Annotated in this window: 120 protein-coding genes and 1 pseudogene (1 of these 121 running past the window's edge); 34 read left to right on the plus strand and 87 right to left on the minus strand. The window is 44.9% G+C overall.

All coding sequences use genetic code 11. The annotated features are described in order from the left end of the window. Nucleotides 1-125, plus strand: a 125-nt coding sequence (locus Q7V21_RS05765; protein WP_228682929.1) for an IS3 family transposase, incomplete at its 5' end; no start/stop codon positions are given. Here the strand turns inward: Q7V21_RS05765 and Q7V21_RS05770 are convergent. From Q7V21_RS05770 to Q7V21_RS05880, 23 genes and pseudogenes are all read right to left on the minus strand, one after another. After that, a pseudogene (locus tag Q7V21_RS05770) lies at nucleotides 112-249 on the minus strand (protein NO VEIN domain-containing protein); the annotation flags it as partial. The gene Q7V21_RS05765 and the pseudogene Q7V21_RS05770 sit on opposite strands and share 14 nt — an antisense overlap. A gap of 81 nt (nucleotides 250-330) precedes the next feature. Further along, a complete protein-coding gene (locus Q7V21_RS05775) occupies nucleotides 331-1074 on the minus strand; it encodes a hypothetical protein (protein WP_304916361.1) in 744 nt (247 codons plus the stop codon). A gap of 93 nt (nucleotides 1075-1167) precedes the next feature. Beyond that, nucleotides 1168-1626 carry a hypothetical protein gene (locus Q7V21_RS05780; protein ID WP_304916362.1) on the minus strand — a complete coding sequence of 153 codons (459 nt, stop codon included), beginning with the start codon at nucleotides 1624-1626 and terminating at the stop codon, nucleotides 1168-1170. Between the two features lie 21 nt (nucleotides 1627-1647). Beyond that, complete coding sequence (locus Q7V21_RS05785) at nucleotides 1648-2193, minus strand: hypothetical protein (protein WP_304916363.1); 546 nt, start codon at nucleotides 2191-2193, stop codon at nucleotides 1648-1650. A gap of 85 nt (nucleotides 2194-2278) precedes the next feature. Then, the gene (locus Q7V21_RS05790) at nucleotides 2279-3019 is read right to left on the minus strand and encodes a hypothetical protein (protein ID WP_304916364.1); all 741 of its coding nucleotides are present in this window, start codon (nucleotides 3017-3019) and stop codon (nucleotides 2279-2281) included. A 58-nt stretch (nucleotides 3020-3077) separates the two neighbouring features. Further along, nucleotides 3078-3908 (minus strand): hypothetical protein, encoded by an 831-nt coding sequence (locus Q7V21_RS05795; protein ID WP_304916365.1) that lies wholly within the window; start codon nucleotides 3906-3908, stop codon nucleotides 3078-3080. Nucleotides 3909-3981: 73 nt separating this feature from the next. Beyond that, nucleotides 3982-4551, minus strand: a complete 570-nt coding sequence (locus Q7V21_RS05800) for a hypothetical protein (protein WP_304916366.1) — start codon at nucleotides 4549-4551, stop codon at nucleotides 3982-3984. An 89-nt stretch (nucleotides 4552-4640) separates the two neighbouring features. Continuing rightward, nucleotides 4641-5303, minus strand: coding sequence for a hypothetical protein (locus Q7V21_RS05805; RefSeq protein WP_304916367.1), 663 nt, complete (start codon nucleotides 5301-5303; stop codon nucleotides 4641-4643). A 537-nt stretch (nucleotides 5304-5840) separates the two neighbouring features. Further along, a complete protein-coding gene (gene aqpZ / locus Q7V21_RS05810) occupies nucleotides 5841-6530 on the minus strand; it encodes an aquaporin Z (protein WP_304916368.1) in 690 nt (229 codons plus the stop codon). 501 nt (nucleotides 6531-7031) lie between these two features. Next, complete coding sequence (locus Q7V21_RS05815; RefSeq protein ID WP_304916369.1) at nucleotides 7032-7886, minus strand: YcnI family protein; 855 nt, start codon at nucleotides 7884-7886, stop codon at nucleotides 7032-7034. A 58-nt stretch (nucleotides 7887-7944) separates the two neighbouring features. Further along, nucleotides 7945-9957: a DNA helicase Rep gene (rep, locus tag Q7V21_RS05820; RefSeq protein WP_304916370.1), complete on the minus strand. Its 2013-nt coding sequence runs from the start codon at nucleotides 9955-9957 to the stop codon at nucleotides 7945-7947. A gap of 6 nt (nucleotides 9958-9963) precedes the next feature. Continuing rightward, on the minus strand, nucleotides 9964-11466 hold the full coding sequence (locus tag Q7V21_RS05825; protein ID WP_304916371.1) for a YifB family Mg chelatase-like AAA ATPase: 1503 nt from the start codon (nucleotides 11464-11466) through the stop codon (nucleotides 9964-9966). Nucleotides 11467-11637: 171 nt separating this feature from the next. Then, nucleotides 11638-13161 (minus strand): retention module-containing protein, encoded by a 1524-nt coding sequence (locus tag Q7V21_RS05830; RefSeq protein WP_304916372.1) that lies wholly within the window; start codon nucleotides 13159-13161, stop codon nucleotides 11638-11640. Nucleotides 13162-13579: 418 nt separating this feature from the next. Further along, on the minus strand, nucleotides 13580-14098 hold the full coding sequence (locus Q7V21_RS05835; protein ID WP_304916373.1) for a PepSY domain-containing protein: 519 nt from the start codon (nucleotides 14096-14098) through the stop codon (nucleotides 13580-13582). 114 nt (nucleotides 14099-14212) lie between these two features. Beyond that, on the minus strand, nucleotides 14213-15088 hold the full coding sequence (locus Q7V21_RS05840; protein ID WP_304916374.1) for a LysR family transcriptional regulator: 876 nt from the start codon (nucleotides 15086-15088) through the stop codon (nucleotides 14213-14215). After that, the gene (locus Q7V21_RS05845; protein WP_304916375.1) at nucleotides 15076-16092 is read right to left on the minus strand and encodes a phosphonate dehydrogenase; all 1017 of its coding nucleotides are present in this window, start codon (nucleotides 16090-16092) and stop codon (nucleotides 15076-15078) included. Before Q7V21_RS05845 ends, Q7V21_RS05840 begins: the two co-directional genes overlap by 13 nt. A 9-nt stretch (nucleotides 16093-16101) precedes the next feature. Then, nucleotides 16102-16908, minus strand: coding sequence for a phosphonate ABC transporter, permease protein PhnE (gene phnE / locus Q7V21_RS05850; RefSeq protein WP_304916376.1), 807 nt, complete (start codon nucleotides 16906-16908; stop codon nucleotides 16102-16104). A gap of 9 nt (nucleotides 16909-16917) precedes the next feature. Further along, complete coding sequence (gene phnD, locus Q7V21_RS05855; RefSeq protein WP_304916377.1) at nucleotides 16918-17781, minus strand: phosphate/phosphite/phosphonate ABC transporter substrate-binding protein; 864 nt, start codon at nucleotides 17779-17781, stop codon at nucleotides 16918-16920. Beyond that, the gene (gene phnC / locus Q7V21_RS05860) at nucleotides 17781-18635 is read right to left on the minus strand and encodes a phosphonate ABC transporter ATP-binding protein (protein ID WP_304916378.1); all 855 of its coding nucleotides are present in this window, start codon (nucleotides 18633-18635) and stop codon (nucleotides 17781-17783) included. Before phnC ends, phnD begins: the two co-directional genes overlap by 1 nt. A gap of 184 nt (nucleotides 18636-18819) precedes the next feature. Then, a complete protein-coding gene (locus Q7V21_RS05865) occupies nucleotides 18820-19134 on the minus strand; it encodes a pyrimidine/purine nucleoside phosphorylase (protein ID WP_304916379.1) in 315 nt (104 codons plus the stop codon). Between the two features lie 42 nt (nucleotides 19135-19176). Then, complete coding sequence (locus tag Q7V21_RS05870) at nucleotides 19177-19932, minus strand: hypothetical protein (protein ID WP_304916380.1); 756 nt, start codon at nucleotides 19930-19932, stop codon at nucleotides 19177-19179. A 36-nt stretch (nucleotides 19933-19968) separates the two neighbouring features. Next, a complete protein-coding gene (locus tag Q7V21_RS05875) occupies nucleotides 19969-20217 on the minus strand; it encodes an accessory factor UbiK family protein (RefSeq protein WP_069296895.1) in 249 nt (82 codons plus the stop codon). A gap of 75 nt (nucleotides 20218-20292) precedes the next feature. After that, the gene (locus Q7V21_RS05880; RefSeq protein WP_304916381.1) at nucleotides 20293-21756 is read right to left on the minus strand and encodes a helicase HerA-like C-terminal domain-containing protein; all 1464 of its coding nucleotides are present in this window, start codon (nucleotides 21754-21756) and stop codon (nucleotides 20293-20295) included. Nucleotides 21757-21953: 197 nt separating this feature from the next. On the opposite strand from Q7V21_RS05880, the gene Q7V21_RS05885 reads away from it, so the two are divergent. Further along, complete coding sequence (locus tag Q7V21_RS05885) at nucleotides 21954-22385, plus strand: YhcB family protein (RefSeq protein ID WP_304916382.1); 432 nt, start codon at nucleotides 21954-21956, stop codon at nucleotides 22383-22385. Here Q7V21_RS05885 and recD read toward each other — a convergent pair. From recD to Q7V21_RS05915, 6 genes are all read right to left on the minus strand, one after another. Further along, nucleotides 22382-24124 carry an exodeoxyribonuclease V subunit alpha gene (recD, locus tag Q7V21_RS05890; protein WP_304916383.1) on the minus strand — a complete coding sequence of 581 codons (1743 nt, stop codon included), beginning with the start codon at nucleotides 24122-24124 and terminating at the stop codon, nucleotides 22382-22384. The genes Q7V21_RS05885 and recD overlap by 4 nt on opposite strands. After that, entirely contained in the window at nucleotides 24121-27597 is a 3477-nt protein-coding gene (gene recB / locus Q7V21_RS05895) for an exodeoxyribonuclease V subunit beta (protein ID WP_304916384.1), read from the minus strand. Before recB ends, recD begins: the two co-directional genes overlap by 4 nt. Next, complete coding sequence (recC, locus tag Q7V21_RS05900) at nucleotides 27594-30791, minus strand: exodeoxyribonuclease V subunit gamma (RefSeq protein WP_304916385.1); 3198 nt, start codon at nucleotides 30789-30791, stop codon at nucleotides 27594-27596. Before recC ends, recB begins: the two co-directional genes overlap by 4 nt. Nucleotides 30792-30889: 98 nt before the next feature. After that, on the minus strand, nucleotides 30890-31492 hold the full coding sequence (locus Q7V21_RS05905) for an HD family hydrolase (RefSeq protein WP_304916386.1): 603 nt from the start codon (nucleotides 31490-31492) through the stop codon (nucleotides 30890-30892). A gap of 11 nt (nucleotides 31493-31503) precedes the next feature. Then, nucleotides 31504-32304, minus strand: coding sequence for a class D beta-lactamase (gene blaOXA, locus Q7V21_RS05910; protein ID WP_304916387.1), 801 nt, complete (start codon nucleotides 32302-32304; stop codon nucleotides 31504-31506). A gap of 121 nt (nucleotides 32305-32425) precedes the next feature. Beyond that, complete coding sequence (locus tag Q7V21_RS05915; protein ID WP_304916388.1) at nucleotides 32426-33208, minus strand: hypothetical protein; 783 nt, start codon at nucleotides 33206-33208, stop codon at nucleotides 32426-32428. Between the two features lie 199 nt (nucleotides 33209-33407). Between Q7V21_RS05915 and Q7V21_RS05920 the strand changes: the two genes are divergently transcribed. From Q7V21_RS05920 to Q7V21_RS05955, 8 genes are all read left to right on the plus strand, one after another. Then, the gene (locus tag Q7V21_RS05920) at nucleotides 33408-34202 is read left to right on the plus strand and encodes a metallophosphoesterase (RefSeq protein ID WP_304916389.1); all 795 of its coding nucleotides are present in this window, start codon (nucleotides 33408-33410) and stop codon (nucleotides 34200-34202) included. Next, nucleotides 34192-35091, plus strand: a complete 900-nt coding sequence (locus Q7V21_RS05925) for a diacylglycerol kinase family protein (RefSeq protein ID WP_304916390.1) — start codon at nucleotides 34192-34194, stop codon at nucleotides 35089-35091. The genes Q7V21_RS05920 and Q7V21_RS05925 overlap by 11 nt, the downstream gene beginning before the upstream one ends. Further along, complete coding sequence (locus Q7V21_RS05930; protein WP_304916391.1) at nucleotides 35088-35543, plus strand: DUF4112 domain-containing protein; 456 nt, start codon at nucleotides 35088-35090, stop codon at nucleotides 35541-35543. The genes Q7V21_RS05925 and Q7V21_RS05930 overlap by 4 nt, the downstream gene beginning before the upstream one ends. A 104-nt stretch (nucleotides 35544-35647) precedes the next feature. Then, on the plus strand, nucleotides 35648-36421 hold the full coding sequence (locus tag Q7V21_RS05935) for a type 1 glutamine amidotransferase domain-containing protein (protein ID WP_304916392.1): 774 nt from the start codon (nucleotides 35648-35650) through the stop codon (nucleotides 36419-36421). A 113-nt stretch (nucleotides 36422-36534) separates the two neighbouring features. Next, nucleotides 36535-37527, plus strand: coding sequence for an alpha/beta fold hydrolase (locus tag Q7V21_RS05940; protein ID WP_304916393.1), 993 nt, complete (start codon nucleotides 36535-36537; stop codon nucleotides 37525-37527). 127 nt (nucleotides 37528-37654) lie between these two features. Beyond that, nucleotides 37655-38431 carry a 5-oxoprolinase subunit PxpA gene (locus tag Q7V21_RS05945; protein ID WP_304916394.1) on the plus strand — a complete coding sequence of 259 codons (777 nt, stop codon included), beginning with the start codon at nucleotides 37655-37657 and terminating at the stop codon, nucleotides 38429-38431. After that, a complete protein-coding gene (gene pxpB / locus Q7V21_RS05950) occupies nucleotides 38428-39120 on the plus strand; it encodes a 5-oxoprolinase subunit PxpB (protein WP_304916395.1) in 693 nt (230 codons plus the stop codon). The genes Q7V21_RS05945 and pxpB overlap by 4 nt, the downstream gene beginning before the upstream one ends. Then, nucleotides 39117-40046, plus strand: a complete 930-nt coding sequence (locus Q7V21_RS05955) for a biotin-dependent carboxyltransferase family protein (protein WP_304916396.1) — start codon at nucleotides 39117-39119, stop codon at nucleotides 40044-40046. Before pxpB ends, Q7V21_RS05955 begins: the two co-directional genes overlap by 4 nt. A gap of 90 nt (nucleotides 40047-40136) precedes the next feature. On the opposite strand, the gene Q7V21_RS05960 is transcribed toward Q7V21_RS05955, so the two are convergent. From Q7V21_RS05960 to Q7V21_RS05970, 3 genes are all read right to left on the minus strand, one after another. Next, nucleotides 40137-40595 carry a hypothetical protein gene (locus Q7V21_RS05960; RefSeq protein WP_304916397.1) on the minus strand — a complete coding sequence of 153 codons (459 nt, stop codon included), beginning with the start codon at nucleotides 40593-40595 and terminating at the stop codon, nucleotides 40137-40139. Next, nucleotides 40588-41085 carry a DUF4755 domain-containing protein gene (locus tag Q7V21_RS05965; protein ID WP_304916398.1) on the minus strand — a complete coding sequence of 166 codons (498 nt, stop codon included), beginning with the start codon at nucleotides 41083-41085 and terminating at the stop codon, nucleotides 40588-40590. Before Q7V21_RS05965 ends, Q7V21_RS05960 begins: the two co-directional genes overlap by 8 nt. Before the next feature lie 77 nt (nucleotides 41086-41162). Then, nucleotides 41163-41630: a hypothetical protein gene (locus Q7V21_RS05970; RefSeq protein WP_304916399.1), complete on the minus strand. Its 468-nt coding sequence runs from the start codon at nucleotides 41628-41630 to the stop codon at nucleotides 41163-41165. A 451-nt stretch (nucleotides 41631-42081) separates the two neighbouring features. Between Q7V21_RS05970 and Q7V21_RS05975 the strand changes: the two genes are divergently transcribed. Next, nucleotides 42082-42276 carry a type II toxin-antitoxin system VapB family antitoxin gene (locus Q7V21_RS05975; protein ID WP_304916400.1) on the plus strand — a complete coding sequence of 65 codons (195 nt, stop codon included), beginning with the start codon at nucleotides 42082-42084 and terminating at the stop codon, nucleotides 42274-42276. Continuing rightward, nucleotides 42273-42668, plus strand: a complete 396-nt coding sequence (locus Q7V21_RS05980; protein WP_304916401.1) for a PIN domain nuclease — start codon at nucleotides 42273-42275, stop codon at nucleotides 42666-42668. The genes Q7V21_RS05975 and Q7V21_RS05980 overlap by 4 nt, the downstream gene beginning before the upstream one ends. A gap of 27 nt (nucleotides 42669-42695) precedes the next feature. On the opposite strand, the gene Q7V21_RS05985 is transcribed toward Q7V21_RS05980, so the two are convergent. From Q7V21_RS05985 to soxR, 4 genes are all read right to left on the minus strand, one after another. Beyond that, entirely contained in the window at nucleotides 42696-43271 is a 576-nt protein-coding gene (locus Q7V21_RS05985) for an antibiotic biosynthesis monooxygenase (protein ID WP_304916402.1), read from the minus strand. Between the two features lie 367 nt (nucleotides 43272-43638). Beyond that, nucleotides 43639-45111: a hypothetical protein gene (locus Q7V21_RS05990; RefSeq protein WP_304916403.1), complete on the minus strand. Its 1473-nt coding sequence runs from the start codon at nucleotides 45109-45111 to the stop codon at nucleotides 43639-43641. Between the two features lie 153 nt (nucleotides 45112-45264). Continuing rightward, the gene (locus tag Q7V21_RS05995; protein ID WP_304916404.1) at nucleotides 45265-45969 is read right to left on the minus strand and encodes an NYN domain-containing protein; all 705 of its coding nucleotides are present in this window, start codon (nucleotides 45967-45969) and stop codon (nucleotides 45265-45267) included. Between the two features lie 100 nt (nucleotides 45970-46069). Beyond that, nucleotides 46070-46576: a redox-sensitive transcriptional activator SoxR gene (soxR, locus tag Q7V21_RS06000; RefSeq protein ID WP_304916405.1), complete on the minus strand. Its 507-nt coding sequence runs from the start codon at nucleotides 46574-46576 to the stop codon at nucleotides 46070-46072. Nucleotides 46577-46677: 101 nt separating this feature from the next. On the opposite strand from soxR, the gene Q7V21_RS06005 reads away from it, so the two are divergent. After that, on the plus strand, nucleotides 46678-47079 hold the full coding sequence (locus tag Q7V21_RS06005; RefSeq protein WP_304916406.1) for a VOC family protein: 402 nt from the start codon (nucleotides 46678-46680) through the stop codon (nucleotides 47077-47079). A 61-nt stretch (nucleotides 47080-47140) separates the two neighbouring features. Continuing rightward, a complete protein-coding gene (locus tag Q7V21_RS06010; RefSeq protein ID WP_304916407.1) occupies nucleotides 47141-47707 on the plus strand; it encodes a flavodoxin family protein in 567 nt (188 codons plus the stop codon). Here Q7V21_RS06010 and Q7V21_RS06015 read toward each other — a convergent pair. The 11 genes from Q7V21_RS06015 to Q7V21_RS06065 form a co-directional block, all read right to left on the minus strand. Next, entirely contained in the window at nucleotides 47691-47813 is a 123-nt protein-coding gene (locus Q7V21_RS06015) for a hypothetical protein (protein ID WP_304916408.1), read from the minus strand. The two genes, Q7V21_RS06010 and Q7V21_RS06015, sit on opposite strands and share 17 nt — an antisense overlap. Nucleotides 47814-47964: 151 nt before the next feature. Beyond that, a complete protein-coding gene (locus Q7V21_RS06020; protein ID WP_304916409.1) occupies nucleotides 47965-50700 on the minus strand; it encodes an SIR2 family protein in 2736 nt (911 codons plus the stop codon). 95 nt (nucleotides 50701-50795) lie between these two features. Next, on the minus strand, nucleotides 50796-51770 hold the full coding sequence (locus tag Q7V21_RS06025) for a hypothetical protein (RefSeq protein WP_304916410.1): 975 nt from the start codon (nucleotides 51768-51770) through the stop codon (nucleotides 50796-50798). Between the two features lie 280 nt (nucleotides 51771-52050). Then, nucleotides 52051-52896, minus strand: a complete 846-nt coding sequence (locus Q7V21_RS06030) for an alpha/beta hydrolase (protein WP_304916411.1) — start codon at nucleotides 52894-52896, stop codon at nucleotides 52051-52053. Between the two features lie 198 nt (nucleotides 52897-53094). Beyond that, nucleotides 53095-53673: a YdeI family protein gene (locus Q7V21_RS06035; protein WP_304916412.1), complete on the minus strand. Its 579-nt coding sequence runs from the start codon at nucleotides 53671-53673 to the stop codon at nucleotides 53095-53097. 213 nt (nucleotides 53674-53886) lie between these two features. After that, entirely contained in the window at nucleotides 53887-54975 is a 1089-nt protein-coding gene (locus Q7V21_RS06040; protein WP_304916413.1) for a M23 family metallopeptidase, read from the minus strand. Between the two features lie 197 nt (nucleotides 54976-55172). Then, on the minus strand, nucleotides 55173-55448 hold the full coding sequence (locus tag Q7V21_RS06045; protein WP_304916414.1) for a hypothetical protein: 276 nt from the start codon (nucleotides 55446-55448) through the stop codon (nucleotides 55173-55175). Nucleotides 55449-55523: 75 nt separating this feature from the next. Beyond that, a complete protein-coding gene (locus Q7V21_RS06050) occupies nucleotides 55524-55934 on the minus strand; it encodes a hypothetical protein (protein ID WP_304916415.1) in 411 nt (136 codons plus the stop codon). A gap of 60 nt (nucleotides 55935-55994) precedes the next feature. Next, nucleotides 55995-56198: a BrnA antitoxin family protein gene (locus tag Q7V21_RS06055; protein WP_304916416.1), complete on the minus strand. Its 204-nt coding sequence runs from the start codon at nucleotides 56196-56198 to the stop codon at nucleotides 55995-55997. Between the two features lie 94 nt (nucleotides 56199-56292). After that, a complete protein-coding gene (locus Q7V21_RS06060) occupies nucleotides 56293-56592 on the minus strand; it encodes a DNA-binding transcriptional regulator (RefSeq protein WP_304916417.1) in 300 nt (99 codons plus the stop codon). Next, on the minus strand, nucleotides 56585-56899 hold the full coding sequence (locus Q7V21_RS06065; protein ID WP_304916418.1) for a transcriptional regulator: 315 nt from the start codon (nucleotides 56897-56899) through the stop codon (nucleotides 56585-56587). The genes Q7V21_RS06060 and Q7V21_RS06065 overlap by 8 nt, the downstream gene beginning before the upstream one ends. A gap of 212 nt (nucleotides 56900-57111) precedes the next feature. Here Q7V21_RS06065 and Q7V21_RS06070 point away from each other — a divergent pair, with 212 nt between their 5' ends. The 4 genes from Q7V21_RS06070 to Q7V21_RS06085 all read left to right on the plus strand — a co-directional run bounded on the left by Q7V21_RS06070 (nucleotide 57112) and on the right by Q7V21_RS06085 (nucleotide 62323). After that, the gene (locus tag Q7V21_RS06070) at nucleotides 57112-57462 is read left to right on the plus strand and encodes a hypothetical protein (RefSeq protein WP_304916419.1); all 351 of its coding nucleotides are present in this window, start codon (nucleotides 57112-57114) and stop codon (nucleotides 57460-57462) included. 60 nt (nucleotides 57463-57522) lie between these two features. After that, nucleotides 57523-59199 (plus strand): copper resistance system multicopper oxidase, encoded by a 1677-nt coding sequence (locus Q7V21_RS06075; protein ID WP_304916420.1) that lies wholly within the window; start codon nucleotides 57523-57525, stop codon nucleotides 59197-59199. Further along, nucleotides 59186-59914, plus strand: coding sequence for a copper resistance protein B (locus Q7V21_RS06080; RefSeq protein ID WP_304916421.1), 729 nt, complete (start codon nucleotides 59186-59188; stop codon nucleotides 59912-59914). Before Q7V21_RS06075 ends, Q7V21_RS06080 begins: the two co-directional genes overlap by 14 nt. Before the next feature lie 183 nt (nucleotides 59915-60097). Beyond that, nucleotides 60098-62323 (plus strand): TonB-dependent siderophore receptor, encoded by a 2226-nt coding sequence (locus Q7V21_RS06085; protein WP_304916422.1) that lies wholly within the window; start codon nucleotides 60098-60100, stop codon nucleotides 62321-62323. Nucleotides 62324-62507: 184 nt separating this feature from the next. On the opposite strand, the gene Q7V21_RS06090 is transcribed toward Q7V21_RS06085, so the two are convergent. From Q7V21_RS06090 to Q7V21_RS06110, 5 genes are all read right to left on the minus strand, one after another. Beyond that, the gene (locus Q7V21_RS06090; protein WP_304916423.1) at nucleotides 62508-64973 is read right to left on the minus strand and encodes a TonB-dependent receptor; all 2466 of its coding nucleotides are present in this window, start codon (nucleotides 64971-64973) and stop codon (nucleotides 62508-62510) included. 201 nt (nucleotides 64974-65174) lie between these two features. Continuing rightward, nucleotides 65175-66179: a FecR domain-containing protein gene (locus tag Q7V21_RS06095; RefSeq protein ID WP_304916424.1), complete on the minus strand. Its 1005-nt coding sequence runs from the start codon at nucleotides 66177-66179 to the stop codon at nucleotides 65175-65177. Between the two features lie 5 nt (nucleotides 66180-66184). Continuing rightward, nucleotides 66185-66733 (minus strand): sigma-70 family RNA polymerase sigma factor, encoded by a 549-nt coding sequence (locus tag Q7V21_RS06100; RefSeq protein ID WP_304916425.1) that lies wholly within the window; start codon nucleotides 66731-66733, stop codon nucleotides 66185-66187. Between the two features lie 221 nt (nucleotides 66734-66954). Further along, nucleotides 66955-67215: a type II toxin-antitoxin system RelE/ParE family toxin gene (locus tag Q7V21_RS06105; protein WP_304916426.1), complete on the minus strand. Its 261-nt coding sequence runs from the start codon at nucleotides 67213-67215 to the stop codon at nucleotides 66955-66957. Next, nucleotides 67202-67435, minus strand: coding sequence for a CopG family transcriptional regulator (locus tag Q7V21_RS06110; RefSeq protein ID WP_304916427.1), 234 nt, complete (start codon nucleotides 67433-67435; stop codon nucleotides 67202-67204). The genes Q7V21_RS06105 and Q7V21_RS06110 overlap by 14 nt, the downstream gene beginning before the upstream one ends. Nucleotides 67436-67854: 419 nt before the next feature. On the opposite strand from Q7V21_RS06110, the gene Q7V21_RS06115 reads away from it, so the two are divergent. After that, nucleotides 67855-68811, plus strand: a complete 957-nt coding sequence (locus Q7V21_RS06115) for a helix-turn-helix domain-containing protein (RefSeq protein ID WP_304916428.1) — start codon at nucleotides 67855-67857, stop codon at nucleotides 68809-68811. Here the strand turns inward: Q7V21_RS06115 and Q7V21_RS06120 are convergent. The 3 genes from Q7V21_RS06120 to Q7V21_RS06130 all read right to left on the minus strand — a co-directional run bounded on the left by Q7V21_RS06120 (nucleotide 68767) and on the right by Q7V21_RS06130 (nucleotide 72036). After that, nucleotides 68767-69504, minus strand: coding sequence for a cytochrome c oxidase assembly protein (locus Q7V21_RS06120; RefSeq protein ID WP_304916429.1), 738 nt, complete (start codon nucleotides 69502-69504; stop codon nucleotides 68767-68769). The genes Q7V21_RS06115 and Q7V21_RS06120 overlap by 45 nt on opposite strands. A 9-nt stretch (nucleotides 69505-69513) precedes the next feature. Continuing rightward, a complete protein-coding gene (locus tag Q7V21_RS06125; RefSeq protein ID WP_304916430.1) occupies nucleotides 69514-71514 on the minus strand; it encodes a primary-amine oxidase in 2001 nt (666 codons plus the stop codon). 156 nt (nucleotides 71515-71670) lie between these two features. Further along, complete coding sequence (locus Q7V21_RS06130) at nucleotides 71671-72036, minus strand: helix-turn-helix domain-containing protein (protein WP_304916431.1); 366 nt, start codon at nucleotides 72034-72036, stop codon at nucleotides 71671-71673. A gap of 151 nt (nucleotides 72037-72187) precedes the next feature. Here Q7V21_RS06130 and Q7V21_RS06135 point away from each other — a divergent pair, with 151 nt between their 5' ends. From Q7V21_RS06135 to Q7V21_RS06145, 3 genes are all read left to right on the plus strand, one after another. Beyond that, nucleotides 72188-73030, plus strand: coding sequence for an SDR family oxidoreductase (locus Q7V21_RS06135; RefSeq protein WP_304916432.1), 843 nt, complete (start codon nucleotides 72188-72190; stop codon nucleotides 73028-73030). 228 nt (nucleotides 73031-73258) lie between these two features. Then, nucleotides 73259-73609, plus strand: a complete 351-nt coding sequence (locus Q7V21_RS06140) for a helix-turn-helix transcriptional regulator (protein WP_304916433.1) — start codon at nucleotides 73259-73261, stop codon at nucleotides 73607-73609. Nucleotide 73610: 1 nt separating this feature from the next. Beyond that, complete coding sequence (locus Q7V21_RS06145; protein ID WP_304916434.1) at nucleotides 73611-73958, plus strand: hypothetical protein; 348 nt, start codon at nucleotides 73611-73613, stop codon at nucleotides 73956-73958. Nucleotides 73959-74026: 68 nt separating this feature from the next. On the opposite strand, the gene Q7V21_RS06150 is transcribed toward Q7V21_RS06145, so the two are convergent. The 4 genes from Q7V21_RS06150 to Q7V21_RS06165 all read right to left on the minus strand — a co-directional run bounded on the left by Q7V21_RS06150 (nucleotide 74027) and on the right by Q7V21_RS06165 (nucleotide 76094). After that, nucleotides 74027-74377: a VOC family protein gene (locus Q7V21_RS06150; protein ID WP_304916435.1), complete on the minus strand. Its 351-nt coding sequence runs from the start codon at nucleotides 74375-74377 to the stop codon at nucleotides 74027-74029. Nucleotides 74378-74484: 107 nt separating this feature from the next. After that, complete coding sequence (locus Q7V21_RS06155; RefSeq protein WP_304916436.1) at nucleotides 74485-74889, minus strand: DUF1801 domain-containing protein; 405 nt, start codon at nucleotides 74887-74889, stop codon at nucleotides 74485-74487. Between the two features lie 88 nt (nucleotides 74890-74977). Continuing rightward, nucleotides 74978-75391, minus strand: a complete 414-nt coding sequence (locus Q7V21_RS06160; protein ID WP_304916437.1) for a cysteine peptidase family C39 domain-containing protein — start codon at nucleotides 75389-75391, stop codon at nucleotides 74978-74980. 67 nt (nucleotides 75392-75458) lie between these two features. Further along, nucleotides 75459-76094 carry a hypothetical protein gene (locus Q7V21_RS06165; protein ID WP_304916438.1) on the minus strand — a complete coding sequence of 212 codons (636 nt, stop codon included), beginning with the start codon at nucleotides 76092-76094 and terminating at the stop codon, nucleotides 75459-75461. A gap of 346 nt (nucleotides 76095-76440) precedes the next feature. Here Q7V21_RS06165 and Q7V21_RS06170 point away from each other — a divergent pair, with 346 nt between their 5' ends. Then, nucleotides 76441-77763 carry an MFS transporter gene (locus Q7V21_RS06170; RefSeq protein ID WP_304916439.1) on the plus strand — a complete coding sequence of 441 codons (1323 nt, stop codon included), beginning with the start codon at nucleotides 76441-76443 and terminating at the stop codon, nucleotides 77761-77763. An 11-nt stretch (nucleotides 77764-77774) separates the two neighbouring features. On the opposite strand, the gene Q7V21_RS06175 is transcribed toward Q7V21_RS06170, so the two are convergent. Further along, nucleotides 77775-78953: an MFS transporter gene (locus Q7V21_RS06175; protein WP_304916440.1), complete on the minus strand. Its 1179-nt coding sequence runs from the start codon at nucleotides 78951-78953 to the stop codon at nucleotides 77775-77777. A 98-nt stretch (nucleotides 78954-79051) separates the two neighbouring features. Between Q7V21_RS06175 and Q7V21_RS06180 the strand changes: the two genes are divergently transcribed. Further along, nucleotides 79052-79969, plus strand: a complete 918-nt coding sequence (locus Q7V21_RS06180) for a LysR family transcriptional regulator (RefSeq protein ID WP_304916441.1) — start codon at nucleotides 79052-79054, stop codon at nucleotides 79967-79969. A 74-nt stretch (nucleotides 79970-80043) separates the two neighbouring features. On the opposite strand, the gene Q7V21_RS06185 is transcribed toward Q7V21_RS06180, so the two are convergent. From Q7V21_RS06185 to Q7V21_RS06210, 6 genes are all read right to left on the minus strand, one after another. Continuing rightward, entirely contained in the window at nucleotides 80044-82083 is a 2040-nt protein-coding gene (locus Q7V21_RS06185) for a bifunctional 2',3'-cyclic-nucleotide 2'-phosphodiesterase/3'-nucleotidase (protein ID WP_304916442.1), read from the minus strand. 92 nt (nucleotides 82084-82175) lie between these two features. Then, the gene (locus Q7V21_RS06190; protein ID WP_304916443.1) at nucleotides 82176-82952 is read right to left on the minus strand and encodes a zinc-dependent peptidase; all 777 of its coding nucleotides are present in this window, start codon (nucleotides 82950-82952) and stop codon (nucleotides 82176-82178) included. Between the two features lie 103 nt (nucleotides 82953-83055). After that, nucleotides 83056-83415, minus strand: coding sequence for a DoxX family protein (locus Q7V21_RS06195; RefSeq protein ID WP_304916444.1), 360 nt, complete (start codon nucleotides 83413-83415; stop codon nucleotides 83056-83058). A 66-nt stretch (nucleotides 83416-83481) separates the two neighbouring features. After that, entirely contained in the window at nucleotides 83482-84138 is a 657-nt protein-coding gene (locus Q7V21_RS06200) for a hemolysin III family protein (protein ID WP_304916445.1), read from the minus strand. A gap of 177 nt (nucleotides 84139-84315) precedes the next feature. Beyond that, nucleotides 84316-86046: a DUF4153 domain-containing protein gene (locus Q7V21_RS06205; protein ID WP_304916446.1), complete on the minus strand. Its 1731-nt coding sequence runs from the start codon at nucleotides 86044-86046 to the stop codon at nucleotides 84316-84318. Nucleotides 86047-86192: 146 nt separating this feature from the next. After that, entirely contained in the window at nucleotides 86193-86816 is a 624-nt protein-coding gene (locus Q7V21_RS06210) for a class I SAM-dependent methyltransferase (protein ID WP_304916447.1), read from the minus strand. A gap of 317 nt (nucleotides 86817-87133) precedes the next feature. Here Q7V21_RS06210 and Q7V21_RS06215 point away from each other — a divergent pair, with 317 nt between their 5' ends. Further along, nucleotides 87134-87961, plus strand: a complete 828-nt coding sequence (locus tag Q7V21_RS06215; protein ID WP_304916448.1) for a PRC-barrel domain-containing protein — start codon at nucleotides 87134-87136, stop codon at nucleotides 87959-87961. Between the two features lie 172 nt (nucleotides 87962-88133). Here the strand turns inward: Q7V21_RS06215 and Q7V21_RS06220 are convergent, their stop codons facing one another. Together Q7V21_RS06220 and Q7V21_RS06225 are read right to left on the minus strand one after the other, a co-directional pair. Continuing rightward, a complete protein-coding gene (locus Q7V21_RS06220; RefSeq protein ID WP_304916449.1) occupies nucleotides 88134-88805 on the minus strand; it encodes a DUF6064 family protein in 672 nt (223 codons plus the stop codon). Beyond that, nucleotides 88802-89734 carry an aldo/keto reductase gene (locus Q7V21_RS06225; RefSeq protein ID WP_304916450.1) on the minus strand — a complete coding sequence of 311 codons (933 nt, stop codon included), beginning with the start codon at nucleotides 89732-89734 and terminating at the stop codon, nucleotides 88802-88804. The genes Q7V21_RS06220 and Q7V21_RS06225 overlap by 4 nt, the downstream gene beginning before the upstream one ends. A 449-nt stretch (nucleotides 89735-90183) precedes the next feature. On the opposite strand from Q7V21_RS06225, the gene Q7V21_RS06230 reads away from it, so the two are divergent. The 3 genes from Q7V21_RS06230 (at nucleotide 90184) to Q7V21_RS06240 (ending at nucleotide 93903) form a co-directional block, all read left to right on the plus strand. Then, nucleotides 90184-90768, plus strand: a complete 585-nt coding sequence (locus tag Q7V21_RS06230) for a type 1 glutamine amidotransferase domain-containing protein (RefSeq protein ID WP_304916451.1) — start codon at nucleotides 90184-90186, stop codon at nucleotides 90766-90768. Between the two features lie 412 nt (nucleotides 90769-91180). Beyond that, a complete protein-coding gene (locus Q7V21_RS06235; RefSeq protein WP_304916452.1) occupies nucleotides 91181-93289 on the plus strand; it encodes a methyl-accepting chemotaxis protein in 2109 nt (702 codons plus the stop codon). Between the two features lie 224 nt (nucleotides 93290-93513). After that, the gene (locus Q7V21_RS06240) at nucleotides 93514-93903 is read left to right on the plus strand and encodes a RidA family protein (RefSeq protein ID WP_304916453.1); all 390 of its coding nucleotides are present in this window, start codon (nucleotides 93514-93516) and stop codon (nucleotides 93901-93903) included. A gap of 117 nt (nucleotides 93904-94020) precedes the next feature. On the opposite strand, the gene Q7V21_RS06245 is transcribed toward Q7V21_RS06240, so the two are convergent. Continuing rightward, nucleotides 94021-95031 (minus strand): helix-turn-helix domain-containing protein, encoded by a 1011-nt coding sequence (locus tag Q7V21_RS06245; RefSeq protein ID WP_304916454.1) that lies wholly within the window; start codon nucleotides 95029-95031, stop codon nucleotides 94021-94023. Between the two features lie 131 nt (nucleotides 95032-95162). On the opposite strand from Q7V21_RS06245, the gene Q7V21_RS06250 reads away from it, so the two are divergent. Then, nucleotides 95163-95819: a pyridoxamine 5'-phosphate oxidase family protein gene (locus tag Q7V21_RS06250; protein ID WP_304916455.1), complete on the plus strand. Its 657-nt coding sequence runs from the start codon at nucleotides 95163-95165 to the stop codon at nucleotides 95817-95819. Nucleotides 95820-95898: 79 nt separating this feature from the next. Further along, nucleotides 95899-96462, plus strand: a complete 564-nt coding sequence (locus Q7V21_RS06255) for a DUF1097 domain-containing protein (protein WP_304916456.1) — start codon at nucleotides 95899-95901, stop codon at nucleotides 96460-96462. 241 nt (nucleotides 96463-96703) lie between these two features. Here the strand turns inward: Q7V21_RS06255 and Q7V21_RS06260 are convergent, their stop codons facing one another. The 11 genes from Q7V21_RS06260 to Q7V21_RS06310 all read right to left on the minus strand — a co-directional run bounded on the left by Q7V21_RS06260 (nucleotide 96704) and on the right by Q7V21_RS06310 (nucleotide 104537). Next, nucleotides 96704-97699: a hypothetical protein gene (locus Q7V21_RS06260; RefSeq protein WP_304916457.1), complete on the minus strand. Its 996-nt coding sequence runs from the start codon at nucleotides 97697-97699 to the stop codon at nucleotides 96704-96706. Nucleotides 97700-97793: 94 nt separating this feature from the next. Beyond that, on the minus strand, nucleotides 97794-98417 hold the full coding sequence (locus tag Q7V21_RS06265; RefSeq protein ID WP_304916458.1) for a suppressor of fused domain protein: 624 nt from the start codon (nucleotides 98415-98417) through the stop codon (nucleotides 97794-97796). Nucleotides 98418-98576: 159 nt separating this feature from the next. Then, nucleotides 98577-98987 carry a hypothetical protein gene (locus Q7V21_RS06270; RefSeq protein WP_304916459.1) on the minus strand — a complete coding sequence of 137 codons (411 nt, stop codon included), beginning with the start codon at nucleotides 98985-98987 and terminating at the stop codon, nucleotides 98577-98579. Between the two features lie 88 nt (nucleotides 98988-99075). Continuing rightward, nucleotides 99076-99633, minus strand: a complete 558-nt coding sequence (locus Q7V21_RS06275; RefSeq protein WP_304916460.1) for a hypothetical protein — start codon at nucleotides 99631-99633, stop codon at nucleotides 99076-99078. Between the two features lie 185 nt (nucleotides 99634-99818). Continuing rightward, the gene (locus Q7V21_RS06280; RefSeq protein ID WP_304916461.1) at nucleotides 99819-100274 is read right to left on the minus strand and encodes a hypothetical protein; all 456 of its coding nucleotides are present in this window, start codon (nucleotides 100272-100274) and stop codon (nucleotides 99819-99821) included. 110 nt (nucleotides 100275-100384) lie between these two features. Beyond that, complete coding sequence (locus Q7V21_RS06285) at nucleotides 100385-100606, minus strand: hypothetical protein (protein ID WP_304916462.1); 222 nt, start codon at nucleotides 100604-100606, stop codon at nucleotides 100385-100387. Between the two features lie 68 nt (nucleotides 100607-100674). Continuing rightward, a complete protein-coding gene (locus tag Q7V21_RS06290) occupies nucleotides 100675-100908 on the minus strand; it encodes a hypothetical protein (protein WP_304916463.1) in 234 nt (77 codons plus the stop codon). A 156-nt stretch (nucleotides 100909-101064) separates the two neighbouring features. Continuing rightward, nucleotides 101065-101529 carry a GNAT family N-acetyltransferase gene (locus Q7V21_RS06295; protein ID WP_304916464.1) on the minus strand — a complete coding sequence of 155 codons (465 nt, stop codon included), beginning with the start codon at nucleotides 101527-101529 and terminating at the stop codon, nucleotides 101065-101067. 119 nt (nucleotides 101530-101648) lie between these two features. Beyond that, a complete protein-coding gene (locus tag Q7V21_RS06300; protein ID WP_304916465.1) occupies nucleotides 101649-102080 on the minus strand; it encodes a hypothetical protein in 432 nt (143 codons plus the stop codon). Nucleotides 102081-102385: 305 nt separating this feature from the next. Then, nucleotides 102386-103285, minus strand: a complete 900-nt coding sequence (locus Q7V21_RS06305) for a hypothetical protein (RefSeq protein WP_304916466.1) — start codon at nucleotides 103283-103285, stop codon at nucleotides 102386-102388. A 196-nt stretch (nucleotides 103286-103481) separates the two neighbouring features. Then, a complete protein-coding gene (locus Q7V21_RS06310; protein WP_304916467.1) occupies nucleotides 103482-104537 on the minus strand; it encodes a succinylglutamate desuccinylase/aspartoacylase family protein in 1056 nt (351 codons plus the stop codon). Nucleotides 104538-104851: 314 nt separating this feature from the next. Here Q7V21_RS06310 and Q7V21_RS06315 point away from each other — a divergent pair, with 314 nt between their 5' ends. Genes Q7V21_RS06315 through Q7V21_RS06325 form a run of 3 tightly spaced genes read left to right on the plus strand, consistent with a single transcriptional unit; the run spans nucleotide 104852 to nucleotide 107198 of the window. Next, complete coding sequence (locus Q7V21_RS06315) at nucleotides 104852-105157, plus strand: iron uptake protein (RefSeq protein WP_304916468.1); 306 nt, start codon at nucleotides 104852-104854, stop codon at nucleotides 105155-105157. A 3-nt stretch (nucleotides 105158-105160) separates the two neighbouring features. After that, nucleotides 105161-106861 carry a PepSY domain-containing protein gene (locus Q7V21_RS06320; RefSeq protein WP_304916469.1) on the plus strand — a complete coding sequence of 567 codons (1701 nt, stop codon included), beginning with the start codon at nucleotides 105161-105163 and terminating at the stop codon, nucleotides 106859-106861. Further along, the gene (locus Q7V21_RS06325) at nucleotides 106854-107198 is read left to right on the plus strand and encodes a DUF3325 domain-containing protein (protein ID WP_304916470.1); all 345 of its coding nucleotides are present in this window, start codon (nucleotides 106854-106856) and stop codon (nucleotides 107196-107198) included. Before Q7V21_RS06320 ends, Q7V21_RS06325 begins: the two co-directional genes overlap by 8 nt. A gap of 5 nt (nucleotides 107199-107203) precedes the next feature. Here the strand turns inward: Q7V21_RS06325 and Q7V21_RS06330 are convergent, their stop codons facing one another. The 6 genes from Q7V21_RS06330 to Q7V21_RS06355 all read right to left on the minus strand — a co-directional run bounded on the left by Q7V21_RS06330 (nucleotide 107204) and on the right by Q7V21_RS06355 (nucleotide 113353). Further along, entirely contained in the window at nucleotides 107204-107608 is a 405-nt protein-coding gene (locus Q7V21_RS06330) for a phosphate-starvation-inducible PsiE family protein (protein WP_304916471.1), read from the minus strand. A 115-nt stretch (nucleotides 107609-107723) separates the two neighbouring features. Beyond that, nucleotides 107724-108317 (minus strand): hypothetical protein, encoded by a 594-nt coding sequence (locus tag Q7V21_RS06335; protein WP_304916472.1) that lies wholly within the window; start codon nucleotides 108315-108317, stop codon nucleotides 107724-107726. A 116-nt stretch (nucleotides 108318-108433) separates the two neighbouring features. After that, nucleotides 108434-109801 (minus strand): Fic family protein, encoded by a 1368-nt coding sequence (locus Q7V21_RS06340; protein WP_304916473.1) that lies wholly within the window; start codon nucleotides 109799-109801, stop codon nucleotides 108434-108436. 214 nt (nucleotides 109802-110015) lie between these two features. Next, entirely contained in the window at nucleotides 110016-111287 is a 1272-nt protein-coding gene (locus Q7V21_RS06345; protein ID WP_304916474.1) for an NAD(P)/FAD-dependent oxidoreductase, read from the minus strand. Between the two features lie 12 nt (nucleotides 111288-111299). Next, nucleotides 111300-112196, minus strand: a complete 897-nt coding sequence (hslO, locus tag Q7V21_RS06350; RefSeq protein ID WP_304916475.1) for an Hsp33 family molecular chaperone HslO — start codon at nucleotides 112194-112196, stop codon at nucleotides 111300-111302. A gap of 125 nt (nucleotides 112197-112321) precedes the next feature. Continuing rightward, nucleotides 112322-113353, minus strand: a complete 1032-nt coding sequence (locus Q7V21_RS06355) for a DUF2157 domain-containing protein (protein ID WP_304916476.1) — start codon at nucleotides 113351-113353, stop codon at nucleotides 112322-112324. A gap of 182 nt (nucleotides 113354-113535) precedes the next feature. Here Q7V21_RS06355 and Q7V21_RS06360 point away from each other — a divergent pair, with 182 nt between their 5' ends. Further along, on the plus strand, nucleotides 113536-114792 hold the full coding sequence (locus Q7V21_RS06360; RefSeq protein ID WP_304916477.1) for a Fic family protein: 1257 nt from the start codon (nucleotides 113536-113538) through the stop codon (nucleotides 114790-114792). 70 nt (nucleotides 114793-114862) lie between these two features. Here the strand turns inward: Q7V21_RS06360 and htpG are convergent. Continuing rightward, nucleotides 114863-115343 carry part of the coding region annotated (gene htpG / locus Q7V21_RS06365; RefSeq protein ID WP_304916478.1) for a molecular chaperone HtpG on the minus strand (this coding region is incomplete at its 5' end). 870 nt of the annotated region lie beyond the right edge of the window, so 481 of the 1351 annotated nt are shown.

Consider the following 115343-nt stretch of genomic DNA (forward strand, 5'->3'; position numbering starts at 1 on the left):
TTCGGGCGGATGTATTCGATTACATTGAACGTTTTTATAACCCGAAACGTCGTCATTCGACATTAGGCGGAATTAGTCCGGTAGAATTTGAAAAAGGCTATACGGGCTTAACTATGTGTCCGTGAATTTGTGGGAAACCCATGGAGTATCCCGAAAATTGAAGATTCGATAAAGAAAATATCGAGAGGAATTTTGCTGCAAAAACCGCAATTTGTTTGGGGTAACAAAGAACGGGGTGTTCTTACCGTATTTTGTTGTCTTTGCATTAGTTTAGGGCAGTGTAAAACCTCAATTTGCGTTAACGTTTACCACTGAGCCAGTGGTATCCAACTACTTTCGGAAACGCTTAAAAGAATTATCAAAACTAATCTTCTCGGAAGCGTCTAGGATTTCAGAAAGCCCGCTGATAGTGCGACTGCTTATTTTTTCAGTGCAATAGTACAGCTCTTTATTTTCGTCGTTCCTGAAAAGGTGAAAGTACTTTTTTAGCGAATCGTTTATCTCAAATTTTAGCCGTTCTACGGTGTGAGGCATGAATCTCTTATTTTCAAATCCAGTGACTTCGATCAAGATAGCTTTTCTATGAATAATATCTCCACGAAACTCATGTAATCTGTTGAACCACTCATGATGTTCTCTGGCTACAAGAGTTCCAAAGTCGTGCTCTGAATAAACCTCTTTAGTTTTTTTAACAAAGCCATTCCATTTCAAGGTCTGGCACTTAGGCCCGTACAAATATAAACCTAGGTAGTTTCCGAAGTAATCCGACAGTGATCCAAGATTGAACAAGATATTATCAAAACAATAGCTCAGCTGATTTATTGCATTGAAAGTGAGATCCAGTTGGTCACCAGTGTCTCCACTATTCACTTCGTATTTCTTTACATGCACATCGATAAATTGCTTAAGAATAGACATCTGCTGAAACGTGGCTCCCAGCCGATGCTTAACATAGTCTCGACGTGTAGTGCACTCTTTGGAGTGCGGAAACATTAAATTCTGCCCGTATTTATTCAGGGCAAGCTGAGAATTATTCTTTAGCAATTTTCTGTCAAATTCTCTGAATATTTGCACTAAACTTCCTAGAAGGGCTTATGGTTGCGCATAACCGCGCGCAAAAAAAGCAGAGCGAAGCGCCACTTTTTGAAATCCGATTTTATGCGATTGTTAGCCAATTTTAAGTTGCTTCACACCATTCCACAGCATGTTTTCAATAATCTCTTCAGAACGTGAAATGGTTTTCTCTTTTCTCTCACCATGTGAAATAGAACCTCGGCTTGTTGTTTTAAACTCGCTTAGAAATTCGAGATTGAAGCGCTTCGTGTACATCTTTGATTCTGCTGCATCTTCCTTTTCTTCGTCGCGCCATACAATAGTGATCCAAAATTCTAATTTGTCTTCCTGGCCTAGATTCAGTTCGCCGATCTTTTTATTAAACGATTGTTTTTTCTTATCTAGTGTCAGCGATATCGAAGGCCCAGCAGACGTGCCTAAATCTTGATAATTAGTCCATTCAAGTGAAACTCCAAGTAAATCTTTAACAACATCGACAAGGTGCTTAACCGTAAGATCTGGAGAAAAAGGTACTTCTAGTATCGCAGGTGTTCGATTATTAGAGATACGCATGATCAGACTAGAACACTTAACTTATGATGCATATTGCGAGACGTAATGGGGAAAGTAGCTTTGGTTTTCAAATGCTTGAATTACGCGTTCTTTCGCCACAGGCACTCTATAGTCAAAACGATCATAGATTAAATTTGCGTGGCGAATGCAAAGCTTATCCCAATACTCTGGACCTAAAAATTCTATTTGTTTTTCATTTAACCCTAGCTCTTTAGCAGTACCTATAATCGACGTGAATGCAGTGCCAGTGTAATTAGCGTTTGTGGCAAACGCAAAAGCTTCCCATGAGAGTTTTTCTTTCTCTGAAAAGGCGGAGTTTAGAGATTTTATACTTTCAGTTGAATTTAGAGACCCGAACGCGCCTTGTTCATTACTCTTACACTGAAATGCTCTTTGTGCATTTCTATGAAGTATGTCGACCCCTTTATCGGGTGGCCGAAGCCGAATCAAAGAAGAGTCGTTAAGTTCCGCATCCAACAAAGTAAAACAAAGTGATTCCCATGCATCACCGAAGCTTGTGTCTGGCGGATTAATACGAAGAAACTGAGCTGAAAAATCAAACTTCAAGATGCTTCCTTATTGTGTTGGCTAACGCCTGCATTTTCGGCTGGTTTGGAGCGCAGCGGAAACCCAGTCCGGCAACATGCGCTTGTTAGAAGATTTTTGCGTGATCACACTCTACTACTTCAAATTGCTTCCCTGATTCACGACCGTCAAAGTATGCTAATACTTTATTGCCGCCTAGAAAAATTACGGATTTTGATTCATTAGCCCATTCGTCTCCACAAAGATGGGAAGAATTAAAGTCTGTGTTGAGAGCAAATGTTCGAGTTATATCTTTTATGTGCATTGTAAAATTAAGCATTAATGTCACAAAGAAAGACATTAAGAAAGTTAGAGCAAAGATTCCTGCAATAATCTTCAGCGTTTTCTTAATTGAAAAACCTACTAAAAGTGCAATACCCAAAAAAGGTATTATAAACATTGAAATTACTATAGTTGCCGTATGAATACCGGCCAAATAGTCGGGATAGTAAAGAAGACTTACTGGAGCAACTAAGACAGTTAGAAACGCGCCTGTAATACCAAATTTAGAAGGATCTACCGGAAAGGTGGAATTTAACAATGCTGTAGCCCACGATTGAGCATATAGAGAGTAAACAAATACAATGTACGAAATAACAACAGTCCAATGCCAGAATTTTAAGTGCTCCCTTATCTGTTTTCCTGTATCAGATAAAGACAACCAGAATAATGCATTTATATGTGGTAGATAGCCTGTATATACCAAAAGAATCGTTAGAGTGTAAATATTCATTTTAATGAAAGCTATAGCAATCAAAGCCACCCACAAATAGAGAGTGTTTAAATGAATGTTATTGAATATTTTCAAGTCAGCTCCTTGAGCATGGGGAACTCATTCTTCTAACGTTTGCAGCAGGGGCGCGACGTCAGGAGCGTCCCTTGCCTGCATTTGTTAGTAAATTGTTTGCAGCTTCATAGTGCTCTTTCCGAGTAAGCTGCATGCCCTGAAGGTCAACGAAACTTCTACTAGTTTGCTTCAAGTTAATCGCCCACTTGGATGGATCAACAAGCTGCATCCCTTTGTTTTCTTTCAGCCAGCGTCTCAGTTGGGAACGCCTAAAGCCAGGCTTCACTTCACTGTTGAAAATAACTAAATGGAAAACCAATGCTCCAATGACTATGGATCTTACAATATGGCTACCTGAGATGCCCGGCACCCAAGATAACCTCACGAAAAATGGGTTTGAGTAGCCTTGGTCCGAAATTGGCAATTGGCTCGAAAATTTCACCGCCTCCTCATTAGAGAGCTTCTCCGGCTTAACTAAGCCAGCTAGCAGGAAAATATTTTTCGGGGCTCCCCGGTCGCCCTCACCACCCAATATAAACCCTCTGTAACATTCCAATATATGCGCTTGATTTTTTGCCGCCCTTGCAGAATTGAAAGAGAGCTTCATTAGCCACCGCAAAAGCAAGCAATGATCATACTGGACAACTTTATTTTTCAGAAGAAAATTATCGACAAAGACTCCAGCATCAGTAAGAAAATTCTTTCCGTAGCCATCAAGCTCGCTCAAAATCCCATTGTTGCATTGCCTACAAACATCTCTTATTTTAGCCTCACCACCTACTATTTTTTTGGCGCTTTCATTCCACCCGATGTTACCACCACTAGTCCTTTGGTAGCTGTATAAGAAACTAGGAATAATATGCTCACGCGAAGGCGAACATTCATTATCACAGTAGGCACAAATTGACATGCTGCTTCCCTAGTAACGCCTGTAACACTTGTCCGAAAAAGCGTAGATTTTTTGGGTCAAGTGCTTTTTTTTGTTAACCAAGATTTTCACAATATACGATTCCATCGCCGTCCATGTAACCAAAAGTATGCGGATGAAATAACTTTGGTCCTGGATAAAATGAATTCTCTTTCGGCCCATGATATAGAAGTATAAGTATGAGCAATGCAGCACTAGAGTTTAAAGCATTCTTTAATGTCGCCCGATTAAAATGGGTAGTTCGATGGTGCTTTACCTTATTATTGCTCTGCCACCATAATGGTGGATTATTTTCTTCTTCCCAGTTACTCCAAGGCCTAAGCTCTATACCAAACCTTGGAATCGTTAATCTTGCATTAACTATGCGAGGATATCTTGGCACAATTATGCTTCGATACGCATTAATGCCGCTTGCAGCTGCGGAAGGAGCTATCTCTTCACAGATATGTCTAGCCAGTACATCAACCTCTGCTGAAGCAGCCATCAAAATCCTAGCCAACTCTATGGAATAACACTCGTAGTTAGCTTCCGTAATTTCAATCCACCTGGACAGCCGCGAGATATCTTCTTCTATGCAGAGAAAATAGTTCAGATGATCAGGTAGTTTGTAATGTTCTATTCCCATTCGGTTTCATCCATAGGGCTAACGCCTTGCTCACTGGAAAATTTCGAGCGCAGCGAGTAATTTTTCCGCGTGCAGCAAATTGTTATGCCTTAGCGCTCCAAATGATTGAGAATCAATTCCTCAGTAAACACGATCGTCGTATCGACATCACCCAACTCGAACTCGCCCCATTGTGCATGTGTTGCCTTCGTGCGTACGTGTGCTGCAACCTTAGCGCGTTTTGCCTTCACTTGGGTTAGAGTTCCGGACTTAACAAGATCGTCGATTAACGTATCTAATTTCTTGCCTTTCTCAGTAACACCCGCGTTTCGACAAATGCTCCGCAATGAGTCCTCAAAAACAACACCGGCAATTACACCAGCCTCATTCTTACGCTTCTCTCTTGCATATTCCTTTGCGTGGTCCAAGAAGTCGTCAAAAACAGCCGCTCTAGTTTGATTTTCTATAGAGGCTAACAAGCCCAAATCAATGTCTTCCAATAGCGCCTTAAGAATTACTGTAACTTCACCTACCGACTCTTGTGTACAGTATCCGCGATCTAAACCACATATTTTATCCACGGACATCCTATATGGATTGCTGGGGTTGTTTACAACCAAATGTACGATATTGTGAGTTGAAGCTAGCCACGCAACACAATCTTGCAGATGCGCCTTATTACGCACTTGGCCGTGCTCGTTTCCATGTTTTAGCTGATCACCTGACCGTATTAGGACACCGAACTTGCTTCTCACTCTTTCGTCAATTTCCATCGGCAGCTTCCATTTTATAAGGCATAACAGTCTGTTAATGAGGTCTGCGACCTCATAATAATTATTAACGTGAATGGATCATAAATGTAGTGCACTAAATTCGCGCCAAATAACACATTGAAATATTTGATTTTTTTCAGGTAGGATTTTGCTGTATGAATTAATCGTGAATGATTAATTATTAGTTTTCTGCCCGAACAGGCTTGGAATTGAGTTGATGCGAGCTGAATATCCATACCGGCCTCAAAATGAGAGATGGCTCACAATTTATACGGTTTTAGAAATTAAAACAAACCTTTGATTTATTTGAAATATTAATGGTTAGCCGGAGATATAAATTTACTGCAGATGATTTCATTGGCTGAGGTTAAATCTGTAATGACAATCCAAAGATTTTCTCTGTGATCTCTGTGCCTCTGTGGTTAATTTTTAAAAACCGATCAGCTCTCAAATCCCAGACAAAAAAATGGCCCAGTTTTAGTTCAAAACTGAGCCATTTTTAGTTAGCTGAATAATTAAGGGACTAACATTTACAACTCAGTCTTCAGACTTTCCAATGAAGCGGTAAATGACCGCGCCCAGAAGACCGCCGATAAGGGGTGCAACCCAGAAAAGCCAGAGCTGAGCAGTCGCCCAATCACCGACGAAGACTGCCACACCTGTGCTTCGAGCTGGATTGACCGAAGTGTTCGTCACCGGAATACTAATTAGATGGATCAACGTTAGACCCAAGCCAATAGCAATGGGAGCAAAGCCAGCAGGTGCTCGCTTATCTGTCGCTCCCAGTATGATGACAACGAACATCATGGTCATAACAACTTCGGTAATTAAAGCTGCTTGCAATGTGTAGCCGCCAGGCGAGTGCTCACCGTAACCATTCGAAGCAAAGCCGCTTGCCACATCAAAACCCGCTTGGCCCGTGGCAATAAGATAAAGTACGCCGCCCGCCAAAATGGCACCAAAGACCTGCGCGGCGATATAAGGTGGTAGTTCCTTTGCCGGAAACCTCCCACCGGCCCAAAGCCCGACGGAAACTGCAGGATTCAAATGACAACCTGAAATGTGTCCGATCGCGTAGGCCATTGTCAGTACCGTTAAACCAAAGGCAAGCGACACACCCACTAAACCTATACCGACTTCCGGAAAGGCCGCCGCTAGCACTGCACTACCGCAACCTCCCAGAACCAGCCAAAATGTACCAATCAACTCTGCTGCATACTTTTTCATGTTTCTTTCCTTTTATTAATAAAGTGCTTCCTAACAGGCAGTTAATGAGGTCTTTAACCTCAGAATAATCATTCACGTGACTGGCTCATAAGCAGATCTGTTCTGCATGGGCAGCTTTAAGTGACTGAAATTTAATATGTTCTTCAGGGGATTTTGGACGAGATTCATTAATCGTGAATGATTGACGATTAATTTTCTGTATGAACAAAATTGGAATATGGGTGTGGGGGTAAGCTGAATATCCATATCGGCCATCAAAAATGTGAAAGACAAAATTCTAATACTATTCAGGAATGTCAGAAAACCTTTTTTGAATGCCCCGGGTTTGCCTGAGATGCTAGCGATGATGGTTTCACTTGATGCCAGAAAGGCACAATCCTCGACAATTGTTTTCTCGGTGCCCTATGGTTAATTTTTAAAAACAGATTAATTCACAAATCATGGACTAAAAAATGGCCCAGTTTTACAAAAACTGAGCCATGTTTATTTAACTAAATAGTTTTAATGGTGATGATGATCACCAGTGCCATCCACCACGCTCACAAACGGTGCTGGATATTGCAGGGTAGATTGTCCATGTCCGCCGTGACCAGCGTGGGCTGAATGATCCATTTCATCATCTTCCTTGGTCATATCCATCTGGTGATCATGATGATGTTGATGCGCTGAATGATCCGTTTCCGCTTTAGCCTGAGCATGTTGGTGCTGATGGTTTTTGTGTTGGCTATGATCGCCTGAATGTTCGCTTTCTTGCTTGGCTTTGCCATGCTGGTGTTGATGCTGGCTGTGATCATCTGAAGGTTCAGTTGCCTGATTCACGCTCTGCTCGGGTTCTTGGCGAAATTCCTCTTCATCTTCTTCAAAATCCATTTGACGATATTGGCCTTGCACTTGTCCTCGGGTTTCAACTGCTATTTCGGCAATCTGATCCCAGTGCAATTCGCCTGATTCGCATTTCTGCGTGACCGGGAAATACAGCACGCTGGTTGCACCGACGCCAATCCGACCACGGAAGATAAATTCATCAAAATGAATATCACTTAACGAACTACCCGACCAGGTAATTTGCCGCACTGCTTCGGTTATCTCTACACCATCCTTAAAAAAGGGACGTTCAACCTGTCTTTTGACAACTTCCAGCTGCCAGCCAGCTTTGGGCATGGGCTGTACGAATTGCAGACCTTCGGGGATATCAACCGTTATACGGGTGGTCGCCGAACCATCGCAACCGGCGATAACCGTCAATACGCCTTTGTAATAACTGCCACTTTCCGCCTGCGTTTGTTCGAGAAATACTTGAGCATTTGCCAAACCGGGAATCAACATCGCCAAGCACAAAAGTTTATTTTTCATCATTTTTTCCAACCTGATTTCTATTAAGGGTAAACACCCGTTTCGTTTTATTCGAGTGATATTACTTAAGCATATCCCGAATATTGGATAAATGCGCTTTGCCACGCTCTTTTCGTTCTTCTGGATCGACCTGGGTTTTTTCGGTCATCCAGATCAAATCTTCTGGTGGTAACTCTCGGAGGAAACGGCTTTCTTCGCATTCCACTTTTTCACCGTAACGTTTACGGGTGTTGGCCAGAGTCATTACCAAGCTACGTTGTGCCCGGGTGATACCGACATACGCCAGCCGCCGCTCTTCTTCGATGGAGTCTTCTTCAATACTGGTCCGATGCGGCAGAATTTCTTCTTCCATTCCGACAATGAAGACATGCGGGAATTCCAGCCCTTTAGCGGCATGTAATGTCATCAAATGCACCGCATCAGCCTGATTTTCATCGGCTTGACGATCCATGATATCCATCAAAGTTAAACGGGCAGCAATATCACCTATCGATTTTTCTTCGGTGTCCTGATCAATCATTCGCTCGATCCAGCCAACCAATTCATCAACGTTTTCCATACGGCGATTGGCTTTATTGGGATCGCCACTGACTTCTTCCAGCCAACCGCGATAATTGATTTCTTCGATCATATCCTTGATGGCATCAAGCAGATTGCCACGGGCAGCACGATCGGCAATATCAATCAGCCAACGGGTAAAGATTTCCAGATTTTGTACGGATTTAGGTGGCAGACTTTCGGCCAGTCCCATTTCAAAACAGGCACCAAACATGCTGGTGTTGCGTTTGGCAGCGTATTCACCGAGCGCCTGTAACGTGGATGAACCTATGCCTCGACGTGGCGTATTGATAACTCGTAAAAAGGCATTGTCGTCATCCTGATTGGCCAGCAGACGCAGATAGGCCATGATGTCTTTGACTTCAACACGCGAGAAAAACGAGGTACCGCCAGTGAGGAAATACGGCACATTATGTTCGCGTAATACTTTTTCCAGCGAGCGGGACTGATGATTGCTGCGATACAAAATCGCATAGTCCTTGAAACTCGCCTGGTGTTTGAGCTTGTGATACAGCAGTTCGGAAATAACCTTTTCCGATTCATGTTCATCATCACGGCAACCGATCACCCGAATCGCATCACCCTCACCCATCGCACTCCAAAGTTTCTTTTCAAACACATGCGGGTTATGGCTGATTAGTTTGTTGGCAACACGCAGAATACGGCCCATCGAACGGTAGTTCTGTTCGAGTTTAATCAGATTTAATCTTGGGAAGTCGGTTTGCAGTTGCACCAGGTTTTCGGGTCGGGCACCACGCCATGAATAGACTGATTGATCATCGTCTCCCACCACGGTGAGTTTTTCACGGATACCAACCAGCTGCTTGACCAGTTCATACTGGCAGCCGTTGGTATCCTGATATTCATCCACCAGCAGATAGTGGATTTTTGCTTGCCACTTCTGCAACACATCACGATGTTCACGAAACAGAATTACCGGCTTTAAAATCAGATCATCAAAATCTACGGCGTTGTATGCCTGCAAAGCTTGCACATAACGTGGATAGACTTTGGCCGCAAATTCCTCCTGAGCACCATCGGCGATCTGGGCGGCCTGTTCTGGCAGGATCAGCTGGTTTTTCCAGTTTGAAATCAGATTTTGCACTTCCTGAGCATGATCGTTGTCAGCAGCAAAATCGCGTCCCATTAAGTCACGAAATACAGCCAAAGAATCCTGTGCATCAAAAATAGAAAAGCCGGGCCGATAGCCCAGTGATTTGCCATCACGACGCAGGATATTCAGCCCAAGTGTGTGGAATGTGGAAACCATCAAACCACGTGCCGAGGCTTGTCGGGTAGACATTAAATCAGCAACACGCTCCTTCATCTCACGAGCGGCTTTGTTGGTAAAAGTCACAGCGGCAATATTGCTGGCTTTGATGCCGCATTGCTCGATCAGATAGGCAATCTTACGGGTAATAACCCGCGTTTTGCCACTGCCGGCACCGGCTAACACTAACAACGGTCCATCGATGTAACGCACAGCTTCCCGCTGTTGCGGATTGAGATCTTTCACTAAATATTAATTCGCTGTGTCGAGGCGTCGATAGCCGATGGCTTCTGTTAAATGAACCGTCTGAATGTTGGGTGAACCGGCCAAATCAGCAATGGTTCGGGCTACTTTAAGAATCCGATGATAAGCACGCGCCGATAAGCCAAAACGGCTGATGGCTTTTTCTACTAATTGAAAATCCTGATCTGACAAGGCGCAAAAAACCTCTAATTCTTTATGTTGCAGTGCGGCGTTGGCTTTATTGGCACGAGCCAGCTGAATCTGCCGTGCCTGAATTACCCGCTGACGAACCACTTCACTGGACTCCGGCGGAATGTCATTTGGTTGTGGCCGCAACAGTTTTTTATCCACTGCCGGCACCTCCATCAACATATCAATACGATCCAGTAACGGGCCGGAGATCTTACCACGGTAGCGCCTGACTTGCTCTTCTGTGCAATGACATCTTGCCTGCCCCAGATACCCGCAGGGACAGGGATTCATCGCTGCAACCAGTTGAAATTTCGAGGGAAATTCCGCCTGATTGGCAGCACGGGAAATTGTTATTTTTCCAGACTCAATCGGCTCGCGTAAAACTTCTAAAACTTTTCGATCAAACTCCGGTAATTCGTCGAGAAAAAGCACGCCATGGTGTGCCAGCGAAATTTCACCCGGTTTAGGCTGACTACCACCACCTACTAATGCCACTGCCGATGCTGTGTGATGTGGTGCCCGAAATGGTCGTTGCATCCAATTTTCCACCTGAAACCCTACCGAAGATATTGAATGTATGGTTGCCGTTTCAATCGCTTCCTGTTCATCCATTGGCGGTAAAATTCCCGGCAAACGACTAGCCAACATAGTTTTACCGGTTCCAGGTGGTCCAGCAAAAAGAATGCTATGAGAGCCAGCAGCAGCAATCTCCAAAGCCCGTCTTGCCGATGCCTGACCACGCACATCGGCTAAATCAGCATAGTTATTTTGAATTTTCTGCTGTTTATTCAGATTGCTTGGTAAGCGTAATTGATCATGCAAATGGGCACAGACTTCCAGCAACGTCTTAGCAGCAAAACTTTCCCCCTGCTCGGTAAGGGCCGCTTCTTCAGCATTTTCAAATGGCACCATTAATTGTCGGTTGGATTCAGCAGCGGCTAAAGCGGTCGGTAATACGCCACGAACAGCACGTAATTCACCCGTCAGCCCCAACTCACCGATAAATTCCATATGACTTAACGATTGCACCGGGATTTGATTGGAAGCGGCCAAAATGCCCAACGCAATCGGCAAATCAAAACGTCCGCCCTCCTTAGGTAAATCCGCAGGTGCCAGATTGATGGTGATACGTTGCTGGGGAAAAGTGAACTGAGAGTTAATCAATGCTGATCGAACGCGATCCTTGCTTTCCTTAACCGCCGTTTCCGCCATACCCACAATCGACAAACTCGGCAGACCATTAGAAAGATGTACTTCAACGGTAACTGGCTGAGCATAAATACCCGTCAAAGCACGACTGTAAACCGTGGCAATACTCATAATCCTTCCCTGGAAAATTAGTGTGTATCGATTCTAGACGATTAGAGCTATGTGATGAAGACCAATGCTGGCTTAATCAAAACTGGTTATCAGTTTTTCCTATAAATCCTAATTAAGGATAGGGTCCGCCCATTCTATGCAGCAGTGGTGGTGATAAAAGATAAACCGCTCCTAGTCAGCATCCACCACGATACTACCATTATCGATTAAAGCTTCCAGCAATAAGGATTGATCCAACACCGGATCAAAATTACTGAGCCCCAGATCAGTAAATGTGGTGTTTTCCAACGTAATTATATGACCAACATCACCACCGACTTCCGGGGTAACTGACAGTACCAGATGCTCACCTACCTGCTGCAGATTCAGATAGTCACTGATATTATCGCCAGCACCAACAGTGATTAAATCGGCAAGATTGACTGAGTCGCCGGCGACAGGATCAAAACCGGTAATAGTCTGACTGTTTAAGTTATTATTCAGCTCATCTTCCAGCTCCTGCCATTCAACCGTATCACTATGGCTGTCTGCCACCATAGTAGTGCTCATGCCTGCCACCAGTATGCTATCGCTTTCGTCAGCATCGGTATCATTACCGTCATCTTCTACCACGATGTCATCGCTATAACTGCCCAGCATCGCGCTGTCTTCAAAATCATCAATACCAGATTGAGCAGTGACGGAGACATAAAAACCATCATGATTGTCAGGTGAGTCACCATTGACGATCAAGTAACTGATTTCATGGGCTTCATCAATAAGCAGATACTGGCCGCTTCCAGTAAAGGCTAATTGTCCGATTTCCACACGATCAGCATCATACATAATCAGTGTGCCACCAATTTGATTACCCTCATTGGCACTGATCAATACAGTAAGTTGGCTGGCTGGTTCGATGAATTTAAACAGCAGGGATTCGTTATTATCGAGTCCGTCAGTACGACCGGGCTGATTACCGGTCTGGCCAACACCATAGCCCAGAGCATGTTCGCTCACTAAGGCATTAAACTGAGCCAGATTGCCGTTTTGTAACCAGGCAGCATAGCCTTGTCCTGACTGCGCCAGTGGAAACTGACTATCAATGTCGATGGGAGTGATGCCATTGCCTGGATCATCAGGTGGGTTGTCATTGCCAGGATCATCAGGAGGACTGCCATTGTCATCATCGACAGGTAATGTACCGCCACCATTATCTACAGGCGGAATGACAGGATCTGCCATAGTGCTACTGATAATGGCATTCTCGACAATGATCTCTGGCGATTGTACTGCAGGACCTGTCGTATCAAATCCCGATTCGGGAATAACTGAGGGTGCCAGATAGTCGACATAAACAGCTTCATGACTGCCTTCACTTTCTTCAACTCCGGCGCCAGCTGCTGCGGGATCTGCTGCAAGCGTGGGGTCGACACCGGCTAATATCGCCTGTTGCAAAGCGCTAATATCCACTTCCGGTTCCGCCAAAGCGGTATTGGGATTAAAGACATCGGTATTCAATGTAATAGTGGTATTACGGCCAATATCAAGCACGCTGCCATCAAGAAAGAGAATGCTTAGTGAGCTCTCAGCGTCAGACTGAATAACATCGTCTGGATAAACTGGCACGCCATGCTGGAGTGAACGATGACTACCGTCAGTGTTCTGGACAGAGGCCGTGCCAGTGATAAAAGAGATAAAGCCAATAGAAGTTGCCATCTGAACACTCCTGAACAGGATGAAGATGAGATGCTTAGTTTAAAGCTGTCTAAGCATAAGCAAAGAAATGGCCGTGATCGCCAACGTTGAGATTGTTGACTTGTAGATATAATTGATACTAGTCCTGCTGGACTAGATAAACAAGTTAGTTCGATATCCTGAGCTTTAGAATTATAGGAGATGCTTCTCTTTTATTTTTTTGGGCTACATCAGGTATAACGAAATAGGGACAGGCGCAAAAAGTTGCTATCGCATACGCCTTAGCACCACCGGGCAACATCCCGTTCTCCAAGTCACAGCTGCGTGGAACTCGTGGCTAGACAACATGCAACTGGTTAGAAAAAAGACAAAAAAAAGCCCCGTTAATTTAACGGGGCTTTTGATTTGTTGCGGTGTTAAAACACTAAACCATTAAGGCTTATTCACCACCAATTTGATACAACACTTTTTCAACTGGTTTTAATTCACCAGTAATGGCATCAACTTCAACTTCCAACAGCTGGCCATCTTCGGTTTTGATATCAAACTCATAGCTTGGTTTGCCATCTTCTTCGATTTCATATTCGATTTTCATGACCGCACCAGGATAAGCGTCTAATGCTGTTTTTAACGCCGCATCCAAACGCACTTTTGCCTGTGAAGTAAATTCTTTATCGTCAGCAGCTACTTCACGCTCAACTTCAAGAATTTTACCCGTTTTAGAGTCACACTCTACTTCCCAGCTTTTGCCATCATCACCTTTGATGTCCAGCTCGAACTGATGGTTTTTATCTTCCAATTCAGCACGCAGTGAAACAATCTCACCCGGATGCATTTCCATCGCAGAAGCAACACAAACATCTAAAGCAGAATGTTTATCTGCATGAGCAGCTGTAGAGAAAAGACCCGCCGTCATTAGCGCCAGAATTGTCATTGCAGGGATTGTTTGATTTTTCATTTGAAACTCCATTTTTTATTCAAAAAAATTCCACTCTCTACCCACAAGAGCAATGGAGGGCAAAAAATATTTGCGCCCACATATGATCCCATAGACTAGGAAAAATTCCTAGTTCTAGTTTTTGAACTGAAGCAGGTGCTCGACAAAGTCCGGGCGTTTATCTGTGATGAGTGCGTCTTGTCGCCAAACTAATTGGATGTTTTTTTTCAGCGTCTCACCTTCTAACGGTATTGCTACCAGGCTGCCGTGCAGCACTTCATCCACCACAGCTGAGGCAAATACCAAAGAAATGCCCAATCCGGCTCGAACCGCCTGTTTAACCGCTTCGGTACTGCCCAACTGCATGGTAACAGTTGGCATCTGCTTGAAACCCTGCAAATATTGTTTCAACAATCGTCCGGTTCCACTGCCACTCTCACCACCGATTAATTCCAAACCTGCCAGCATGGCTCTGCTGATAGTGCTGAGTTTTGCCAGAGGATGTCCAACTGGAACAATCAATACTAACGATTCGGTTTTCCAGACTAATGATTCAAAGCCGTTTTTGGGTGTCCACCACTCTGTCAGAGCAATATCAATTTCAGCATTTTCCAGTTTCTCGACAATGGTCGGATTATTTTCAATTACTAAATCCAGAGTTTTTGATGCCGCTGACTGATGGCTATAGTAATCTTGCAAATAAGGTTGCAATAAATAGATGCCGATATTCGAGCTGGCCCCGACTTTCACGCCGGGTTTATGCACGGCAGCTAATGCTCTCTGGTGAAGTCGTAACATGCTTTCGGCATAAGGCAATAACAGCAATGCTGACTCGGTTGGCTGACAACCACTTCTACCACGTTGAATCAATGGGACTGAGAGCATTTCTTCCAACTTCTGAATATGTTGGGTAATGGTAGGTTGTGCGATTCCCAACGCATTGGCAGCGGCTTGAAAACTCTGCTGCTCTATCAGCGTTATCAAACTTTTAAGCCAGACTAGATTGAGCATGATGCTTCCTTTGGTGAAACGATGTGATTGGCTGGATCCAATGGTTGCTCGCCCTGCAATACCCGAAGAATATTTTCAGCAGCACGCTTTTCTATTGCCAAACGCACAGCGCTTACGGCCGAACCGATATGTGCAGTAAACAAGGTATTGGCGTGTGCTAACAGGTTTGCATCGATCTCATTTGGCCTATCTTCACGCGCCCAATCTTCCATTTCAAACACATCACTGGCATATCCGGCTAAGTGACCACTATCCAGTAATCGCAAGATGGCTGCCTCATCAACCACAGAACCACGACATGGATTGACCAGAAAAGAACCCGTCTGCATCTGCTGCAAACGTTGTTGATTCATCAGATGCTGAGTCTGCGAATTTAATGGCAGCGCCATTATCACGATATTTGCCTTGGCAAGTGCATCATCCAATGGCAAAAACTCAATATTAAGAGCTGCTTGCTGTTCAGCTGCTAATGTTTGTTGATCGGTATAGATAAGATTTGCACCCCAGCCGTTCAACCTTTGTGCAATGGCCTGTCCAATCGCCCCCATGCCGATAATGGCTATTGTTGAACCTTCCACTCCCAGCCCGTAAAACTGTGGTCGCCAGCCTTTGAAATAACCGCTGCGAACATGTTCATCTGCTGCCCGAATATGCCGAATCAATCCAACCATCAAACCAATGGTCAATTCCGCTGTTGGCACGGTCAGCAAATCCGGTACAAAGGTCAGCCAGACATCGTGCTCCGTGCAGGCATCTACATCAAAATTGTCATAACCTTTTAACGCCGCACCAATCACTTTCAACTTCGGACAGGCTTTTAAGAAGTCTGCGTCCACCCGATCCGGCATAAACACCATCAATGCATCAGCATCATGGGCCAGCTGAATAGTATCGCTGCGCGACAGGCTAAAAGTGGTCTGATTGGTTATCAACTCACAATGTGGCGCGAGCATTTCCAGCACTTCATCATGCACTTTATGGGTAATCACCAGTTTTGGTTTCATCGTCATCCTTTACTTGAATTTTTTGCGTAACACGCCGCTAAGCGCGTCTACCAGCGTGACCATAAACAGAATCACCAGCAAAATCGCCAACACTTCCTGATATTGCATAATGCGTAGTGAGCCCATCAGCTCAAAACCAATGCCGCCGGCACCGACCATGCCCATAACCGTTGATGCACGGAAGTTATATTCCCAACGATAAATAGCTACGTCAGCAAACTGTGGCAAGACTTGGGGAAGAATCGCGTGATACAACACCTGCATCGGTGATGCTCCGGCTGCCCGAGCGGCTTCAACCGGGGCTTCATCAACATGTTCAATCGCTTCAGCAAAAAATTTACCGACCATGCCTATTGAATGTAATGCCAATGCCAACACACCCGGCAACGCACCAAACCCTACTGCTGCCACGAAAATAATGCCCATGATCAATTCAGGCACGGATCGCAGAGCATTTAAAAAGACCCGTGATAACTGGAAAATAATGCCATGCGGTGCAGTATTACGTGCTGCCAGAAACGCCATCGGCACCGAAAACATCACGGCAATAGCTGTACCGGCAATACTCATCGCCAGCGTATCTAACAGTGGGGAAAACCAGTTACGGATATTGGTAAAGTCAGGTGGAAATGACTCACCGGCTAAAGTGCCAATCGCTGGCAAACCATTCGCCAGTAATTCAAAGTTGAGTACATTCACATACCAGGCTGCAAGCAGGATGATGGCCAATAAGGCCACCACCTGCAGGGTTTGTTTTTTCCAGCGTTGGCTGTAACGTTTCAACGCCTCTTGATGAGTAATGACATGCGTATTCATAAAACGTCCTTACATCTTGGCAAAATCAAGCTTGAGTAATTTGCCCATATCACGAATCACATCATAATCGGCATCGGTAATCGGCGCAAAACCCTCGGCTTTGAAAGCTTTCAGCACTTCTTCATCATCCAGACTGACAAACGCCTCTTTGATTTTGGCTTTCAGATCATCATTCAGATTTGAACGCATTGCCCATGGATACTGAGGATAAGGTTTACTGTGACCAATAACTTTCACCTTGGCGGGATCAATCAGTTTACGTTCCACCACAAAGTTGAAAATAACTTCAGAAAGACCACCGGCATCAGCATTACCATTGGCAACATTGACCGCGACCGCATCGTGGGTACCGACAAAATGCTGTTCATAATCGGTTTGTGCTTCGATACCGCCCTCTTCTATCAATACAGTTTTTGGAATCAAATGACTGGAGGTTGAAGCCCGATCGCCATAGGCCATTTTTTTGCCTTTGATATCGGCATACGAATCAATACCGGCATCTGCGTTGGCGATGATGATCGAACGATAAGTCGGCACACCATCAATCACCATAGCAGCAAACGGTTCAATATCACTTTTCGATTTGGCCATCACATAAGACAGCGGCCCGAAATACGCCAGATCAATACGGCCAAAGCGCATTGCTTCGATCATTGATGAATAATCGGTGGTGACGATCAGCTCGACTTTTTTATTCAACGTCGATTCAAGATAGTCTTTTAACGGTTGATTACGCTTGATCAGCTCAGACGCATTTTCATCTGGTAGCAAAGCCACTTTGAGTGTATCCGGATCGGCATCAGCAGCTATGCCAGGCGCTACAGCCGTCATCAGCAAAGATGTTGCTAACAGTAATTGTTTAAACAGTTTCATCAGGCAATCTCCAGTTGTGTTGCAGTTTTTGTGGGTAAATGATCTTGAGCAGATGTGCGTTGTTTGGCAGATAGCGAACCGTCTTTTGGGGAACTGACTGCTTGTTGATAAATCAATGCCAGTTGTGTGTCGTCCAATTGATCTGGAGCTGCGTCAAATACAATCTGTGCGTTAGCTAGGCCAATAATGCGATCAGCAAAGCGTTTGGCGTATTCAAGTTGGTGTAACGAGACAATCGTTGTGATGCCGTCTTCTGCACAGATTTGTTTTAATTGGGACAGGACTTTTTCAGAGGTAGAAGGATCCAGACTGGCGACCGGTTCATCAGCCAGAATAATGGTTGGCTGCTGTGCGAGAGCACGGGCAATACCAACACGTTGTTGCTGACCACCGGATAATTGATCGACACGCGACAAGGCTTTGTCGGCCAGTCCAACCCGATCCAGACAGTGCAATGCCAGTTCCAAATCAGCTTGGGGCATTGGCAATAAGCTACGCAGAAATGAGTGATAACCGAGGCGTCCCATCAGCACATTTTGCAGAGCTGTGTGACGCAGGATCAGTTGATGATGTTGAAACACCATGGCTGTTTTACGACGATGACGACGTAAAGTACGTTGGTTATCCAGTACGCCAAACTCAGCAGAGATCACCGTGCCCGAAGTCGGTTTCACTAAATGATTCAGTGACCGTAATAACGAAGATTTTCCGGCACCGGAGAGCCCGAGCAATACATTAAACTCACCACGTTTAAATTGAATGGATGTTGAACGTAATGCTTCAATTCCACCGGGATAAGTTATGCCTAAATTCTCTGTTGTCAGAATCGGCTGAGGTGTTTGTTTAGCTGACATATCATCACCTTTCGCAATATTAAGCGCCGCAGCATTGCGGTTCACAATCGAATGCTAAGGGGTAAATATGACTGGCAAATGAAGATTAGATGACCATTTGGTGACAATGGGCCAAACCACAGACATAAAAAAACCGCCAGTCCATAACAGACGGCGGTTTTGGAAAACCAAACTAAATCAACGTTTAGTCTAAATAACTACAGCAATAATCGACCAGTTCGGTGATTTCAATATCAAATGATGAATTGGCCGGTACATTGAAAGACTGACCGTAGGTAATCGGGGTCCATTCCGTGTCGCCATCCAGACGGTAACGCAATTGTCCGGCGAGAATTTCCATTAACTCGGCTTTCTCTGTACCAAATTTATATTCACCCGGCATCATAATACCCAGGGTTTTATAACTGCCATCGTCAAAGGTCACTTTGCGGCTGGTCACTTTGCCATCGAAATAGATATTGGCTTCACGGGTCACCGTGACATTTTCAAATGTAGACATACAGCTCTCTCTAGTAAAAATTTGAAGGAATATACGCCTGAGTTATCGAGGTGTCATCCAGTCTTTCATCTCTTTATATCCTTTAGGCACTTCATAGACATAAAGGCTATCGGTTTTGGTTTCTGACCAGGTCGCACCATTACGATCCACGTAATGAATTGTATCGCCTTCTTTCTTTACTGCGTAATGCACATAGTTGCTGCTGGATTTCGGATCAGTAAACACAAATCCATGACTGAGTTTTAATGAAACATCGCGATCCACACCTTTCTGGAACGTACCCAAAGCAGGTGTTACCCGCCACCAGTGATAATCGTAGCTGGAAGCGTTGTTTTTATATTCCATGGCACGGATATGTCTCGCACCCTGCAGCTCAGCTTCTTCATGCCAAAAGCCGTCCAGCTCCTGCTCTGTGATCTGTGGCGGACGCACAAAGCTATACAAACCGTTATTAAAACTGAAGCTTTGTTTTTGCCAATCAACCTGCGTCTGAATGGCTCTGTTGGAGGCTTTGCTGCCCTCAGCCGGTGTCAGGGTTAATTGACCTTCGCCTGATAGTTCCACTTTATAAGTATTGAGTGGATCGACATCGCCGGTCGCTGATAAAAATGCCATGCCATTATCAAAGGTCAAAACGCCTCGTCCAGAGGTATCAACCCATTTTCCCTGCAGATTTTGCTGCTGGTTTTGACTGATAGTCGTCGCAGATTGTGTAGATGTATCTGCCTGAACGGTTGCCATCATTGGCATGATCAACATCAACAGTGTTGATGGGACCAAAATTACTGATTTTTTCATCTCTCTCTAACTTCCTTTTTAGTTATGGTAAAACTTTTATTTATTGTTTAACTGTTCCAACTCTTCTACTCGTTTTTCCAGCGCTTCCAGCTTTTCACGGGTACGCAACAAAACCTGGGATTGCACTTCAAACTCTTCACGAGTCACTAAATCTAATTTATTAAACGTGGAGGTCATCGCAGCGCGAATGTTTTTTTCAGCATCATCACGCATTTGCAACAAGCCGGGTGGCAAGGCACGGGTAATGGTATCGGCGATTTCATCGAATTTTTTGGGATCGATCATGTTGGTTCCTTGATTGAAATGATTCTTTTGTATTCTACGGGAATATCAGTCGGACTCAATTTAACGCAAATTGTTCTATTTTTTGCCCGTTAACAACGAGCCAAAAATGCCCCGTACCAAACGCCGGCCAATCTGACTGCCAACCGAGCGCATGGCACTTTTGGCAAAGGCTTCAAATATCGATTCGCGATTACTGACACGCTTTGGTTTAACAGTCTCTTTCATTGCATTTGGTTGATCGGCCAGTGCCGCCTGCTGCATTTTTTCGGCACGTTCGGCGAGGATTTCATGCGCCGATTCACGGTCCAGCATTTTTTCATAAACACCAGCCACTAAAGAACTTTGCATTAATTGCTGACGTTGTTGTGGCGTGATTGGGCCAATTTGCCCCTGCGGCGGCTTAATCATGGTTCGCTGCACAATCTGCGGCCGACCTTTTTCATCCAGCATGGAAACCAACGCTTCTCCCACGCCCATTTCGGTAATAACTTCGGTGGTGGAAAAAGCCGGATTATCACGAAATGTTTCTGCGGCAGCCTTGACCGCTTTTTGATCTCTGGCAGTGTAGGCCCGCAACGCATGTTGAATGCGATTTCCCAGCTGGCCTAAGACACTATCTGGAATATCGGTCGGGTTTTGCGTGACAAAATACACTCCCACACCTTTGGACCGAATCAAACGCACAACCTGTTCAATCTTATCAAGCAAAGCTTTGGGAGCATCATCAAATATCAGATGCGCTTCATCAAAAAATAAAACCAACTTGGGCTTTTCCGGATCGCCAACTTCGGGCAGCTGGTCAAATAATTCTGCCAGCAGCCACAATAAAAACGTGCTGTATAGCTGTGGGGACTGCATTAACTTATCGGCTGCCAGTAAGTTAATCATGCCTTTGCCATGCACATCGGTTTGCATTAAGTCATCCAGATTCAATACCGGCTCGGTAAACAGTTTGTCTGCCCCCTGATCTTCCAATACCAGTAAACGCCGTTGAATAGCGCCGACACTGGCCGCTGAAATATTGCCGTACAACGTCTGAAACTCGCTGGCATTTTCGGCGACAAACTGCAGCATGGCTCGTAAGTCTTTCAGATCAAGCACCAGCCAGCCATTGTCATCTGCCACCCGAAAAAGCAGTGTTAACACACCTTGCTGGGTGTCATTAAGATTCATCAATCGGGACAGCAATAACGGCCCCATATCGGAAATAGTAGTGCGAACCGGATGCCCCTGTTCACCGAACACATCCCAGAAAGTAGTGGGAAACCCGGAAAACCGGAAGTCATCAAGCTGCATTAAGCTGACACGTTCACTGATTTTGGGATGCGCTTTACCCGGCTGACTGATGCCGGACAAATCGCCTTTAATATCGGCCGCAAACACTGGTACGCCAATATTACTGAAGGCCTCGGCCAATCCCTGCAAGGTCACTGTTTTGCCAGTGCCGGTAGCGCCAGCAATCAAGCCATGACGATTGGCCATCTGCGGCAATAAAAATACCGGCAGGTCTGCCTGTCCGATAAACATGGGTAATGCCATATGCTCTCCTTATCCACACCGTTCATCCAAGGGATATTCAATACCAAAATGTGGTCAACACTATTGCCTTGTTCTACACGTTATCTGTTTGCGGACTCCTCTGATGCAAGCTATGCTGTCTCTATCAAAGCCGTTTTCCACCACACGGTAACGTTTAATAATAAGCTTTTTTGCAAAGATTTCATTAGGGATTTGTCATGACATCAATTGAAATATGGGCCATCGGCATTGTTGCAGTTGTTATCGCAGGGATTGTTGGTTTTCTGGTGGGTCGCCGCCAACCGGTTGGTAGTCCGGAACAATTGAAGCAACTGACACAGGCGCATGAGCGCCAACTATCGCAGGTCCAGGCTGAATTCGATGCCTATCAGGAAGAAGTGCATGCCTATCACGAGAAAACAGCCAATTTATTTGTTTCCATTGCCGCTCCCTACAAAGAGATGTTTGATCATCTGACTGAAGGCTACGACAAACTCGGTAATTTCACTGAACATAAAGTGTTACCGGATCGTGCCGGTGCATTGTTAGATGGCCCGGATGCTAACAAACACGTGGTACCCGAGCTGACTGAAGATTTGAAACTGCATGAAGAAAAACTCCGGGCAAAAGCAGCATTAAAAGACTACTAGGGCTGGTTGCTAAGTAACTTCGCCAAACCACTTTCCCGTTGATGGCGACGTTGCACAGCCTGTTTTAATACTGGCTGCGTCGACAAAATCTGCACCGATTGCCGCGCTCTGGTGAGCGCGGTATACACCAGCTCCCGACTCAATACCGCTGCATCTTCTTCTGGCAATAACAACGCAATATGATCAAATTCTGATCCCTGACTTTTATGTACCGTCATCGCAAACACCGTTTCATGTGCCGGTAACCGGCTTAACGGTAGCCAACGCAATTCTTCCCCGAACAGAAAACAGGCCTGTAACTCGCCATCAGCATTGGCTAACACTACACCGATATCGCCATTAAACAGGTTCTGTCGATAATGATTCTGCGTGATCATAATCGGCCGTCCGGGATAAAACGGCTGTGCTGTGCGCCAACCGCGTTTTGCCAGCAATTGACTCATCATCTGATTCACCGAATACACTGATTGCGGCCCTTGTTTCACCGCACAGAGCATGCGAAATGCTTCAAATGCTTTAATACAGCTCACCGCATCTTGCCGCTGTTCAATCGCTTCGATAAACCGCTGATAGCCGTTCAATATCTGTATTTGTATTTGCTCGGTGCCTGGGGCTAATAAGGTTGAATGTGTTTGATTCAGCAATAATTCCATGACCTGATCCGCTGCGCCCTGATTCACTGCCTGGGCCAATAAACCGACCTGGCCACCCGCTGCAAAGCGATAGCTGTGTTGTAATTTAACCAGACTGTCTTCTAACGGATTGTCAGCATTGGTGGCAGCTAAATCAATGTCACTGATCTGTTTTACCCATGCTTTGAAATCGGCTGAAAAACTCGGTTGTTCGGCACATAGATTGGCTAATACCGCACCGGATTCGACGGAGGCTAACTGATCGCTGTCACCCAATAAAATCAGTCGTGCATGCAATGGCAGTGCTTTCAACGTAATTGCCATCAAATTGATATCAATCATCGACGCTTCATCGACAATCAACACATCCACCGGCAATGGCCGTTCAGCAGAGTAACGACCCTGATCAAATCTGGCGCTGATACCCAGTAAACGATGCAGCGTTTTGGCAATATATTGTTCGCCTGTTTGCTGATTAATCGCCTGCTGCAAACGCGCTGCAGCTTTACCAGTCGGGGCGGCTAATGCAATTCGTGGTTTGTCATCATTCAACTGCAAACATTGCAGAATTTTTAATACCACCGTGGTTTTACCGGTGCCGGGTCCACCGGAAATCACACAAAGCTGACGCCGCAACGCACTTAAAACTGCCACTTTCTGCCAGTCGATATCCGGCAGATGATTCTGCCAATCCCCCATAAATGTCAGCAACTTATCTGCAGCCGGCAAAGAAACACTGTCTTTTAGACGTTGTTTGATAGCCTTGGCAACCTGCTGCTCCGACTGCCAATAACGATACAGGTACAACAAACCATCTGCTGTCAGCACCAATGGTTTGAATTCGCCGGGCTTGCCCACGACTTCGCTGTTTTGCAATTGCTTCAACCATTGGAAAGCGCCGGGTAACGCATCCTGAACAAGTGGATTCAGTGAATTGAAGTCATTCAGGTTCAGGCACACATGGCCTTCGCTAATGGTTTCACTCAGTAATCCAGCGGTTAACGTGACCAGCGGATCTTCTGTTTGCTGTTGACGACCGATATAGGCAGCAAACTGATAAGCCAGCTCAGAAAAGCCGGTTTCACGCAGTAGTTTCAAGGCATTCATTGCTCACCTGCCATCAACTGATCTACCGCTTCAAGTAATGTTCTATCCAGCCGATCAAAATACACACCGGTTTGTGACCACTCCGCTTGCATACCCCGCAAAAACAAGTAATACACACCACCAAAATGTACTTCTGGATCATAATCCGGCAAGCGTTGTTTTAGATGTCGATGCAATGCCAGACTGTAAATCAGATATTGCAGCGGATAACCATGACTCAGCATCGCGTTCTGCAAGGCTTCACCTTGATACTGTGACGGCTCAAAGCCAAGATGATTGGATTTATAGTCGGCCACATAAAAGCGCCCGTCATGTTCAAACACCAAATCGATAAAACCTTTCATAAAGCCGGTAAGTTCATGAAAGTGCAGATCTGCCGCCAGCTTCTGCCAGATCGAATCTTTGTCGGTCTGCTGCAGCACATTTTTTAATGCTGTCATATTCAATCCGGCCACAGGGAAATAAAACGCCATTTCATTAATGCGCTGACTTGCCGGTAAATCACATAACCGCAGGCCACTGTCGGCATTCAATGGAGTTTGCAATATCGCCAACAACCAGTTAGTCACCACTTCGGTCCACTGCAAATCCAGTCCAAACTGTGGCAATAACCGTGACACTGTCTGTTGGATTTGGGTGGCATCAGCCGAATCAAATTCAATATTTTCCAGACATTTATGCAGAAAATTACCGGCCTGACGTCCCCGTTCAAAACCAAACCGATCCTTGCTGTTACGTTGCATTATCGTCTCGGTTTCAACCGTCACGGGTTCAGCATCATAATCCGGCTGCTCGGAAACATGGCCACGACTTAACAGCGAAAAACTGCCAATGCGCCATGGTTTATGGATGTCTCCGGTAAAGCTTCTGGCTTGATAAAGTGTTGTCTCTGATTTAGCAGCCTGATACATCAGTGGCGGTTGAGGCTGATAATCGGTAATCGCAATGCTGCCGCAACTGCTGGCTGACAAATTCTGTAAATCTTCACGCATGTCTGCTGAGTTTTCGCCGTGCAAAAGTTGATATAACGCCGATTTCTGTACATCTCGTACATTGCCCCAGACAATAACGCAGCGTTCCCGGGCCCGGGTTAAAGCCACATACAACAAACGTAATGACTCAGCCTGCTGTTCCTGCTCAGCGACTATTTGTGCTTCTGAAAATAAAGGCTCAGCTAATGCCACACTGGGTTGATGCTGATTATCTGGATCATGAAACTCAATAATATCGGTCTTGTTTTTGAAGGTTCTGGCGGTCCAGTTGAATGGGCAAAACACAATCGGATATTCCAGACCTTTACTGGAATGGATGGTCATGATTTTGACCAAAGCCGCATCACTTTCCAGCCGCAATTGAGCAGTTTCATCTTCTGTGGCACTGGCTTCCCGCTGTCTGGCAAACCATTGGTTGACCGCTTCAATATGATTGTTCTGCCGGGCCGATTCTGCCTGAATCAATTCGGCCAGATGCAAAAAGTTGGTCAGTTGGCGTTCCCCGTCTGCCTGTTCAAGCAGATGTTGCAGTCCATTATCCAACTGCAACAGAAAGCGGAACATCGCCATAAAACCGGATTGCTGCCAGCGCTGTTGCAATAGCTGCAACTGATCCATTAACGCATTCCAACGCAATTCATCCTGCTGGATCGCATATAAATCCTCAGCAGAATATTGAAATAATGGCCCGGCCAACACCGTACTCAAACGCTGATGATGATCGGGTTGTGCCAGCGCCAGCATTAAACAGGACAAATCTGCTGCCTGCTTAGACGCAAACACATTTTCCCTGCCCTGCTGCACACTGTTAATGCCACGCCGGCGTAATGCCTGTTGAATCAATTCAGCCTGTGCATGGCTGGGCACTAATACGGCAATATCACCGCCCGTTAAAGGTCGCGCCTGCTGACTTTCTTCATCAATCAAGCGGGCTTTATTGTTGGCAGCGAGATTTAATAAGCGGGCAATTTCGTTAGTGGTTATTTCAACGGCTGCATTTCTCATTGCTTCAATGTTCAGTGGTTTGTCACTTTCCACATAACTGAACTGCAACGCTGCCGTTTCGCCATCATCAACTTGAAGTGCAGCCTCGCCATTACGCGAAGCATCCACTTCGACAAACGGAATCTGTTCATAGATAAAAGGCGCAGCTGTTTGCATAAACAAGCGGTTGACCGCCGACACCAGCGAAATATGTGAACGCCAGTTTTTCCCCAAGGTGTAGCTTGCTAACGCATCCTGCTTGGCTTTGAGATAAGTGAAAATATCAGCGCCACGGAAACTGTAAATTGCCTGTTTGGGATCGCCAACAAAAAACACTGGCAGGCCGCTTGCTGCAAATATCCGACGAAAATTATCGTATTGCACCGGATCAGTGTCCTGAAACTCATCAATCAATGCGGCCTTAAACTGTTCACGCAATCTGCTGACCAACCACTCCCCTTGTGGGCCTTGTAATGCCTGAGAAAGATTAATCAACAAATCATCGTAAGACTGCACCTGCTGCTGCATTTTTTGCTGTGGCAACTGTTCACGGATAAATGCCAACAATTGCAGACGCAACTGTTGCAGCTGCAATGCCCGGACATTATCCAAATCCTGATAACGCTGTTTTAAGGTATCCATCGCAGCCAAGAATCGCAGCTCTGGTAATGTTGTGCCCTTTTTCAAACTGGTTTCGGCTTTTTCCTGCGTCGCTAAATCCAACAACTCGTCCCAAGCTGACGGACAGGCTGATTCGTTGAAAATAATACTTAGCAATTGCAGCAGACGTTCGACTTTTTCAGGTTTATAACTGGTTTTGCTCAGTCCCCCACCCACTAAAAATGCAGTGATCTGCTCTGATTCTTTTTGCCAGCTTTGGCTGGTATTCCAAAAGGCATTATTTAAGGCTTCGGTAACCGAATCCGCATCCACATTCGGCAAATCCTGTATCTGCAGATACGGCTTTCCAACCAGACTGCGTATCGATTGCAACAGGGTTTCCGGGGTTTGTTTTCTGGCCAGTAAATAAGCCGTGAAATCATTGTCGGACTGCACCACAACCTTGCGCCAGAAGTCATCGGTAACCGCGAGTAATAGCTCACGATCATCGCCAATCAAATCCATTTCAAACGGGCTGCCGGATTCAAAAGCAAAGTCTTTCAGCACTTGCTGACAAAAGCTGTGAATAGTGTAAATGGCCGCTTCATCAAAACTTTGAATCGCCAGATCCAGTCGTTTCAAATCCTGAGTTCGGCTGGGTTGTTGATTGATTATCAGCTTGCGTTCATCACTGAGCTTTTTACGCAGTCGATCGCGTAATTCCTGCGTTGCAGCACGGGTATAAGTAACCACCAGAATCTGATCAACGTTGAGTTGATGTTCCAATATCAAGCGTAAATACAGCCCGGCCAGCGTATAGGTTTTACCCGTACCGGCACTGGCTTCAATCAGATTGACATCCTTTAACGGGGTAGTGTCGAGATCAAACTGTTTCATGGTTTGTCTCCCTCCATCGCATCCCATATCGGCTGATAAACTCGCAGAGCCAACTCTCGGAATTCATCATTTAACGGCGATTCAGGGAACAGTAATTGATGATAGGGATCGGCATCTTCCCCAGCATTGAAACTACTGTTCCAGACTTTGAATGCTTTGCCGTCAGGATCATTGGCAGCTTCAAGTTCAGCTGCTGCATATGTCAGGCTGGTCAGTGGCAGCAGCGGGATTGGCTGATGCAAACCCTGCCAGTAGATAGTCAACAAATCGGCCAGTAATGATTCTGCTTCAGCAACGGGATTGAACTTTATATAGCTGTCTTCACATTGCAACTGACTTTGTAGTGCCACGCCCTGCGGTTTTAAACAGTTCAACACCAGATGTGAACACCATAAGCCAAGCAAATCTTTGGCTTTCATTTTGGCCAAGCGGTATTGCAACAGCCCGGAAACTGACAACCCTTCTATCTGACCAGTCAGGGTAAACTCAGCGCAGTCAAACTCAAAAGGCAAAGCTGGCAATGGCTGCGAACTTCTTAACGGCTGTAATTTTTCGGTAAAGCTGTCGACTTTTTCCAACTGCTGGTCAAATAGCAATTCGGCAAAATGACCTTGTGGCAATACGCCCGTTGCCTGAATCACCGGTTGGATCTGCGAGGCATCCAGCTCTGCCAGTCTTCCTTCCAGCATTTGCTGGCGAATGCTCCAGGCTTCCAGACCATTCAAGGCAAACGGCTCACGAATTTCCAGCGTGGCATCGTCATTTTCAAAGTTGATACCCAGTCGTTGCTGGGCCAGGAATCTTGCCGGATGACTGAAAAAGCTGATCAGTTGATGCAGACTGACAAAACGCCAGCTTTCATCAGCTTCGGGTAGCGCTTTGGCAAACCAGTTGGTGGTTTCAGTATTTTTATGTGGCGGCGGGCATGCCTCGGCGTTAAAGCTAAACAGGTTAGTATGCTGACCGGAAAAATAACGGGGACTAAAAGCCTGCAAGGGATGCCGGGTGAGTAACTGCTCCCAGATCTCAGTGCCTGCTGTCGTCTGAAAACGTCTATTCAACACATCAGCAAAATCACTGACCAACACAGACGGCGGGATCAGCGAATTATCATGAATACTGGCCCCGACATAACTGATATACAGGTGTCGATTGGCTGACAGAATCGCTTCCAGAAACAGATAACGATCATCATCCCGACGTGAGCGGTCACCCCGCGGGTAATCACTGGATAGCAAATCAAAGCCCGGTTTCGGTTGGCGACGCGGATAGCTGTTGTCATTCATGCCAATCAGACACACCACATCAAATGGAATGCTACGCATTGGCACCATGTCGCAGAAGGTCAGACCGCGCCCCATAAACTGATGCTCAGCGCCGGGCAGTTCAATATGCAGATCCAGCCAGTCTTTTAATAAATCAATGGAAAGACTTTGTTCAAAGCCAACCTGCTTTGCAGCTTCAGTCAACGAATCCATGGCTTTTAACAGTGCATCCAATTGCAATTGTTCGTTTTCTTCACGAATCACAAACAATCGACGTAGCCAGTCGGTGAGTAGTTGTTGCCAGTCAGCCGCGGTTCTCGGCCGTTTCATTTCATTTCGTAACAAGCTGAGTTGATCAATAAAGGCATTAAGCTGGGCCATTAACTGCGCCCGGTCACCGGAGATACCACTGACCGGTAATTGAGCATTAAACAACTGCCACTGATCGCGTTCTGCCGGTGGCAAGGCATAGCCTAATATTAATCTGTCGAGTCCGGCGCGCCAGGTATTGGCATCCAGCGCTGGCAAACCTAATTTGTGTTTATCCTGACCATCCAGTCCCCAACGGATCTGCGTCTCACGAAGCCAGCCACGTATGGTATCCAGATCGCTATGCTCCAATCTGAATTGACGTTGAATTGCGGTACATTCCAGCAAACGCATAATCGTCTCGGCATCAAACCGGGATTGCGGCAAACTCAGTAACTCAGTGAATGTTTCAATAATAGTTTGCTGCTGAGCATCACCACGATTGGCAATGCTGAAAGGGATGAATCGTTCAACCGGCTGGCTACTGAAAACAGCTTCTATCGCCGGAGCATACACTTCAATATCCGGCGTCATTACCACCACATCGGTGGGTGATAAATCAGGATGTTTTTCAAACAGATTCAGTAATTGATCATGTAACACTTCGGCTTCACGCATTGCGCTGTGACAACTGTGAATTTGCACAGAATCATCATCAGCTGAAACAGTGATGGTTTCGTTGCCCTTATCGAGCTGATAAATATCCTGCTTGAGCTGGCTCAATATATCGTGTGCCTGAGGTTGCAGGTAGAGCATTTCTGCATCATGGGGTATGGCTTGCAGCTGCTCAAAAAAGGTCTGGCCTAGCTTGCCCAGACTGGCCAGCAGCGGATGGCCGTTATCGTTGAATTCTTCTTCATCATCAAATAACAGGCGTTGTTTGGCCTGAGATTTCTGATTCAGCAGATCGCCCCAATAGCCCTCACTGGGGGAGAGAAAGTAGATTGAGACATCAGTAAATTCAGCAATTTGAGCCAGCAAATCCAGATAGATGGGTGGCATGGCTGTCAGACCAAAAATAGCGATTCGCGGCGGCAGGATTGACATTGGAAACTGTTTGTTTTTCAGCGCTTGTTGCATCTTTTGCAGTAAACGCGCCCGATGCATCGGCTCTGGGTCAGCTTGAGTCAACTTACGCCATAAAGCGCCTTGCCAATTATTCGTTTTACCGGCTTCCCACTGGGCGATCCAATCCGGACGATACATTAAATATTGATCAAAGCTGTCAGCAATACGTTGTGCCAAATCGAGCATTTTTCGTTGATCGGCAGATTTACCAAGATAGCGACTTATCGCCTCAAATTCTGGCAAAATGCTGATCGTTGGCAACAATTCAAAGATTTTCAGGCTCATCGCATCGGTGGAATACGGTGACTCGCGAGGGATTTCTGGCCAGACCTGACGGAATAACTTCCATAACCATGCCGATGGAAACGGAAATTCGATATGCGCGGCAATGGATTGATTGGAAGCCAGATACAGATTCAGCCAGCGTGCCAGTTCATTACTCTGCACCATCACCGTTTCAGCCTGTAACGGCGGTAATGGGTTCAGCTGTTGGGCTTCAGCCAAATGTGCAGCCAGTTGCGACATCGAATTGCTGTAGATCACATTCAGCATGTTACGTTTTCCTTGACCCAAAGCTTAAAGGTGAATTTTGTATAACTCCGACTCACTACAAAACTTACAGAGCGGTACATACAAAACAGTATGCTTGGTCAATCATTATGTAACCAGCCCTTTGCCACCGCCTGGTCAATATTGTGCATTACCCATTGATGAATTTCCGGGAAAGTCTCGGCGATAAATGCATGTGCCCCGCTGACCTGTGACCTTGTTACATTATTTTCCTTCCAGGGTTTGCCATCGTTGTTGATATTCAGCAAAAACGGTAGCAAACGATCTACCGTCTTGAGCAAGGCGGCTTCTTTACTGTTACCCAATTCCTGCTCTTCCCATAACTCAGTGAGATCGTTAATGGTGTTTCCTGGATGATCGTCTAATCTTTGCAGACAAGCGCGTTCGGCATGATGTGCGGCACTGCGATCTTTGGCATAAAGGAAGGTATCCCCAGCATCTATCTCTCCCAAATCATGTACCAACGCGAGTTTTAGCAAGGTCTCCATATTCAGTTCTAGCTTGAAATAATTCGCCAGCGCCCAACTCGCCATTGCCAGATGCCAGGAGTGTTCCGCTGAGTTTTCATAGCGTATACCGCCAGTAATATAACTACGACGATTGATATGCTTTAACGCATCCAATTCCAGAAAAAAGTCTGTGATATCGTTGATCGTTGTTTCTGTTTTATTCTCAGGCAACATTAGTTATCTGCTTAATTAGGTTTGGGTAATGCTTCTATAGATTGCAATACCTTGCGAGTGATTGCTTCGCGTTTGTGCAAGTCCTCAAGCCGGTTTGGCGTATCAATATTCAATGCAAAAAACACTGGTCCGGTTGGCCATTCGACCCAACCTACCCACCAGCCGATTTGTCCTTCCCAACCACTTTTGGCCCGTAGTATCCACTCTCGTCCGGCCTCAACAATCATAATATCTTTAACCAAACGCTGGTCGGCCTCTTCAAACGGCAATTGGTTTAAATAGAGTTTTTTCAGAAAGGCGATCTGTTCCTGAGCGGTAATTCGCAGATTGCCATCAATCCAATAGGTGCTGGTATCGCCGGTTGGATCGGCATTGCCATAATTGATTTTGGTCAGATATTCGCGGGCTTTCTCTTGCCCAATCTGTTTGCCAAATATTTCATACACCCAGACCGCAGAGGTTCGCATCGACGAACGCAAATCCTGATCATGATTATGGTCTGCAAAGGTGCGTTGCACGCCATCCCAAGGGAACACCTGAAATTCATCTTTCACTAGACCAGCATCAAGAGCAAACAAAGCATGCGGGATTTTAAATGTCGAAGCAGGTGGTAAACGCTGCTGAGAGCGTAATTCGTTAAACACCATCAGACTAGATTCCTGCTGGCGTTCATCCAAGACAACTATCGTGCCCTGGGCATCATATTCATCAAAAATCATCTGCCAGTCTGGCTGCTGCGTATCCACTTGAGCAAAGACATTTGCTCCAGCGAATAAACAGGAAAAAATGAAAACCAAGGCAGAAAAATTCATCTAAATACTCTCTTTGTATAAACATAAAAAAGGCGCCTAAGCGCCTTTTTGTTGAAAACATACTGTTGATTAAAACATATTTATTCGGATTATATAAAAGCAATCCTTACAAAAAAACAAGCTATAAGGTCGGTTTACTGCTGGCACCCAGTCTCGCTTCCGTTGCCTGCGTTTGCAGCTGTTCCACCCAATCCATGGATTTAAGGTTGGCTTTCACCCAGGTCGGGGCATCAATCATCGTTGCGGTGACATTATTCGCCGGTGCATCAGGCTGTAACGCCCCCATTGAATAGACCAGATAGCCAGCACAATCATCCACACTGGTCAGTTTGGTGTTTTGAAAACGATCCAGAAAATAACGTTTACCACTTGATAAAAAAATGCCCTTCATAATCTGGTCAATGTCCGGCAACATCACCAGATTGGTAGAGGAGTAACAACTCTGTTTATCTTCTGGAAACCACCAGACCAGACGACTACCGTTAATCTGCGGTTCACCATATTTATCGTTAAGGGCCGCCATATACTGGCCTACGGTTGTGGGGTTGTTACGCGTCGTAATTACTCGGGTAATGGCCACAACTCGTGATGCCTCGGGTAGCGGAGAAAAATACACAACAAAGCTATCCTGATCTCTGCCTTTTTCACCCATCACTTCTTTTCCAGCGGTCAGTTTGTGCAGAAAAGACTCTGTTTTATGGACTTCTGATCCATCTGTGTATTGAAAAAATTGATGTTGCTGCTGAATACTTTCCGGTTTCGCGCCATAATCAAGCAACGTCTTTTCTACTTCTTCAAAGGTCATGCCTATTTTCAGACCGACGATATCGAAATCATTAGCAACTACTGTCGTCATAAAACTAAAACAAAAAAAGCCGAACATTACTCTTTTGATCGGTTTCATTACTCCCCCTCCATGCAGTTCTCAGTGAATGAACAAGTTTACTTTTAAGGCATTTATCCATAAAAGACAAGCACTTAAACCGTATTAAAAGTTGCTGTTGCTTGAAGTTAAAGTAAGAAAAGTTTGAAACAAAGATAATGGCTGATGTTATGGGGTTATTCAGTGTGTCAACTGCACTCAGCCAAACCTGGGGTTCTGCATGCAACGGATTTTACATATTTCAGATTTACATTTTGGGCGATTGATCCCCGAAGTAATGACAGCGCTTAAACATAAAATAGCGGAATTGAATCCACAGCTAGTGATCATCAGCGGTGATTTGACTCAACGCGCGAAAACCAGTGAGTTCAATGATGCCGCCAAGTTTCTAGATGAACTTACCTCACCCTATTTAATTGTTCCAGGCAACCATGACCTGACCACTTTCCGTTTTGTCGAGCGTTTACTTTATCCATGGAAAAAATGGCGGCACTTTATTGCTGAAGATCTCGAACCGACTATCGAAACTGATACGCACAAAATCATCGGTATCAACACTGCCAGAAGAATTGGTTATTCATTTGATTGGTCGCGTGGTCGTATCAATGCCTTGCAAATAAATCGGATTCAAAACTTCTTTGAGTCCGCCTCTCCACAGCAACTCAAGATACTGGTGGCACATCACCCTTTCTGGTTGCCAACCGGCCATGAACATCGCGGTTTGATTGGTGGCAGTGATAAGGCCTTCCAGCAATTCCAGCAAACCGGCCCGGATATTATTCTCAGTGGTCACGTGCATCTGGATTATTGTCATGCTCATCAAGGCATTATCGTTTCACATGCTGGCACCACCACTTCTGACCGCTTACTGACCGGCTTTCCAAACAGTTTCAATATGTTGGAGGGTGGGCCAGAAAACTTGCTGATTTCCCGATATCACTGGTCAAACGGTGATTTTGCCTATCTCACTAAACAATCCTTTATCAAACAAACAGACGGCTGGTATGAACAATAATATTTCGCATATTTCCTTGCCGGTGTTTATTAACAAGCATGGAGGCAGTGCCGATAGTGTTATCGAAGCCCTGCAATCAGCTTCAAACATCACGGTTCATGCACTGGCTCCTGATGATTTGTATGGCGCTATTGAAAAAGCAGTAGATAAAGGCTTGCCACGGATTGTGGTATCAGGCGGTGATGGCACATTAGCAATGGCGGCCGGATTGTTGGCGGACAGCAATACTGAAATGGCAATCATCCCCGGTGGCACACTCAACCACTTTGCCAAGCGGTTGAATATTCCGCTCGATATTAAAGAAGCACTACAGCTGGCTCTGACAGGCCAGGCAAAACCCACGCATTTCGGCATGGTCAATGAACAGTTGTTTTTAAATACCAGTTCGGTCGGTGCCTATGTCAGCTTTGTGCAAAACCGGGAAAAACTCGAACGTAATCTGCCCTATATGCTTGCCAGTTTTATGGCTGCCATACGTCGATTGATTAATTTCCGACGGGTTAATGTGCATATCAATGGTAGCCAAATCCTGACACCACTGGTGTTTATCGGAGTAGGTGAAAGACAGTTAAAACTACCCGATCTGGGACAAAACATGATCGATGGTAAAAAAGGTCTGCATCTGATTGTGCTGCGTTGTGCTGACCGTTATACCGCGCTGAATGTCGCCATTCAGGCCATGTTTCGCGGCGTGAATCCACTGGCGAGCGAACAGCAACTGGACAATCACATTCTCGATTTAGTGGAAGTTAAAGTGCGTTCCCGTAAAAAGTGGTTAACTGTCGCTCTCGATGGTGAGCTGGTGAAATTGAAATCACCGCTGCGATATCAGTTTTATCATCACGGTCTGAATGTAGTGTCGCCCACGGAAAAGGATAGCGAATCATGAAAACCAAGAGTCGTTTTATTGAACGGTTAAGCTGGTTTCTGGATGAAAGCATTACGCTGCCTAATGGTTACAAGATAGGTTTCGATGGTTTTATTGGCCTGATTCCCGGTGTAGGTGATCTTATCGGTGGCCTGTTATCCAGTGTGATTATTTACAAAGCCCACCAACTGGGCATGCCTCGAATGATTCTGGGCCGCATGATCATTAATATGATGATTGATACGGTGGTCGGCTCTATCCCAGTTTTAGGTGATGTATTTGATTTTGTCTGGAAGGCCAACAAACGCAATACCGCCCTGTTGAACGACTATCAGCAATCACCCAAACAGACATATCGCAAATCATTGATTCAAAACATCTTGTTTATTGGTTTATTGCTGGGCATTCTTGTATCAATGATCGTGTTAATCAGTTGGATCATCGGGCTGTTGATATCAGCAGTCAGTAATTAAGCCCCGCTCGAAATTTGCTAAAAAAGTAACTGTTTTGCCGCAGCCTGATTTCATTTAATAACAACGATAAAGCGGCTGATATTCAACCAGAGAGAGAAAATATCATGACAAAATCCATTTACCATTTGCTCAAGCCTTTACTGTTTATAGTGTTAGGCATGCTGTCACTGACCGCCATCGCCAGTGAAAAAGTACTCATCGTCGTCACCAGCCATGGTTATATTGGCGAGAACGAAGCGTCCAGTAAAAAAGATACTGGTTACTTTCTGTCTGAAGTGACTCATCCCTATTACGAATTAAAAGCCGCCGGTTTTGAGATTGATATTGCCAGCCCGAAAGGCGGTTTGCCGCCAATGGATCCCGGCAGCTACAAATTATCGGATGATGACAACAAACGTTTTATGGAAACCCCGGAAGACTGGCAAAAAATGGAAAGCTCTTTACGTCTGGATGAGATTAAGTCTGAAGACTATGCTGCAATCGTGTTTGCCGGCGGCCATGGCACCATGTGGGACTTTCCGGACAATGCCGATATTCAACGTCTGACCAAAGAAATCTACGAAAATAATGGCGTCGTAGCTGCGGTTTGTCACGGCCCGGCAGCGTTGGTTAATGTCACCTTATCCAATGGTGATTATCTGGTCGCAAACCGCGAAGTCAGCACCTTTACCAATATCGAAGAGCGTATTGTCAGACTCTACAGTGATATGCCATTTTTGCTGGAAACCCGTTTGGAACAACGCGGTGCCAATATCAGCAAAGCCTGGATCCCCTTTCGCAATAAAGTCAGTGTTGATGAGCGTTTAGTTACTGGTCAAAACCCGAACTCAGCCCGCACAATGGGCAGTGAAGTCGTGCACTTACTGCAACAACGCTAAGTTTTCAAACAGCTTCAACTTAAAATGCCCGCCTCGCGGGCATTTTGCTATTGGCACTGAACTCTCAAGTCCGCAGATGGACATACAGGTGAATACTTTTGGAGAAAACGACTATGTTTCGTTTCATTTACACCTTGTTTTTCGCGGTTGCCCTTCCCGTTCTGGCTGAACAGAAAACCTACGGTCCACAGCTGGAAGGTTTTGACTATCCTTTTCCAGTAGAGATATTCCAGATCGACTCTCAAGGTCAGCAACTTGAAATGGCCTATATGGATATCCAGCCTCAAACACCCAATGGCATGACCGTCGTATTACTGCACGGTAAAAACTTCTGTGCCGCGACTTGGGAAGGCACTATCCATTTCCTGATCGACAATGGCTATCGCGTTATCGCGCCGGATCAGATCGGTTTTTGTAAATCCAGTAAACCCGAACAATATCAGTACAGTTTTCATCAACTCTCTGCCAATACCAGTGCATTGCTGAAGCAACTGGATATTGAAAACCACATCATCATGGGTCATTCCATGGGCGGTATGCTGGCCACACGTCATACGTTACTTAACCCGGATAAAGTCAAACAACTGGTGATGGTAAATCCTATCGGTCTGGAAGACTGGCTGGCTAAAGGCGTGCCCTACCGTGAAATTGATGACTGGTATCAAAGCGAATTGAAAACCAATGCTGACAGCATTCGCCAATATCAACAAAACACCTATTACGCTGGTAATTGGGAGCCGGGATATGATCGCTGGGTGGAAATGCAAGCCGGACTGTTCCAGGGTTCAGGAAAAGAAATTGTCGCCTGGAATTCGGCGCTGACTTACGACATGGTGCTGACTCAGCCAGTGTTTTATGAATTCGAGAATCTGCAAGTGCCTACTCTGCTGTTAATTGGCGAGCAAGATAATACTGCTGTCGGTAAAAATCTGGCTCCTGAAGCAAAACGTGCTCAATTGGGTAACTATTCAAAAATCAGTCGTGAAGTGGCAGAAAGAATCCCGCAAGCCACATTGGTGGCCTTTGCAGACTTGGGTCACTCGCCGCAAATTCAGGATGCCGAACGATTTCACCAAAGTTTGCTTGAACATTTACTGCCTTATTAGGGCTGTTTGACTACCAGGGAATGACATAAAAAATAAATATCGCCGATAAGTTGAGAGTAAATTTCTGCTCGTAAAATAAGCGTGTATCCTTTGTTTATCGATTACCCTCTGCAGAACAAATTTAACCATGGCTAACAGTCAACTTCCAATCAAAAAACTGCTGCTCAATTGCGATATGGGCGAAAGTCTTGGACCGTGGTCAATGGGTATGGATGAACAAGTTATGCCATTGGTGGATATGGCGAATATCGCCTGCGGTTTTCATGCTTCTGATCCAATCACCATGACACGTACGGTCTTATTGGCAAAGCATTCGAATACACAAATTGGTGCTCATCCAAGTTACCCGGATCTGATTGGTTTTGGCCGCCGCAGCATGCAATGCACACCGCTGGAAATTATCGCCATGGTGCAATATCAAATCGGAGCTTTGGATGGTATCTGCCGGGCCCATGATAGCCGTGTAAGTTATGTCAAACCGCATGGCGCGCTCTATAACGACATGATGCGTGATGCCGATATTCTAAGAGCAGTATTACAAGCGGTTGCCAGTTACGATAACAGCCTGCCATTAATGCTATTGGCTGCAACAGATAACAGTAAAACGCAGTCAATCGCTGCAGAGTTTGGTATTACATTACTGTTTGAAGCCTTTGCTGATCGCGCCTATGACGATAGCGGTTTTCTGTTGCCCCGCACCGAAAAGGGATCGGTGTATCACTCTGAACAACAAATCCTTCAACAGGCTTTATTGCTGGCCACAGAAGGCAGTGTGATAAACCAAGGTGGACATAAACTGAAGCTCGATGCCGACACTCTTTGCGTACATGGTGACAATGCAGATTCGGTACAAGCGATTCAACATATCCGCAATGCTCTCAACACACTTTACCGCTGCTTATGATGGTTCAGTGGCAAATTGAACATGCAGGCCCAGACGCGGTATTGATACGTTTTGGTGAACAGATCAACACCGATCTGGTACCGGTAATTCGCGCAGCGACGAAACGACTGCAAAATTCATTGCAGGAAGAAATTCGTGGGCTGGTGCCGAGCTATACCACTTTGATGCTCTGCTATGACCCCCGTAAAAATGACTTTCCCAGCATCCAGGAAAAAATCCAGCAGCAACTCAGCAATCTGACGATCAGCAATACGCACTTGGGTAAACTGATTGAAATTCCGGTGTGGTATCACCCCGATGTCGGACCCGATTTACAACATGTGGCCGACTTTCATCAGATCAGCATTGAAGAAGTCATTCGTCGTCATACTGAAAACACCTATCAAATCTTTGCCATCGGCTTTGCGCCGGGCTTTGCTTATATGGGTAATGTGCCTCAGCAACTTGCCACGCCTCGATTAAAAACGCCAAGACCCGATGTTGCAGCCGGTTCGGTTGCGATAGCCGATCAACAAACAGCGGTATATCCGATCAGTACGCCCGGTGGCTGGAACATTCTGGGCCGTACCACGATGAAAATGTTTGATCGGCAAAGCCCCAAACTATGTCCGGTCTTGCCGGGTGATCAGGTTAAGTTTGTCTCTGTCAGCAAGGCTGAGTTTCTGCTGGCTGGAGGTCAATTTGAATGAGCGAGCCGGGTTTAAAAGTACTTAAACCCGGCATTCTGACACTGGTGCAGGATCTGGGACGTTTTGCCTATCAACATATTGGCCTCTCCCCCGGCGGTGCTGCTGATGAACATGCGTTTTTATGGGCCAACCGCTTATTGGATAACCCACCCAATAGTCCGACACTGGAAATTTGTTTTGGCGGTCTGCAACTTGAGGCATTAACCAATACCAATATCGCCATCACCGGTGCTGATATGCAGGCCAGCCTTAATGGCAAACCTTTGGAGAACTGGCAAACCCATCCAATAAATGCCGGCGATAAACTCAGCTTTGCTCATGCAAAATCTGGCATACGCAGCTATCTGGCGATACAGGATGGTTTTCAGTTTCAACCCAGCTTCGGTTCGGTCGCTACGGTTATGCGAGAAAAAATGGGCGGCATTGATGGCTATGGCAGCCCGTTAAAAGCAGATGACTTTTTACCGTGCAGTAAAAACCAGCCCAGATTAAAGACCTATGTTCCACCGCTCTTCATCCCTGATTATCAGCAACCATTAATTCTTAGCGTAATTCCCACCGATCAAAGCGAACACTTTGACGCTGCAGAACTGGAGAAGTTATATCACTGGACCTATCGTATTTCGCCGCACAGCAATAGCATGGGGATACGACTTGAAGGCGAACCTATCAAACCCAAGGTGCCAGGCATTATTTCCGAAGGCATTGCTTACGGCACCATTCAGCTGCCACCAGATGGTCAGCCAATCATCCTGCTTAAAGATCGCCAGACCATGGGCGGCTACCCCAAATTAGGCACGCTGTTTGTGCTTGATGCCTTTTTACTGGCCCAGCAACAAGCCAATACCGAAGTAAGATTCACTCAAATTTCATTGGAAGAAGCTCAGGAACAACTACGGTATTTCTACCACTTTTTCCGGGTATAGATATTGGCGGCTTTAGCTAAAATCAATTTAGCTGACTTATTGTTTTACGACTTCCCTGTCTTAATTTTTGCTTGTGCTTGATCTGGACTGTCAGTCCGTGTCGATCACCCAATCCTGTGAGCCGGTTGGACAACAGCGCGGGTCATCTGGCTTTGGCATTGTTGAGGTCAACCTGATTGATCCTTTTTCAAAAACCACATCGCGCGGATTACTACCAAAGACATTATCGATGCTCCGATAGTAGGTCATAACGCCAGCTTCATTGCGAAATAAAGCTACATTCAGATAATCACTATTGCCACCGCTTGGATAAAGTATCCAGGCTAATGCATCATCCAATCCGTCACCGCTGAAATCACCATAGAAGGTTTCCACCGGAGAATAAACTTCCTCACCATACTGTTCGCGCGCCCATGCCAGAATCGTATCATCGGCGGCAACTGCTGATTGGTCTTTCGAGTCCTCTTCGGTTGCTGGAGAACATGCCAACAATGACGTCATTGCCAAAAACATTACGCAGAAGTAATTAAGCCTGAAGAAACTATTCATTGTTAACATGCTGACGAAAAATCTCCATCCACTTCAGGAGCTCACCTTCCATTTTTTTGTTGTATGGAAAAGCAATTCTCCATTGCGGATGCTCAATATCCCGCATCGTTACGAATAAACCCGATTCGGCCTTATTCCTCATATGAATGCCATAATTAGTACCGGCAGACCCGTTTATTATTTGTCCACCGGTTTGAACGTTATATTTCCACTCGCGTATGTCCTCAAACGGATAGGATTTTTGAACATTCTTGTTTTTCAGGTGAATGGTTTTAGTGGCAGTATCTAATGCTAATCCGGTACCGTCATATGCCGTTTTAAACTGACAGTCTTCTTTTTCCTTTAACCAAGGATCGTTCCCCGGCCGTTTATCTCGCCATAGTTTCCAGATCCCCCAGCCAATCATTAACAAACCAATCCAGCACAGCCACGGGATGAGCGTTCCGATGATACCTGCAGCGATGATCCACCATCCTTGTACTGGACTCATTCTTCTGACCTCATTTCAGGTTAAAAACGTTTGCCAAACGTTCACTTCATCAGTTATCTGCGAAATATTTTTTACTTCTAAAATGCAGCCTTGGATTTCAAATAACGAATGATTCCATGGGCCGCATAGGCTATAGCGCAAATCATTCCGGCAATAATCGACAGAGATGCGCCCAACACAAAGCTCAGCACAACAAAAGCAATAAAACCTGCGATTAACCCCAGAACTGGCATGGCCAGTAAACAAAAAATCACCGTTAAAAACAGTGATTCTGATGTCCGAACACGCCCATCAGCGAGTTTGATAGCACTTACTGTTAGCGTTGGAATGCCTATCAAACTAAATACACTTAATGAAACTGGCTCACCGGACTGCTTGGCGCTGACTAATGTGTCATCCAGATACTGAGAAAGCCGTACCTTCCTGAGATGTTCATCTCCAATATCAATGTACTCACGTTTCACATAGAGAAAATTAGAGTTGTCTCCCTCTATATTTCCACTACCTATTTCCTTTACGATTCCTGTATAAATCGGCATTCCCATCCCCCCTTCCACAAATAATTTTTATGGCCAAGAACTATCAAAACACAACTAATCAGGCTATCAAATAACGGACTTTCTGCTTTCCAAACAATAACTTTGTTGAAATTATCTGACTTATATATTCAATTGAATAAATCATGCAAATTTAATTTTTCAGGACCAACATTTGCCTGACGAAAACTTAGATTAGCAACACGGAGTTACCCCGATGACAGGGGCAGTTATAAATGGTATTTGGGATTTCTAAAGAGAAAAAGGGAACAGATTTATTGAAAATCTGTTCCCCCTTTTTGATTCGCTTCGCTCAGATAAAGTGAGAAGAGGCTCAGGCAAAACTGCGTTATTTTTATCGTTTTTTTTACCTATATATCGCCCCATTAAGCCGCTTGTTATGTCACTTTCCCCATGATAATGTGTGTATATATATTTAATTTATACACATAGGTGAGTTATGAGAACTAACATTGTTATAGACGACAAATTGATGGCTGATGCGCTCAAAGCATCGGGATGCGCCACTAAAAAAGAAGTTGTAGAACAAGGCCTTAAACTACTTCTTCGGCGAAGCCAGCAGCAGGATATTCGTAAGCTGCGCGGCCGAGTTAAGTGGGAAGGTGATCTGGACGAAATGCGGGGAGGCAAATGATACTGGTCGACACCAGTGTTTGGATTGATTACTTCAATGGTGTCCAGAGCCAACACACCGATACACTAGATGCAGGAATTGTCGAAGGCACTGTTGCCATGGGTGATTTGATTTTCCTGGAAATTCTGCAGGGCATCCGTAATGACCGTGATTATCGTTTAACCAAACAAACACTGCTTACGTTGGACCGACTTGAAATGTTTGGCGAAGGCATGCCCGAAAAATGTGCTGAAAATTATCGTGCACTCCGCAAAAAAGGAATCACCATCCGTAAGACAACGGATGTCATTATCGCCTCTTTCTGCATCGAACAAAGAATGCCGTTACTGTTCCTTGATCGAGACTTCATTCCATTCGTCGCTCATCTTGGTTTGGTCTCGGTGTTGCCATAAGCGCAATAGACTCGGCCTTTTCTGTACTTAACAGCCCCGAAACAGCCATGCATGAATTAACTTGGTATAGCGCGGCATCACCACATAAACCATCAGCAGCACCGCAATACCGGTGATCAACAGCGAATCCAGGTAATGATTGTCAGGCAGTCCCAACTTGTGAAGTGGCGGTAGCAGAAATGGCAATAACAACACCAGCGGATAGATAGCTGACCAGGTGACCAAAGCCTGTTTCCAGCGAACCGGAGTTTTGGTATTCGCCTGTTCCGGGGTAAACCAGAAATCCAGACCGCTGTTGATATAAAAATCGTCCCCTTTCACCAGCAATGGCGAAACTTGGGCTATTAATTCACTGCGTTTGGCAGACTCCATCCAGCCACGTAAATGTGACTGCGTATCAAAGCGAATAATAATCGTATAAGTTTCAGTCAAGCCCGCAATAGGCCGGATAACATTCAAATCCAAATGCCCCGGCGAACTTTTGCAATGGGGGGCGATTTCATTTAACCATGCTTCGTACTCGGCGTGTTTGTCTTTATCAACCTGATGGTTAATAACCGCCGTTGCGCCATTGCTTAACGGATCTAAACGATTTTGTTGCATGACTCATTTCCTAAAATTCAAATTAACCTTTGCTCACAAAATATCAACTCGTGAGTTTTTTATAAAACTTATCGCAGATATCAGGCTAAATTTCATTTGCTATTAACGGCTAAATCCGCCGATATGCTTACCTCAGCTGCAGTTGTTAGATGCGACTAATGACTAAAAGGAAACCCAGAATGAAACTGAAAACACTGAGTCGAGAATTTTACACTGATGAGTATGTTTTTTATTTTCAGTTTAATCATAAATCCATAATGATTTAGGGCCAGTGTAAATATATACACTGGCCCTAAATATTCAGCTGATGTTGGCCAAATCCTAAGCCATAAATAACCTAGGGATTAGCCCAACACTGGATCAATTACTAACCCAAAAGACGTGCCCGGCCAGCCCACAGACCAAAAAGCCCGAAAGCAAAAAGAGGCAGTGCTGCTGGTAAAGGTACTGCACTTGGATTCATAAACTGACTTGCCAGCGCTTGTGTGGAGAAAGTGCCGTCATTGCCGAAAGTCCAGGAAGAGAAGTTGGTGAATTTTCCTGAGAACAGCTCGTTATTCGCGATTCCAAAAGACATGTATATCAGAGCGTCGGTGATATCAAATGACAAAATATTGGACAGAGAAAAGTCATTAAAGAAAACGCTATTCTCACCCAGGCCACCGTCAAAAATGCCGGTGCTCAGCAGACCAGAGGTCGAGGTCAGTCCATCGATGATTAGCATGTCATCGCCGCTGCCAAAAATAACATTACCGATAATCTCGCTGTTGCCTGTTAATAACAGGCTGCTGTTACCCTGATTAGGAGCAAGCTCGATGGCATTTCCTCCCCGACCAACTAACGTGCCGCTGTTCTCAATGGTGATCTCGGCAGTGCTGGCATCATCCGCGCCAATGGCACGAACACCTTCGATATAGCCTTCGTTGATGATGGTCAGTGGACCTGCGTCACGCACCTCACCCAGTGTGGGTTCGAACAGTGGATCGATGTCGATACCACTGCCGCCATTCATTGAATCACTAGCAGTTCCAGTGGAGATAATCACGCCAGTAGCATGGTTGTGTACCAGCCCTTCGTCGATGTCGATCCCGTCATCGGTGCCTAGGATCACACCGTAGTTATGTGCCTCTCCGCTGGCGAACTGCACACCGTCTTCATCATCAGTGGCACCGGTATTGGTCCAGGTTTGTGTGTCCGCATCCCATGAAAGTCCGTTCAGGGCAATGGTGCCGTAATTTTCGAGATAGAAATCTTCACGTGCTTCAATCACTTCCTCGCCACCGCGCAGGGTGCCGTAGTTAATCACGGTTGTGTTCGGTCCACGACTCTGAATGGCGCGACCATTAGCGCTTTCGATCAGACCGTAATTGGTAATATGAGCATTTTCCAGTGCAAAATCGTTATCCAATCTCACAGCTTGATTTTCGGCGGAGATTATTCCGCTTTCCCGGTTGATCAGGGTGAAATTGTCAGCATTGTCTTGAAGACGGATACCACGATCAGCACCACGAATGGTGCCTGAGTTGTCAATCGAAAGGTTATTGCCTGTGGCCCGAATCGCGTCACTATTACCACTTTCGAGCAGACCTTGGTTATTGACCGACTGATCCGAACCACCCAATTGAACCGGGCGTCCACTCGCGCGAACGATCTGTGCATCATTCTCGACAGTCACTGCAAGATTATTTTGGTTGCTATTGATATTGCCGCTGTCTACCGCGGTGCATAACAGGGTTGGTGAATCAATAGAGCCGCCAGGAACACAACTTGCCGCCATTGCTGGCACGTTGTACAAAGCCGCCAGTATAGAAACGAAAACTAATTTATGCGTATTTTTCACGTAACCTCCAAGTCAGATTGATTATCAAGATCGGACCTGAAGATAGTGATTTATTGTGACAACTCGATGAATTTTGAAATTAATGTGAACTGTGGCGCATTAACAAAAATGGAAAAGTGATAGCCGAGAAACCTTCCCTTTTATTTCATAAATTTACTTATTCCGTACATTCCGAACTAAATAAGAATTGCCGGGACCACGTTTTAGTTCAAATAAATCAATTGCTTTAAACAGGCTGCTGAGATTTTTAAAGCCATAATTTCGGGTATCAAATGAGGTCTTATTAGAGATATTTGATCCAACAGGCCCAAGCATAGCCCAGCCGTCTTCGTCTTCCGTTGCCTCGATGGCTTGACGCAGCAAATGTATCAATTTGGTATCAGATTTTATGTTCTTGGGTTTAACCGCTGTTTTGGTGACTTCTTTTTCTTGATCCAGAAAAAGAAACTTAGAACACGCGTTAACAAATGCCGACGGTGTTTTTCTTTCGCCGAACCCCAACACAACCTTACCTTCGGCTAATGCTCTGGTCACCATCGGCGTAAAATCACAATCCGATGACACAAAACACATCACATCAATCTGCTTGGTATACATCACATCCATCGCATCAATAACCAACGCGATATCCGACGCATTTTTCCCCTTGGTTAAATCATATTGCTGAATGGGTTGAATGGCATATTCATGCAACAGATCTTCCCAGGCCTTTAGCGTAGGCGACTTCCAATTGCCATAGGCTTTACGAATGGTCACTACACCATAGTTTGCGACCTCGCTCAGCACATCTTCAAACTTGCTCGCGGGCGCATTATCAGCATCAATAAATAATGCTATTTTCTGTTTTAGTTCATCCATTTCAGTGCCTCAATGCAGTATAGATTTGTAGAAGGTGAGCGGTCTTATTGATACTAGTTTTTTATGACGACTTTATCACTGATCGCCTGATAAATTTCATTTAGCTCTGACACTCTAGATCTCCAAGCGATTTATCAAAAGCAGTTGTATCCGTCATTGCCTCCTGCTCTGCCTGATCCAGTATTACGGGTCCGCTACCCGATGCGGCCAGTGTGTCATCAGGGTTATAGAGTGGGCAATTGGTCATGCTCAGACAGCCGCAACCAATACAACCAGCCAAGTTATTCCGCAATGTTTGCAGATACGCAATCCGGCCATCCAGCATGCGTTGCCAGTTTTTTGAAAGCTGTTGCCAGTCCTCGACTGTTGGTGTGCGTTTATTCGGTAATGACAAGAATGCCTGTCTAATTTCTTCCAGGCTAACACCGACTTTCTGTGCAGCTTTTATTACCGAGATCCGCCTTAGCACTTCGGGTTTATAGCGACGCTGATTGCCATCATTACGCCAGCTTTGGATAAGCCCTTGTTGCTCATAGAAATGCAAGGTACTGATTTTTACTCCGCAACGTTTTGCTACCGCGCCGACACTCCAGTTCGCCTCTGACATCACTTGCTCCTGAATTTTTCGCTTAATTTGAAAAAAAAGCTTTACCTCAACCTTAGTTGAGGTTTTAACCTGTCGACTCGATTATTGCAAGGAGACGTTTTATGTACTTGGAGCATGTAAATCTGGTGGTCACTGATATCAATGCCATGTTGAAGTTTTACCGCGCGGCATTTCCACACTGGTATGTACGTGATGAAGGTTTTAGTGATTGGTATGGAAAGCCCTACAAATGGCTGCACTTTGGTGACGATGAACACTATATTGCCTTGTGCGATAACGGCGAAGGCGTCAACCGTGATCTGATGGGCCATAGTGTGGGACTGGCGCATTTTGCTTATGTCACCAAAGACCTTGCGGCTGTGATTGACCGATTAACTAACGCTGGCTATGCCATATCTAATCCAGGCGTCACCGAACCATTTCGCAAGAATGTCTACTTCATCGACCCCGCAGGCTTTGAAGTGGAGTTTGTTGAGTATCAGTGGAGTTTGTTATGTATCTGAATGATATCCAGGTCGAGCAGAATTTAAACCGCAAAGCACAGCAACAACAGGAGGTAGTGTGATGAAAATCGCCGTAGTATTTCATTCAGCTTCGGGCACTACAAAGCAACTTGCCCAAGCCGTTGCTGCAGGTGCGGCAACGCTAACTGATGTCGAGGTTATTCAGGCAGAGATTGTTGGTACAGACATTGTCGAAGGACGTTTTCGCAACAGCTATCTACTCCAGCAATTAGAAAGCGCAGATGCATTAGTTTTTGGCTCACCGACTTATATGGGCTGCGTATCCTCGCAGTTTAAAGCCTTCACTGATGCAACTGGTGAGCTGTGGGCCGAGAAACGATGGGCTGACAAGTTTGCTGCTGGTTTTACCATTGGGGCAAGTTTGAGCGGTGATCAGTTGAGTACGATTCAGTACATGCAAGTATTCGCCAGTCAGCATGGAATGCTATGGGTAAGCTTGGATATTCCTGGTAACTTCGATGCAGAACAACGTAATCGCCTCGGAGCGCAATCAGGCTTAATTGCCCACTCTATGGATGGCAACGTCCATGAAACAGATTTGATCACAGCTCACTATCTTGGACAAAGGGTCGCCAGCCTTACGAGACGATTTACAGCAAATCAATAACAGCGTTTAAGTCTTGGGTTTCAATACCGTTTGGCAAATGCATTTCTAATTCGGAGAGCAAGTTGGTTGACCACTTGATCCTTCTTTTCTGTTTTGATTCATTCATTTTAATTCCTTAAGCCGATATTGATTTGTGAATGATGAGCTATCTTATTGATACTAATTTTTTACGACTTTATAATTGGTAGTCGTATAAAATTGATTTAGCTCAATATCTTTCAAAACACAAGCTACTATTTATCTATTTGAGTAATTTGTTAGCGCTTGTTGTTTAACCAGTTAAAGCTATCTTCTATTGCAGTTGCCAGTTTAGTGACTCCTTCAACAACATCTTCAAATCCCTTAAGGTTTTCTTTATTAATTTTCCCTAACTGCTCCTTAATTATTGGGTAATTTGTTGTAGTACTACCCTTTTCTAGGTGTTCATCAACTTTTATTTTAAGCTTAGACATAACAAAATCTAATTCTTTTTTCTGTAAAACCTCAATATTATATAAATCTAGTCCAAAAGTTATTGAAGTTTCATCAAATTCTCTCCCTTTTGATTCTTCAAAAGTTTGTTTTAATAATTTTGTTATTTTTGATTTTAGATTTCCAATAGCCAGTGAATGCGTAACAAAAACAAAACCATTTATAGCTCTTACTCGTTCTTTAAAATCCATAGCTTCTATGCTTGAAATAAAACGCTCTAATTGTCTGTTACCTTTAAAAATATCGCTAGCACCATCTGTATTGTCACTTATAAGGTATAAAAGATTAGAGAAAAGTCTTCCTCGCTCTTGTAGTGGAATATTTTCATTAAGGTTGATTTTTTCAACTTGTTTATCAAATAATAGCTTTAAATCATCTAGAGAAAAAGAACACCCATATCTATTAACTTGAAATACTAAAAAACGATTAATAGCCTCTGATAGAAGAAACCATTTAGTAGTATCAAGAGCGTCAGTTGATCGCCTAATTATTTCTTTTATTGTAAACTCGGAATGCTTTGCATACGACAGTAATATAAGCGCGTTAGACCAAACTCTAATGCAATATTCTATTAAGTATGGTGGGTTTTTAGAAGATATTGTTTTAATTAAATTATCTAACACTAGAAAAATATACTTAATGGTATCTTCTGTTATTTCGAGTGACTTACCTTCATTTAACCTGTCCGACAAAAACTTAACAAGGTCTTTTTCTTTGAATGAGACTATTGCAATATAAGAAAGAAGAACATCAAGTTCAACTTTATTTTCTAGGCACTGCCTTTTTATAATTGCTTCAAAAGCAATTTTACAAATATTCTTGTAGTCATCGGAATATATCGTAGTTATTCTATTCTTTGTTATAAAAATGACTATACAGTAGGCTTGGTTATACATAGATGCCTGCTTGCTACTAAACACCATAGCACCGTTATTTATATTATCAATTTCCTCATCTATTTCTCGGCTCAGGTTTGCTATGCTTCTAAAACGCTCTAATAAAAATGAATTATTAGAGTCTAACCCATGAAATAGTGGTTTTTGTCTAGCTACAATACTTTTTGGAAACTTTTCAATCATTTCCGAAATATTATCATTCCTTAACAACTGCTCTTCCATAGATGTTTGAAAAAAATAACTACTTATTTCCCATGGCATTTCGCCAAAACATAATTGCTTTTTATTAAATGATGAAACCAAAGATTTAATAAATAATGACTTTGAAAAGTACATATTAGCAACGTGCGTAAATGCTTCTCTAGCTAGATGTAATCTTTTTAAATAGTAATTATCATATGCATATTGAAAATACTTATCATGATTGTGACTTAAATTAAGACTAACTGCTGAGACACGTTCAGAAATATTATTAAAATCAAATGATGTATATTCGTCAACCAGATAAAATTTAAATGTGTTTTTTATTCTGTAGTATTTATCGTGGGAAACTGAAAACCTAACTTCTTCAACAGGAATGTGTGGCAATATTTTAATGAGTTTAGCTCGTATTTTTCTAACTTCATTTCGGCTGCATAATTTTTCTTGATCACTTAGATTGTAGTTAATTACATTATTAATGGAATCATAATATATTTTATTAATCTCAGTTATGTTGAATCTGTTTTTTAATAACTGCACAAATATTGAAGGGTATATTGTTTCCCAACTTGAAATATCAACAGCAATTTCAGCTAAAATATCAAGCACCTCTGTAGATTCGGGGCAAATTATTTTCTCTATTATTCTGGCTACCCGGTTACTTTTAGATGATAATTCTGGATGCTCTTGGTTATCTTTTAAACTTTCTTCACATAATAAGGGATAAACCCCTTTTTCCCTCAAATAATTAGACTCTGATAATGTTATTTTACTTTCAGTTAAAATTGTAAAAGCTGGTGGAGCATCTTCTGTCCTATTTCTTATCCAACTTAATATTTGATTCAAATTATAATCACTTATACTGTAACCAATAAAAATTACAATATGAGTAGAAAAAAGGCTTTTTATGAAATTTTCAATTAAAGGAAATTTATCGGTGTAAGCAAGGTAATCAGATTCTTTGAACACGATATTTCGATGAGCCAAGTCACCATGCATTTTAACCAATAATTGTGAACTTGGTGACGAAGCAAGCTCATGGTCGCTTGCTACCGTAAAATATAAGTCTCCATTATTACTTATCGACTTCTCGAGTAAATCATCCCAATTTGTCGTTATTATGTGCTGCGGTTTTAGCGAGAGCAGTAATTTGTGAAGTGAATTTGGCTGGCTTCCAGTTGGAAAAAAATCCTTGATCTTACTGTAATATGTATTTCTTCCATACTGAAGGTAGTAATGTTCTGCAATTTTTAAATAGTCATCTGTTCTGGGAAGTTCTAAAGCATTCTTCATTAAACTTATGAGTTCTCCCCATGATGGTAGGTTCGAGTCAAAAGAAACAGCAGAACCAACAAATAAAGCCAACTTGTTATTCTCTATAGCCTTTCTAATGATTCTAAAGTGCTCTTTATTTGTCACATCCATTTAAGTACCTAAAATTAGAGTTTACTTCAGTAAACATGCTTAAAGCCATTTAGTAGCAAGGGCTCAGCATGATTTGGTGCTTCTGCAAGAATTTATTATGTGTTTTCCTGCGATTCGTTAGCGGAGATCTGGATATATAAAACTGAAATCCCTCCATTTTCATCATCAGATGATTGATCAGACTCATAGTTTTGATCCCCTCCGCTGTTATCAACGCTTCCAAAAAAATCCGGTGGATCTTCACCCGCCATATAAAAGAACGCATCCATTTTGCTGGTAGTTTGACGAGGAAATCCCTTGCCGAGACCGGAGAGGTGACGCTTTGCACATTTGCCTCGTGTTATATCCAAAAGATCCCAAATCATATTTGACCAATCTTCCGTTGCCGAACTCTTGTCGCTAATTACTTTCCCGGCATCAAGTGTCAGGAAATCAATAAATTCGTCTGTAAAGCTCTTAGTTAGTGTTATTGATCTATTCGGAACTGCGCATCCAAAGGGGAAGTACATGGGGTAGTAGGCATGACAACCTATATAACTTGAGTCTACCAGCAGGTACTTGGCACCAGTACACGGACGCTTGGGGTGAATATCACGGGTCTGATTATTCAAAGGCCCCGCCCTTCTATATTGAAACTTTGGCCACTCTTCGTAAAGTTTGAGTTGGTGCAGATCTCCACTCCCTATGATGAAGTTCTGGCTGCTTGACGTTTTTGCTTGGAACAAAAGCGAATTAAAAATGGGGGCGCTACCGCTCTCTTGATACTTCAAGAACAGAAGTAAATCTCCTATTTCTGGCCTAGGCGTGGTACCAAAATCTGCCAAAGGCTTTTGATGGCAGTAAACCCCAGTTATTCCAACGCGAAATTTTGATCGAAGTACTCTCTTTAAGTCTCTTACTGCATCTGAAACCCAGCGTAGAGACAAGTCCGCAATATAGTCCGGTTCTTGTGGCGGGCTTCCCATTCGGCAACAGTTCAACCACGTACGGAGATAGCTTTTAGTCAAAGATTCATCTATAGATCTTCTAAGAATGCGTTTGTTCTTCATTATCACTTCAGAAATTAACACCGCACTTCCTCTTACTGATTGTTTATATAGCTCATAATCGGCGGCTACGGACACATAGCTGCATGTTAGCGAGGCTTACTTGATTAGACTGTGTGTTTTTCCATAACCTGATTTCTTTTCCAATCCATTGCGGATGTAGTGGATGGAATATTCCACAGATTTCAATCGCTTGCAAATTAACTAGCCAACAAGTAGTTGATCAATCAAGTTGGAGGTGCCTATTCGTATACTCAGCGGCAGGTAAAATCAGGGCTTGTTTCAGACTTAAGAAAAGAAGTAATTAGCCATCAATTGCCTCACTACCATCTAGAAAATTAATCACCCTATTCAATCGTTCATTGTGAATTTCATGGCTGCTATCCATAAAAGGGTGTGCATAGTTTGAACCATTAAAAACAGCAGCCCCTTTTTGTTCTGCTCGCTCTCTAAACTCTGACGTCATTTTGGGGCCAAGAACAGAGTCGATTTCACCGGTTATGACCAGTATGTTTTTCACATCATCAGGAATATTTTCTGCAGGGTCGATACGCTCTGGACATCCGTGAGGCGACAATCTGCTTGGGCTGGAGTCAATCACCGCGCGATCATACTGCACGCCACTTCCGATTACGTTAGCCATAACGGCACCACCAAGAGAAATCCCATAAAGCAGCTGTTTCTCATATTGTGCGTTCAGATGAACCACTAATTCTTTGTAATCTTCTATGATGGCATTAATCCTGCGCTTGCCTTGTGACTCGCCGTAGCCGCGGTAATCATAAATATAAATATCGTAACCACGCTGAGAGAACAGCTCTAAAGCCGTAATCATTAGGTCGGCTATCATTGCATTACCCAAAGCCACCAAAATATATCCTTCAGGATGCGTTGCTAAGCCGTTTTCATTTTGTGACTGATATTTGTAACCCTTTAGAACTTTGCCATCAGCGGTTGTAAATTCTGCTCTCTCAATGAGCTCGTTTCCGGAGACTCTGGACGCATCCGGAGGCGGTGCCATGGAACTCCACATTTGGAAATACAATCGCTCTTTAAACCATCCACATACGGTCGCTTCGCGATCAGCTGAAAATGCGATATTTGGCAGCACAACCAATAAAACAAATAAATACGTTTTGAGGTTAAACATAAGCTTCATCCTCCTTTAATCTGGCAACATCGGTTCTGGTTTGAGAAACGGTGCTGGATCAACTGGACCGCCTAAGTAAATCCCAAAATGGAGATGGGGTGGCGTGGTGATGGTGTTACCCATAAAGTAAGTTAGCTGAACCTTAATTCATATCCGTTGCGATACGTTAGCTAAACGAATGGAGGCATGCCTTCGCTTTTATTTAATGGGTTCATTATTTTGCAGCATTAATAGGTACTTGCTTAGTCGTCGTACTCGAGTTTCAGATTTCTTGGCGGTCTGAAGTGAGAGAAAGATTATGTATTTCTTAGTTTTACTGAGAGATTCAAAATAGTCTTTTGCTTTTAGGTTTGCCTCTAAAGCATCTAGAAAATCGGCGGGCATTTCCATCTCGCTTTGTGGGCTGTAGGCTGCATTCCAGCGTCCGTCAGCTTTGGCCTCATGTACATGAATTAACCCTGCTTTTTTCATTCGACCTTCTGATAAAAGCCGCTCTACATGCTCACAGTTTCGTTTAGACCACGAGCTTCCCCTCTTTCTTGGAGTAAATCTTTGGAGATATGCTTCGCTATTGAATGATTTTTTCACCCCATCAATCCACCCCCAGCATAGAGCTTCAATAACAGCCTGCCCCCAATCAATTGACTGATACCCAGAACCCTTTTTATAAATCATCATCCAAAGTTCAGTTTCTTGATCATGATTCGATTCTAGCCACGTACTAAACTCTTCCGAATCGGTAAATGATTTAACTTTTGACTCATCAAACTCTGGCATTTTTTATCTCATTAAGCGAAGGCGTAAAACCGCTGGTTTTTAATAATTCCTAGTGGGTTATACATTTTAAGTCCCCGACCAAGTCAAAACAAACCGATAACATAATCGATTGATTGTTTACTATTTACTGTTTGTCTTGGAACAGTTTTTTTCAAAAAGACGCTCGACTAGATAACATTTGGTTGGTCAGATTGAAGCTGCCCAGCCAGATGCTCATCGATCAGATAAAACCGGCTCTGGTTTCAAAAATGGTGCTGGATCAACGGGGCCGCCTGAGTAAATCCCAAAGTGAAGATGCGGTGGCGTGGTGATGGCGTTGCCGGTGTTGCCCACATATCCAAGTATTTCACCTTTTTTAACCCTGTCGCCGGACTCAACTGCGAATGAATCCAGATGAGCGTAATAGTAACGTGCACTGCCAAGGCCGATCATGCTGCCCGATAGCCAAACGTATTTTCCACCCCTGTCACCTGTACCTGTTCTGACATAGCCATCAACCACTGCTGTGACGGGTGTTCCCTTTTTTGCAAAGATATCCACGCCGTGATGCTGTCGCGCACCGCCATCGCGAGCAACACCAAAACCACTGCCTATATCACGCTGGGCTGCGCCTTCTACGGGGAATGGTAATGAACCTCCATTGGCAATCGCCAGAGAATATTCGGCATTGGCAAATAACTCGGGTTGAAGAACAAATCGGTAGTCGCCAGCTTTGGAGATAACCCGACTTCTGCTTGTGTCATCAGTTTCCAGTTCCGTAACAGTTGACCATTCTTGGTCATTAATTCCGCGTTGTTCCAGGCTGGCATAAAGCCGATTGTCGGATGTATCCAGACGGGAAAGTTGCCATATCAGCCTCTCTCCTCTTTCAAGCGATAATTGATAGATGTGTGCCTCAACTTCATCCTCCGCAAAGGCTTCAACTGTGCGGTACCGACCACTAGCTTGCACAGGCTGAGTACCCGCCCTTTCAACAGCTTTTGTCCATCGTTGCCCAAGAGGACTATCCAACAATCCCGCCACTCGCAAACGCCAGACAAAAATATCCCTTGGGGACCAGCCCAGAATATCGAAAGCAACATAACGGATTGCGTTTTCACTGCTTTCAGCTGCGTTATGTCGCAGGTCATCACGAGCAATCAGAAGAGCAACGAGCCCAGCCAATAGGAAAATAAGTATCCAGGATCGTTTGATACGAGTCTTTGGCTTTATTGGGGTCAGCCCAACATTCTCATGTTCTGTCTGGACATTATCAGGTTCAGGCTTTTGCTCACCATCAGTTGTTTCGGTCGGGTCACTCATACCAACTTTTATCTCTTCATAGATTATTGATATGACAACTCTATGGATGAATGGTCTTAGGCGATATGATTGAGGTTAAACCTAGCTTTTATTTGACTTGCATCGTCGGACAAAACGCACTAATTAACAAAGACATTTGCAGTGGTCGGTCTGAAATTTCACTTAACATTTTGTGCAGGAATATTAAATATTATGTTTTAAGCATACTCACACATCTGCTCTTGGTAATTGTAGCTACCACCAGAATCTAAACAGGTATCAACTTTCATGAAGGTACTATTCATAAACAAGTAGCTTGCGCCACCGCCTATTAATGCGATACCTAAAAATACAGCCCAAAGACCTCTGATGTAGAACGATGGCTTAAACCCTTGCCAGCCAACACCCACCTCTCTTCGAAAGCACCAATAGAAACCAGTTACAATAATTCCTATTGCCATTAGATCAAGCCAATGATGATTCACCCAATCCATATTTTCCTCTCAGAACGTTTTAATCACATCACCCAATAAATTTAGAGCGGCAGCGGTAAATTTGGTCGGCTTGATTCACTGGTTATGCGCCACAATCCACCACCAGATTACAGCGGATGGGATGCTAGCCACTGCTGCGGTGAGCGCGATAACTAAACCTGATAGAAAAGACGAAACCCATGGAAAAAAACCAATAATACTGCCAATAACTATTGCTGGTGTGATGAGAACCACTACAGCTCCTGCAGAAAGCGCGAAAGCACCGGCAATAAATTTCAGTGGCGTACAAAGGCCCTTTGATAAAAGATATTGCCCACACGCCCATGTAGTAGCGACTGCAATGATGAACAGAACTGGCGCGATGGCCACGCCTCTTTGCCAAGAATCATTAGCATCTGGATCAGAATGTGTGAGCAACGCGAGCATAACTAGAAGGAAGAACAGCACCGTAGCCAATACACTTGCAATAGCTTCACGAAATAGCAACCCTGCCTCCTTGTTTGCATAACAGCATGTTAATGATTGATGTCGTTGGCCACATAATAATTATTGCCACTCAATCTTTATGTGACTGGGCACAGTCTCACGCAGATAGAGATTAATAAGACTTTGATAAGGAATATTTTTTTCTTCAGCGAGATTCTTGAAATACTCCACAGTATCGTCATCAAGCCGGATCGTAACCTGCTTTTTGAGTTTCTTGGCGTATGGATTTTTGGCTGATTCAGAAAAATCGTAATGCTCACGCATGTCTTGTCTATATCATTATTCATAAATAATGATCTGCATAAGGTCTGGCTTTGCGACACACCGAAACTTAGGTAAATCCAACAACAAACTCGTATTACCCCCTCATTTCGAGGTCTTCCCGGATCACTTCCGGGTGACGAGATGCGATATCAATCAACGCTTTAGCTGGTCCCGAAGGTTTACGACGCCCCTGCTCCCACTCCTGCAAGGTCCGTGGAGAAATATGAAGTACTTCTGCAAACTCTATTTGTGTCAGGCCGGTTTTACTCCGCGCCTCTGCTACCTCATTGGGTTCCACACGACTTACCCGCGCAGCTTTGCCCGCTTTCATTTCTTTGATTGATTGAAGCAGCTTGTTACCAAGCTCTTCCGCACTCAATGTTTCGTTACTCATTTTCCAGTACCTCACGAATGGATTTCAGGATATGTGCGGGGATGTTCTCCTTGACGGCTTTTTTGTAGATCACTAATAACCAGATCTCTCCATTTGCCAACTTAGTGAAGTAAATAACACGTACCCCACCTCGCTTCCCTGAACCCGCAACCGACCAACGAACCTTTCTACATCCACCGCTACCAGGAATTGGATCACCAATCTCTGGATTGGCAGCCAGCCATGCAAAGAAAGCATTACGCTCCTCTTCAGTCCATATTTTATTAGCGTCCGCTTCAAATGTAGGAGTTTCAATGATCGTATACATAACGGTAAATATACGTCATTGACGGAGTTTTGCAAGAAGGATAATTGAGTGAAAAATATTTGGTCTGAAACTACTTGGTGAAATAGGCGGATTAAGAACCTCATCCAGATAAGATCAGCCCCCGCCCCCCTTTCCTCTCTGGAATTTTGGCACTGTAAAAACTTTTCGCTTATGCTGTGTCTAACCAAACGTTATTTATTGGCAATTGTTTAATGACAAAACCACAGTCTCTTTTTCATTATTTGCTTATCGGCTTCTTTATGATTTCGATGCTGATGCCTGCTGCGCATGCAGGAAATAATGATATGCCTGTGCACCATGAAATGAGTCAGCAACAGCACGATTGCCATTCCAATACTGAAGCTCAACACAAGCACGATGCCAGTTCTCATTGCGCCAGTGATAATTGTCAGTGTGCAACAGCCAATTGTCATGCCTCCGTTGTATTAGGTTTTCAACCTATTTTTATGGCCTCCCTCTATTCGCAAAGCCGTTTGGCAATTACAGCCGAACAACTTGTGAGCCAAAACCCTCCTCAATTCGAACGTCCACCGCGAAGCTAATCCTCTAGTTCAAACCGGTATCTACGGATACCCAATCGAAACTCTCTGAGGATAGATCTCATGAAACAATTTAGTCGCTGGCTGATCGCTATTTCAGCCGCATTACTCCACAACCCTGTCATTGCAAGTGTGACGGAATACACGCTGGTCATTGACCGCGAACCGGTCAACATTACTGGCAAAGCCGTAGAACGCATCACTATCAACGGTGGCATCCCCGGTCCGATTATGGAGTTTACCGAAGGTGACGAAGCGGTTATCCACGTTATTAATAAACTCGACGAGCCAACTTCTGTTCATTGGCATGGATTATTACTGCCGCCAGAAATGGATGGTGTACCAGGTCTGAGTGACTTTAAAGCCATCGAAGCTGGTGATACGTTCACCTATCGTTTTACTCTTCGTCAAAATGGCACTTACTGGTATCACGCCCACAGTGGTTCACAGGAACAGGATGGTCATTACGGCGCGTTGGTGATTTATCCCAAGGACGAACCGGTCGTTCAAGCCGATCGGGATTATGTGGTGTTACTGTCTGATTTCAGTAATGAAACCGGTCAGCAAATTTTCGGCAATCTGAAAAAAAGCCCGCATTACTATAATTATGCTCAACGTACTGTCGGTGATTTCTTCGGAGAAGTACGTGAAAAAGGCTTTAAATCTGCATGGAGCAATGCCCGTGATTGGGGGCAGATGCGAATGTCGCCTACCGATCTGGCAGATGTCAGCTACGACGCTTTTCTGTTGAATGGCAAAACCAACGAGCAGAACTGGACTGGTCTTTTCAAGCCTGGCGAACGGGTGCGATTACGCTTTATCAATGCCTCGGCCATGTCGATGTATGACGTGCGGATTCCCGGTTTACAAATGACTGTTATTCAGGCTGATGGACAATATATTGAGCCAGTGACGGTTGATGAATTTCGCTTTGCTGTAGCTGAAACCTATGATGTGATTGTGACGCCACAAGCCGATCAAGCATACACCATCGCGGCAGAATCTATTGATCGTACCGGTTTTGCTTTGGGTACTTTAGCCCCAAGAGAAGGTATGAAAGGTCTGGTTCCAGCCCATCGACCGCGTTCATTGTTAACCATGGCCGATATGGGGCATGACATGGATCATAGTGGCCATGATATGAGTGACGCTTCTCAAGGCATGGATCATAGCGGACATGATATGCAAGACGATGAACCGGCTGAAATGCAAAGTGGCTGGGCCGATGCCAGTACACCAAAGGGACATAAAGCACTGCAATACAGTGATTTACGAGCACTTGGAACACAAACCGATCTACGTCCTGCCGAACGGGAAATTGTAGTGACCTTGGGCGGCACCATGGAACGGTTTATCTGGACCTTAAATGGTCATAAATTCGGTGATCCGGGTTTTGAGCCAATCAAACTTAACTATGGTGAACGAGTCAGGCTGATCTTTAAAAATGAAACCATGATGGCGCATCCGATGCATCTGCATGGCATGTTTGTGCAGCTGGAAAATGGTCAACCGGGTGAAAAGTTACCCAACAAACACACGGTTAATGTTGCACCAGGCACCGAATATTCCGTACTACTGACAGCTGATGAGCCGGGCGAATGGGCGTTTCATTGTCATCTGCTGTATCACATGTCTGCTGGCATGATGTCTACAGTGGTCGTCGCCGAGTTTGATGAAGATGATTTGCCCGCCTCTCAACCAGCACATCACGACATGGGAGGTCACCATGAGCATCACTAAATCTAATCTGCTAGTCACATTGCTATTGAGCCTGTTTATTTCCAGCAGCCATGCCGATGATAATCATGATGGGCATGGGCACGAGCATGAATCACACATCTTCCATGCCTTATGGTTTGAAGCACAACATGGCGGTGGCAGTGAAGGTGATAAAACCCATATTGAATGGGATGGCTGGATCGGTGGAGATACCCACAAACTCTGGCTGAAAGGTGAACTGGAAGGCCATAAAGGCAAACTGGAAGAAAGTGAAGTCTGGGCTTTGTATAGCCGGAATGTGCACGATTTCTGGGATGCCCAGCTGGGTCTGAGAGTGGATACTCAACCTGAATCCACCCGTTATTTAACACTGGGTTTTACTGGATTGGCGCCCTATCTGTTTGAAACTCAGGCACATCTGTTTATCAGTGATTATGGTGATGTCAGCGCCAGGCTGAAACAGAAAAACCATCTGCTGTTCACCCAGCGTTTTGGCTTTGAACCCTACTACCAACTGGACTTTACTGCTCAGAATGTTGAACGTCAGGAGTTAGGCAGAGGCTTAAGTGAAGGTGAAATCGGCATCAAACTGTTTTATGAGATCACCCGTAAAGTTGTGCCGTATCTGGATCTCAAATACGAACGCAAATTCGGTCGCACCGCCTCCATCGCCAGAAATGCTGATGAAAGCGAAGAAGACTGGATTGCTTCGGTAGGCATCAAACTGCTTTTCTAAAACAACTCGTTAACGCACAAACCTCGTTCCCATGCTCCGCGTGGGAACGCCGGTTTTCCAAACAAAATCATCATTTACTTATAAAGTGCGTGATTTCACCCACACCTGCTCGAAATCCCACAATTTTTATAATGTCATATTGCTTATTCTTGGTTTAACTTTTTAAACCGGGATAACAGCAACATGAAAAAACATCTCTCTCCCCTGGCTTTAATGATACTGACAGGTTTGGCCCATTCTCCTGCGTACGCCGTTCATCAACACGATGAGGAGATGCTGGATAAAGTGACAGTTACAGGGACTTCTGTACCTACGGTCGACAGCACTAATTTAAGTGAAAAAGACATCAGTGCCCAACGGGCTTATAAGTCTGATACCGCAGCATTTATCAATGATATGGCGGGCATGTCGATGTATGCGGGTGGTGGTGTTTCAGGTCTGCCATTTATGCGTGGTTTTGCCGATGATCGGCTGCGGATCAAAGTTGATGGTATGGATTTGATTTCGGCCTGTGCCAATCATATGAATCCCCCCCTGTCCTATCTCGCTCCATCACGTGTTTCAGAGATTCAGGTGTATTCGGGCATTGCACCGGTAAGCCTGGGTGGAGACAGTATTGGTGGCACCATTATCGCCAAGTCCAAACAACCGGAATTTGCAGCTGAAGGCCAGACATTAAGCAAAGGTGAAATCGGTAGTTACTATCGCAGCAATGGTGATGCCCGTGGCGCTCACCTCTCCACGACTTTGGCATCAGAAGACTTCAGTATCACTTACACCGGCTCCACTGCCAAAGCGAATAATTATGATGCCGGTGGCAATTTCAAACCGGCAGGTAATGCTGCTGTCGATCGCCGATCATTAGATGCAGATGAAGTTGGCTCATCCGCTTATGAAAGCCGTAACCATGCGATTGATCTGGCGTATAAACTGGATAACCACCAGCTGCAGCTCAAATTTGCCCATCAGGACATTCCATATCAAGGCTGGCCCAATCAGCGTATGGATATGACGGAAAACCGTAGCAATCAAATTAACTTTATCTATAACGGCCTGTTCGACTGGGGCTCACTGGAAACATCGCTTTACCGTGAAAAAACCCATCACAAAATGCAGTTTGGTGATGACAAGCAATTCCTCTATGGCACCGGAATGATGACCGCCTTGGGTATGCCGATGGAAACTGAAGGCGATAACCGAGGCCTATCGGTTAAAGCCGAAATCAACGCAAACCAACGCGATCTGTTCCGTGTTGGTGCTGATTTGCAACGTTATCGTCTGGATGATTTCTGGGAAGCTTCCGGTGGCATGATGATGGCACCCAATACTTTCTGGAATATTAATAATGGTGAGCGGGATCGTTACGGCATATTTGCCGAATGGGAAGCCGCCTGGAACAGCCAATGGACTACCGTGGCGGGTATTCGCCATGAAACCGTCAAGATGGATGCTGGTGAGGTGCAAGGTTATAACACTAATATGATGATGTATCAGGCGGCTGCGGATGCGTTTAATGCCAGTGACCGTGACATCACCGATCATAATATTGATGCGACCTTGCTTGCCCGCTTTGCCCCATCGGCTACTCACGATTATGAATTCGGCTACGCCCAGAAAACCCGTTCGCCCAACTTATATGAACGCTTTGCCTGGTCAACCAATGGTATGGCGATGCGTATGGTTAATCTGGTAGGTGATGGCAATGGTTATGTGGGCAATGTGGATCTGGATCCAGAAATCGCCCACACATTAAGCTTTACCGCCAATTTCCATGATGCCAAACAACACGATTGGCATGTGTCACTCACACCGTATATCTCCTATGTAGATGACTTTATTGACGCAGAACGCTGTAGCACGGGTGGTGGCGCTTGTACAGCTGCCAACCTGACTACTGCAAATGATTTTGTCTATCTGCAATACCAGAATGTCTCAGCCAAACTTTATGGTATGGATGTATCGGGTTTCAAAACACTTTATCAGTCTGAAAAATGGGGACAAATTAGCGGTACCGCCACACTGAGTTACATCCGGGGTAAAAACCGTGATACCGGCGATGATTTGTATAACATCATGCCGCTGAACTCGACTTTATCGCTGGAGCACAGCAAAAACGGCTGGCGTAATAATGTTGAATGGGTGCTGGTCGCCGGTAAAGACAAGGTCAACAGTGAACGCAACGAAATGGAAACCGCCGGTTATGGTCTGGTGAATTTGCGTACCAGTTATGAATGGAAGCAGGCACGTGTCGATTTTGGTATGGAAAACGTATTTGATCGCCTCTACAGTCATCCACTTTCAGGAGCGTATTTAGGTCAAGGAGCCACGATGAACACATCGGTTCCATGGGGTGTAACCGTACCGGGAATGGGCAGATCGGTTTATGCCGGTTTGACGTTGAAATTCTGATATTTCACAAACACAGTAACCGCTGAAATGTGAACTGTTAAACAGATATTTTTACCCATAAACTTAGGGGGCAATCACTGCCCCCTTTATTGTTTTTCTCAACTTAGCGAGCATTTTTTTCGTTATTACTCGTTCCCACGCTCTGCGTGGGAACGCATATTGACCCAGTTCGGTGAATCGATGTCTAGAAATCAATCGAAGTAGAAACAAGCAACGTACGCGGAGCGCCAGAGGTGATAAAGCCGCGCGATACTGAATTCCAGTAGCTCTTATCGGCAACATTTATCAGGTTGACATGGAAGGTCAGCGCTTTACCTGATACCTCGGTCACATAACGACCGCCGAGGTCAAAACGTCCCCATCCTTGAATACTCTGCGTATTTCCCACATCCGCTTGAGCCTCACTGAAAGCAGTGATGCGACTGGTCAGTGTCAGCCCTTGGATTGCCTGAATATCATATTCGCCATTCAGCACAACGTTAAAACGTGGAATGCCTATCGCGTCATTTCCGTCGTTCACACCATTCTGCGTCTTGGTTTGTTCAGCATTAATGTAGGTAAACCCACCCAACAACCGCATACCCTTTATCGGTTGACCGAAGATTGATAATTCCAGGCCGCGATTACGTTGTTCACCATCGGCCGCAAACACATTGTCACTATTGGTAAAGGTATTCGGCTGTTTTATCTGAAACACGGCTGCTGTAACACCAAAGTTGCCGGCATCATATTTGATCCCCCCCTCATACTGCTCGGTGACCGAAGGTGATAAAAACTCACCTTGATTTTCTGTACCGCTTGGGGCTGTAGCACCTTGTGCGAGGCCTTCACTGTAGTTTACATAGAAAGAATAATTGCCTGACTTGAACAGCAACGCGCCCAAGGGAGTAACCTTGCTTTCCTCATACGCATCGCTCTTGATCCCAGAACTGAAAACACCACTGTAAAGCTTCTGGTCTCGTGCTCCTAGCGTCAACAGAATGGTATCGTTCATAAACCCAAAGGTATTGAGCAAGCCAACACTGCTAAGTTGTAAGTCACCGTTTTTCAGTAGTGGGTCATAGTTCAGTATCGGCTTAGGTATATTCGGAGTCTCATAAATATTACCGGTGTAAACTCCAGAAGCGTGCACCGAAAGCGCTTTTGAACTGCGGTCGAGTTCACTATAGGTCAGGGCATAGCGATTACTTACCGTCCCCAAATCAAATTGTCCGCGCAGACCAACCTCATAAGTTTTGACATCACTGGTAGTACGAAAACCACCCACACGCGCGGTAAAATCCCCATCGTTATTGATGATGCGGCGCATGGAAGATGCCGCATAGAAATATTCTTCTTCAACTTCGGCTTGTCCGTAATTGGCATAGACTGAGACTGCTGGGTCGAATTCATATTCTGCTGCCGCCATCCAGTACTTGGTATGCGTATCAATAAACTCCCAGCTATTAGCGAAATTGTGATCATTGTCTGGTGCTTTAGGCAATGCAAACCCTTGGTTGTACTGCATATTGGCAGTTTGTCCGTCGGTGAGGCGCTCCTGATTAGTTAGATCCAGACTGACTTTGAGTTTGCTGCCACGGTAGTCCAGTGCCAACGCTTGGTTGCTCATACTGTCCTGCTGACGATCAATCGGGGTATCACCATCACGTTTGAGTAGGTTTGCACGAACTCCCCAGGCATTGTTGTCACCAAAGCGACGTGCTACATCAAGATGACCACCAAATTGTGAATCGGAGACGTAGCTTCCAGTGAGACGCGTCAATGGATCGTCCCCTGCACGCTTGCTAACCAAATTGAGGTTCCCACCAACCACCCCGAACGGGCCAACGCCGTAAAGCATAGAGGCGGGACCTTTTAACAGATCTACACGTTCATAAAACTCCGGGGAAATCCTGCGAGTATCAGTCATTCCATACAACCCGTTAACGCCGACCTGGCTGGTAAATAGCGGGAATCCACGCACCATAAAGGTTTCCGTATCGCCATACTCGGCCATCGCACTACGAACCGAAGGGTCGACTGAAACAATATCCGAGACGCGTCGCGCCTGCTGATCCCTTGCAAATTCTTCGGTAAAGCTTTGTGTACTGAAAGGCGTATCAAAAACGTCAACATTACCAAGGATACCCATTCGGCTTCCTCGAGCCACCTGCCCGCCCGCAAAAACGGGGGGCAGCTCGGATTCCGCTCCTGCACTGACTTTGACCAATGGTAGTTCTACCGATCCCACTTCTGATTCCTGTAGCACATATTGGCCTTTTGCATTTGGCCGTACTTCAAGACCTGTACCGGCTAACAATACAGTCAACGCCGCCTGAACTGAGTGTCTACCGCGCACTCCGGGACTCTTTCTATCCTTTGCAAGCTCGGTGGCACCCACCAGAAAAATGCCCGCTTCTGTAGAGAAACGGGTCAGCACCATAGATAGGGGACCGGCTGGAATATCATACTGACGCACCGCGTCTGCCTGAGCTCCCGCTGACTGTTTGACGTTATTTTCCTGTGCATGCACGTCATTAATCGCCATTATTGTTCCGGCAATGGCGAGATGCATCGCCAGTACCAAAGGGCGCACAGTGGTGAACTTAGCTTGTACTTGGGCAGATGGTTGTATCAGGGTGCTAATACGAGGCAGGTTACTAGTGGACATAAATCGCTTTTCCTCAAACATTAATTGGATTTGGCGAGCAATTCATCGTCTTGACTACTGGCAGTAAACCAATAAATCATCGATGTTTGTTGCTCTTCTATCCTCTTAATCAATTGAGCGAGCAAAAAGCGGAACCACTTTTTGAAAAAATATTTTCTTAACAATACGTACTCAAAAATAAGAACACTTGCCCTATCAATCTCAGCTCTTTGCTTCAATCGTCACCCACCAAGGCAATCTGTAATTTATCTGAATTGGAAGCACGTTGGTCAGCATCTCCAACGTGGTGTCGGTATTAGTGAGCGGAAAGTTACCAAACACCAGCAGATCCGCCACTTCGGGAGCCACACCTAAATGACCTTTACGATAACGGCGTAGCTCTTTAACCACCTCATGTAACGATATATCCTGAGCCACCAACATGCCGCGACTCCAAGCTTCGCGTGCCGGATCTGCTGTATCAATATTATTTAATGTTTTAGGTGTAAAGCGAAGCTGTTCTCCGGACTTTACGATTCGTTGTTCGCCTGAATGGTTTTGAGCCTCAACCATTCCGTCATATACCGCCAGATAGGTTTCTGTGTTGTCGAGCCGAACAGTAAACCGTGTGCCCAATGCTCTGAGGCGTCCCTGCGGTGTCTCAACAATAAAGGGTCGCAATGCATCACTGGCCGTATCAATCAAGATCTCGCCCATCAACAGATTCAAATGTCTTTTGTCTGTGGTGTAATTTTGATTGAAAGCACTGGCCGTATTGAGCCAGACGCGGGTTCCATCGGATAATACCACTTCACGGCTTTCGCCCGTGGCGGTGTGATAGTCAGCTCGCCAGGTTTGTGCCATCAGCGGAAGCGGAGTATGACGCATAGTGATCCAACTCAACATGCCAGTACCCGCCAAAGCGGCAAGACACCCTAACACCTGTCGACGTTTTATCACACGTGAGTTAGCCTCCCACAAACCATCTGCAGCACGGCGTGGATCGGATACGGATTGCATCGGTTCAAAATGACGACTGACACGCTCAACATAACTCCAGGCCAAACGGTGTTCAGGCGATCTGGCCAACCAAGCCGTCCAGTTGGCATGATCGGCTTGGGTCGCTTCGTCCGAGCTGAGCAGTGCGTACCACTCGGCAGCCTGCTCCATGACATGGTGTGCTGGTTCCGCCTGAGTCTGGGCTGATAAAGTTACTGATTTATCCATATTTGTCAGACGAAACTGGAATCAAGATCAACCATGGTATGTCGGGCCTGCAACTGCATACATTTGAACATGGCCTGAGCAACGTACTTGCGAACCATCCGGGTGGAGACGCCCAACTCTTCCGCGACTTCACCATGTGTCATTTGGCAGCCTTCTGTTAATAGAAATGCTCGTGCAGCCTTTGATGGCAGTTCAAGCAACATGGCACCGATCTCGTGTAATGCCTGTAACACCACGATCTGTCGCTCGGCTGAAGGAGCAATTTCTTCTGGCTGACTGGACAGCATATCTAGCCAAGCCTGTTCAATCTCACGGCGGTGCCACAGATTAATACACATCCCTCGAGCCATCGTCCGCAAATAAGCACGTTCTTCGCCGACGTTATCAAAACCGCGTGGCGCGGGTTTATAGATCAACCGCAGAAAAACATCGTGTGCCAGATCGGCAGCATCAGCCGCATTTCCCAGTCGATTAAGCAGCCATGCCCGCAACCAGCCATGGTGATCGATATACAGATCTTCAATGGTTGGTGTTGTGTATTCCGAGGAGGTCATGACCTGGCGCGATCTCTTAAACGATAATGAAAACTGTTCTCATTAATATACGTACTGCGGAATATAATGGCAAATTCAAATAGCGCTTCAGAATCACTTAAATTTAAATAAGTTTAAAGACAACTAAGTGAATGTTTTTGAAGATTTGTTTGCTGGCTAAAAAAACCAATTTTTTCTTGATAGTCGCCGGAGAGTTTATTGCTGTTAAAGCCAGCAATGCGCTAATTCTGATAAACACTTGAACGATGACCGATTTTGATAACAGTTACCACCAGTTCATTATCTCTGATTTCATAAACAATTCGATAGAGTCCTTGTCGAACTCGATATTTCTCTTCACCGGTTAGTTTGATGCATCCCACCGCTCGAGGATTTTCTGCTAATTCATCAATTCGCTTAAGAATTCGCTTTACATCAGTGTTCGGGATGATTCGTAAATCCTTAGCAACCGATTTTTTGAAAACAATCCTATATTTTTCCATGAGCTTTTAAGTCATTAATCAAAGCTTCATAGCTAATTTCTGCTTCATCTTTTCTCTCAGAGATCGCTTGTAAATCTTGTTGATCTTCAGTTATCAACAAGCGAACAGCTTCATCAATGATTTCTGAAACAGATAAGTTTAAAGATACTGCTTTCATTTTAAGAGCTTGATGAATTGCAGGCTCAAAATACACTGTGGATCTTTTAGATAAATTACTCATTCTGTATCTCCTCTAACAACGTTACAACGTTACAACTTTACAACGTTAAAACGTTAAAACATTTTAACATTTTATCATTTTAACATTTTAACATTTTAACATCATAACGTTATAGTGCCATTGATTTATTGATAAGTGGTTTCACTGGTTTTCATGATTTGCATGAGAAAATCACATTGTCTTAGATCTATTCTAAACTGAACTAAATTGAAGCCTAGTTAATAAATATGCCCCAAATTCGGGCACTATCGCGGACTTCTCTCAACACCGTTCTAATGACAAAAATTCTCAGTTTCAGCTCAAAGGTATTGGTTTTACTGATTTAATTTTTTCAGGCAAATGGCAAAGCCTGTCTCAAACTGACACGGTGCATTTTTTGCTTATACATCAGATTATTAGCTGAAACAGGTAACAGCATTATGTTCAGTCAATCTGCTGTATTTGATGATGTGAATCAGCATGCTCATTCGTTACAAAACTGGTCACAGGAATATAACCAGTTAAGTTCGGGAAAGTTTGAAGGTTTTCTGGAAGATATCCAGCTGGATTCAGTTCGGGTATTTCGTGAACGAATGAAACAAAGTGTGGTGCAGGATACACATACACCTACGGGCAAGATCAGCCTGATGATTCCCCATCATATGGATGTCAGTGATACCTCGGAACAGGCTCGTCAAATCATGTCTGACGGGGTGACATTACTGCCCTACGAAAGTGATTTTGCGTTTGTGGGGCCAGCGGAGCTGGATTACAGCGTCATTGCGATTAATCAGCAACGTTTATCTGAATTATTAAGCCCTGAAACCTACTTACGACTTATCGGTTTTAGAAAGAGTCATGGGATAAAAACCGATTCTGCCACCTTAAACCTGCTACGCAATCAGCTTGTCTTGCTGATTGAGCAATTAAAATCGATTACTGATGACCCAGCGTTATCAGCAGTACAGATTCAACAACGGTTAAAAGCCGCTGAAGATCACATTATCTTAATTGCGTTGACCTTGTACGAGGCCACTGAAACCGGCATCGGCCAACCGAAACGGTTGGGCAATCAGCATAATTACATCGTGCAACGCTGCCATGAATACGTGACTTCAAGCGAAGGCAGTTGTGCCAGTGTGGTGGATATCTGCGAATCGTTACATATCCCGCATCGCACGTTGAATTACAGTTTTCACAAAGCCACTGGTACTTCACCGATGCAATATCTGCGGGCCGTTAAGCTCAATGCTGCTCGACGTGAGTTATTGCAAACCAGTTTTTCCGTCACCGATATTGCGGCCAATTATGGCTTTTTTCATATGGGGTATTTTTCGCAGGAATATCGCCGCTTATTCGGCGAAACGCCGACGATGACGCGTAAGCTTTATGCCTGATGTTCCGGCTTGCCAATAAGTTAACCCTGCCAAAATAAAGATAAAACCACCAAGATACTGATCCGCTACCGAGGAAAGCTGCAGCCAATCCGGCACATTGCTCATCATCATATGATGATGGTGGTGTGCATGTGAATGCGTCGCGCTATACATTGCCGGAAATACAAACATCAACACGCCCCAAATCAACAACGGCATGATGACGGTTACCAGGTTTAATTTCTGCCAGTAGTTTGCCTGATGATGCTGCCTAATCACCGTTAAGCATAAGGCTATTCCACTTAACGCCATCAGCCATTTCATTACGCTATATAACATCGCACTCTGCATAAACAGCGGATGCAATGCCGGTAACATCCATATCCAGGTCAAGATGGCAAAGCTGCTCATCAATAAGGTCACGGGCCAATGTGAAGCCGCAATACTGTTGGATTCAGAGCGCATTGCATGATGTCGCAGCCCGCAAATCCATAATAACGGTGCAAGATGATGCACCATTACACTTTGAGCGCTGTGCAACCAGACTGAGTAGCGTGCCACAGCATCAAACCATGGCAGCATGCCACCCAAAAACACAAGATTACCGGCAACAAATAACAGCGGCCTGCTGAGTAATTTATTGGTTACCGCCCATTGATGCAGCGTGATAACAAATATCACGCTGCATAACAGATCAACCGTAGTCAGCAACATCTTATGAGCTTATTTTGAGCAACAACTGCCGGAAGCCGATGCGGTATCAACACTCTGATGATCAACTTCTTTGGGCAGATCCATGGCCGGATTGCCGTCAAAAAAGTTATTGGGTTTTAACGAAAAGCCGACATACTCCACCGGCATGATTGGAAAATCCTCCGGCTTGCAGACATGGGTATGACCATAGGTATGCCAGACCACAATATCGGTGTTTTCTATCGGCCGGTTTTTCGCCACATAATACGGCAGGCCATCGCCTTTATTCTGGTTGGGATACATGCCTGAACAATACATTTCATTGGGATCATACGGCGTGACCCATAAATGTTTACTGGCAAAACCGGCCCGTTTGCCAATGTAACTATTTGGGCCCGCCAGCATCACCGGATTATGTTCTGCCACCAATTTATAACTCGGTGGGTTGCCAACCGAGTTTTTCAGATTCGGGTTAATGATCTTCCAGAATCGTCCTGTCGCCCCATTGGCTTCACGGCTCGCTTCAAGTTCGGTTTTGAACAAGGTAGTTTCGGTTTTGAAGACATTGCCCCATGGATTGCTTTCTGCATCTTGGGATGCTGGTGAGAAGTTGGTTTCAACCACCGAGTTGTTTTCACCATCCAACATCATATGCAGCCTGGCATTAAAGAAATGCTGATGTGTTGGGCCGTAAATTTCCGGGGTCACAATGCCACCGAATTTGGGTTTATCACCGGGCACCATGCCACTGGTCTGGATAATGCCGGTGAGTTTGGTTTCCTGCTGAATCGTCCCGTCCTGATACAGATACCAGTAAAAGCCATAATCGTAATTGCCCACCGTGCAGAAAAAGCTGACTACTAAACGGCGCGAACGACGCATTTCATAGGTTTCACTGCGAAACTCGTAATGTTTCCATAAGGTGCCGTAGTCTTCTTCATGCATACACACGGCATTTTTCATCAGAAACGGCAGCCCCTGATCATCTACAGCAGGAATATCAAAATAACGAATTGCTCCCAGACAATCACAGCCAAGCTCGAGTTGGTTGGCCATGCGGCCCAGACCATATTCACCGCCATCAAAGGCACATTTCCAATAATGATTCAGAGCAGTATCTGAATATGGCACCGCCATATCATTGATACTTGCGCGATAAATGATGGGCCGAACCCGCTCGCCATCTTTATAGCTGATTTGATTTAATACCAACCCTTCACGTGGGGTATATCCCACCCGGAATGACCAGTTTTGCCAGTCGACCTTCCAGCCATCCACCGAAAAACTCACGCCTTCCGGTTGCACAATATGTAACGGTTTTAACCCTTCGCGAGGCTTGCCTAACGAGGGAGTGTCGTAATTGCGTTTGGTTTTGGGCACCGGCGTGTTAATACCATCATCAATGATCTCAATAACCTTTTCTTCATTAAGATCAATTATCGCCATCAGCCCTTCTATCGGACGGGCATAACCGTTATCAACAATCTGGTCACGCACAAACGCCACACCACGCATCAAGCGCCGACCGCGATATTTTTCATCATCACCGTAATAGCCAAATGACCACGGATCGATTTGAATATTTTCAATATCTTTGTCGGTTAAACCGCGACGTCTCACTGCCGCCAGAAAGCCTTCATCCGCCTGCACGATATCCACGCAGCTGAAAAACTCTTCGATCATAATCGGCGGTTGTCCGCTGACTTCCGGATCCAGCTGTTTCCACTCGGTAATCTGCTGAGCGATCAGATCGATTTTTGCTTCATGAATTAACCCAGTAGCTTTATCCAGCACCACCGCAAATGCACATCGTGAAAACGGTTTACCAGCTTCAAATGCCAGTACTTCATCTTTAGCAGGTTCTTCCAGTTGCAGATAAGGAAAACGACATGACGGACTGAGTTGTTTCTCTTTTCTGAGTAGCAATGTGGCTTCGGCAAGCTCATCAAGCGTCAGCGGATCTAACGGATGGGCGGGTTTAATACCGGGCGTGGTTTCTGGTTTGTAGGATGTATGTAATTGGGTATTCATAGCGACCTCGATGGAATGACTTTTCTCAATCCATAGTAGTCACTTCAAAAATCGGCAATATCACAAACTGGCAAAAGTCGATTTATTTAATGTTGGGAATCTCAGATAAGTTCTTGTTCTGCTCGTTGCCATTCTCTGCGTGGGAACGCTGGTGCATTACCCCAGGCTTTTATCGTAAGCCTGTTGAGCAGATAACACCTCATCCATATTTCGCTCAGCCCAATGTGCCAGTTCTGATACACAATCGGTTAAAGTTTTGCCAAGCGGCGTCAGCGCGTATTCCACCGTCACGGGAACTGTGGCAAACACGGTTCGTGAAATTAATCCGTCCCGCTCAAGCTTCTTCAGCGTTTGTGACAAGACCTTTTGGGAGACGCCTTTTATATCTCGTCGCAACTGATTAAACCGCACCGCTTCACTATTCAACCGGTCCAAAATCAGCACTGACCACTTGTCAGCCAATCGATCCAAAACCATTCGTGTCGGGCATTTATCTTCATATACGTCATATTCAAATTGCATTATTCCCACCTGTTTGAGCATCAGCGTGGTTACTTCCAGGTAACCAGATTACGTAAAAGTGCCTTCTTTTCAGAGGTTTATCCTTAGGTTAAATTGTTTACATAGTTTCTTTTAGAAACCAAGAGTCAAATTTAACACTGGAGATAAAAAAATGAAAAATAAAATTTTGGTTTTGGGTGCCACCGGAAATATCGGTCGTCCATTGGTTGAAAATCTGCTTGCCCGTGGTGAACATGTCAAAGCCGCATCTCGTTCAGGTAAAGACGTTGCGGGTGCAGAAGGTGTTGTGTTTGATTACTTCAAAGCAGAGAGTTATGAACAGGCTTTTAAAGATGTGGATCGGGTCTATATCATGTTGGCCGCCGGTTATGTGCAATCCAAAGAATTGCTGACCCCGCTTATCGAGTTTGCTGCAAACCGTAATATTAAGGTCGTATTGCAAACTGCATTTGGCGTGGATGCAGATGATGCCATTCCTTATCGGCAAGTTGAGTTGGCATTAATTGATTCTGGAACGCCTTATGTGATTCTCAGACCAAATTGGTTTGCTGACAACTTTCATACTTTCTGGAAGGCTGGTATTGATCAGGGACAAATCGCCCTCCCTGCCGGAACCGGGAAATCAAGCTTTATTGATGTGAGGGATATTGCCGAAAGTGCCGCGGTGGCATTGACGACAAACCAGTTCGACGGTCAGGCATTTAACCTCACCGGCCCGGAAGCATTTAGTTATGCCGAAGCAGCAACAGTATTAGCCAACGTTATTGGTAACCCCATCCAGTACACCGCCATTGATGATGACGCCTTTATCGAAATGCTCACTGCGGCCGGCGTACCTGCTGACTACGCTGCTTTTTTGAGTGCTATTTTTTATCCGGTGAGAGAAGGTTGGACATCCATTGTGACCGATGATGTTGCAACACTGACAGGTAACACACCGCGCTCACTTCAAACCTATGCTCAGGACCATCGATCACAATTGATAAATAGCTAAAGCTTTTAACGAATGAGGTCAGCGTAAAAGTCATACGCTGACCTCAACATTATCGACTTAACCGACACGGCACTAGCTCGTTCCCATGCTCTGCGTGGGAACGCCATTGCACCTCTATATACATTCCTGGCTATTCGTTAATTCAATAATAAAAAATCGCATTTAATCTTGTATCGGTAAACAATTCAGACTACAGTTACGACATTACATCGAATATTGGAATATAGAGTGCAGTCCTGTAACGAAGAACATCATCAACACAATTGCAGTGACCTTGAGCCAAGTATTCAGCAATTAGAGCGAACTGCAGCGTTATTTAAGGCTATGGGTGATCCAGCCAGGCTGACACTTTTATATCGTTTAGGTAAAGGTGAAGTCTGTGTCGGCGAACTGGTAACGGATAATGACAAACTGTCTACCGTTTCGGCACGTTTGCAAACGTTATTAAACGCAAATCTGATCATCCGCAGACGCGATGCCCGGCATCTTTATTACCGACTTGCCGATCAACATGTTGTTGAATTAATCGAAAACGCCCTTGAACACGCCAACGAAAATAACTCAACCAAAGGAGAATGATATGAGCTGCGATACTCATCATGATCACACGCACAAACACGGCCCCGACTGTGGCCACACGAAAATCGAACATGATGGCCACGTCGACTTTTTACACGATGGTCATTTGCATCATCTACACCAGTCGCATATTGACGAACACCAAATCGAAGTCTCAGACAAAAACCCGGATACTTGCACTCCTCAACATGAGTGTGCCGGACACGACTCAGATCATGTTCATGGCCCGGATTGTGGACACGAAGCCGTCCCACATGGCGATCACACTGATTACCTGGTAGATGGACATTTGCATCATCCCCATGGCGATCATTGCGATAACCACGGTCCAGTAAAAGTGGTTGGCTAAATCAAACTAGTATTGAGCGTTCCCATGCGCTGCATGGGAACGCCTCCATCTAGATACCTGCTAGTCCTCTACTCCGACCAAACCGCAAATTCATTGCCATTTGGATCAGTAAAATGAAACCGACGGCCACCGGGGAATGAAAAGATATTCTGGGTTATTTGGCCACCAGCGTTTTTGACTTTCTCCACGGTATTTTCAAGTTCAGAGCTATAAAGCACCACCAGCACACTGCCGTTCTCAGTTGTTGCCACCTTGTCTGATTTGAAAAATCCACCATCCAGCCCAGCATTCTCAATGGCGACATACTCAGGACCATAATCTACAAATGACCAGCCAAACGCTGAGCCGAAGAATTGCTTAGTCGCATCGAGATCTCGCGATGGCATTTCCAGGTAATTAATTTTTCCGGTTTGTTTCATGGTTTGGCTCATTTATGACTTAGTTGTAAATTGTAGTTTTCTTGATATTACTTATATTTAATAAAAACCAAATGACATTTAACAGCCGTTTGACGAGTTGTAAAAGACTAGGCTCCTAGCAAGGGCAAGTGCTTAATACTGTGATATTTCAGCGCCAAGCTAATACAGTGGCCTAATGGCACTTGTTCAATGTTGGTGCTCAATGGAATCACAATCGCCCTCTTGCCTTCATACTCAAATTCATTTCGATATATCTCTTTGAACGTCTCAACCAAGCTTGTTTGGCAATGAAAAAACACCTTGATAACACCTAGTTCTTTTGGCTTCCAGTCAAGTCGAATTGCACTGCCTCCCTGAACAAGAAAGCTTGCTTCACCCCATTTGAGCGTTTCTTCTACATCTCCCAGCGCATTTTCAGCAGCAATCTTCAGAATGAGTTTTCGCACACTCTCAAGTTGCTGCCGAGCGTCTTTCGGGTAACTATCAAACTTGGTCTGTATATCTGGATTCACAGCTCATTATCCACTTGAATTCCAACGCCACCATCAATCATTTGACCTTGCGATCATCCGGCGATCAGATTGAGTGACTTTAATGGCCTTATGCATTCACGATCTCAATAAACCACTTCGGCTGCATTTCATCAAAATCGGTTCTAATGTTCGATGGCAGGTAGCTTGCCGAATCCAGTACAACGGCTTGGCCATTTTCACGTTTGAAAACTACCCAGTGCCAGAAGTTTTTACCGTTTTCCTGATGATATTTGATAGCTAATAAGGCTAAGTCGGGTAATGTATCCCACGCCTCGAAAGGCGTTTCATCGGCTGAGGTTTCAAATCCGCTTCGGTCTAACATCTGCCTTACATACAGCGTATCAGACCAAAGTGATTGGTCTTCAGCATAAATTCCCATCGCGTTGGCGATAGACTTCATTTCGGAATAAGTCTTGCCAAGGATATTAGCCACTGCGGCAATGCCACATCCTGATGTTTCTTCCTGTATTACTGGCTTCAAAAATGACTCTTCCTTACGCGGGATATCGATATAATTTTAGTATCTTTAACTTACTCTAGTGTGATTATTACATCGCCTCTAAATTATCTGCTTCAGCCTTGGCAGCGTCTTTATTGGCATAGGCTCCTTGAGCCATTAACAGCTCGATCAAACTGGTCGGATTGGAGCCTTTTCCTTCAGCCTGATGAGTAATGTAATTGAAATCAAGATCGATCCATTGCTGAAGCTGGGACTCATAGTCCTCTGGATACTGTGCTTGCTCAATCGCCGGGAGCTCTTTGTAGTGGTTAAGTACTTCGGTAAAGAAGTTCGTGAGCTTGCCGGTGCGGTTATATTCGTCCATTGCCTGGGCCACGACCTTTCTTCGCCAGACCTGTTCCTGATCATAGGATTCCAACCATGCAGCACGCCGTTCATTGACGGTGAAACTGCCACTTTCATCGTAGGCAATCAGGGATAATTGATCTCGTGACATGCCCTTGAAGGGATTACTCCCCATGCCATTGACGAAATTGGTAGCTTGTTTAGCGCGTGCCAGCAACTCAGGGTCGTCGGTGTCGGGAACCTCTTTGTCATGCTGAAGCTTATTATTATCGTAGCTATTGCCAATGATCTGATCGATCAGAGTTTTGGCTTTGTGAGCAAGTTCATTGCGGCTGAGGCTGGCGTCTCGTGTTTCGGCAAGGTTTGCCGCTTCACTCAACTGAAGTGCCAAATTCGAAACAGTGGTGGTAGTGGGACTCGGGGGTGTTGTTGTGCTCGTCGTGTCTGTAACAGCTTGATACTGGTTTATCGTACTAGTGGCAAGCCGGCTATTGAAAAGCGTTGTGTTATTAGTAATGTCAATCATGTCTGTCCTCGACGTGTATATCCATTTTGCCTACAGGAAATGTCATAGGCTCGAAGCAATAATGGGCAAAGAATCATCTTCAAATACGGTCGAAGCAATTTCTATACCTATCAACAAATAAATATTGAACTTGTATGTAAACCGCTACTCGTCACATTGATGATATAGTCGGCATTTTTTCCAACACACGATATTTACGATGAGCCAACAACGCGCGGATAAAAAGGAAATTTTCGGCTGGGCAATGTTCGATTTTGCCAATCAGGCCTATACCCTGCTGATCATTACCGTGGTGTTTGGTGATTTGTTTACCCGGGTGATTGTCGGTGATGCAGAAAATGCCTATCGGCTGGGCAATCTGTTATGGAGTCTGTCGCTGGCAGCGGGTTATTTATTGGTGGTGTTAACAGCACCGTTTTTTGGTGCAGTGATGGATCTGACTGCCCGGCGTAAACAGTTTTTGTTTATCAGCTATCTGGTGACAGTCATCGCCACGGCACTGCTGTATTTTGTGGCACCCGGCTACATTCTGCTCGGCATGTTGCTGATTGTGGTTTCCAACTATGCCTATTCCATTGGTGAATCGTTTATTGCCAGCTTTTTACCGGATCTGGGACCAGCAGAAGATCTGGGCAAAATCTCTGGGTTTGGTTGGGCGCTAGGCTATGTGGGTGGGTTGGTGGCAACCGGTTTAGCCTTATTGTTCCTCGGTGAAGTCAGTCTGGAAAACTTTGAAAATGTACGCTGGGTCGGACCATTTGCTGCGGGCTTTTTCCTACTGGCTGCGATTCCAACGTTTGTCTTATTAAAAGAACGCGGCATTGCCAGCCAAACGTTAGGTAGCAGTATCTGGCGACAAGGATGGCAACGGCTGGAAGGCAGCCTGAAACATTTGCGTGGTTATCAGGATTTGAGTCTGTTTCTGTTGTCGGCGTTGTTTGCCATGTCGGGCATTTACATCATTATCGCCTTTACCTTTATCTACGGTGCACAGGTGGTGCAGTGGGATGAAAAAATGCGGGTGCTGACCTTTATCACGGTGCAGGTTACTGCAACGTTGGGGGCAATATTTTTTGGCTGGGCCGAAGATCGACGCGGTAGTCAGTTTACCTATCAATTCACCTTGCTGTTCTGGATTGGCGCAGTATTATTAATCTGGCAAACACCCAATATTACTGACGGGATAAATTCGCTGGGATACCAGGCTGAACGTCAGGATATCTTTTTGGTAGTCGCGGTCGCAGCCGGTTTATGTCTCGGTGCAACACAATCCGCCAGCCGTGCAATTGTTGGCAAATTAACACCGCTGCCCAGAGCAGCTGAGTTTTTTGGTTTTTGGGGTTTATCACACAAACTGGCCGCCATCATCGGTCTGGTTGGTGTGGGCTTAATGCAGGCATGGGTTGGTTTACAGAATGCCATTTTGCTATGTGCGGTGTTCTTTGCACTGGCGTTTATTGTCTGCCTTAAAGTGAACTTATCGCGAGGTCAAATCAAGGCCGGACAATATCCGAAGGACTGATACTTCAACAATTAACAAGCAGCATCTAAAGCTTGTTGCGCTCTTTGCTGGCGACCACGTCTAGACCACAGCACCATGATCAGTCCGAGAACCGCGGTCCCTGCGCCAGCCAGTGGCACGGAAACCAATCCAAAACCGCTATTGATCATTGCTGCACCCAGCATCGCACCTAAAGCATTACCCAGATTAAATGCACCGATATTCATTGCAGAAGCTAAATTGGGGGCTTGTTTCGCCTCTTGTACCACTAATGATTGCAAAGGCGGCACCAAAGCAAAACTGGCGATTCCCCAGAAAAATATCAGCGGCACCACCATCAGCTTAGAAGATACCGTTATTGAAAAAATAACTAACAGCACAATCACCGAAACTAAAGAAGTGATGAGGGTTAAATCTATCGAACGATCGGCATAGCGACCGCCAAGATAGTTACCGACGGCCAAACCCACTCCATACAACACCAGCATTGCCGTGACAAAAGCCGTTGATGCATGCGTTTCGTCCTGCAGGATCGGCACAATATAGGTAAACACCGTAAACATCGCACTTGCACTGACAACTGTTAATAACAGAGCGGATAGTACTGGCCCCTGTGACAACACCCGAAGTTCATCACGAACATTCGCTTTCTGTTCATTCACCAGGGGTGGCAATGAAAACCGAAGCGCGACCATGGTGATAACACCAATTACCACCATCGCAAAAAAAGCGGGTCGCCACCCAATAACTTCACCAATATAGGCAGCCAAAGGCACCCCACCTATGGTCGCAATGGTGAGCCCCGAAAACATCGCCGCCACTGCTCCAGCACGTTTTTCTACCGGCACAATACTCATGGCAACAATGGCGCCCACCCCGAAAAAAGCCCCATGATTAAATGAGGTGACAATGCGCCCGAACAACAGCATGTTGTAACTATCCGCCATCGCTGATATCAAATTGCCTATCGTAAAAATCGCCATAGATAACAGCAGCAAATTCCGCCGGCTCATATTGGCAAATACCAGGATCATAAACGGTGCACCAATAAGCACACCAAAGGCATAGGCGCTAATTAACATACCTGCTGCTGGAATGGAAACAGCCAGATCATTGGCAATGATCGGTAACATTCCCATCGGGGAAAATTCCGTCACACCGATACCAAAAGCACCAAAGGCCAGCGCAAGCAAAGGAATATTGATTTTCATCTAAAGTCTCGTTAATTTGTGATGTAAAAGAATATAAACAATTAGCAAACCCTTAAAAAGTAACGCCAGGTATATTCAGCTTTGCATTGGAATCACAAATGAAATTTGGAAAAACCGATCGAACCGCCGAAATGGAAACCTTTCTGTCCGTTGCACAAGCAGGAAGTTTAAGCGGAGCAGCCCGAGAATTAGGACTGACCCCATCCGCAGTAAGTCGCATCATGACCCGTCTTGAAAAGCGTCTGGGTGTCAGATTGATTGTTCGCAGCACCCGCAGCCTTCATTTAACAAGTGAAGGCGAATCTTATGCCCTGACAGCACGACGCATTTTAAAAGATCTGGACGACTCTGAAGCGACAATTGCCAACCGTGGCAGCCCAAGTGGCAAGATCAAAGTCAGTACCGCGACCGCTCATAGTCGCCTGACGATTGTTCCGTTACTGAAAGAATTTCTGCAACGCTACCCCGATATCACGATAGAGATAGATGTGACAGACCAAATTAGCGACGTCAGTGCAGGCCATGTCGATGTGGCTATTCGTTTTGGACAGCTGCCAGATAGTGGCCTACATGCCCGTCGCCTGGGCGACACAGGTCGGGTAGTCATTGCATCACCCGAATATTTAGCAAAAGCCGGTATTCCACAAACACCTGCCGATTTACAAAATCATAATTGCCTGGACTTCAGTTTCCGTCGGTTAGAGCCTGGTTGGCCATTTCGAGAAAACGGCCAGGATTTTATGTTATCGGTAAGCGGCAATATCATCGCCAACAATGGAGAAACCCTCGTTGAACTGGCTCTGCAAGGCATGGGCATTACCCGCGTCGGTCGTTTCCATGTGGAGCAGGCTTTGGCAAGCGGACAACTTGTTCCCTTATTGGAACAATACAACCCGCAAGATCGCGAAGCCATTCACGCAGTGTTTATTGGCGGTAAAAATGTCCCAGCGAGAATACGTGTCTTTGTCGACTACCTGGTAGAAAAGATGATGAACGATACCGAAAAATCTAGTTAAACAGCAGCTCTGCTTCATATCCAGACAGCCGGACAAAACTTAGCCTTTTGCTAACGACAACCTTCACTATATTGCTACTGGAGTTCAATACGATATTCTGCAAACCCCAGCTCATCGGTTCCCAGCTTGGTCATCGGCCATTGCTTATATTGGCGGACAAAGTCTTCTGCTATTTTGCTGTCTTGTGTGGAAAAGCGAATATCCAAAGGCACACTGCCAGTAATAGGCTGCAGCTGCCAGTTATTGTCAGCCACCGGATTTACCTGACTTAGGTATTCTCCGGTTGCTGCATCGTAGCCGGATAGTTGTTGAATATAGCTCACCAGAGCTTCACGGTTACTGTCTGGTAATTCCATGACGACATGCTCATTGCCGGTTCCGGCAAAGCTATCCCCAAAAGCGCGGTAATTATTGGTTGCCACAATAAACTGCTTTTCAGCCAGTGCTTTACCGCTAAACTTTTTGCCCGTAGCGTCGGTGTAACTCAGCTGAACAATACGTGAGGTTGTAGCGTCTTGCAGTTCACAATTGCGGTCAAATTTAGCTGGCTGAGTAATATCAATCTGATAGCTTACACCGTCGATCACATCGAAATTATAGGTTGGGTGTTCATCATTAATCAGCTGCTGTGGTGCACTGCTATTCACATCAATTTGGTTAAACTGATTTGCCGAGCATTCCAGCCAGTCCTTTAATTCAGCACCGTTAAGCTTTACCGCCACAATCGTATTGGGAAAAAGATATAAGTCTGCTGCATTGCGAAAGCTAAGCGTGCCAGCCGACACCTGAATATATTGCTGTGAGTCTGTCGGTGAGCTGCGTCGGCCCCCGGCTTTAAACGGAGAAGCCGCCGAAAGTACGGGTAAATGTTGCAATTCGGCTGGCAGCATTTCGGTTACTTTAGCTATTTGGGCGTTGGCAACAATTTGCACGGTGGGGTCATCCTGCACCAGCGCCAGAAAGCTGTACATATCGGCCGACGCTACGCCAATTGGGCGCTGCATATAGTCGATAGTACCAAGGTGCGCCTCCTCTACTGCCTGATGAATCAGTGTATCGGCATCCACCAACGGGGCTTTTTGTACTCCATCATATATGGGGACTGATTTTGCTGTGGCATCTGTTACCTGCCATTTGCCGTTTTGCAGGCTGAGGGTAAAATCAACCTGGCCCATATTGTCGCCCCAGCGCCCCGGCATTACCGCAGGAATGCCATTCAGTGAGCCTTTTTCAATATCTGCCCCTGGCAGGTCGCTGTAGCTTGAAGAAGGAAAAACAGAATGGCTATGACCAAACATAACAGCATCAATACCGGGTACCTGAGTAATTGCATGTACGGCGTTTTCTGCTCGTGGATCGCCAGGGTTTTCGCTGGAGCCAATACCGGAATGTGGGATGGCAATCACCAGATCGGCGCCTTGCGCTTTCATTTGTGGCACCAGTTTTAGTGCTGTTTCAACAATACCGTCTGCACGTACTTTGCCGCTAAGGTGCTGTTTGTCCCACAGCATAATTTGTGGCGGCACAAAGCCAATGTAACCAATTTTTATACTGTGTTTATTACCGGTGGTATCTGTCACCTCAGTGTCTTTTATCAGATATGGCGTAAATAAATGCTCGCCCTGTTTGATGCCGTTCCAGCACTGCGGCTCAGCACAGTACACATTGGCATTGATATACGGAAAAGCAGCACCTGCCAATGCTTTTTGCAGAAAATCCAGGCCGTAATTAAATTCGTGATTACCAATATTGCCCACATCGTATTGCAGCAGATTCATCGCCTGATACACCGGGTGTACCTCACCGCCAGCCAGGCCTTTGTCCGCAGCATAATCGCCCATCGGGCTGCCCTGAATTAGATCCCCGTTATCCACCAGCACAGTATTCACAGCATCCTGCCGGGCAGCTTCTATCAGGCTGGCAGTACGCACCAGGCCAATGCTGGGGTCTTGTGAGGCGGTGTAATAGTTGTAATCCATTATATTGGAATGCAGATCAGAGGTTTCCAGCACACGGAGTTTTACTGTCACTGTTTGCGGTGCTGCGCTGACGGCAAAAGTCATCACACTAATTGCCGCTGTCACAGCCAGCATAGATAAAGGGGTTTTATGCATTGTTAATTCCTGGCTTTGGCAGCCTGACCAGGATGTAGAGTAATTTGGTCAGGTGTTTGTTATGGTAAATGCCACTGAAAAATCAAAAAGGCTTACTGCCTGATTACAGGTTGTTGACGATAAAACTGACACAACAACCGATAGACCTTTGGCATCTCTTGCTTCATGGTTTCGGGGGATTCAAAAAACGCTTCACTGCAGACGGCAAAGAATTCTGCCGGACTGGTCAATGCATAGTCATCAAGCGGCAATGCCCGATGATGCTGCCAGTCATTTTCTAATCGATTCCAAGCTGCTGTAAAAATATCATGCCATTCGCCAGAACGCATATCGGGATGCATCGGCGGCGCGCCATTGGCACCATCACGCAGCATATCCAGCTTATGCGCCAACTCGTGAATCACCACATTACTGGCTTTACCATGATGCGTCTTTGCACCGCTTTCGCAAATTGCTTGCCACGATAAAATCACCGGACCTTGCGCCCAAGCTTCGCCGCTCAGGCCGGGGCCTCTTTGATGCACCACACCATCCTCGCTGCGGTAAGGTCGATTCGGCACAAAATCTCCCTCGTAGAGAATAATAGTATGCCAATGGTCATACCAGTGCAGCCCTAAATGCAGGATGGGAACGCATGCCATAGTCGCAACTTTCAGGCACATCGCATCAGTGAATTGAAACTCAGCCCCAGAAAGAAATGTTTTGCGTGCAAGAAAATGGAAGGTCATCTCACGCAGGGCTTCACGCTCATCCCCCTGATAACGATGCATCACCGGCCAGTCAGCAATAGCAGACTCCCATTGCTCGACAGTAAAACCCAGTTTTTTAATCCTTCGGGCTTCACGCCAGTCACGCAACTGCTTAAACATGTTTAATGCACCCTAACCCACTACAACAAAATTCCCAAGCGTTTCAGATTTCAATAACCTGATGTTTGGGATCAGGGTAATCATTCAAACATAAAATTCTATTTCATCTGATTAAAAATGACAGCGAGACACTTTTTCGCCATTGCCAGGCAATCCAGCCTGCGAACAGCATGATTGCCAAAGCAACCACCATCATGCCCCACTCTGCATGCAAAACATGCGTCACGACGGGACCAATCATAAACAAACCCAAACCAGCAGCTGCCAGGGAACGCACTTGTTTGAACAACAACACCACTGCACCTGACACTTCAACAACACCAACAAAATACATAAACCAGAGGGGATATCCCCAACGCTCAAAAGCCTGAATCTCAAAATCCAAACTTGCCAGCTTTGCTGCACCAGACAAGAAAAAAATGACAGCTAGAATCACACTTCCGTATTTGCAAAAGACATTCATGGTAAAACTCCTCGAATAAGATATAGCTCAAAGACGAATGAAATCGCAGACTGTTACAGAGAGTGGCTAAGCTGCATACCAAAGTATGGCGAAATAATGACAAGTCGTACCGGCCAGCACAAATAAATGCCAGATAAAGTGACCGTATTGCAGTTTGGAATCGGTGGCGAAAAACACAACCCCGACGGTATAAGACAAACCACCAGCCACTAACCATATCAAACCAGCCGTAGGCAGGTTTGCCAGTAATGGCTCGATAGCAATCACTATCACCCATCCCATCAATAGATAAAGCACCGTTGAAAGGATGAGATGATGTTTTTTCTGGAATATTTTGAGGGCTATACCAAAAACCGCCAGTCCCCATACAATGCCAAACAGCGTCCATCCCCATGAGCCTTTCAGCACACCAAAAGTAAAAGGCGTATAGGTGCCGGCAATTAACAGATAGATCGCAGAATGCTCAATACGCCGAAAAATTCGTTTTGCTTTACCCGCTGGTAATGCGTGATACAACGTGGAGCCCAGATAAAGAATTATCATCGTCGCACAAAATATACTCGTCCCAACAACAAAGGCCGTCTCACCTTGGCGTACCGCTTGAGTAATTAAAAATGGTGTCCCAATCAGAGCGCCGATAAGCCCTACTCCATGACTAATCGCGTTGGCAATTTCTTCCCCGCCGGATTGCTCCCGCTTGTAGGTAGTAAGAGATGATTGCATACGCCCTCCTCTCAGAATAGATTTCAGCTGTTTCGTTAAGTATGTGCTTTAAACATTACCAAAATAATTTTCAGTAAACAGCCACAAGAAAAAGTATTGTTGCTGCACAAATGGGTAATTCACCCATATATCAACGAGTTGTTTATCCCCATCTTCCAGTGAGATAGAGGCTGATCACTATTCCAGTCCAACCCGAAATCGCTCGTCCCCAATCACTAAATCATTCCAGCGGGAGGGAACCACCTCAATTTCACCTGCTAATAAGGCCTGATAAAACTGGTCAAGGTTTTCTTTGTCCTTGTAGATGTAGCGAAGATAAAACGATTTCCATTGTTCATCCTGCTGGAAGAATAGTTTTATGGCCGTGTGATTCTGGTTTTTTTCAATCCATAAATATTCCTGCTCACCATCGTTATCCATATCCAGTGCCTGCAAAAAATATTGCTGTGTCTGCAGCATATTCCAATGGTCCATGATTTCCTGGTTATAAATAGCCGTCAGCAACGCCTCGGGTGGGTTGTCGGATAACAGAGTAATTGCAGCGATAAATTCGTCGCGGGTAGAACTGGGGTTTTTATCATTCGCATCGGCATACAGGGCGTTAATTCTTACCAGCAGACCAGGATGCGTTTCGCCGTATTGCGCTTTTAAGGTTTCTAATCCTTCATATCCTGGACCCGCCAAATGATAGCGAAAGTAGTTGAGGTCAAATTCATCAACAGTGACTTTGTTATCCGCCAGCCGTTGCAATTGATCCGCCACGACCATTTTTCTGAAATCCAGCAGTGGAGAGTTAACCGCTAACATCATAACCAGCACAACCAGACCAATGGCAACATTCGTGCGGCTGAGCTGATGTGTCCAGTTATCCCGGTATCTGGCAATACCCCATAAATAACCGATAGCGAACAATGCCAGTAAAAACCATATCAAGTAAGCCCAAAAGCGACTGAGGCTCCAGCCATATTGCTCGACACGCAGGCTCAATCCATAGAAGCTGATCAGACTGTAAATAGGCAGTATCGCGATACTGATATAAATAAACCGGTGAAACCACAACGAGTAAGGCCAGTTGTCTGGCTCATCCTGATACACGGCATTGACGAAAAACAAAATTAGCGCCTGCATCCATAATACAAGGCTGCTGCCACCGCTCTCCCATAATGGTTCGAGACCGGTAAAGGGTAAAGCGCCAAGAAATAACAGCGATACCAACGACAACAGCACGAGCAGAAATTTTATCAGTGCCTGCTGTAGGCGAGTGATGGTATCGATAATATGGGTCAGTTTGCGAAAGATGATGATGCCGAAGCCACTAGCAAGCGCCAACGCAGGATAATAAAACCAACTCTGTTTAAACAAGTCACTGAAAAAGTCGATGTTGATAGCTTTAAACAACGCGCCCCACAACATCAGCAACAGCCAGAAGCTGCCGGCAAAAAACAGGGCAAGTGACAGTGTGAGGAAATTACGCCAGGACCAAAGAAACAGTGCGCTGTAGGTAACCCGTTCCCCCCTCGCCCATTGTTGGCCGTACATTAAAGCTTTAAAGGTGGCGATAGCCATAGTGAGCACAAAGCTGAACAACAGCGCGTTAAAGTGAATGTGTTCGATGGGTGTAACCTGATGCCCTACGTAATATCCCAGCAGGCCACTGACCAATGCAAACGGCAAGGTAAGTTTCACCATTGCTCGGCCGTTGTGCTGATCCAACCCAAGCAGCAGCATTATCGGCCAAATAAAAACCACGCTATAGAAAGCAAACAACCACTGTGGCTGCCCATGTGGCCAGTAATGCAGTTCAATGGCCTGATGCAAGTACAGTAAACCGAGTCCCTGTAATAGTGAGATCAGCACCATCAGTTTTGCTGGTAATTGCTTGGATTCAACCTGTTGATTCAATTCCATATAGACAGCCGTCCTTAGTATGTTTTCTTATTGCCGAATTGGTTACGTCCTTTTACCACATCAGGATCCAAATTTTCTGCAACAAGATGCTCTGATTGAATCAGATCTGTCAGATCTCGTCTGAAATCTATCGTTGTATTTCACTTTTATTCGATACGAACAAAGTGGAAGTAAGCAAAGGCCTGTTCGCGCTGAGCTGGGGTAATATGTTTTTCCGTTCGCTCTTCGATTAATTTAAAGCCAGGGCCCAGTTCAGCTGCAAGCTTGCTGGCGTTGTATTGCACTATGGGCAAACCACTGCATTTCTCAGGGCCGCCAATGGCGAATGACGCGATAATCAGATGTCCATTGACGGGCAAGGCATGCTTAAGTGCAGTGACATAGCTGTGTCGGTCAGTGGCATCCGTTAAGAAATGAAACACAGCTCGATCATGCCAAAGTGCAAATTGGCTGTCTGGACGATATGCCGTGATATCCGACTCAATCCAGCCCACAGCACTCGCTTTATCACCTAATCGTTTTTGCGATGTGGCAAGCGCGGCCGCAGAAATATCCAACACCGAGAGCTGCGTATAGCCTTGTTCAAGCAAATGGTCGACCAGAACAGATGCACCACCACCCACATCAATAATGGGATCTGATTTACCAAGCCCACAGTTGGCGATAAGCTCCATCGAAACCACTGGGTTTATCTGAAACCAACTTACTTCTGAGCTTTGCTTTTGCTCATAGATAGTTTGCCAATGATTTTTTCGATCAACCTCTGTCACTTAAATCTCCATAGTCAGTGAATTTGCTTTCAACACTTTTCCAAATACTGTGAGAGATCATTGCATATGAATTCCTCGCAGAAATTAGCTCAATTACTTTCGCATCATTCTGTGCTTTCAACATTACCAAAATAATTTTAGGTGAGCGTATGGAATGTTGTTACTCACCCTGCCGCTTTAGATTCCCTTAGTTCGACAACGCACAGACACTTTTTTTGATGAGGTAAATACTGAATTTTCGCTATTGGCTAGTCTGATGCCAGTCCGCCGGATTGGGATGAAGATTAAAAGCCCATAGTGCGATTAGGAGTACTTTTATGAATTCTATTTTTCGCAAAACATTAATAGCCAGCGCGCTTGCTGCAGTATTCAGCAGCGTAGTCATTGCAGCCGATGATTCATCAACAACAATCGATGGTGCTAAAAGCAATAGTCAGGGCGAAATGCAGCCAAATGAATCAACTTCAACTCATCCAGCAATGCCAACTCACGAAGATGAGTTTAACAAAACCATGGATTCTGAAAAGCCTGCTGCAGGGAATGAGGGTGATGCAGAAATGCAAAAATCCACTGACACCCCGGTCGCCGGTGAAAAAGCCAACAAACCAGGTAAAGATATGGATAAACCTTCAAATACTGGTGATAAACAAAAGAATGCTAACGGTCGTCCCTTAACCGAACATCAGGATAACGTGATTGAAGAAGAGGAAGAGGAAGAAGAAATCGGTAACACGCAAATGGACAACGAAAGCGATGTTGATATGCAAAAACCGATGAATGAAAAACCTTACGGCTCAACGAGTGCAGGTACACCAGCTAACAAAGGTGGATTATATGATATGTCGGCTAATGAACTGAATGGCATGGATGTCATTACCAGTGATGGAAAAGACGTTGGTGGCATTGAAAAAATTGTTATGAGCCCGGATAGCCAAAACATTCATGCCGTGATTACCGTTGGTGGTTTACTCGGTGTAGGTGGAAAAACCATTTTGATACCGCTTGAAAATTTCACTCGTGCCAAGGATGAGCTACATGTCAAAGCAACACAGGCAGAGCTTAAAGCGATGAATGATTATGGTTCAGAGGACTATATTGAACTTGAAGGTGACGCAGCCGTCAGCTCAGCAATAAGAACTAACTAACTGATAATTGGATTGGCTTTTATTGTCCTCTAAGCCAACTGATCATCATTATTCGCCCGATAGGACTTTTGTCTTATCGGGCGATTTTTTTGAAAGATTGAGCATGAATCAAGTTGCTTAAACTTTGATTCCCTCGTTTTCTCATTCAAAGTTTCTCAATTAAACCTCAAAATTAAACAAACTTGCGTTCAACACTTTTCCAAATCAAGCCGATCAGCCCTATTGCCAATACGATAAACAGCACGATGGTTCCCGGTGCATCCAATACCGATAAGGTCAGACCTGAAATCAGCAACCACAGTGCTGGAATAATCGTGATAAGCCACAAGCCCCAACCACGGAGCATGATCAAAGCCAGCCCCAATGTCACTATGGCAGTCGGATCGCCATGAATACCAAACACTTCGGCCTGGAACCATGAACCACCAGTGAACGGTGCTATAAATGGCATGCCAACCAAACCAGCAAAAGCGATGGCTGTGCCAATAACAGCAGCTGGTTTTTTGCGGGGTAAGTTGTCAAGGCCAACACAGGTAAAAGCAATCAATAACAATAAGAGCGCTTGGGCGAAAAAGACGTAACCCATATAGCTGCCCGCCCAGTTGAGCTCGGCATAACGCTGAATAAAAAACGCAAATCCTACAAAAGCCCAGACTGGTGCTATCAGCAGACAAGCTAAGCGGCCGCGGTTTTTAAGTGCCAGCAAAACAGCTGCCGCCCCCAACATCAGAGTCAGTAAATGCAGCGGCCAGAAGCTTTCACCCATGCGTTCAAGCAGGCGAAAATAGATATCAGCTGTAAACGGAATAAAATCCTGCAGCGCGTAGCTGGCCCAGGTGTTCATAACGACTCGATATAACGCACCATCTTTTCTCGGGTGCTGGCCGAAGGCATCGGGTTAACACCAGCACGCATATTCTCACGCAGATGTTCGACGCTGCTTGTCGCAGGAATGGCACAGGTCATCGCCGGATGGCTGACAACAAACTTCAACAAAAACTCTGCCCAGGTTGTAGAGCCGCATTCTGCTTCAGCCCATTCAGGCAATGGCGCGTCACGACGCTTCAGCCCTTGGATCAGACTACCGCCGTTATAGGGTCTGTTGGCGATCACTGCAATGCCCTTTTCTTCTGCCAGTGGTAACAGCCGTTTTTCCACCTCACGTTCGGCAATATTGTAGGTAAGCTGAATAAAGTCGAGCTCCTCGGAAGTCATGATCTGCTCAAACTCACTATGGCGACGGCCGTGCGAGGTGGTGATGCCAATATGACCAATTTTGCCCTCAGCTTTCATCTCTCGTAGAGCCGCCAGATGCTCGCGCCAGTCTGTCAGATTGTGTACTTGCACTAGATCGAAATAATCAACCTGCCAGCGTGCTTGCAAATCGGCTACCTGTTCTTTTGCAGAACCACCAGCCGGACTCCAGACTTTTTCGGCAGAAAACAGATTGTCGGGAATGCCAAGTTGCTGCAAGGCATGACCCATCACATCCGGCGCAGAACCATACATTGGCGAGGAATCAATCATGCCGCCGCCAAGCTCAAAAAATGCCCGCACTACTTCGGCCCGTGCATCAAGCAACTGCGGATCACTGCCGACATTGAAAGTACGCCATGTACCCAGGCCGATAACTGGCAGCTTTTTATCACCTGAATAGCGTTTGTGCAGCCGCTCATTATTTGCCGCAAAGATCGGCATGGAGGGCAATATGGAAACGGCCAGACCGGCACCGATCAACTTGAGAGTCTGTCTGCGAGTGAAGCGATTGTTCATGGTAAGCGCTCCTTGAGATTATTTAGGAATGGCACCGTATTGGAATGCCCGATATCGACATAAAACGGCGCTCTACATCAAAGCAAACCTTACCAGTAGGAATAACGTTTTAGCAATTTAAGGCTCAGCATCTTAGCTATCCAGTGAAATGACATCTCGAAACCATGCATACATCAAATTAGCTGCCATTTTGATTCATCAGAGTGAACATTGCGTGTTACTCAGCCGTGCATTTGGCAAGGTGTAAAGCTGTAAATCTTACTGATGAGCTTGTAAAAAATTCATTTTCTGACAAGCCGGGAGTTGGGCTAGGTACCAACCCACACGGTAGATCACCGCCTCCACTGTGCATGTCTCCTCTGGCATTATCCTTGCGTGAATGGTTTCGACAGCTTCAGCGCATAAACCATAGGTAAGGTTAGCGCTCAACTTATCAGGAGACCAATCCAATGCAAAATTCAGCCACTCAAAATAGTAAATCCCTGCAGGGAAAAACCATTGCGTTTCTCGTAACCGACGGTTTTGAACAGGTGGAATTGACCACTCCCTGGGAGAAAATAAAACTTGCGGGTGCCCAAGCAGAGTTAATAGCGCTTGAAGAAGGCAAAGTCCAAGGCTATCACCATCTCGACAAAGGAGATGCATTTCAGGTGGACAAGAGCATCGCTGATGTATCGGCCGACGATTATGATGGCCTGGTACTGCCCGGCGGTGTAGCCAACCCGGACGCACTGCGCGCTGACCAAAATGCGGTAGAGTTTGTCCGTGCTTTTTTCACAGAACATAAGCCTGTGGCAGCGATCTGCCACGCCCCTTGGACACTAGTGGAAGCAGACGTTGTTAACGGGCGAAAACTGACATCCTGGCCAAGCATTCGCACCGACATTCAGAATGCGGGCGGCAAGTGGGTCGATCAGGAAGTGGTAGTAGATCAGGGGCTGGTAACCAGCAGGAAACCAGATGATCTCGAAGCGTTCTGCAGCAAAGCCATTGAGGAATTCGCCGAAGGTAAGCATCAACGCCAGCGTGCCTGAAAGCTGAGACAGATACTGAAACTTTGATTTTCAGCAATTCGCACTAAAAAACTAATTGAGAATTGGATTGGCTTTTTAATCATCTAGGCCAACTGATCACCATAAAAAACGCCCGGTGGGACAATTGTCTCATCGGGCGTTTTTGGGTTCATGAGTATGCCAGTGAATCAAGTTAGCTGACCGTGATTTTCGCCGTTTCTGACTGACTTGACTGTGGTTCCAGAGCATCAAAAAAATTAGGACACAGAGGCCATTAATCCCATTACCTCGTTGCTAATATCCACACTAGTTCAAAGGCCAATTTCTCATGACTGTTGTATGGCTTTTGGTGGATGGCTAACGTTGCTAAAAGAAGAAAATAATGAAATTTAAATCAATAAAAACAAAAATTGCATTTTTCTCAGGCGTCGGGATGCTGATTACCGCTTCGATATTGGTCGTCTACAACGTTTACTCTTCAATTAAAAATAATCAACAGATTAATCAAACAGTATCTTCATTAGTCGAACGTATCACTCTCGATAAAATGCAGAGTGTGGCTTCTGAAAATGCCCAATATATTAGTCGACGACTAGAAAAGGGAATGCAAACTGCTCAAACCTTAGCAGATACGGCAAGCGCTACCCAATCTGGTGAAGCCAATATCCTTAGTCGCCGTGTATTCAATAAGATGTTGAATGAAGCACTCAAAAGTAATCCTGATTTAAATGGTACCTATAGTGCCTGGGAGCCAAATGCATTTGATTATAACGATGCTCAGAATCTTAACGGCAATAATGGTAACAACAGCCAAACCGGGCGTTTCACACCTTATTGGGTCCGAAATGAGAGCACGTTAAATGTGCAATCACTCGTAGAATATGATTCTACCGATAAACATCCAAATGGCATTATCAAAGGTGCCTGGTATCAAAACCCACAAACAAATCGAACACAGACAGTAACCGCCCCCCTGCCCTATGTCGTTCAGGGCAAAAATGTATGGTTAGCCACCCTATCTGTTCCAGTGATTGTTAATAATCGTTTTTTGGGTGTAACAGGCGCTGACTACAACCTGGATTTTGTACAAAAAGTCAGTGAACAGGTAGCAGATACTATCTACCCAGATAAAGCTGATGTTTCCATTATTACTGCAGATGGTTTGGTCATCGCAGCCAGCAAACAACCCAGTGCGATCGGCAAATCCCTGGACAATCTCTATAACAAAGAAGCCGATAAAATTCGTGATTTGATGCGCCGAGGTGAAAAAGCAATCTACACCGATGAGGCAACAGGCTTGTTGCATGTTTTGAATCCAATAACATTAGGCAATAGTGAGACCCAATGGGGAATACTTATCAGGTTGGAGAAAGATTTAGTCTTCAATGATGTGAATGTAATGTCACAACAATTTGCCGAGAACAACGCTAAAAATACCTTTTGGCAAATCTTTATAGGTTTACTGGTTTCTGTAGTCGCTATCGTTGCAATGTATCTCATTGCACGTAGCCTGACTCGGCCAATCCTTGCTGCAGTTGATATGGCAAAAACGATTGCCCAGGGACAATTTGATAAACGCCTGCATTACCAAAGTGAAGATGAAATTGGGCAACTCGCCTTAGCGTTAGACGGAATGGCCGACACTTTGCACTCTCATGTGACGGTTGCGGGCCATATTGCAAAAGGTGACCTAAACCAAACCGTGACAATGGCCTCTGACAAGGACCAGCTAGGCCTGGCTCTCAATCAGATGATCCTGGATTTAAACAACCTTGTTGGACAAGTTCGTGAGCGTTCAGAACAAATTGGTGACAATGCAGATAAAGTTACGTCCATAAGTCATGATTTGGCCAGTGGAGCCACCGAGTCAGCTTCTTCAGTCACAGAGATCAGTACCACAGTCGCCCAGATTGCAACTCAAATCAGACAAAGCGCTAACCATGCTGATGAAGCCAGTTTATTGTCAAGACAGTCTGCTCAAGCCGCCGAAGGTGGTAATGATTTAATGCTAGAGCTACAAAGCGCCATGAGGGAAATCGAAGCTTCCGGAACCGATATTAATAACATCATCACAACTATCGAATCGATAGCCACACAGACCAATTTGCTCGCGTTAAATGCAGCCATTGAAGCCGCCCGTGCCGGTGAACAGGGAAGAGGCTTTTCTGTTGTAGCTGATGAAGTCCGTAAGTTGGCCGGACGCAGTTCAGAGGCAGTACAGCAAACAGCAGCTTTGATCCAGGTATCAGCTGAACGTACACAAAAAGGGATTCAACTATCTCAAAAAACTGCCGAAGTATTGTCTGATATTGTTCACAATACCGGAACTGTCGCCGAGTTAGTGCATAGCATTGCTGAAGCAGCAAATGAACAATCTTCTGGAGCAGAACAAGTCAGCATAGGCATTGGCCATATTGATGAAGTAACTCATCAAAACAGCCAAACGTCAGAATATTGTGCTTTAGCAGCCAGTGATCTTTCTGAGTTATCTGTTCAACTGACTGATTTACTTGGTCAATTCAAACTTAAAAAACAGAACTAAATAACTAAAAGCACATAAACAAAAAGATGACAGACTCTGATCCTTTGGATTTCCCGCTATTGTTTTAGCGGAATTGTTCAACCAGCTCTTGTTCACCCACTAACATACGCAACGTATATAAATTTGACATCTAGCTAATATAGCCTCACTCTACATACGTTCCGTATGTTATTACGGTTTATCAATACATCCTAACCGTTACTAATTAAGATGAGGTCCAGACTATGCAACAACGTGAAGCTATTTTTCCTGCTAACAGACACGCACTCTACGAAGAGCATGGCTATTCTGCTGCAATTCGTTCCGGTGATTTATTGTTCGTATCCGGGCAGGTTGGAAGTCGTGAAGATGGCAGCCCTGAACCTGAATTTCCACGCCAGGTTGAACTGGCTTTTGAAAATCTACGGGCGACACTGGCCGCAGCAGGATGTACATTCGATGATATCGTTGATGTAACAACTTTTCACACTGATCCAGAAAATCAATTCGGCTCCATTATGGAAGTAAAGCAAAAAATGTTTAGTGCACCGCCTTACCCAAACTGGACAGCAATTGGCGTGAATTGGTTAGCCGGTTTTGATTTTGAAATAAAGGTTATCGCCCGCATACCATAATCTACTGAGGATCTTACTGTTCAAATGAGGCCAAAGCTTCAAGGGCTTCACAATATTTGGGGCAGCCAATTTGAGCAAATTTGATTTTTCATTTCACTACCGGCTTCAATCTGCGTGCTAAATTCCATGATGGGTTTGGCAGTGATGGCGATAGTCGCGGGGGGGCATACCATAAACCTGATGGAATGCTCGGCTGAAATGGGCCATATTGCTGAAACCACTTTGCATCGCTAGTTCCGTAATACTCAAATGCTGGTACACCGAGCTGGCCAGATAATGACGGCTGCGCGCCAGTCGCTGCTGCGTGAGATAACGCATTAATGAGGTGTCTTCTTCACTAAACAAATTATTGATGTAACGAACCGATAACCCCATGGCCGAGGCAATGACGCCAGCGTTCAGATCGGTATCCGTCAGATTACAGGCAATAAACTGTTTCACCCGTATTAATGCATGGCTCCGATGACGGGACATTGGCTTTGTTTTACCCAGAACTTCCCATAACGATAAGGTAAACAGCTCCAACACCGGCTCAGATAGTGCCTGAAAAACGGTTTCATCCAGTTGCGCTAATTGATTGACGGTAGATGAAATCATCGAGGCGGTAATGGCCCCCGCTCCATGCGAAGTGGATAGCCTGGTTGCCGTCAGCCTGCTGATATTGGCAATGCGTTCGTCCAGCAAAAAACGGGGAATAGAAATTAAAATCTTGGAGAACGGTCCGGGAGTAGAAACTCGATGGGGCTCAGTCGCATCGTATATCGTCATTTCACCCGGTTTGAGAAACACTTCCCGACCGCCTTGCTCAAGCTTGTACTGCCCCTCGGTCAACAAGACGCCGAAATAACAATCCTGAGAATTATGCTCTGGTTCTTTTGGCAGCCTTTCGATGGTAATGGCATTGGATCGTATGGGAGACAAGCGCAGCCCCTGTTGCCAGGGGTAAATCAACATATCGTTATACAAAGACATCTGATCGGGTGTTCCAACATCAACATTGGCATATTCCCGGCCAATAACTTCCTTGAGCCATTCCAACCGCTGATTGGTCGGTTGGTCTTCAGTACAAAGCCGCTGCCCACCCAGCCGTTCAAGATTCGCCAGCAAAGTTGGAGAAAATGTTGTCACTGAATGGCTGTGAGGATGCCTCATTGCTTATCACCTTTTCAGTCAATTAATACCGCCAACCGGACAAAGTTTCGATAATGCGGTCACGGCATACTTTATTACGCACTATAACAATAGCAGCAGGAGATTTCATGCAAGAGCTCTATGGCGAACAGCACCGGGCGTTACAACAGGATTTTGATACGGTGAAGTTAGCGGATGCCGTGAAGGCCAATATCGTTTCCTCTGAAATTGGCGAAGAACATCGTGGTTTCATCGAGAGTCGCGATATGTTTTTCCTGACGACCATCGATCATCGTGGTTATCCCACTTGTTCATACAAAGGGGGGAATCCCGGGTTCCTCAAGATCATCGACAGTAAAACCCTGGCGTTCCCGAGTTTTGATGGAAACGGCATGTTCCTCTCTATGGGCAATATCTCAACCAACAATCAGGTCGGCCTGTTGCTGATCGACTTCGAAACCCCAAATCGCTTTCGCATCCATGGCAACGCCACGATTCATCGTGATGAAGAGACGCTCAAGATGTTCCAAGGCGCAGAGATAGTGGTATTTGTCGAGATTGTTGAAATTTTCGTTAACTGTGCGCGATACATCCACCGCTACCAACGCGTCGCCAGCGCAAAGCATGTGCCACAGGAAAACGAGCCAGCTGCATTGCCGCACTGGAAACGGATAGAGAACCTGCAGGAAGCCTTGCCAGCCAGGGACAAACATATCGCCGAGGCCTTGGGTGGCACGATCACCCCAGAACAATATGTTGAGATGCTTATAAAAGGCGAGACCTGAAACAGAATGGCAGCGAATCAAAAATCAGCTGCTATTGACCGGTTAAAACCAGATTTTATAGATCACTGAAAGGATAGTCATGACTCAACTCAATGCAGCGACATTCAGCGCATTCTTACTTACAACCATCGTTCTTTTTATTCTTGGATTCTTCACTTTTATTCCACCGTGGGCCGTGTTCATCACTTGGGCGTGTTTCTTTCATATGAATGGCGGCGTCAACCGAAATCAGGCGTTTATCGTGGTCATAAGGCATATGGCGCTCGGTGCCACAGCAGCATGGATATCAGCAATTTTTCTTTTGAACAATCCCGCCGACAGCGCATTGGGCCAGCAACTCGGGGGGGCGGTATTTATCGGCGCAATCATTGCGATCCTTGCCAGAATGAGCACGATTGCCATGTTCAGCGTCACCCCGGCAATCATTTACGGATACGCCAGCGTTTTTGCTTTTGCCAGCACGACAGGATTGTTTGCACCGGAACACCTGCTATCGGTGTCGTTCAATAATGCCTTGCTAGCAATCTTGTTCAGCACCTTAGTCGGTGCCTCAGCGGGTTATGTAAACGCTGCACTAGTTGCCGCTTTGGTCAGACAGGAATCGACGAAGGCGTCTAAAGTGGAATCGGTTGACAGTGAGTGATGTGAAAAGAGTAGATTGAAGGGATTGGTGAATGGGGGGGCAGTTAGCTCTGAGCAAATCTGTCGGTAGCGAAAGATTGTGTCGTTCTATTAGTGGTTTAAGAGCATTGTAAAAACTCCATTCACGTTAGTTTTTACACTGTCCCTAATTATCCATAATATCCTCATTTTTTTATTCTAAATAACGCCAACAGCTGGGGCGGGACTTCAGGAGCGTCCGCTGCCTGCATTTGTTAGATTCACTAATTCGTCACTTTCCTGGCGAATTTACGAATAAGGTGCTTGTCGTTAACATCAGCAAATAGTCGTTTTATTGCCTCATCATCAGGCTCGGAAAATTTCATGAACTTCTTACCGTAAACACCAAATTGACCACTCTTTTGTTCATTCTCAAGATCTCGTAGTATTAAACGCACCTTCTCAGACGCCTCAATATATCTGAGCGCAATATTAGGCAAGTCACGGGTCTTTATGTCAGAGATGATGTATCTGTGTATCACTCGATTTCTTAGCTTATACAGCGAATTTAGCTCTTCGTGGTCATTGTCTGTAATGACGCTATATTTAAGAGCGTCATCGTATATTTTTCGCTCCATAAAGCCGCGTTCATCCTCTGCCTGAAAAAGGTATTTTAATGGGACCTCATCCGTCTGATTCTTAAGTTGGATGGCGATTACTATGCTCAACCTGAGAAAAGCATCGACCTGATTGGCAGAAACGGCAATTACCTCGATAAAGGAATCAGATTCTAGCGCATTATCCAGAAGATCGTATGATGCAGCCAAAGCCCCTTGGAACCGATCAAATTTTTCCATATCAGAGGCAAGCTTTCGGTCACTAGGAGGAACAATAACCAAGGACTTTAGAATATTACCAACTAAGCGAAGCTCTTCGTTTATTCGTTCATCCTTATCAAGATTCGCATCATAGATATATTTACCAATAAAAGCTTGATCTGCTAATGCCCCAAAAAACATATGAACACAGAACTCTGAATCATCTAACATAGAAGGTCGCCATGTAAGTTTTGGTACCCCATTCGGATACTCATCTGCAAGTTTAGGCGCTAGTTCCTCTAGTGGATAACAGCTAATCTGAAAACACCCTTTAGCGTTTTCATAAGGCTGAAAGCTGTATGGGGACTTTTCCTCTTCGCCTTCGACAACTGGATTGAGGTATTGCCACTCTGTCGGAATTTGAATCAGGAATATCCCGTTGGGCTCTGTCCAATGCTTCATTCAGCTTTCCTACGAAAAAATCTAACGCCCGCATTTGCGGCTGGTTTGGAGCGTAGCGGAAAACAAGTCCGGCAACATGCGTTTGTTATGCGATTTACGCAACACTTTCTCTCTCCTTTGAAGTGACCAGCCCGCCAGTATTGCTAACTAATTTTTGTTTGATTTCTTCCGATGACGTTTGCTTTGCTGCTTCTAACTCCGAGGGAGTGATGCCCACTACCTGCAACAAATCAACGCGACCTGAATTAATAGAAAAGTGATCGGGGTAATCAACTGGCTGGGTAAACATCATCGTTTTTATTGATTCAGACAAGGCCAAGGGCACTCGATGACCATAGTCTAGCGGAAGGAAATCGCCCATTTGTCCCGCTGCCAACAATAAGTTATAGGCCATTAGTGTTTGAAGAACCTCAATGGCCCAAGTCTCTTCATTTTCAGTTTCCATTAGAAACTCCACACCCAGACCCGAGTATTCTTCAGGTTCTTCTGCTTCCCAAGGATTTGACATACCCGAGGTTACATAAGCCCAAGTATTTCTATTGCCGGCTGGTGGACATTTGAAAACACCATGGGTAAGCCAGCGAGGATCAATGCTCTTTGCATTCATTCGATCGAAGATTTCATTTGATAGTGGGAATATACCTGGTCCTGTATCACCAAATATTTCCTTATACGATTTCTCTTCTCTTTCTTCCCAAGATTCTTCAAGGAAGCTCATGCTCTCTCCTTCGCATAACAGCATGTTAATGAGGCCGTTGTCCTCGTAATAATAGTTTAGGGTCAGTGTAAAACCTCCATTCACGTTAGTTTTTACAATGATCCTAGATATCGTTGATCTTTTTTGAGAAACAACTATAAGTAATAAATCTCATTCTAATTAGCCTCCAGCAACAACTAAAATGCCAAGAATGATTATGCATGCAATCAAGGTTTTCTGTCCGGCACTGTCCAGCTTACGGTGCTGAGCGTATTTCTCTGGCAATACTAGGCATGGCAGAATCACAAAAATATTGATCATTGGTATGATTACCAAGATTGCGTACCACTGCTTATATCCAATATTTCGAAGTCTAAATGAAGTGAAGTATGTCAAAAGCCCCCAATATACCAAAGGGATAATTACAAATAACTCTGTAAGGTGTGGGGCTACAAATCCAGCAAGTAAACCAGCAATAATTCCTGTCACAAACAAACGTAAGAAATAAGGTAATCGCTTTAAACCTAGGTTGGAGACAATCGGTCTTTTTTCTGGTCTTATATCACCGTACATTCTGTAATCATCAGTCATTGATATATTTCCATATTCTCCCAATATATAAAAGGTGCTTGCCAGTAGCTCAAGTACAAGTTGAGCGAGCAAAAACTTAACGTGTTAGTTAGACACCAACATTGGTTTCAATTCCGTTACTTTTTAGGAACACCAAGAAGTCATAAAGTGACTCACCGTCAAATGCTTTTGTAGCAAAATCTAATTTAATCGGCTTTTGATTAATAGGGAAAAAAGTAAGCCTTGATGCTACTTGGTCTTTTACTTGGCGGCTACCAGCACCAAATGCAAGCCTTTCAAAGTTATGAGAACTTTTCCCAAGATATATCTTTTCGATATTGCTCAATGAAACTTTTGTACTAATAGATTTCCATCCACTTCTACCTTCAATAATCAAATTGTCATTTTCAATGGAAAGATTGTAAGAAGATAATGAATTGGTGAGGCTATTAAGATAAAAATATCCACCTATTAAAATTAATAATCCGCTGGTTAAATAACTAAGTTGAGTAGCCAACTCATTTTCAAGTCCAATAATTTGTTCAAGAAATAAAACTATTGGGATAAAAATAACTACTCCATAGAAGAATACTGAAAATAGTATTAGAGGAAGCCAGCCAGAAAAAGCTTTTAAGATTGCTTTTTTAGAATTAACTTTTACTTTCATAACAGTCCTTTATGGATCGAAAGATGTAGCTAAATGACTTGTTCTCAATAACTCAGCTAACGCCTCACTCCACTTGCAGTCAAAGTGGAGCGAGGAACGAACAGCACTTTTGCTGTTCGATTGCTGTGTGATTTTTAGGAAAATTTATTTAATGAATCCGGCTCAACTAACTTTTTATGTACATTTTAGATAGGTATCCCTCTTAAGTAAAAAAGCACTTTCTTAACAAAAGCAATGCGTTCTTTACAGAAGAGCAGCCAGACAACAAAGGGCGAGGCTATTACGAAAATTATTTGGCCTAGCAACGGATTATTTTGTAGTACTTGCCCAGTTATCAAATAAATCCCCAATAACACAAATATGGAGGTAACCCAAATGGTTACCAAAAATCTCCAGATATATCCCCATACTCCCATTTCTATTTGATACGACGGGAATTTTCGAGATTGAATATACTTACCTCGAATGTAACGTATGCATATGAGTAAAAATAAAAAGAATAATGTCGTAATTAAGTATTGAGTGATGAGGTTGCTTTTAATTTCAAAGTTTGGCTCGCTTAGGCTGAGCAGAACATTAATAGCAAACAAAATAACCCATGCCTTTAGTAATGGCATTTCCTTAATAATCCAGTTTTTCATTGTGATTCCAATTATGTGTGGCACCTACCGACCATAACAGCGGCGTTGCAAAACAACGTCCGGTTTATCAAGATCTAACTGGTTGCGACAGTTATATAACTAATTTCAATTTAAAATCGCCCAAGTAAAAATATGAAAACGACTAGGCTGCACAGAGCTGCACCGAAAATTGAAGTAACAATCACCCATTTCCTTTGCTTTTCAATTTCAACCTTTTTCTCCTTTAGATAGCCATTAGTACCTAATGCAAGTCCGATAATAGGTACGATTATCGGGCTAGGCACAAGAAATCCAAGCAGTCCAAAAATCACCGAAATTATTGCTGATACCACCCGCTACTCCTCATTTCAGTTACATAACAGCATGTTAATAAGACCTTCGGCCTCATAATGATTATTAGCTATCGGCCTTTTAAATTCTGGCCATTAGCAAGCATATTCCCTAATAAATTGACTTTATCTGATTTTTTATATTCTGCTTTTGACCTGCTAGCAAAAAAAGCGCATTTAACCTGATACAAGTTGTTAATCAGGTGGAAATTACTTCCAGAAAAATGAATTGCAGAATTAGTTTTGTGATCTAGGGCAGTTTCAGAAAGAAACTGTGTTTTGAGAAAGAGAATAATTTGCTCCATGGCTGAACGTCCGTGTGGCCTATTTGCGGAATCTACTACAGCTTATACTGCTAAGGCAAGCGCTTGGTTTTTTGCTTAGCAAACGACATCAACATCCAGTATCGTTTTGTATTTAGTCCTCTTGTTCTATCCCAATCGTAAGGGATGTGGGTTCAATTATTTGGCTACTTCATTAACTGACTTAATCATGTCGATATGGGATATGCCATCCTCATCATATGGCTCCCCGGAAGTATGAAAACCCAGTGACTCATAGAACTTTTGCAAATAAACCTGTGCTGAAATTTTGATGTCCTTGCCTGGAAATTTTAGCTCGGTGAATTTGATGGCTTCTTCCATTAATGCTCGGCCAATTCCTTGTGTCCTGAATTTTTTAACGGTCATCACACGACCAATCGAAGGCCGGCTGTTTTTACTTCCCGGCTCAACGACTCTGGCGTAAGCAGCCAGTTCTCCATTTACCAAGACAGATAGATGCCAAGAATAAAGATCTAAATCATCTGTTTCTTGATAGGGGCAGTCTTGCTCGACCACAAAAACGGATTCACGAGCTTTGATGATTTCGTGTAGCTCAAGTGCTGTTAAAGTCTCCAAACGAGACCATTTAAACTCAAGCTTCATGTTATTTCTGCCCCTAATTGTGGGCCACTACTGCTTGGCGTGCAGCCATAAACTTGTGGTAAGGAGAGGTAACGAAGTGTGGCATAGTTGGTGTGCCGTTGATCACATTGTCCTGCCATCTAAGCAGTATAGGTATCTAATATCAAACTCAGTGCAGTCTGCATTGGAACACCTGAAGCTGAAAATATTGAACATGCCTGCTCGGGTGTTAGAGGGCTAAACTTGATACTTACATAAGTCGTTTCACCCGTATGCAGGTTGCTACTCTCATGCAGCACAGTTTGTGCACGAGATAAAATGTTCAAATCGTTTCCAAGGATTAGGAAATGAATTTTTAATTTGAGTCTTGGCTGTTGAACTTCCACTTCCCGACCGGGAAACATTCGATTACGGTCCTCTAGAGAAACGGAACTATCGATAAGCCATGGCCAAATCACTAAGGATTGTTCCTCAACGAGGTTTGGTTGCAGACGGACGACTAACGAGGTTTCAATTTCCAGCTTCTCGCTTAAATGATTTTGTAAAACCTGCAGATCGGAATCAATACTCATAATGTTTTCAGCCTGTTAGTAAGAAAGACCATATGAAATGAGTTCTGTTTAGCAATATGCCAGTGCTTCAAAAAATATGTGAATTAAGAGTGAATTGTTTTGAGGCGTGGCGTAAAGTCCGTGATGACTCATCACGGACTTTACTCTTGCTAATATCGCTAGGGCAAGCATTTAGGAAATTTGCTTGCCGTGCGACATTAAAAGCCAGTCAGATTTTGTTGCTTAGCCTTGCTGTTCCATTCCAAACGTAACGGGGTAACCATCAGCACGGTTCCAATCACAGTTAGGCTAATTCGACATTATGTTTACTGTTTTTTAGATGTCATTTCTGGGTGGATAACCTGACCATCTATTGAGCGAGGCTTGTCACCAATTGCTGCAATATCCGTCAATGAGTCCAGAAAAATATCTAACGAAACCGGGTTTATTTGTGGATACAGCTCTTTCATCAATCCAAAGTCCCATGGAGCGATGCCTTCAGCTGGATTTGAAATAACAATCAGACAGGCGTAGTTGATTCCCAATAGACGTGCATAAATAATTTCTGTCGCCACACTCATGGTGACCAGATCACCGCCCATTATCTCGATCATTTTTACTTCTGCTGCGGTTTCAAAACGACCGCCTTTTGTTTGCACTATTACGCCATTATCATGAACATCCCATGATTTATCTTTTAGTGCTTTTTGAGTATTCGTGAGTAATATTTGCCGTAAATCGTCATCCATTGGAGGCATAAAACGAGGAATGACGATGCTGTCAGGGTCGTGGTATACCTCATTGGGAATGCGTAGTGCCCTGTCTACGTTCAGGTCAATAAAGTCATCTGCAACCACATAATCATAGACTTTCATTTCTCGATTAATCGCACCAGCCGTTGCCCCACCAATGACTTCTTTCACACCGAGATCATAGAGTGCAGCCCATGTCGGTAACCAGTCATGACCATGACTATGCACATAATAAAAAGGGGTATTCTTATACTCTGCATAGTAGATGGTGGGCGAGGTGCCAACATCTGTCGGTATGGTGAATTTTGATTTAATCAGATCACGATTGAAAATCTCATCGTTTACAAAGGTACCTCCCACTAAAGCGATTGTTGCCTTGGGTATAACTTCAGTTACCGGTATATGGTTATCATCTACTGCGAAGACTGTATGGCTTAAAGAAAAAAAACATAGAAAGAATAGATAGTGTTTCATTATCGCCCCGAAATTGTCCAATTGGTCAGAAATTGCAATTTAGTCAAAACTGTCCGATTAGTCAAATTTACTGGGCACGTAAAAGTCAAAGCGTTATTTTGAACTCTATTGAGTAGATAAAAGCTTCATTTCTTTATGTTTTCTCTTAGTTTTATTCGATGCTGCATGACGAACGACATCAACTTCCAGTTTGTTTTTAGCCTTCCTGCTTAATCCCAATCGTCACCGGTGTTTCGCCTGCTTTTACCGGTGGGGTGTAGTTAATCATTAATACAGTGCCCGTCGCTGGTGAGGTTAATTCGGCAACGATATTGCCAAAATAGTCTCTGACATCACCGACGATGGTGCCCTCTTCTACGGCACTGCCGATTTCAACACGTGGCGTGAACAAGCCATCGACTGGGCTGGCAACTGATTTAAGTTTGTCGTAGATAACCAGATCTGGATGCGTTGTCGGTTCGCCCGGCAGCATCTCCAGAAAATACAAAGCATTACGCGAAAGCTCTAGAGTTTCTTCAATGTAGTCTTCATCACGTTGACCCAGATGACCGATTTCTGTGGTCAGGCCGGGTTTGCCACGAGTCATGGCGGTATTCGGATAAGAAATTGAATTGGCTGGATCGCGTGGCCGTTCGCCATACAAAACAATATTCTGCATGCCGGTGGCTTTGGCGAATTCAAAGGTCAGATCATCCAGTTCTTTATTGCCGACAAACGGTGAATAGACGTGTGGCCATAATTCCTGATGCCAGCTGCCAGAGTGCATATCAATCAGAAAATCCATACGGCTGATAAATTCACGGGTAAAAAAATCGGCCAGTTGTTCCGTTGCTGTGCCGTTTTTATCGCCCGGAAACACGCGATTTAGGTTTTTGTTATCCAATGGATGCAATGCAACCCGGCGTGCATGAAAACCTGGCAGATTGGCCAGGTGTACCAAAATCAAGGTGCCTTTTAACTGTTTGGCATCTATTTCTTCACGCAAACGTTGCAAGGCCAGGATGGCTGGAAACTCATCACCATGCACACCGGCAGTGAGTAACAATACTGGGCCGGGTTCTGTGCCGTGAATCACTGTGACAGGTACTTTCAGATCATCTTCCTTGGCGATATAGGAATGTGACTGCCCTGCTTCGGTCAGCACATTGGCCAGTTCGAAAGGGGCTTGAGCAAATGCAGCACTGCTTCCTAACAGCCATAGCACCAGCATCAACTGTTTTGCAAAGTAATGAGTTTTCTTGTTGTTATTCATGTTTCAAAGGGCTTCTGAAGTTTGGAAATCGTAAAGGTATTAAGTCACTCGTAAATTTATAGCATGGTTGTCAATAGGCTAATTTGTCCAACACTGCACTCTGCTTGAACAATAACCTTGTGGGCAGTACTTCAAAGCCGACGACTCATTTTGTAAGCAGAGCCATTCTCATGATGCATTTTCCCACTTTAATTAAACCGCCAAGCGCTATACAATGTGAATGTTAATTATTATCATTCAGTATTAGGTTTTAGCAATTCGCAGAGTTTTGATTTTACTGTGGTGCATTCCGTTTTTCAGACAGGTCCGTTTTCATGCCGAATTTTTCCTCTCCAGCCTGGCCATTTGCCAGCCGAATTTTTGCCAGTCTAATCGGTGGGTATTTATTTACCTGGGGTCTGATTGCCATCACGATTGCGGCATTAATGCCGCTGGGCGTGGAATTTCATGATGTTGAAATGGGCATGCTGATGTTGGGTTTGCTGGTCTATCTCAGTTTGTTTTTGTGGGGTATGGCGACCGATAAATTAAGGCAGTTGTGGCTGATTCTATTTGGTGGTGGTGTGGTGATGACCGTGCTGGCCAGTGTCATTCAACATTATTTTTTACAAGGAATTTAATCCATGTTCAGTAATTTTCGACAGGCAATGGCTTGGCTGCATACCTGGTTCGGCCTGACCTTAGGGTTTATTCTGATGGTGGTCTTCTTTTTCGGCAGTTTGTCAGTATTTGACCGGGAAATTGATCGCTGGTCGATTCCAGAGAGCCGTTTTGAACCACAGGTGATGCCGTCATTTGATGAGATGTTATTGCCGATTCTGCGTTCAGTTGAGCCGAGTGAGCTCGACTACAATACTAATATGCCACTGCTGCATGATCTGAGTCAGGGACCGATGACACCCCGCACCGAATTACCAGCGGATGAGTTCTGGGCTTATACCACGCACCGGGATCCAGTCTTAATCATGGGGGCTGGCTTTCTTGTTCCGCAACCAATTGATCCCGCTGGCCATAACCATATTCACGGCAATATCACCATTGATCCAAGAAATGGTAAGGCTTTTCCCGATGATCAATTGAAAATCGGCAGCCGCTTTTTTTATCCAATGCATTACAGCCTGAACTGGAATTGGAATCGCATTGGAATCTACATTGTGGGTATTGCGGCCTTCATCATGATGGCGGCGCTGGTCAGTGGCGTAATCATTCACCGCAAACGTTTTCGCGAGTTTTTCACCTTCCGTCCGGATAAACAGACTCAACGCAGCGTGCTGGATTTGCACAATCTGACCGGCATGGTGGCGTTGCCGTTTCATTTCTTCTTTACCTTTACTGGTTTGGTGATCTTTGCCAGTTTCTTCTATTTTCCAGTGACACATACCCAACTGGAACCGTTACACGATTATCATGAAATCCTTGAAGCCCATGAAACGGGGCTGCCACATGATCGAGCTGGTGTTCCTATTCAAATGGCTTCGGTTGATGCAATGGTGGCTCAGGCCAAACAACGTTGGGCGGAAAAAGATATGCCGGGTGAAGTCGGCTTTTTGAAAATCACTCATGTGGATGATGCCAACAGCTTTGTCAGTATTTACCGTGCTGGCAGTGATCGTGTGGCGTTGGTCGGTGAAGGCATGCATTTCAGTGCCACTACCGGTGAATTAATCCGTGAAGAACCACCCCGTTCTGCCATCTCTGAAATCAATGAGTTTCTGACTGGCCTGCATTTACAGCATTTTGAACATTGGCTGCTGCGTTGGTTGTATGTATTTGGCGGTCTGGTTGGGGCAATCTGCATTGCTACCGGCTTTATCTTCTTTGTCGAAAAACGTAAACGTCAACATACTCAGCAAGGTAGTTCTGGCAGTCAGATTGTTGATGCCCTCGCCGTGACAACTGTAACTGGCATGTTGGTAGCCACTGTCAGTATGTTGGTGGCAAACCGCTTATTACCCGCTGAAATGGTCGGTAAAGGCTATTGGGAACAGGTTGCATTCTGGGGAAGCTGGGTAGTGATGTTATTACACGCTTTCTGGCGCAGCACTGCGGTTCGTCATATGCGTATTTCACCAGCTTGGCGTGAACAAAGCATTCTGTTTGCCGTACTGGCTGTTGCTGCCGTAATCCTCAATTGGGTGACGACTGGCGATCATTTGCTGAAAACAGCATTTCATTATTGGCCGGTTGCCGGAGTCGATTTAAGTCTTCTGGTCAGCAGTGGCATCGCTATTTACGCGGCAAGATACCTGAAACAACGTGAAAATGTGGCCGTGAGCAAAGCCATAGCGTTTTCCGCACAGAAACTGGAGGCTAGCCGTGGTTGAGGTAATTTGTTGGATAGCCGCCATTTTCACCACCATGTTAGGTATGGCAAGTCTTGCATTGAGTCTGCCGAATCACTGGCGTCAGGTTACCGGAATTGAAACCAGTCTGCCTTCGCCATCCCAGCAGAATGCTTTGCGTATCTTCGGTTATTCCACCCTGGTCGTGTCATTCGTGCTTTGTCTGCTTGCTGATCATCCCACTATGGCTGTTTTAGTGTGGGTAATGTTGCTCAGCCTGGCAGGTAAAGGCATTGCCAGCATTCTGACCTGGCGGCAGCATTGGCTAAAACCGTTGCTTTGGCTGTTTAACCGAACTGAACTCAACTCACAGAGATAGCCGGTTTACTCAACCGGCTTGGCTTTTTTCTCCAGCAAATTGGTTTTGCAGTAATGAATCACGATGATGGATAAGCCCAGCAATAGAATTGCTACAGTGATACCCAGAATCCGCCAGGTATCGATGTTTTTCATATCCAGAATCAGGTAACGCGCCAGCGCCACGATAGCGATATACAACGGAAACTTGATCGGCAACTCACCCGACTGGTAATAAACCGCGACCATGGTCAGTACTTCAAGATAGATAAACAGCAGTAATAAATCAGTTAGTAAGACTGTACGAGCATCAATCATAACTTTGATTTCAATCCCCACCGCAACCAATGTGGCGATGGCAACAATGATCAGCCCGAGATCCTGAGCTATTGTCAAACTGTGGTTAACTAAATCTTTAAGCTTCTTTGCCATTGCACTAACCCCGATAGATTTTGCAGAGTGGATAGTATCAGGACGTATTGAAAAGCCAGTTGTCTGCAGTTCCGAAAATTTCGCTTGAAGCTGGACTGAGAGACAAACTGTTCTGTTAAGGCTGAATCCGCCAATTTGATAATAATGGCCAGCCATGCACTTCACTGCCCAGTTCAGTAAGCCATTGGCCTATGACTTGGTTAGAGTTATGCCGAACACTATAGGTCTTCGGGTGGCGTACAAATTCAAGATCATAATCCCGCCGATAAATCTTTGAGTCTTGATTCTGTTGATAAATGGTTTCGAGTTTGTACTGTAGAGCATCAACTGCTGCAGCTTCTGCTTCGAGTGGAACAGCATTTACTACCAAAATTCTCACTTGTTTTTGCACGTTTTCCAGTGTGGCCGGACCAGAAAGCTGTTTACGGCCTAATGCGGCTTTAGTCGGTGTAAAGATGGCTCTTAGTCCGGACCACAAACCAGTTTTACCTTCAGCGTAATACCGCCAGTCACCATAGGAATAACGTGCCAGATTGCCATGTTTATCTTCAATGACCAGGCTCGAGTGTTGGCCATGATCAAGTACAAATACGGCACGTGGTGTTTCAGGGAGTTGCGGTGGGGTAATTCGTCCTGAGCAGCCGCTTAATATCAGTGTAAAAGTCATCACTAATAGCAGGTAAATCGTTTTTATTCTGTTTTTTTTCATCGGCTTAGATTGCACTTCCAATTAAAAATAATCGCTATATTAAAGCCTTTTAATTTGCTGCAACAGGAAGATTCAAACCTCCGTTATGCCAACCTCAATTGCTGCTCTTTGATTTGTTAATCATTGTCGCGTGTCACTCTTTTAATACACTCACTTAAATCAGCTGGAGCATAAAAAATAAAGGCTCGGCCACGTTTACGTTTTTCCAGTAATTCCAAATCAACTAATTTGAGTAAATCCGTTCTGGCTGTTTGAGTGGTAATTTGATGGGATCGTTTATGGCTCTCAACGGTATAAGTATGTCCTGAGTTACGCAGTGCATGACTGATTAACGCTACTTGGCGATGGTTTAACCCTTCCGACAATTTTGGCGCATGCTTCAACAGCTTTTCGGCATTATGCTGCTCTTCCATTTTGCGCGCCAAATACTCATGCAAAGCATTAATAGCATTCTCAATAATGTTCAAATGGTAAAGAATGAAGTAAGTCGCGTCATTATCATCAGTTTCGGTATGCAGATATGCTCGAGCATATTTTGCTGGTGCTTGTTTGATCAATCTAGAAATAGACAGATATTCCATTAACCAATAGCCTGAGCGGGCCATACTCCAATAAAATAATGCTCGAGCTGTTCGCCCGTTGCCATCAACAAATGGATGGTCGTAAGCTAGCATAAAATGTATCAGGATCGCCCTTATTACTGGGTGTACAAAGGGTTGAGCATTTTCATCCTGATTAGCAAAGTCACACAACCTTTGTAATCTTTCCGCTAGAGTCCCAGCATCAGGTGGATTGTGTAATACCGTCGTATGCGTTGCATCCATAATAGAAATCCGTTCATTATCATGACGAAACCGTCCTGCTGCATTGTCATCATCTAATGTTCGATCAGTCACAATACGATGTAATTCGAGAATCCGTTCCGGTGTGAATGGCTCGTTTTTTAATGCACGAACCTCTTCCATCACGTGGTAATTATTGAGGATCATCCACTCACTGCGATCGTGAGGACTTCTACCCGTTCGTAACATTTGCTTGGCATCTTCCCTTGTGGTTGATGCCCCCTCAAGTTGGCTGGATGTAATAGCTTCTTCTATTAACGAGCTAACCAAGTAGCGGTTACGATCTTCCGAAGAGACAGCATGGCCATCCATCGCAATTTCACCGGCCGCTTGCCTATCAATTTCGTGCAGAAGCCGCAGAACAGGATCAGGCATCGAAAACGCTATCGACCGCCCATGTTTATCTATCAAGGGAATTGTTTTCATCATGCCCTTTCGAGCGACTTTAATCCCCAGCCACCACAACTCAGAGGTAAGATTATTTGGCGGTGTTCTATGACGCAATTCATCCCAATGGAGATATCGTTGCCCCTGAATAGGTGAGATACCAAACAATTTCTGAAATTCACCCGCTGGGACTTCTTCCAAAAGTTGCTCCAAGCGTGGGGGAGATAACGGTATTTTCATAATTTCTGAACTCACACAACGAATTGCTAATTTAGTAGAAATTAGTAGTTATTTGTAAGTTACACCCAATTGCTAATTTTTGCAAAATTAGCAATTAATTAGCAGTTGGTTTAAATATGAAAAGCGCATTTAGGGTAATCAAAATAGACTTATAGCACTGAGACAAGCCAAGCGAAAGCTCGAATTCTCCGTTATGTCAACGGCGTTTCACGCAGCCATTAAATTAAAGCTATTTGGTTTTGCTGATCCCGAAACAACGCAGCAAACAGCGTTCGTAGAATGGTTCTGGCAGACCATGTTTCATACGGAACAGAAAGTATTTTTCAAAGGCGACTTTTGCCCACTGAACCCAGCGACCTTTTTTCATCCAGGCCAGGTTACGTGGTGGAATTTGCGGCAAGGCGACAAATGCAGCACCGGTATGTCCCATATCTGCCAGACAGACAGCATTCAAACTGGCTCGCGTTACGATTGGACGATCTTCAATGGCAGCCTGAATATTGGCCACCGCCGCTTTGGCCATGCTTTCAATCATATAGCCGGTTTTAGGAACACCAACTGGTAACGCTGTGGCTTCAACTGGCGGAATTGCCACACAGACTCCAACGCCATAGATATTGGGATAAGCAGGATTACGCTGGAATTCATCAACTTTCAGAAAACCTCTGGGGTTGACCAGCGCTTCGTCAAGATTGGCAATACAATCCACCCCTTTGAACGCAGGGATCAACATGCTGAAATCAAATGCCAGTTGATGCGTTTTGATGGTCTCGGCATTATCGTCCACCTGCTCCACCAGCATTTTGCCTTTGGCGATAGATTTAACCCGAGCATTGGTGATCCACTTGATATCATTTTTGCGAAACTCGGATTCTAACAACCCTTTGGAGTCGCCTACCCCACCTAAGCCCATATGACCGATATAGGGCTCAGGAGTGACAAAAGTCATCGGCACTCTATCCCGCACTTTGGCCTTACGTAATGCCCGATTCATGATCAAGGCAAATTCATAGGCAGGACCAAAACAGGAAGCACCTTGCACGGCCCCAACTACTATCGGCCCCGGATTTTTAAGTAAATCACGCCAGGCATGATAACTGTCTTCGGCATGACCCACGGTGCAGATGGAATGCGTATAAGCCTGTGGACCAAAACCTTCGATTTCATCAAAAGCAAGTTGTGGACCGGTGGCTACAATCAGATAGTCGTAGTTGAGGATGGTGTTATCACCCAATAAAACCTGATTTGTCTCGGGTTTGATTTTGGTAACACCTGAGTCGTAGAAATCGATGTTTTTACTGGATAAAACGCCGGTCAGTTCAAAGCTGATATCGGATCGTTTGCGCCAACCCACTGCTACCCAGGGATTACTGGGCACAAAGTGAAAAATGGGCGTATTGGAAACGACGCTGATATGGTGCGTTTTGTCGAGAGCGGCTCTGCATTCATAAGCAGCGGGTAATCCGCCGGTGCTCGCTCCGATAATGACAATATGCGCCATGATTACTCCTGCTTAATGCAAAGTATCTGAGTCATTTTGAATGTTCAGCGGGTCACTGAATAAACCTGCTACATCCACCGGATCAAATCGATAATGCGTATTGCAGAACTCACAGGCCAATTCGACCAGGCCACGTTCGGCGATAATCTCTTCAGCTTCCTGCCTTCCAAGTAGCTTGATAGTATCAGCCACACGCTGACGCGAACAGGTACAGGCAAATTCCAATACCGTTGTGCTCAATAGCCTCACCATTTCTTCATGAAATAAACGATATAACAACGAGACTGCATCCAGATTCAGCAGTTCTTCATTGGTAACGGTGTCGGCCAGAAAACTGATTCGATTCCAGTTCTCATCATGTTGCTCGGGATCTTGTTCAGGCAATTGCTGCAGCATTAATCCGCCAGCAGTATGTTCATCTGTCGCCAACCAGATGCGGGTTTTTAATTGCTCAGACTGTGCAAAATACATTTCCAGCATTTCCGCGATGGTTTCGCCCTGCACGCTGACAATACCTTGATAAGGTTGTTTGGCTTCGACATTTTCAATAGTGATTGCCAGATTCCCCTCTCCCAGCAATTCTTGCATGGTGGCATCATCGGCGATTTCGCCATTCCAGTTTGCCAGTCCGCGTAAGGTATGGTCACTGGTGCATTCAACCATTAACAATGACACTGGTCCATTGGAACGACATTGCAACACCAGACGGCCAGACATTTTGACGGTTTCGGCCAGTAACGCAGCTGCAGAAAGCATTTGCCCCAATAAAGAGGCTACCGCAGGAGGATATTCGCGTTGAACTTTAACTGTCGTCCAGGTTTGTTTGAGCTGCACCCATTCACCACGAATAGCAGCATTATCGAAAATAAAACGTTGTAAATGATCTGCCTGAATGGCGTCGTCTTGCATGATGGTTCCTCATACTGCATCTAGCGAGTGATGATGGGCAATAGAAAATGCCGTGTGATAAACGGCATTTTAACGTATCTGTCATCAAGTGGGGTTTAAGCGTGTGAAGTTCAAGTCATAAACTTTCAGCTGTTTTTAGCCGCTAAAAACTCCCGTAGAGCTGTTGGCAAATATGCTTGCAGATTTTCACTGATTTGCCGTTCATGTTTCTGCCATAACACGCCGAGATAAATGAGCCCCAAGCCAATAGCCGTCAGTGCAATCGGAAACAACAAACTGTCCTTGAAAATTTCATTGGCAAGATGGCCAAGATAAAATGCCGAGCCAAGTGCGCCAAACACTACAAATACCCGACGGGCAATCAATACACCGACGCCAATCATGAATAAGTTGATGATGAAATAGATGAATTTCGACAGCTCGCTATCTGAGTATTGCGAAGTCATGCCACCCCAAAACGCGATCACCCCAAACAAATACAACCAGAACGCATAATCGCCCGATTTGTATCCCCGCATATCCACCCAGAACGCAAACAGTGTAATCGCCAGGCCAAAATACATTGATACTAACGCCCGCAATTCAAAGTTGGCATAGCCACCAACGATCATGGCTGCAATGTCCATCGACAGATACCACAGCGTCACCGCAATCGGCATCAGCAAAAATGGATAACGGTAGCGATAGAAAATCATTGCCCCAACGATCAGCGTGCCCAATTCCATATACAGCCAATGCCACTGTATATAGCGATGATAATCGCGATAAACAGTATCATCCGGCCACCAGCCCATTGCCTGTTGCAAACCATACAAAGCTAATGGCGTGAGCGCGACAACAAAAGCTGCACAAATCCCGGCGGGAACGGCATAACCTTTTGTCTGAAATCGATTTGCCAGTTTCAGACCCACACCAGCATAGGCCAGACTGATGAAAAATATCCCCCAGCCGCCAAAACTTTCCCAGCCCAGGGTCATAAACAATGTCATCGCCCCAATGGCAATCAAACCGCCCATGTAATAAAGCACATGAGTAAAGTCAAAACTGGGGCCCGTGGTCGGCTGGGACTTAAAGAAATCGAACAGCTTATCCGCCTGATCCTGCGAGATAAGATCTTGCTTTACTGCCAAATCAAGCTGTTTTTTAGTTATGTTCATCGGCGCTATCCTTCGCGATGGTTCAGTGTTGTATATCGAGGGGTTAGATTGTGAGTTGCTGGCAGGGTTTTATCAAGTGGTGTGTGATTTAGATTTAAAGGATCTGTTAAGCTGGTCACCAAAGCGGCCAACTAACCGGCCAATTAAGCAATAAATAAAGCGCTTACCAATACGGTAAGCACATGCTATATTTGAAAAAATTTGAATTACCAACCGGTATAGTAATCGGCCATAATACAGGCAATACAATGGTCAAAGACAACAATGAATCAACAGGCTTATTCGAACCTTTAATGGTCAGCGCCAGCTCACCATATAAAGAGGAACTGAATGATCTTGCAGTTGATTTAGTCGCACAAGCAGCTGCTTTCCAAAGCAGTTTACCCAAGTCGATCGCATCATCGTTGGTAGAACTCATCCGTTCCATGAACTGCTATTACAGCAACTTGATCGAGGGTCATAACACGCATCCCATCGATATCGAACGAGCCTTAAATGATGATTACAGCTCCAATCCAGAAAAACGAGATCTTCAGCTTGAGGCAAAAGCACATATCGCCGTTCAGAAATGGATTGATGAAGACGGTTTAACCGAACCGCCCTTCTCCCCAACAATGACCCAGGAAATTCATCGACGCTTTTGTGAGCAGCTACCACCAGAACTTCTCTTTGTCGAAATGCCAGAAACCAGCGAACGTATTCCTGTTATACCGGGAGCATTCAGAGAAAAGGATGTCAAAGTCGGTCATCATGTGGCTATTTCCCCAGGTGCTATACCTAGGTTTATGGATCGTATGAATGAGGTCTACAGCAACGCTGGACGAATTGAGTCAATCCTCGCGGCTGGATATGCGCATCACCGATTATTATGGATTCACCCTTTTGTTGATGGAAATGGAAGAACCGCACGTCTGATCTCTTATGCCATGCTGCGTAATTCATTAAACACAACAGGATTATGGTCTGTTGCCAGAGGACTCGCTCGCAAGGAAGCAGAGTACAAACGACATCTACAAGCTTGTGATGCGACAAGGCACGGTGACCATGATGGACGGGGAACATTAAGTGAGGCAGCACTGGCCTCTTTTACTAAATTTTTCCTGCAGGTCTGCATCGATCAGATTCAATTCATGATCAATCTGATGAAACCAGAGCGGTTAAAAGATCGCATTGTACTGTGGGCAGAAGAGGAAATACGGGCAGGACGACTTGCACCTAAATCAGATGCTGTTCTACGAGCCATTCTCTATAGAGGAGAACTGGAACGTGGAGAAGTCGCTGAAATATTGGGGGTTAGTGATCGTACGGCAAGACGAGTTACTGCGACTCTTATTGAGTCAGGTGCATTGAAATCTGCAAGTTCACGAGCACCTTTGCGCATAGCTTTTCCCGCTACATTGGCAAGTCGCTGGATGCCTGGTTTATTTCCAGAACAATGACATGAGGAAAAACTAAAAATGAAAAAAGCCCATTACTCTGACTGAAACAGAGTAATGGGCCGGTTTCAGATTAAGCGCGTTGCAATAGCATTGCGTTGAGTTTTTTCACGAAGCTGGCTGGGTCTTCCAGTTGTCCGCCTTCAGCCAGTAAGGCCTGGTCAAACAGGATGGATGTCCAATCACCGAACTGTTCATCGTTCTGTTCGTCTTTCAGTTTGGCGACCATTGGATGTTCCGGATTAAGTTCCAGAATCGGTTTGCTGGCAGATACCTGTTGGCCTGCAGCTTTGAGCATACGTTCCAGATTACCGCTCATATCGTAATTGTCGGCCACCAGACAGGCTGGTGAATCGGTCAGACGATGAGTGATGCGGACATCTTTTACTTTGTCATCCAGCGTTTTCTTGACCCGTTCAATCAGATCTTCGAAGTTTTTCTCAACTTCTTCGTGGGCTTTTTTCTCTGCTTCGTCTTCCAGCTCACCCAGATCCAGATCGCCTTTGGCAACCGATTGCAGATGTTTGCCATCAAAGTCGGTCAGTGAATTGACC

The organism is Methylophaga sp., from assembly GCF_030651745.1.

Excerpts from the sequence above, each read along its gene's own strand:
- Q7V21_RS05905 (WP_304916386.1), bottom strand. The coding sequence starts at position 31,492 with ATGTTGCCTGAGAATAAAACAGAAACAACGATCAACGATATCACAGAC.
- Q7V21_RS06225 (WP_304916450.1), bottom strand. The coding sequence starts at position 89,734 with ATGAACAATCGCTTCACTCGCAGACAGACTCTCAAGTTGATCGGTGCC.
- recD (WP_304916383.1), bottom strand. The coding sequence starts at position 24,124 with ATGAATGCCTTGAAACTACTGCGTGAAACCGGCTTTTCTGAGCTGGCT.
- Q7V21_RS05865 (WP_304916379.1), bottom strand. The coding sequence starts at position 19,134 with ATGTCTACATTTGAAAATGTCACGGTGACCCGTGAAGCCAATATCTAT.
- Q7V21_RS06020 (WP_304916409.1), bottom strand. The coding sequence starts at position 50,700 with ATGGATGTGACAAATAAAGAGCACTTTAGAATCATTAGAAAGGCTATA.
- Q7V21_RS05980 (WP_304916401.1), top strand. The coding sequence starts at position 42,273 with ATGATACTGGTCGACACCAGTGTTTGGATTGATTACTTCAATGGTGTC.
- Q7V21_RS06335 (WP_304916472.1), bottom strand. The coding sequence starts at position 108,317 with ATGAAAAAAAACAGAATAAAAACGATTTACCTGCTATTAGTGATGACT.
- Q7V21_RS05805 (WP_304916367.1), bottom strand. The coding sequence starts at position 5,303 with ATGGAAATTGACGAAAGAGTGAGAAGCAAGTTCGGTGTCCTAATACGG.
- Q7V21_RS06035 (WP_304916412.1), bottom strand. The coding sequence starts at position 53,673 with ATGCCAGAGTTTGATGAGTCAAAAGTTAAATCATTTACCGATTCGGAA.
- Q7V21_RS06180 (WP_304916441.1), top strand. The coding sequence starts at position 79,052 with ATGAAATTTGGAAAAACCGATCGAACCGCCGAAATGGAAACCTTTCTG.
- Q7V21_RS06145 (WP_304916434.1), top strand. The coding sequence starts at position 73,611 with ATGAGCTGCGATACTCATCATGATCACACGCACAAACACGGCCCCGAC.
- Q7V21_RS06170 (WP_304916439.1), top strand. The coding sequence starts at position 76,441 with ATGAGCCAACAACGCGCGGATAAAAAGGAAATTTTCGGCTGGGCAATG.
- Q7V21_RS06190 (WP_304916443.1), bottom strand. The coding sequence starts at position 82,952 with ATGTTTAAGCAGTTGCGTGACTGGCGTGAAGCCCGAAGGATTAAAAAA.
- Q7V21_RS05875 (WP_069296895.1), bottom strand. The coding sequence starts at position 20,217 with ATGATCGATCCCAAAAAATTCGATGAAATCGCCGATACCATTACCCGT.
- Q7V21_RS05835 (WP_304916373.1), bottom strand. The coding sequence starts at position 14,098 with ATGAAAAATCAAACAATCCCTGCAATGACAATTCTGGCGCTAATGACG.
- Q7V21_RS06090 (WP_304916423.1), bottom strand. The coding sequence starts at position 64,973 with ATGTCCACTAGTAACCTGCCTCGTATTAGCACCCTGATACAACCATCT.
- Q7V21_RS06330 (WP_304916471.1), bottom strand. The coding sequence starts at position 107,608 with ATGGCAAAGAAGCTTAAAGATTTAGTTAACCACAGTTTGACAATAGCT.
- Q7V21_RS06060 (WP_304916417.1), bottom strand. The coding sequence starts at position 56,592 with ATGAGTAACGAAACATTGAGTGCGGAAGAGCTTGGTAACAAGCTGCTT.
- Q7V21_RS05975 (WP_304916400.1), top strand. The coding sequence starts at position 42,082 with ATGAGAACTAACATTGTTATAGACGACAAATTGATGGCTGATGCGCTC.
- hslO (WP_304916475.1), bottom strand. The coding sequence starts at position 112,196 with ATGCAAGACGACGCCATTCAGGCAGATCATTTACAACGTTTTATTTTC.
- Q7V21_RS06010 (WP_304916407.1), top strand. The coding sequence starts at position 47,141 with ATGAAAATCGCCGTAGTATTTCATTCAGCTTCGGGCACTACAAAGCAA.
- Q7V21_RS06055 (WP_304916416.1), bottom strand. The coding sequence starts at position 56,198 with ATGCGTGAGCATTACGATTTTTCTGAATCAGCCAAAAATCCATACGCC.
- Q7V21_RS06110 (WP_304916427.1), bottom strand. The coding sequence starts at position 67,435 with ATGAGTAATTTATCTAAAAGATCCACAGTGTATTTTGAGCCTGCAATT.
- Q7V21_RS05870 (WP_304916380.1), bottom strand. The coding sequence starts at position 19,932 with ATGAAAAAATCAGTAATTTTGGTCCCATCAACACTGTTGATGTTGATC.
- Q7V21_RS06270 (WP_304916459.1), bottom strand. The coding sequence starts at position 98,987 with ATGACTGATGATTACAGAATGTACGGTGATATAAGACCAGAAAAAAGA.
- Q7V21_RS05780 (WP_304916362.1), bottom strand. The coding sequence starts at position 1,626 with ATGCGTATCTCTAATAATCGAACACCTGCGATACTAGAAGTACCTTTT.
- Q7V21_RS06100 (WP_304916425.1), bottom strand. The coding sequence starts at position 66,733 with ATGACCTCCTCGGAATACACAACACCAACCATTGAAGATCTGTATATC.
- soxR (WP_304916405.1), bottom strand. The coding sequence starts at position 46,576 with ATGTCAGAGGCGAACTGGAGTGTCGGCGCGGTAGCAAAACGTTGCGGA.
- Q7V21_RS05925 (WP_304916390.1), top strand. The coding sequence starts at position 34,192 with ATGAACAATAATATTTCGCATATTTCCTTGCCGGTGTTTATTAACAAG.
- Q7V21_RS06310 (WP_304916467.1), bottom strand. The coding sequence starts at position 104,537 with ATGAATAACAACAAGAAAACTCATTACTTTGCAAAACAGTTGATGCTG.
- Q7V21_RS06220 (WP_304916449.1), bottom strand. The coding sequence starts at position 88,805 with ATGAACACCTGGGCCAGCTACGCGCTGCAGGATTTTATTCCGTTTACA.
- Q7V21_RS06080 (WP_304916421.1), top strand. The coding sequence starts at position 59,186 with ATGAGCATCACTAAATCTAATCTGCTAGTCACATTGCTATTGAGCCTG.
- Q7V21_RS06200 (WP_304916445.1), bottom strand. The coding sequence starts at position 84,138 with ATGCAATCATCTCTTACTACCTACAAGCGGGAGCAATCCGGCGGGGAA.
- pxpB (WP_304916395.1), top strand. The coding sequence starts at position 38,428 with ATGATGGTTCAGTGGCAAATTGAACATGCAGGCCCAGACGCGGTATTG.
- Q7V21_RS05840 (WP_304916374.1), bottom strand. The coding sequence starts at position 15,088 with ATGCTCAATCTAGTCTGGCTTAAAAGTTTGATAACGCTGATAGAGCAG.
- Q7V21_RS06250 (WP_304916455.1), top strand. The coding sequence starts at position 95,163 with ATGCAAGAGCTCTATGGCGAACAGCACCGGGCGTTACAACAGGATTTT.
- Q7V21_RS06305 (WP_304916466.1), bottom strand. The coding sequence starts at position 103,285 with ATGAAACACTATCTATTCTTTCTATGTTTTTTTTCTTTAAGCCATACA.
- Q7V21_RS06120 (WP_304916429.1), bottom strand. The coding sequence starts at position 69,504 with ATGTTGCTGACTACGGTTGATCTGTTATGCAGCGTGATATTTGTTATC.
- Q7V21_RS05885 (WP_304916382.1), top strand. The coding sequence starts at position 21,954 with ATGACATCAATTGAAATATGGGCCATCGGCATTGTTGCAGTTGTTATC.
- Q7V21_RS06205 (WP_304916446.1), bottom strand. The coding sequence starts at position 86,046 with ATGGAATTGAATCAACAGGTTGAATCCAAGCAATTACCAGCAAAACTG.
- Q7V21_RS06300 (WP_304916465.1), bottom strand. The coding sequence starts at position 102,080 with ATGAGTATTGATTCCGATCTGCAGGTTTTACAAAATCATTTAAGCGAG.
- Q7V21_RS06065 (WP_304916418.1), bottom strand. The coding sequence starts at position 56,899 with ATGTATACGATCATTGAAACTCCTACATTTGAAGCGGACGCTAATAAA.
- Q7V21_RS06280 (WP_304916461.1), bottom strand. The coding sequence starts at position 100,274 with ATGAAAAACTGGATTATTAAGGAAATGCCATTACTAAAGGCATGGGTT.
- Q7V21_RS06235 (WP_304916452.1), top strand. The coding sequence starts at position 91,181 with ATGCTGATTACCGCTTCGATATTGGTCGTCTACAACGTTTACTCTTCA.
- Q7V21_RS06125 (WP_304916430.1), bottom strand. The coding sequence starts at position 71,514 with ATGAATACCCAATTACATACATCCTACAAACCAGAAACCACGCCCGGT.
- phnD (WP_304916377.1), bottom strand. The coding sequence starts at position 17,781 with ATGAAACTGTTTAAACAATTACTGTTAGCAACATCTTTGCTGATGACG.
- Q7V21_RS05935 (WP_304916392.1), top strand. The coding sequence starts at position 35,648 with ATGACAAAATCCATTTACCATTTGCTCAAGCCTTTACTGTTTATAGTG.
- Q7V21_RS06045 (WP_304916414.1), bottom strand. The coding sequence starts at position 55,448 with ATGGATTGGGTGAATCATCATTGGCTTGATCTAATGGCAATAGGAATT.
- blaOXA (WP_304916387.1), bottom strand. The coding sequence starts at position 32,304 with ATGAATTTTTCTGCCTTGGTTTTCATTTTTTCCTGTTTATTCGCTGGA.
- Q7V21_RS06295 (WP_304916464.1), bottom strand. The coding sequence starts at position 101,529 with ATGAAGCTTGAGTTTAAATGGTCTCGTTTGGAGACTTTAACAGCACTT.
- Q7V21_RS05845 (WP_304916375.1), bottom strand. The coding sequence starts at position 16,092 with ATGAAACCAAAACTGGTGATTACCCATAAAGTGCATGATGAAGTGCTG.
- Q7V21_RS06345 (WP_304916474.1), bottom strand. The coding sequence starts at position 111,287 with ATGGCGCATATTGTCATTATCGGAGCGAGCACCGGCGGATTACCCGCT.
- Q7V21_RS06075 (WP_304916420.1), top strand. The coding sequence starts at position 57,523 with ATGAAACAATTTAGTCGCTGGCTGATCGCTATTTCAGCCGCATTACTC.
- Q7V21_RS06315 (WP_304916468.1), top strand. The coding sequence starts at position 104,852 with ATGCCGAATTTTTCCTCTCCAGCCTGGCCATTTGCCAGCCGAATTTTT.
- Q7V21_RS05940 (WP_304916393.1), top strand. The coding sequence starts at position 36,535 with ATGTTTCGTTTCATTTACACCTTGTTTTTCGCGGTTGCCCTTCCCGTT.
- Q7V21_RS06135 (WP_304916432.1), top strand. The coding sequence starts at position 72,188 with ATGAAAAATAAAATTTTGGTTTTGGGTGCCACCGGAAATATCGGTCGT.
- Q7V21_RS06320 (WP_304916469.1), top strand. The coding sequence starts at position 105,161 with ATGTTCAGTAATTTTCGACAGGCAATGGCTTGGCTGCATACCTGGTTC.
- Q7V21_RS05815 (WP_304916369.1), bottom strand. The coding sequence starts at position 7,886 with ATGATGAAAAATAAACTTTTGTGCTTGGCGATGTTGATTCCCGGTTTG.
- phnE (WP_304916376.1), bottom strand. The coding sequence starts at position 16,908 with ATGAATACGCATGTCATTACTCATCAAGAGGCGTTGAAACGTTACAGC.
- phnC (WP_304916378.1), bottom strand. The coding sequence starts at position 18,635 with ATGTCAGCTAAACAAACACCTCAGCCGATTCTGACAACAGAGAATTTA.
- Q7V21_RS05930 (WP_304916391.1), top strand. The coding sequence starts at position 35,088 with ATGAAAACCAAGAGTCGTTTTATTGAACGGTTAAGCTGGTTTCTGGAT.
- Q7V21_RS05970 (WP_304916399.1), bottom strand. The coding sequence starts at position 41,630 with ATGGGAATGCCGATTTATACAGGAATCGTAAAGGAAATAGGTAGTGGA.
- Q7V21_RS06005 (WP_304916406.1), top strand. The coding sequence starts at position 46,678 with ATGTACTTGGAGCATGTAAATCTGGTGGTCACTGATATCAATGCCATG.
- Q7V21_RS06240 (WP_304916453.1), top strand. The coding sequence starts at position 93,514 with ATGCAACAACGTGAAGCTATTTTTCCTGCTAACAGACACGCACTCTAC.
- Q7V21_RS06275 (WP_304916460.1), bottom strand. The coding sequence starts at position 99,633 with ATGAAAGTAAAAGTTAATTCTAAAAAAGCAATCTTAAAAGCTTTTTCT.
- Q7V21_RS06085 (WP_304916422.1), top strand. The coding sequence starts at position 60,098 with ATGAAAAAACATCTCTCTCCCCTGGCTTTAATGATACTGACAGGTTTG.
- Q7V21_RS05825 (WP_304916371.1), bottom strand. The coding sequence starts at position 11,466 with ATGAGTATTGCCACGGTTTACAGTCGTGCTTTGACGGGTATTTATGCT.
- Q7V21_RS06070 (WP_304916419.1), top strand. The coding sequence starts at position 57,112 with ATGACAAAACCACAGTCTCTTTTTCATTATTTGCTTATCGGCTTCTTT.
- Q7V21_RS05960 (WP_304916397.1), bottom strand. The coding sequence starts at position 40,595 with ATGAATAGTTTCTTCAGGCTTAATTACTTCTGCGTAATGTTTTTGGCA.
- recC (WP_304916385.1), bottom strand. The coding sequence starts at position 30,791 with ATGCTGAATGTGATCTACAGCAATTCGATGTCGCAACTGGCTGCACAT.
- Q7V21_RS05830 (WP_304916372.1), bottom strand. The coding sequence starts at position 13,161 with ATGGCAACTTCTATTGGCTTTATCTCTTTTATCACTGGCACGGCCTCT.
- Q7V21_RS05880 (WP_304916381.1), bottom strand. The coding sequence starts at position 21,756 with ATGGCATTACCCATGTTTATCGGACAGGCAGACCTGCCGGTATTTTTA.
- Q7V21_RS06195 (WP_304916444.1), bottom strand. The coding sequence starts at position 83,415 with ATGAATGTCTTTTGCAAATACGGAAGTGTGATTCTAGCTGTCATTTTT.
- Q7V21_RS06185 (WP_304916442.1), bottom strand. The coding sequence starts at position 82,083 with ATGCATAAAACCCCTTTATCTATGCTGGCTGTGACAGCGGCAATTAGT.
- Q7V21_RS06095 (WP_304916424.1), bottom strand. The coding sequence starts at position 66,179 with ATGGATAAATCAGTAACTTTATCAGCCCAGACTCAGGCGGAACCAGCA.
- Q7V21_RS06175 (WP_304916440.1), bottom strand. The coding sequence starts at position 78,953 with ATGAAAATCAATATTCCTTTGCTTGCGCTGGCCTTTGGTGCTTTTGGT.
- Q7V21_RS05800 (WP_304916366.1), bottom strand. The coding sequence starts at position 4,551 with ATGGGAATAGAACATTACAAACTACCTGATCATCTGAACTATTTTCTC.
- Q7V21_RS05795 (WP_304916365.1), bottom strand. The coding sequence starts at position 3,908 with ATGTCAATTTGTGCCTACTGTGATAATGAATGTTCGCCTTCGCGTGAG.
- Q7V21_RS05965 (WP_304916398.1), bottom strand. The coding sequence starts at position 41,085 with ATGAGTCCAGTACAAGGATGGTGGATCATCGCTGCAGGTATCATCGGA.
- Q7V21_RS05915 (WP_304916388.1), bottom strand. The coding sequence starts at position 33,208 with ATGAAACCGATCAAAAGAGTAATGTTCGGCTTTTTTTGTTTTAGTTTT.
- Q7V21_RS05955 (WP_304916396.1), top strand. The coding sequence starts at position 39,117 with ATGAGCGAGCCGGGTTTAAAAGTACTTAAACCCGGCATTCTGACACTG.
- Q7V21_RS05945 (WP_304916394.1), top strand. The coding sequence starts at position 37,655 with ATGGCTAACAGTCAACTTCCAATCAAAAAACTGCTGCTCAATTGCGAT.
- Q7V21_RS06290 (WP_304916463.1), bottom strand. The coding sequence starts at position 100,908 with ATGGAGCAAATTATTCTCTTTCTCAAAACACAGTTTCTTTCTGAAACT.
- Q7V21_RS06040 (WP_304916413.1), bottom strand. The coding sequence starts at position 54,975 with ATGAGTGACCCGACCGAAACAACTGATGGTGAGCAAAAGCCTGAACCT.
- Q7V21_RS05995 (WP_304916404.1), bottom strand. The coding sequence starts at position 45,969 with ATGGATGAACTAAAACAGAAAATAGCATTATTTATTGATGCTGATAAT.
- Q7V21_RS06215 (WP_304916448.1), top strand. The coding sequence starts at position 87,134 with ATGAATTCTATTTTTCGCAAAACATTAATAGCCAGCGCGCTTGCTGCA.
- aqpZ (WP_304916368.1), bottom strand. The coding sequence starts at position 6,530 with ATGAAAAAGTATGCAGCAGAGTTGATTGGTACATTTTGGCTGGTTCTG.
- Q7V21_RS06230 (WP_304916451.1), top strand. The coding sequence starts at position 90,184 with ATGCAAAATTCAGCCACTCAAAATAGTAAATCCCTGCAGGGAAAAACC.
- Q7V21_RS06260 (WP_304916457.1), bottom strand. The coding sequence starts at position 97,699 with ATGAAGCATTGGACAGAGCCCAACGGGATATTCCTGATTCAAATTCCG.
- Q7V21_RS06360 (WP_304916477.1), top strand. The coding sequence starts at position 113,536 with ATGCTATATTTGAAAAAATTTGAATTACCAACCGGTATAGTAATCGGC.
- Q7V21_RS05985 (WP_304916402.1), bottom strand. The coding sequence starts at position 43,271 with ATGCAACAAAATCGTTTAGATCCGTTAAGCAATGGCGCAACGGCGGTT.
- Q7V21_RS06105 (WP_304916426.1), bottom strand. The coding sequence starts at position 67,215 with ATGGAAAAATATAGGATTGTTTTCAAAAAATCGGTTGCTAAGGATTTA.
- Q7V21_RS06015 (WP_304916408.1), bottom strand. The coding sequence starts at position 47,813 with ATGAATGAATCAAAACAGAAAAGAAGGATCAAGTGGTCAACCAACTTG.
- Q7V21_RS06255 (WP_304916456.1), top strand. The coding sequence starts at position 95,899 with ATGACTCAACTCAATGCAGCGACATTCAGCGCATTCTTACTTACAACC.
- Q7V21_RS06265 (WP_304916458.1), bottom strand. The coding sequence starts at position 98,417 with ATGAGCTTCCTTGAAGAATCTTGGGAAGAAAGAGAAGAGAAATCGTAT.
- Q7V21_RS06355 (WP_304916476.1), bottom strand. The coding sequence starts at position 113,353 with ATGAACATAACTAAAAAACAGCTTGATTTGGCAGTAAAGCAAGATCTT.
- Q7V21_RS06130 (WP_304916431.1), bottom strand. The coding sequence starts at position 72,036 with ATGCAATTTGAATATGACGTATATGAAGATAAATGCCCGACACGAATG.
- Q7V21_RS05920 (WP_304916389.1), top strand. The coding sequence starts at position 33,408 with ATGCAACGGATTTTACATATTTCAGATTTACATTTTGGGCGATTGATC.
- Q7V21_RS06150 (WP_304916435.1), bottom strand. The coding sequence starts at position 74,377 with ATGAAACAAACCGGAAAAATTAATTACCTGGAAATGCCATCGCGAGAT.
- recB (WP_304916384.1), bottom strand. The coding sequence starts at position 27,597 with ATGAAACAGTTTGATCTCGACACTACCCCGTTAAAGGATGTCAATCTG.
- Q7V21_RS06115 (WP_304916428.1), top strand. The coding sequence starts at position 67,855 with ATGTTCAGTCAATCTGCTGTATTTGATGATGTGAATCAGCATGCTCAT.
- Q7V21_RS06030 (WP_304916411.1), bottom strand. The coding sequence starts at position 52,896 with ATGTTTAACCTCAAAACGTATTTATTTGTTTTATTGGTTGTGCTGCCA.